The organism is Streptomyces sp. CHD11 (genome assembly GCF_018638295.1).
Lineage (GTDB): Bacteria > Actinomycetota > Actinomycetes > Streptomycetales > Streptomycetaceae > Streptomyces.
Map to the genome: position 1 here is coordinate 115,344 of NZ_JABTTS010000029.1, position 115,343 is coordinate 230,686.

Below are 115,343 nucleotides of genomic sequence, written 5' to 3' on the forward strand. Positions count from 1 at the left end.
GCGACGCCCAGTACAAGGTCGGCCCGTACGAGCTGGAGCGGAAGTCCTTCGACTCCGGGCCCACCTGGGCGGACTACCTGGCCCGCCACAGCGACCTCCCCGAGGCCGCCCGCGTCCGCATCTACCTGAGCGAGCGCGGCTCGGACGCCTCCCTGCGCCAGTCCGTCGAGAACGCCGCCCGCCGCGAGGCCGCGGTGCTGGGCCGCTTCAAGCACCCGGGCGTGGTCCAGCTCAAGCAGTACTTCCCCTCCGGGCACGCCGCCGGACCCGCGCTGATCTTCGACTACCACCCGGACACCCTGAAGCTGGACGAGTACCTGGTCCAGTACGGCGAGAAGCTGGACATCCTCGGCCGGATGGCGCTGGTCCGCCAGCTCGCCGAGACCATGCGCTCCGCGCACGCCAGCCGCATCCACCACCGGGCGCTCGCCGCCCGCTCCGTGCTCGTCGTCCCCCGGCCGCGCGGCGGGAAGGGCCGGGCCGTGGGGGAGGAGGCCGCCTGGCTCACCCCGCACCTCCAGATCTCCGACTGGCAGATCGCCACCCAGCGCAGCGGCGACTCCTCCCAGGGCCAGGGCATGACCCGCTTCGCGCCGACCGCCCTCTCCGCGACGCACCTGGGCGAGGACGCCGACGCCTACCTCGCCCCCGAACTCACCGCCCTCAGCCCCGACCCGGTCCACCTCGACGTGTACGGGCTCGGCGTCCTCACCTACCTCCTGGCCACCGGCAAGGCCCCGGCCGCCGGCCAGGCCGAGCTGCTGGCCCGCCTGGAGGCGGGGGAGGGCCTGCGCCCCAGCTCCCTGGTGGACGGCCTGTCGGAGGACGTGGACGACCTGGTCCAGGCCGCCACCGCCTACCGCCCCGGCCAGCGGCTGTCCAGCGTGGACGAGTTCCTGGAGCTGCTGGAGGCCGTCGAGGACTCCCTCACCGCCCCGGCCCAGGCCGCCACCGCCACGGAAGGGCCGGCCGGCGAGGACGACCCGGCCGCCGCCGACAAGGACCCGCTGGAGGCCGTCGCCGGTGACGTGTTCGCCGGCCGGTGGGAGATCCGCCGCCGCCTCGGCACCGGCTCCACCAGCCGCGCCTTCCTCGTCCGCGACCTCCAGGCCGAGGCCCGCAGGACCCGCCCGCTCGCCGTGCTGAAGGTCGCCCTCTCCGACAGCCGCAGCGAGATCCTCGCCCGCGAGGCCGAGGCCATGGGACGCCTGCGCCCCCACTCCGGCATCATCCGCCTCGTCGAACCCGAGCCGCTGCACATCGGCGGCCGTACCGTCCTGGCCCTGGAGTACGTCGGCGACGAGCGCGACGACAGCGGACCGGGCACCGAGGGCGGCGGACGCCCCCGCCGCCGCGAGGAGACCGTCGCCCGCCAGCTCCGCGAGCACGGCCGCCTCCCGGTCGACCAGCTCGAAGCGTACGGCGACTACCTCTTCGGCGCCGTCGACTTCCTGGAGGGCGAGGGCGTCTGGCACCGCGACATCAAGCCCGACAACATCGCCATCCGCATCCGCCCCAACCGCACCCGCGAACTCGTCCTCATCGACTTCTCCCTCGCCGGCTACCCGGCGAAGAGCACCAACGCGGGCACCGACGGCTACCTCGACCCCTTCATCGACGTCATCACCCGCGGCTCCTACGACTCCCACGCCGAGCGGTACGCCGTCGCCGTCACCCTGCACCAGATGGCCTCCGGAGAGCTGCCCAAGTGGGACGACGGCAGCGTCCTGCCCCGCATGACCGACGCGAAGGAGTGGCCGTACCCGACGATCGCGGCCGAGGCCTTCGACCCGGCCGTACGGGACGGTCTCGTCGCCTTCTTCCAGAAGGCCCTGCACCGCGACGCCGGCCGGCGGTTCCCTGAGCTGAAGCCGATGCGGGACGCCTGGCGCAAGGTCTTCCTCGACGCCTCGCAGACCGTCCCGTCCAGCCACCGCTCCCGCCAGCCGGCCGCCACGGCCACGGGGGAGGGAACACCCGCCGAGGGTGCCGTCGCGGCGGTCATCGCGGACGCCGAGCCGGAGACCGCCGAGCAGCAGCGCGACCGGCTCGCCGCCGAGGTCACGCGGGACACCCCGCTGACCGTCTCCGGGCTCACGCCCGCCGCCCAGTCCTTCCTGTACGGCCTCGGCATCACGACGGTCGGCGAACTGCTCGACTACAGCCGCCGCAAGCTCGTCAACGCCCCCGGCCTGGGCGCCAAGACCCGCAACGAGGTCCAGCAGCGTCAGCGTGAGTGGGGCGAGCGGCTGCGCGAGATCCCCGTCTCCCCGCTCACACCCAAGGGGCGCGCGGAGGCCAGGGAGGAGCTGGAGCAGCTCACCGCCGCCGAGTCGGCCCTCGTCGGCGAACTCGCCACCGGCGAGTCGGCGGGCGCGCTGTCCGCCCGCACGCTGCGCTCCGTCAGCCTCGACACCCTCGCCACCGTCCTCGTGCCCGCGGTCAACAACAACGGCTCCAACCGCAACAAGGCCGAGATGGTGCGGCTGCTGCTGCGCCTGCCGGACGAGCGCGGGGTCCTGCCGGACATCGGGGTCTGGCCGAAGCAGAAGGATGTCGCGGACGCTCTGGGGCTGAGCCACGGCCGCATCCCGCAGATGCTCAAGGAGGAGCGCAAGCGCTGGAAGGCGGAGCCCGCCGTCCAGGCACTGCGCGAAGAGATCATCGACCTCCTGGTGAGCATGGGCCGGGTCGCCTCGGCGGTGGAGATCGCGGACGCCCTGGCGGTCCGGCGCGGCACGCATCTCGCGGGGCGCGAGCAGCGGCGGGCGATGGCGCTGGCGGCGGTACGGGCCGTGGTCGAGGTCGAGCAACTGCTGCCGCAGGAAGCCGAGTTCCAGCACCAGCCGAACCGCAGGGCGACGGACGAGTCCCTGGGCGCCGGCCTGCTCGCCCTCGACGTACGGGAGAGTGACGGCCCGGACACCCCGACCGCGCCCGGCCTGCTGGAGTACGCGACCCGTCTCGGCAGGACGGCCGACCGGCTCGCCAAGCTGGACACCCTGCCGACGGCGGCGACCGTGCTGGCCGAGCTGGGCGCGCTGACGGTGCCGCCGGGCGCGGTGGACTGGGACGAGCGGCGGATGGTGGAACTGGCGGCCGCGGCCTCCGTGAACGCCGCCGCCACGCCACGCCTGGAGATCTACCCGCGCGACCTGCCGCTGGTCCGGGCGCTGCGTCTCACACAGGCCGGGCTCGTCCGCTGGACCCCGGGGATGCCGGAGGGGCAGCAGCCGGGGCTGACCGGCGAGGCCGTGCACGAGCGGGTCCGCGCCCGCTTCCCGGAGATGGTCGTCCCCGACGGGCGCGGCGGCACGACCCACGAACTGCCGACGGGCGGCCCGCTCACCAAGGCGCTGCGCGACGCCGGCTTCGAACTGTCGCTCAGCACGCACGAACACGAGGGCCTGCTGCGCTACCTGCCGACGAAGGTGGACGACGCGTCCAGCTACCTGACGACGGGTGCGTGGCGGCAGTCGACGCGCACGGGTGCGGTCACGCGGTACGCCGACGACCCCGAGCTCGCGGGCGCGGTACGCGCGGAGGAACGTCTGCTCGCGTCGGCCCGTAGGGACGGGTACCGGGTGCTGACGGTCGGACAGCGGTCGGTGCGGGAAGCGGTGGCCGGGCTGCGCAGCGAGCGGCTGGCGGCGGAAGCGGTCTCGGTGACCGAACTGTTCCTGGAGGCCCTGCACGCGCAGGTCACGCCCGGCACCAAGCCCACCTGGGAGACCCTGCTCAAGGCGGACGCCGCCGAGCCGGGCTCGAAGGGCGCGGTGCGGTTCGCGGAGTACACGCGGACGGCGTGGGGCGCGGTGGAGCCGCGGATAGCGGAGCTGCTGGGCAACGGTGGGGGTGGCGGCGCCGGTTCTGCCGGTCGTGTCGGTCCGGTGTTGCTGACGGAGGCCGGGGTGTTCGCGCGGTACGACGCGATGGGCGTCCTGGACCGGCTCGCGTCGGCGGCCCGGCAGGGCGGGCGGGGGCTGTGGCTCCTGGTCCCGCAGAGCGACCCCTCGCGCGAGCCCCGGCTCGGGCAGGTGGCCGTGCCGTACCAGGCCGGCCTGGGGGAGTGGATTCAGCTTCCGGACACGTGGGTGGGCAACGCCCATCGGGGGTCCGGTGAGGTTGTGGCAAGTGCTGGTGCCAGTGGTGTCGAGGGAGACGTCAAGTGATCGACCGCAAGGCTCTGTTGAACGACCTGAAGCAGCAGGTCAAGGCGGTCGAGACCGACCTCGGGCGCCAGGTGAAGGCGCTGGGCGATGTCGGCGCGAGGCTGAGGGCCGAGTACGACCAGGCGCGCAAGCTGGGGCGTACGGCGGCGACGTGGACCTCGTGGCTGGACGAGCGGGTCACCCAGGTCGCGGTGGCGTGGGTGCTGGGGACCGTGTTCGTGCGGTTCTGCGAGGACAACCGGCTGATCCCGGAGCCGTACCTGACGGGGCCGGACGGTGACCGGCGTGAGTTGGCGGAGTCCCGGTACGACGCGTACGTGGAGTCGGACGAGGATCCGACGTACCGGGGGTGGCTGGAGACGGCGTTCGAGGAACTGGGTCAGGGGCAGGCGGGACGGCTGCTTTTCGACAAGCGGCACAACCCGCTGTACCAGGTTCCGCTGTCGCATGACGGTGCGCGGGATCTGGTCGAGTTCTGGCGGGGGAGGGACGAGGCGGGCGTCCTCGTCCACGACTTCACCGACCCGCTGAACGAGGACGGTACGGAGGGGTGGGACACGCGGTTCCTGGGGGATCTGTACCAGGACCTGAGCGAGGCGGCGCGTAAGACGTACGCGCTGCTCCAGACGCCGGAGTTCGTGGAGGAGTTCATCCTCGACCGGACGATGAACCCGGCGGTGCGGGAGTTCGGGTATGAGGAACTGAAGATGATCGACCCTACGTGTGGGTCGGGGCACTTTGTGTTGGGGGCGTTTCGGCGGTTGGTGCGGCTGTGGGGGGAGGGGCAGCCAGGGCGGGATGTGCATGAGCGGGTGCGGGCGGCGCTGGACTCGGTGCACGGGGTGGATGTTAATCCGTTTGCGGTGGCTGTGGCGCGGTTCCGGTTGCTGGTTGCGGCTATGGCCGCGAGTGGGGTGCGGACGCTGGGGAAGGCGGTGAAGTACGAGTGGCCGATCCACCTAGCGGTGGGCGACTCGCTCATCAAAGCCCGGCAGTTGGAACTGACGCTTGGTGGGGATGAGGACGGCCTTGATGACCCGCTGGCCTCGTTCGCCTACGCCACGGAGGACGTGCACGAGCACCCGGAGATTCTGCAGCAGGGGCGCTATCACGTGGTGGTGGGGAATCCGCCCTATATCACCGTGAAGGATAAGAAGCTGGGTGCTCTGTATCGAGAGCTTTACAGCGCTTGTTTTCGAGAGTACGCACTTTCAGTTCCTTTTGCCCAGCGATTCTTTGAACTTGCAAGGCGAGGTGATGCTGAAGGTCATGGCTATGGAATGATTGGGCAGATTACTGCCAACTCCTTCATGAAGCGCGAGTTCGGCAAGAAGCTTATCGAGGGTTATTTCAGGAATGAGGTAGAACTCGCGGAGGTTATCGATACTTCTGGCGCATATATTCCAGGGCACGGAACACCAACCGTCATCATGATTGGTCGACGGCGTTCAGGGGCGGCGCGTTCGTCGGTGCTAAGAACAGTTCGCGGCATTCAAGGTGAGCCTGCAAGGCCGAAGGATCCGAGCAAGGGGCTTGTCTGGCGCGCGATCTGCGAGCAGATCGATAGAAGTGATTCAGAAAGCGAGTGGGTCAGCGTCGTAGACGCTGATCGCGATAGCATGTCAACTCACCCATGGAGTCTTACTGGCGGTGCAGCCGTCGATGTCATGCAACGCATCGGGCAACATGAGCGCAAGTTGAGTGATGCTGTTGATGAAATCGGATTGTCCGTCGTTACAGGTGAGGACTCCGCATACGTGGTCTCTCTTACGAAAGCCATAGAATACCGAGGGGTTTCCATCACGTCGACTGTCGACGGGCAAGACATTCGGGACTGGAGCCTCCAAGAGAGAAGTTGGCTGGTTAATCCATATCAGGATGATTACACGCTTGGTGTCGAATCGGCGCCTGGCCTCTTGAGGTTCATGTGGCCAGCCCGTCGCGTTCTACAGCTGAGGAAGAAGTTTAGTGTAACGCTCCTGGATCGTGGAATTCCGTGGATTGAGTGGCGTGAACTCTACCGATCTAAACTCTCCGCGCCTAGCTTGATCGCCTTTCCTCTCGTTGCCACGCATAATCACTTCTATGTTCAGCGCGAAGTGATCCCTTCAAAGCACTCGACGACGGTAATTAAGTTGCGCGACGAGGCTACGCCGGAGGAGCACGTGCGGTTGCTCGGGCTGCTCAATAGCTCCACAGTGGGTTTCTGGCTCAAGATGGTGAGCCACGGCAAGGGGAATGGCGGCGTTAACGAAGGGTACCGAGGGGCGGCGTGGGAGGAATTCTTCGAGTTCACAGGTACCAAGCTTCAGGAGCTTCCCCTTCCCGCCGCGTACCCGACTGCATTTGCTACCGCCCTTGACAGCCTGGCTCAGCATCTAACGGCCGCTAGTCCTGCGACCGTGGTCGCTGAGACCACGCCCACAGCCGGCGCCCTCCGTAAAGCCAAGACCCGCTGGGAGTCCACCCGCGCCCGCATGATTGCCTTGCAAGAGGAGCTGGACTGGCAGGTCTACTCCCTCTACAGCCTCCACTCTGGAGACCTCCGCGTCTCCGAGGACCCCGACGACCCCGATATTCCCGAACTTGCTATCGGTGAGCGTGCCTTCGAGATAGTGCTCGCTCGTCGCGTCGCCGCAGGCGAGGCCAGTGGCGAGTGGTTCGAGCGGCACAATTCCACGCCCGTCACGGAGATTCCCGCTCACTGGTCTGCCCTCTACCGGGAGATCATTCAAAAGCGCATCGATGCCATCGAGTCGAACCGTGCCGTCGGCATGGTCGAGCGGCCCGAGTACAAGCGGCGCTGGGCCACCGAGGGGTGGGACTCCCTGCAGGAGAAGGCCCTGCGGTCCTGGCTGCTCGACCGGATGGAGAACCGCGATCTCTGGTTTGCCGAGAACGGGCAGCCGACCATCCTCACCCTGGCCCGGCTCATCGACGCGCTCTCCCGTTATGAGGACTTCGTCTCCGTCGCTGAACTCTACGCGCCCCGGAAGGAACTGGCCAAGGTCGTCTCCGAGCTGATCAACGACGAGCATGTGCCGTTCCTTTCCGCGCTGCGGTACAAGCCCTCCGGGCTCAAGAAGCGTGCCGACTGGGAAGAGGTCTGGGACCTTCAGCGCAAAGAGGACGCCGCTCCCGACGAGCCCGCCAAGCGGAAGATCCGAGACTCGATCCCCGTACCGCCGAAGTACGCCTCGGTCGACTTCCTCCGTCCTTCCTACTGGCGGGCGCGCGGCAAGCTCGACGTGCCGAAGGAGCGGTTCATCTCCTACGGGCAGACCAGTGCCGCCACCCCCGAGCTGTACGGGTGGGCCGGCTGGGATCACCGGGAGCAGGCGCAGGCCCTCGCCACGTACTTCACCAACACCGCGCTGTCCACCGAGGAGATCACGCCGTTCCTCGCCGGCCTGCTGGAACTCCAGCCGTGGCTGTCCCAGTGGCACAACGAGTTCGACATGCTCTACAGCGGCTCCCCGGCGGACTTCTTCGCCGGTTACCGCCAGCAGAAGCAGGGCGAGCATGGACTCACTGACGACGAGCTCCGTGGCTGGCGCCCTCCGGCCGCGACCCGAGGTCGTCGCGCAGCAGCGAAGCAGTAGCCAGGAGTAGATCGACGTCTGTCGGTTCAGGGGCCACCCGGTGCGTGAGTGGGTGGCCCACTGTCTTCACGTATAGCTCCGCCCACACGGTCTTGCCTGGGGCGGTCCGGCGAGGGCTGACGCCCCAGTCGTCCGCGAGGGCGGCGACGAGCAGCAGGCCCCGGCCGGACTCGGAAAGCGAGTCGGTCGCCGGGGGACTGGCCGGAGGCCGTTTCTCAGCGAGGGTGTCGGTCACCTCGATACGGAAGATGCCCACGGCCAAGGTGAGTTGAATGTGGAAGTCCCGGCCGGGGACGTGGCCGTGGCGTACGGCGTTGGTGGTGAGTTCCGCCGTGATGAGGGTGAGCGTCTCGTTGACCGGGGTCGTGTAGGGGTGGCCCCAGTCGTTCAGACGGTGCGAGACGAGTCGGCGGGCGAGGCGGGCGCCGCGTGGCGTCGAGGTGAAGCGCATGGCGAACTCGCGTTCGGGTGCGGGATGCTGCGGCATATGCCCGTTCAGGGGAGTTTCTGACTTCATAGGGTCAACAGTCATGGACTCTGCGTAGCGTTGACCAGGAGCGATGCGCTGACGGGTACGGGCTGTACACGCGGGCGGTGCGCTTGTACCTGGTGTTGGGCGTGACCGGTCCCAGGGTCCCGAGTTGGCTGACTGGGCGGTTGTACGAGAGGAGCTGTGGCGTGGACGACGAGGTTCAGCAGCCGGAGTACGAGGTCGGGACGGGCATGCTGTGCGTGTTCGGGCGGCAGTTGAAGCTGCTCCGGGAGCGAGCGGGCCTGGACCGCGCGAGACTCGGATCACTGACCGGGTACTCGGCCTCGACGATCGCGTCGTTCGAGCAGGGGAGACGTATCTCGCCACCGAAGTTCATCGACCAGGCCGATGAAGTGCTGGGCGCGGGTGGAGTGTTGAGCGCGAGCAAGGAGGAGGTGGCTCGGGCCCAGTATCCGGCGTTCTTCCGGGATGCTGCCAAGTTGGAGGCCGAGGCCGTTGAACTTCATGTGTATGCGAACCAGGGGGTGCCTGGGCTCTTGCAGACCGAAGAGTATGCGCGGGCAGTGTTCACCAACTGGCGGCCCCTGCTGCACGAGGACGTGGTCGAGCAGAGGGTGACAGCGCGCCTGGCTCGGCATGAGATCTTCTGCCGGACGCAGTTGCCCACCATCAGCTTCGTCATCGAGGAGTCGGTCTTGCGTAGGCCGCTGGGTGGGTGGGGCGTCATGCGCGGGCAGTTGGAGCAGATCCTGCTCCATGGCCAGCGGCGTAACGTGGAGATCCAGGTGCTGCCGACAGAGCGGGACGAGCACGCCGGAATGGCTGGTCCGTTCACCTTGATCGAGACGAAGGAAGGGCGGAGGATCGCGTACGTGGAGGCGCAGCAGGACAGTCGCCTCTACACAGCGCGGAAGCCAGTCAGGGAGATCGAGGAGCAGTACGGACTCCTTCGGGCCCAAGCGCTCACTCCGCGCGAGTCACTGGCCTTCGTCGAAAAGTTGCTTGGAGAGAGATGAACGTCGAACAGTCTGTACCCGAGCCGACCTGGTTCAAGAGCAGTTACAGCAGCGGAGCTGGCGGCGAATGCGTCGAGGTCGCCACCCGCCCCGCCAGGGTTCACGTCCGCGACTCAAAGGACACGACCCGCGCCGCACTCGCCATACAACCCACGGCGTGGACCGCGTTCGTCGAGTTCGCGGCACTCTGACGGGACAGGGCCCTCGGCGGGCGAGTGCTTGCCGAGGGCCCTGTGCGCAGGTGAAAGCCTCCACCCGCTCTGAGCGGTGATGTCGGAAGTCAGGCCGCTGCCGCGGGCACACCGCCGAGGTGCCGGCCGGATCAGGCGAAGAGGAGCGTGGGCTCCGCGAGGATGTCACGCCCCGCTTCGCTCTTGTAGATCAGGTCGATGCTGCCGAAGCGGGCCTGGTCGTAGTCCAGGCCGAGTCCCGCCACCGCCTCCTTCACGGCAGCTTCGGAAGAGCCTTCGATCTCCAGGAAGGTGGGGAGGTCCGGCCAGGTGTCGAAGTCGTAGGTGACACCGTCCAGGTGCCATTCCTCGCGGTAGTTCTGCTGGTAGCGGACCTGCCGCAGGCCGAGCGCCGCGAGGAGTTCCGCGGTCCTGGCCAGGTCGTCGACCTCGATCTCGATCTCGGTGGTCCCGTGGATGTGCGTCGCGTCGGTGACCTGCTTCAGGGTGAGCGTCGTCCTGCCGCCCTCGTCGCGCAACCGCAGCCACTGCTCGCCCTGCACGGCGTCGTTCTCGAAGATCAGACGCGTGAACATGGTCATGGGGAAGACCTGTTCCGCCCCGGCGGTGCGCAGAGCGCCGAGGGTGGCCTCCACGTCGATTTCCAGGAACTTTGCTTCGTATTCGTTCTGCGCCACGGTTCTCCTTCTCATGTGACGGTCTGAGCGGGCAGGTCGTGGAATTCCCGCTCGCGCATCTTGTTGATTTCGCTGCACACGGCGCTGCCCAGGAACTCGTCGACGGGCAGACAGAGATCCATACGCTGAATGCAGACGCCTACGTGGAAGGTCCCCTTGGGGCCGCGGTAGAGACGGACCCCGTAGTAACCCTCCTGGCAGTCGGTTGTGTTGTTGAAGCGGCAGCTTGCGCAGGTCTCGGGCAGGCGCAGGGGCCGAATGTGCTTGACCTTGATCACGCGTCCGCCGGGCAGGGTGTAGGAGATGCGGAATCCGGAGCTTCCAGCGATGACGTGGACTTCCTGAGGCACCGCGCCGAGGCTGCCGAGAAGCTCGTCGATGGCGTCCAGCGACTTGTCCCCGTCGGCCAGGGACGACAGGATTCTCAACGACACCTGCGGAGAGTACCGGTCCAGGAGCCGGTGAACGCGCTCGATATGGCTGTGGTCCGGGATGACCACGTTCGCGCTCACGCCGATTCCCTCCTCGGTCGCCACCTGGATCGATCGCTCCAGGGCCTCGATCTTCCGCGCCGCCAGGGAAGCCGTCCGGAACCGGACGCTCTGCACCTGCGCCAGTTCCTCGGGTGTGGTGCCGAAGATCGAGAAGTTGACGCGGCCAAGGCCCGCCTTCGCGCACGCGGGGAGGACCCTGGTGCCGTTCTCACCGTTGGAGGTGACGCCCACGTCATATCCCTCCTCCCTGGCCATGGCGACGATCGCCGCGAGCTTGGGGTGCAGGGTCGGTTCCCCTCCCGTGAGGTGAACCTCCTCGAAGCCCAGGGCGTCACGCAGCCCCGCCAAGGCGGCGCGAAAGGCGTCGTCAGGGAACACGGGAGCTGTCACGAAGCGCGCTCCGTTGGTCGCGAGATAGATGGAGACCCGTCCCGACCGGCCGACAGCGCCGAATTCGCCGGCGGTCTGAGCGTGGTTGTCGGCGCTGACAGGTGTGCCTTCGTTGTGGCAGAAGGTGCAGGTCATCCCGCAGGCATCGATGACCTTGACCCGGAGTGTGCGGTCCATCGTGACCCGGACCGGGGCAAGATCGCGGATACTTCGCAATGCTCGGTGCTTGAACACGACGTACAGCTCCGTCCTCAGGGCGGCGTCGATGCCGTCCGCGATCAGTTGCGTGTCGATGCGCAGGTTGTCGACGGCCGGCGCCCTGCGTCTGTCGGCCACGATGGTCACAGCGCATCTCCGGCGGTACCGCAATGCGCGGTGGCTGCCTCGGTTGCTCGGGTGCGGAGACGAACGTAGAACGGCCGTCACTCAAGTCCCAAGAAGATTGCGCGAGTTTGCGGCACATCGATTGACTGCCCAGAACGCCCTGCGGACCATCGTCATGTCGCGCAAACCTGAGCAAGGCAGCAGACAGGGGAACGACCATGAAGCTACGGTTCCTTGGTAAGAACTCCACGGTCGGTGACTGCCCGACCCTGTACGCCACAGACCGGGACACCTACCTCGTCCAGGGCTGGAAGATCTTCGCGAACGACCTGTTGGTGCAGCTTGAGATCCCGGAGGGGGAGACGGCGGTGGAGGTGCCCACAGAGCTGTTCGACCACCTCGCGAAGGACGGCCTGCCGGCCGGGGAGGTCAGGCGCATCGAGGACCCGATCATGATCCTCACGCCGGGCGGTACGTTCGTGGTCCAGGGCCGGGAGGTGACCGACCCCGAGGCCCTGGCCCAGATGGAGATTCCGGATTACGAGACCGTGGTCGAGGTCACCAAGCCCGCGATCACCGCCCTACTGGAGGAACCGCGTGGAGCTGATCTCCAGCGCCGAGCGCAACCAGCTCTTTGAGAGCTTCGCGCAGGACGCATTCCATCTGGAGCTGAGGGACGACTACTCCGTCCCCGACGAGGACAGCCCCTTCACGAGCTGGCTCCGCGGCGAGAGCGTCGACTACTCCTACATGGACCCGTGGACGCAACTCATCAGGCGCGTCACCGGGGAAGGGAAAACAGTCCGACGCGTCCGCGTGGTCACCGAGCCTCACACCCCCTACATCCAGTGGGAGCACGCCACCACCGGCCGCAACGAGGAGGCCGGCGAGGAGATCCGCTGGCTGCCCCGACACCGCCTGCCCGAGGGCGTCACCTTCCCCGTGGGTGGAAACGACTGGTGGCTGTACGACAACCGCCTCCTCGCAGTGGGGCACTTCGACTCCGACGGCGCAGTGCTCGGGTCGGAGATCGTCGAGGATCCGGACACCGTGGCCGCGTGCGTGCGCCTGCGGGATCTGCTGTGGGCCGCCGCCATTCCCCACCCCGCGTACGAGCCCTGACCGACCAGTGAGCAAGCAGGTAGAAGAGGCGCTGCAGGCGCTCGGTGCCCGGCTGCGTGGCTTCCGCAAGGACGCCGGATTCACCAGCGGCCGGGCATTCGCTCGTGCCACCTCGTGGCAGGAGTCGAAGATCTCCCGCATCGAGAACGGCAAGCAGCGTCCCAGCGAGGACGACATCCGGGTCTGGTGCGAGATGACCGGCCAGAGCGAGCAGTCGGGTGACCTGGTCGCGATCGTCCGCCATGTCGACGAGCTGTGGCTCGAATGGCGACGGCAACTCCAGAGCGGCGTCGAGAAACGACAGCGCCAAGCGATCCCGGTGTACGCCAGGACCAAGGCCTTTCGCATCTGGCACCCCACGCTCATCTGGGGAACCCTTCAGACCGCGGAATACGCCGCCGAAGTCTTCCGCCAGGGCGTCAGCTACTACGAGATTCCCAATGACGCCGAAGCGGCCGTGGCGAAGCGACTCGAGCGCCAGCAGTACCTGTACCAGGGCGACCGCGTCTTCAACGTCCTCATCGGCGAACAGGCCCTGTACACCAACTTCGGCGGTTCCGAAGTGATGAAGGGGCAACTCGACCGTCTCCTGGCCGTGATGAGGCTTCCTCGTCTCAGCCTGGGCATCGTCCCCAGGTCCGCCCCCACCTTCATCTGGCCGGGCAACGCGTTTTCGATGTTCGACAGCCGACTCGTCCTCGTCGAGACCTACTCGGCCGAGCTCTCCGTCAGCCAGCCCCGAGAAATCGAGCTGTACACCAAGGCGTTCGCCCTCCTGAAACAGTCGGCGGTCTACGGCGTCGCCGTCCGCGAACTCATCTCCACAGCGGTTCAGCACTTCGACCAGATGCCGACGGACTAGGAGAGCGTCCATGCAGCCCGTAACCCCGAACTGGCGAACCAGCTCCTACACCGAGACACAGAACTGCGTCGAACTGGCCGACAACGATCCGAACAAGGTGATGGTCCGGGACACGAAAGCACGCGATCGGGGAACCATGGCCATCCAGCGAGACACCTGGACGATCTTCGTCCAGCATGCCAAGCGGACGTAGTGTGAGGCTTCGCCGGACAAACGATGTTCACCTACCGCTACGGCTACCGGCTGGCTCTCTGGGAGCGCCCGCTCACCCGAGCCGGGTTCGCCACGGCCGACGCGGGTCTCGTAGCGGCTCAGCCCGGTCACATCGGGACGCTGGTCGTACGCGCGGTCGCCCCGTGACGGACCCGTGCAGCCAGACGAAGCTGTTCCGGGAGCGGGCGGATCTGGATCGCGCGAGGCTCGGGTCGCTGACCGGGTACTGAGGAATCCGGTGTCGACGTCGTTCGTGGTCGTGAAGATCAGCGAGTAGCGGCGGCCGCAGACGCCTCGCGGATCGGGAAGCGGATCCAGAAACCCGGACAGGCGGACGGCGTCCGCCGGCCTGTGCTGCGTTCGCCCCTACCCGGACCGCCACGTCCACTCCACCACCGGACCAGCCCGATGTTCCGGACAGAGCGCAATCGTGCAAAGGACCCTGGCCCCGTCCCGCTGATCACCGTTACCCGTGACAACCCGTTGAAGCACCGACTCTCCGCGGCGGGGCCAAGGGGACGATCTCCCGGGCGAAGAAATCGTGGAACCCCTCACCACGCTCATACAGTGCGTCGAACCCGGCGTTCGTTTCCCGGATCAGTGAGCTGTCCGTATAGCGGTTGGCGCCCGCCGCGTTTCCGTCCTCGTCGTACACGACCTCGTACATGACCACATCGCCGAGGATCACGACTTCCGGGACCAGGCGATTCCGCTCGATGCTGGAGATATCGCGAGCGTCGATGACCTTGATGGCGTCACCCACATCCACGCGCACTCGCAGGACGAACAACTCCCATTGCACATACGGCGTGACAGGGAATTCCACCACCCGCAGGCGACGGTGGGTGACGCCCCGATCCGACGCCCGCCGGATTTCCCGGGCGTAGTCCTCGCGCCTCTCGTCGGCCAGCGACAGCGCCCTCTCCCAGTCGCCGTCGGCGAAGGCCTCCCAGCTCGGGAAGCCGCGCTCCCTGAAGTGCTGGCCGCGCTCGAGCTTGTTGAGGAAGCCGATCCCGCCGGTGTACACCCGGCTCAGGTCGGCATGGTACGTGGGGCGGTCCAGGCGTTCGGATGCGCCTCTGGGGAAGGAGTCAAACACTGGGGATGTCCGGCTTCGCCGCGATGAGCATGTTCCTGGGGATGACCACGAGGCGTTCGTCCGACCCGATCGACACCCCGTCGGGCAGGTTCCTGCCCAGCGACTGGGTGAGGTCCCGGCCGATGACGGCGATGTCGCCGTTGGCGAGTTCCCAGATGTCCGGACAGTCAGGAGTTCCGGTGGTGTTTCCGAGTTCCTGGGGGGTTTTCCCCAGACGCTGTTTGAAACTCGTGTACGGATCCGCTTCCCATGGCCGCCTGGTCATTTCCGTCGCCCCCTAGATCGGTCAGGATGCTTCACTGTAGCGTGCAACTGGCCTGCCTGGCCATGCGTCAGAGCCTGTCAACGGGGTAATGGCGAGGATTGATTCCTCCTTGTTCCCTGCCGCTCGGGGGTGGAATGATATTGATCGGAAAGAAAATCATGCCAACGCATGACAGGTGACACTTTCCATCTGTGCTATCGGATAATCGGGTGAACGGAGGGGTGGCTGTGGAAGCAGAAGTGGCCTTGCTCGCACAGAGCGCGGGGACCACCTTGGTCGCGTTGATGGCGACCGATGCCTGGCACCACGTGCGTGACGGGATCACCCAGCTCTGGCGCCGGACACAACCCGAACGCGCCGAGACCGTCGCCGCCGAGTTGGAGGCCGGCCGCGAGGACGCACTGACCGCCGCGGCCGCGGACGACCAGGAGACCCTGGACGAACTGCGCCTCCAGTGGCAGGGGATGGTGCGGCGGCTGCTCGTCGCCCGGCCCGCCGCCGTCGAGGAACTGCGCACCCTGCTGGACCGGCTCGACCCCGGTGGCTCGGCCGCCCGGCAGATCACCCAGCACGCCACCGCGTCCGGTCGGGCCCGGGTCTACCAAGCGGGACGTGACCAGCACATCGCAGAGCGATGACGGGTGGGACGGACGGCCACGCCGAGGACCAGGGACGCGTCTACCAGTCGTCGGGCGACCAGCACATCAGCGAGCACCACCACTACGGCGGTGACGGGCCGGAGCACGGCGGACCGGACTCGGTGCGCCGCCCGGCGGTCGGCCGGCCCCCCGTCGCGCTCCGCGACCGCGGCGAGGTGATGGAACGCCTGCGGGCGAGCGTCGAGGCGGGGCGCGGCGGCCAGGTCTACGTGCTGTACGGCATGGGCGGCTCGGGCAAGACGGCGGTCGCCTGCGCCCTCTTCCAGGAGGTCACCGGAGAACAGGGCCGGGTGGGCCTGTGGGTCAACGCCTCCGACCGCGCGAGCCTGCGCGCCGGCATGCTCGCCGTCGCCGCCGACCGAGGGGCGGACGACGGCGAACTGCTCGCCGCACGCAACGGCCTCAGACCCGCCGCCGATCTCGCCTGGACGTATCTCGACCGTTCCGCCGAACCCTGGTTACTGGTCCTGGACAACACAGACGAGCCGGAGATCCTGCGGGACGGCGACTGGCTGCGCACCAGCCCGCGCGGCACCGTCCTGGTGACCACCCGGCGGGCGGCGGCCCGGTGGTGGCCGGGCGCGGAGCTGCAGTACATCGGCGTACTGCCCCGGGAGGACGCCGCGCTCGTCCTGCGCGATCTCGCCCCGCACAGCGGCACCACGGAGCAGGCGGCGCGGGTCGCCGACCGGCTCGGGCGGCTGCCCCTCGCCCTCACCCTGGCGGGCGGCTTCCTCTCCCACCAGGTCATCGACCCCTGGACGATGGACGCCTACGGAGACCAGCTCGACGGGGACGAACGGGTCCAGCTGATCGACCGGGGAGCCGACGCGCTGTCCGAAGCGGATCCCCGGCGCCTGGTCGGCCTGACCTGGCAGCTGACCCTCGACGCGTTCGAGGCACGTGGGCTGCCCGAAGCGGCGGCCCTGCTCCGACTGCTGGCCCGGTTCGCCGCCGAGCCGCTGCCCCTGACCCTGCTCAACCACGCCGGCATCGGCGCCGTACTGCCCCGTGCCCGCACCGAGACGGCCCTCAGAGCCCTCCTCGACCAGTCACTGTCGGAACGGGTCGACGCCGCCGGCGCACGCTGCGTACAGAGCCACGGCATCCTGCTCGACAGCGTCGCGGCGGCCACCCCCGCGGACCTGGTGCCCGCCCTCGACACGACAGCCGTCCGCCTGCTCGACGCGGCCGTGCCCGGCGTACCCGACGCCGGTCCCCACGATCCCCGACTGCGCCTGCTGGTACCGCACGCGCTGGCCCTGCTGGGGCACGTCGGCGGGCCGTCCGCCGCCGACGCCCTGGCCGTCGCGACGCGGCTGTCCACCGCCCTGCACCGGACCGGTGACTACCTCTCCGCCTGGGAGACCGCCCGCAACGCGGCGGACCTCGGGCAGCGACTCCTCGGCGCGGACCACCGTACGGTCCTCGCCGCCCGCTCCAGGGCGGGGCGGGCACTGTTCCGGCTGGGCAGGTACGCCGAGGCCGAAGCGGTGCTCCGCCCGGTCCGGGACGCCCAGGAGCGCCTGTTCGGCGCCGACGACCCCGACACCACGGACAGTGGCTACGGCCTCCAGCTCGTCCTGGCGAACCTCGCCAGGCGCGAGGAGTCCGTCGCGCTGCTCCGCGGCACCGTCGCCGGTCGGCGCGCGGCGCTGGGCCCCGCGCATCCGCTGACCCTGCGGGCACGCGCCGGCCTGCTGGAGATGCTGCCCGCCGCCGACGTGGTCACCGAGGAGGGCGGCACGCTGCTCACGCTGCCGTCGGAGTGCGACCGGCTCCTCGGCCCCGAGCACACCGTGACCCTGGGCGCCCGGCACAACCACGCGTGGGCGCTGTACCTCCTGGGCCGCTTCGAGGAGGCCGACCGGGAGATCCGGCAGGTCGCCGAGACGTATGAGCGGCGCTTCGGACCCGAGTACCCGGTCGTGCTCGCCGCCCGGCAGCTCCTCTCCCGGACCCGGACCGCGCTCGGACACGTGGACGAGGGCATCGCGCTGATGACCGACGTCGTCGAGCGGCGGGAACGCGGCCTGGGCCCCGAGCACCCCTTCACGGTCGCCAGCCGGCACCTCCTGGACGCCTACCGGTCGGGGCGGTGGCGGCCGTAGCGCTCACCAGGACCGGGAGCGGCCCGCACGGACGGTGCGCGAGGGTATACGGCACGGGGGTGAAGGGAGTACCGATGTAGGGTGCTCTGCGCAGGCCGTACGGGTGACGTTCAGTACGAGGGGGACGAAGAGTGCAGACGCCGCGAACCCGCCTACCCTGACCCGGCCGACGCCGTGAGGGTGGTTCCCGTCCGGTCACCGCACGACCGGATCCGTCCCCGCCACCGGCCGGGACAGCCGGCCCGCCGCACCGGCCCTCCGCACCCCCTGAGTCCCGCCCACCCCTCGGACCGGCCCAGGGCCTCGGCGGCGGACCCCGCACGGCACCCCGTACGAGCAGCAGCACCGACCACCGTCAGGGAGAGCGAGACCCTCAATGGCCCAGCCGCCCCTCCTCCGCGATGTCATCGACATCAAGGAGAACATCTCCACCTCGGACTTCGTCCTGTCCCTCGCCGAGGCGACGACACCCGAAGGCGCACAGAACGCCCTCAAGGACTACGTCGTCACCGAGCGGCTGCTGGAGAACTTCGACGAGGCGCTGGCGCTCATCAAGTCCTCCCTCGACGGACACCGGTCCAAGGCCGCCTACCTGCACGGCTCGTTCGGTTCCGGTAAGTCGCACTTCATGGCCGTGCTGTACGCGCTGCTCAGCGGCGACCCGTCCGCCCGTGCCCGTACCGAGTTCGACCCGGTGCTGACCAAGCACGAGTGGCTGACCACGGACGGCAGGAAGTTCCTGCTCGTGCCGTACCACATGCTCGGCGCGAAGGCCCTCGAACAGCGGGTGCTCGGCGGGTACGTCACGCATGTCAAGAAGCTCCACCCGCAGGCGCCGACCCCGCAGGTGTACCGGACCGACTCCCTCTTCGCCGACATCCGCGCCAACCGTGCCAGCTACGGTGACGAGGCGGTCATCCGCGGCCTGGGCGGCGGCGACGCGTACGACGACGAGACGGACGAGTGGGGCGAGGGCTTCGCCTGGACCCCGCAGCTCCTCGACACCGCCCTCGCCGCCGAGGAGAACCACGAGGGCGGCACCCCGCTCGACCTCCGCAACCCCTCCACCCCGGCCGAGCTGCGCGCCAAACTGGTCAACGACGCGAGCACGAACCTCTTCCCCGGTTTCGCCAGGAACGCCGTCGAGAACGAGCACGGCTTCGTCTCCCTGGACGCCGGCCTGTCCGTCATCGCCGAGCACGCCAAGTCGCTCGGCTACGACGGACTGATCCTGTTCCTGGACGAGCTGATCCTCTGGCTCGCGACCCTCATCCACGAGCAGAAGTTCGTGGCCCGCGAGGCCAGCAAGATCACGAACTTCGTGGAGGGCGGCGACGCCCGCCGCGCCATCCCCGTCGTGTCGTTCATCGCCCGCCAGCGCGACCTGCGCGAACTCGTCGGCGAAGAGGTGTCCGGCGCGGCCGAAGCCTCCATCCAGGACACCCTGAACCTGGCCTCCGGCCGCTTCGACAAGATCACCCTGGAGGACCGCAACCTCCCGCAGATCGCCCACGCGCGCATCCTCAAGCCGAAGGACGCCGAGGCGGAACGGCTCGTCGACGCCGCCTTCGAGCAGACCAGGCGGGTCGGCACCCAGGTCTGGGACACCCTGCTCGGCTCCGAGAAGGGCACCACCGGCGCGGACGCGGAGTCCTTCCGGCTGACGTACCCCTTCTCACCGGCGTTCATGGACACCCTCGTCCACATCTCCTCCGCGCTGCAGCGCTCCCGTACCGGTCTGAAACTGATGGGGCAGCTCCTCGCCGACCACCGGGCCGAGCTCCGGCTCGGGCAGCTCGTCCCCGTCGGCGACCTCTACCCGGTGATCGCGGCCGGCGGCGACAAGCCGTTCACCGACAGCCTCAAAGTCGTCTTCGAGGCCGCCGACAAGCTCTACAAGACCAAGCTGCGGCCCTACCTCCTCAGCTCGTACGACATCACCGAGGACGACGTCGAGCAGTTCGTCAACCGGCCCGAGGCCGTCACCGACCAGCAGCGCGCCAACCGCTGCCGCATGTTCGTCGGCGACAACCGGCTCGTGTGCACCCTGCTGCTGTCCGCGCTCGCCCCCAGCGTGCCCTCCCTGGCCGAGCTGACCATCCGGCGGCTCGGCGCCCTCAACCACGGGTCCGTCCTCGCCCCCATCCCGGGCGCCGAGGTCGGCATCATCAAGAACAAGGTCGCCGAGTGGGCGGCCCGGTTCCCCGAGATCAAGGAGACCGGCACCGACGCCAACCCCGGCGTCCGTCTCGAACTCTCCGGCGTCGACGTGGACTCCGTCATCGCCAACGCCCAGGTCAACGACAACCCCGGCAACCGGGTCGCCCTCGCCCGCCGCCTGCTGTCCGAGGCACTGGGCGTCGAGCACGGCCAGTTGAGCGACCACCTCGGCTTCGTGTGGCGCGGCACCGCCCGCACCGCCGAGATCGTGTTCGGCAACGTCGCCGACGAGGACGAGCTGCCCGACCACGACCTGATGCCGCAGGAGGACGGCCGCTGGCGCATCGCCATGGACCTCCCCTTCGACGAGGGCGAATGGGGCCCGGTCGAGGACGTCAACCGCATCCGGCGGCTGCGCGAGCGCCAGCAGGGCGAACGGTCCCGTGTCGTCGCCTGGCTGCCCGCCCACCTGTCCGCGCAGCGCTTCGCCGACTTCCGGCGCCTCGTCGTCATCGACAAGGCCCTCGCCGACGAACACCGCTTCGACACCCAGTACGCCGGCCACCTCAACGCCGACAACCGCAGCCGCGCCAAGGGGCTCCTCGAAACCCAGCGCGAAGCCCTGCTCAAGCAGGTCAAGGGCGCCTTCAAACAGGCGTACGGGCTCGCCCGGAAGCAGGCCGCCGACGTCGTACCCGACTTCGACGACCACCTCGTCCCGCTGCCCGACGTGGACGGCCTCACCCTGTCCTTCGGGCAGAGCCTGCACGACGGCATCCGGCACGTCGCGGGCAAGCTGCTCGCCCACCAGTACCCGGCCCACCCCGACCTCGACCCCGACGCCACCGGCACCGCCGTCAAGTCCGCCGACACCCGCAAGGTGTTCACCCACGTCCGGGCCGCCGCCGAGGCGCGCGACGGACGGGTGGAGGTCCCGGCCGCCGACCGCAAGCTCATGCAGCGGATCGCCGGGCCCCTGCGCCTCGGGCAGCAGAAGGAGGCGTACTTCGAGCTGTCCCGCTACTGGGCAGACCACTTCCGCCAACTCGCCAGCGCCCAGGGCGTCACCGGGGACCTGACCCTGATCACCCTGACCGACTGGACGGACCGGCCCGACCCGCGCGGCCTGCCCGACTTCCTCGCCCGGCTCGTCGTCGCCGCCTTCGCCGAGATGGACGACCGGGTGTGGGTGCGCGGCGGCACCGTCCTCGACCCCGCGCCCGAACTCTCCGCGATCAAGGACCACGACGCGCTGCGCAGCCAGCCGCTGCCCGCCGAGTCCGACTGGGACACCGCACGGCAGCGCTTCGAGACCGTCTTCGGGCAGAAGGCCCCCGCCCTGCGGCGCGGCCGGATGGCCAACCAGTTCGCCCGCCAGATCATCGAGGCCGCCCGCGCCCACCGTGACCACACGGCCGACCTGGTCCACCAGCTGGAGGCCCACGCCTCCTTCCTCGGCCTCGACCAGACCGCCGACACCGGACGACTCGCCCTCGCCCGCCGATCCCTCCACCTGCTGGACGCCCTCACGGCGGAAGCCGGCAAGGGCGCGGCCGGGGCGAAGAAGACCGTGGAGGCCCTCGCCTCCTTCGACCTCGGCGAGACCAGCGCCGACCGGTACGGCACCTCCGTCAAGCAGGCACGCGGCGTCGCGGAGGCCCTCGCCTCCGCGCCCTGGAGCACCCTCGAACTCGCCGCCGGACTCGGCCCCGAGGGCGCGGCCCTGCTCGACTCGCTGCGCAACATCGCCCGCGACGACCAGCGCACCGCCGACCTGCGCGACGCGCTCGCCCGCACCCAGCGCCAGGTCGTCGCCCTGCTGAAGCGCGGCCAGGCCGCCACCCCGCCGCCCCCTCCCGTCGTGCCGCAGCCCACGGCCGACGACCTGTCCCTGAACACGTCGACCAGCGACCCGCGCATCCCCTACGTCTCCCGGGAGGCACCCGCACCGGCCTCCCCGGGCGGCGGCTCCGCGCGAACGGCCGGTGGCCGCCGTACGACCGTGGCGCGCGCCGCCGCCGACCTCCAGGCCGAACTGTCCGAACTGGCCGCCCGCCACCCCGACGCGACCATCGAGATCACCTGGAAGGTCGTCGAATGACGGACACCGTCGCCGCCGTCCCGGGCGCCGTCCGGCTGAACACCGCCACGGTGACCCAATACCTGTCCTCGCAGTCCTCCCTCGCCGCCTCCCTGACGGGGGACGGCGGGGGCAGGCGCGGGGTCGTGCTGCTGCGGTCCGCGCCCCAGTGGGACGGCCCCGCCGAACCCGCCTGGGGCGAGGACCGGACGGCCGGCGTCGCGGTGGCGCCCTCCCCGCTCGCCGTCCACGAACTGGTCCTCGACCACCTGGCGGGCCGCCGCCCCGGACCCGCCGTCCTGGTCGTCCTCACCGACCGCGAGCAGCACGAACTCGACCCGGCGATCACCGCCCGCGTCCACAAGCGGCGCATCGACATGGTCGACAGCTGGGACGTCGTGCGGGAGGCGTTCGGCGCCCGCCAGATCGACCCGCGCCTGAAGGACGTCAACTGGGCCGCCGAAGCCCTGCTCGACGCCACCCCGCCCGGCGGCTGGCCGCCCGTGTCCGGCGGCTGGCTGTCCCGGCAGTACGCCCTCACCGCGCTCGCCCAGCGCCGCCTGCGCCTGGGTCGCCACGACACCGAGGGCGGCAGGCGCCGCCCCGGTGACGACCGGCTCGACGCCCAGGCCCTGCTGCACTGGTCGACCCGGCCCGGCGCCCCCGAACGGCTCCTCGCCCTGCGCGGCCCCGAACACACCGGACTGGCCGCCTTCCTCGCCGAGGAGGACCAGGCCGGCCTCGTCGGCCGAGCCCTGCTCGCCCTCGTCGACGCCGAACGCGGCGCGGACGCCACCGCCTTCGGCCTCCTCTGCGCGGCGCTGTGGCAGCACGCCGAACCCGCCCCCGAGACCTACCGGGCCCGGGGCCGCGCCGAACGCTACTTCGGCGACCGGCCCCCGGCGGCCGGTGACCGGCTCGACGCCCTGGTGACCGTCTTCGGCCGGGCCGCCGAGGAGTACGTGACCACGCTCCTGGCGGCCGGACACCGCACCGGCGGCGGCGACGCCGACCAGGCCCGTGAGGCACGCCGCACCACCGGCATCGTGCTCGACCGGGCGTCCGCGCTGGCCCGCCAGTTCGGCGCGGAGCAGGCCGTGGCGGCCAGCCCCGTCCTGCGCGGCGGACTCGAGGCCCGGTTCACCGCCGTGGGCCAGGCCCTCGCCGCGGGCGACACGGCCGCGGTGGCGGACGCCGTCCGCCGCCTGGCGGACCACCGGCTCGCCGCCGAGCCGGAGGAGGCCGCCCGCGTCGAACGCGCCCGCATGGGCCGGCGCCTCGCCCGCTGGCTGGCCGCCGACCCGCCCGCCGAAGCGCCCACCGTCGCCGACGCCGTACAGCGGCACGTCGCCGAGACCGGCTGGGCGGACCTCGCCCTGGAGCACATCGAGGCCGGCGGCGACCCGGACCCCGTCCTCAAGGCCGCCTACGACACCCTCGGCATGCGCGTGCGGGACCGCCGCCGGCAGATCGACGCTTCCTTCGCCCGCTCCCTGGCCGCCTGGACGCAGGCAGGCACCCAGCCCGGCTCCATGCTGACCGTGGAGACCTTCCTCGAGCAGGTCGTGAGGCCCGTCGTCCGGCACGGCGAGGGACGGCGTGTGCTCTTCCTCGTCCTCGACGGCATGAGTGCCGCCATCGCGAGCGAACTCGGCGAGGAACTGCGCCGCACCTGGGCCGAGTTCGACCCGCTGCCCGAGGGGGCGCTGCGGCGTCGCGCCATGGCCGCCGCGCTGCCCACCCTCACCGCCGTCTCCCGCACCTCCCTCTTCGCGGGCCGGCTGATGAAGGGCACCCAGGCCGACGAGAAGCGGCTGTTTCCCGCGCACACATGGTGGGGCGGGGCCCCGGCCGCCGTCTTCCACAAGGACGACCTGCGCACCGAGCAGGCGGGTGACACCTTCGGTCCGGCCCTCACCGAGGCGCTCCACGACGGCAGGACGCACGTCGCCGTCGTCCTCAACACCATCGACGATCGCCTGGCCAAGGAACAGAAGCTCGGCGACGGAGCCTGGCACGTCGACCACGTCGCCGGACTGCGCGACCTGCTGCGGGTGGCTGCCCTCCAGGGCATGGCGGTCCTCCTCACCAGCGACCACGGGCACGTCGTCGACCGGCACGGGGTGAGGGTGGACGCGGCGGACCCGCCGTCCGCCCGCCACCGCCCCCCCGGCGACAGCCCGCTCGCCGAGCCCGAGATCACGCTGTCCGGCCCCCGGGTCGTCTGGCCCGAGCCCGGCGCGACCGTCGTCGCCCTCTGGGACGCCGACTCCCGCTACACCTCGCTCAAGGCCGGCTACCACGGCGGCGCGTCACTCGCCGAGTTCACCATCCCGGTGCTGGCGTTCCTGCCGTTCGGCGCCGAACCGCCGAAGGGCTGGCGGGAACTGGGCGACCAGCGTCCGCAGTGGTGGTCGGAGCGGACACAGGATGACGCTTCCGCCGTCACCGGACCGGCGGCTCCGGCCGACGCGCCGGCCGGAAGGGCGCCGGCGAGGCCGAAGAAGAGGCAGCCCGAGCTGCCGGAGAGCCACGAGACGCTCTTTCCGCTGACCGTCACGGGGGGCGGCGACGACACGCCCGTCACCCCGGCCCTGGTCTCCCCGGACGATGCCCTGATCCACGGGCTTCTCGCCTCGGAGACCTATCAGGCCCAGCTCGGCCTTCTGGCCCGCAAACCGCCGCAGGAACAGATCAGGAAGGCGCTCGCGACACTCGTCGACGCCGGCACCCTCCCGGTCTCCGCCCTCGCCCAGCGCGTCGGCCTGCCGCCGACACGGGGCGACGGCTTCGCGGCGGTTCTGCGGCAGCTTGTCAACTACGACGGGGTCCAGGTCCTGGAAACCCTCCCGGACGGCCGCACACTGCGACTCCATGTGGCCCTGCTGCGCGACCAGTTCGACTTGCGATAGTCGCCGTCGGGCCGGCCCTCTGCCGACGTGGGCGGCGAGGCGTCCGTCCGCCGGCACCGGCCGAAACCGTGTGCCGGCGATGAGCCGGATGACCCCACGGAATCGGCGCAGGTCACTGTTGCCTCCGGTGACTCCTGCTGGTGTCCGGGCCCGGATCGGCAGCCGATAACATCTCCATATGTCGGTAACTGTCGTGCCGTGCCTACCGCGCAACGTCCGGTGGCACGGGACGTGTCTCTGTGAAGGGGCGGCCTGTCGGCTTCCGGGGCTCACGGTTCGACACGTCCGAAGAACTCCCCGAAAGTGCTGGAGGACCGTTGTCCGATCTGCTGGCTATGGACCGGCGCACCGCCGGTGCCGCCGCTGGTGAGAGCATCTCCCTGTCCGACGAACAGGCGAAGGTGCTGCTGGACGAACTGGGATCCCAGGAAGACGTCCTGGCCATCTACCACAACGGCTGGGGCAATGCCGTGCTCGCGAAGGACGGCCTCGTCCTTCTGCGGAACCTCCTGAAGCCCATTGCGATCCGCGTCCCCGCGCCCCTGCAGATCCTCCGCCGCACCTACGGCATGTCCGACTCCGTCGATGTCCTCGTCCTTGGGCATCCGTGCAAGCTATGGGGCTCGAAGCTCGACCCGAAGGGCGAGCTCCTCATGGCCATGGGCGAAATGCTGCCCCCCGACTCCCCTTTGCGTCCCAGCCGTGGCATCCAGCTCTCCACCTGGATGGGCCGACACCCTGTTCTCATGGCCCTGGCCGTGTTCGGAGTCCTCTTCGCCGTCCTGGGCCCGGCTTCCAGCGGGAGCGTGAAGGAGGTCATGGCCCAGAAGCCCGAACCCGCTCTGGTCGTTCCCTCCTTCGAGGGGACCTCTCTCGCCATAGCGGCTGTGTCGGCCGACCGGCATGCGTGGAAGACGGTGTCGGCAGCCGACGCCTCCTCCGACCAACGGCCTGTGAACACCACCACGAGCGGCTGGCAGGTCTGCTTCCAGAGCCCGGCCCGTGACGAGACGGTCCGTCCAGCAGCCAGGACGCTGACCCTGTACGCGGTTCCAGAGCGGGAGGAGTGCCCGACCCGGCTGCATGGCCCCCGCCGGATCGTCATGCCGGACCTCGTCGGCGACCAGGCCGACGATGCCTCCCGCGCTCTCGGCGACCTCGGTCTCCAGCACGTGATCTACTTCCATGCCCACACCCGCAAGCGTCTGTACGACGGGCTGCAGGACCTGGCCGACTGGCAGGTGTGCAGGCAGCAGCCGGAACCCGGCACCGAGGTCTCGACCAGTACGCAGATCGATCTGTGGCTGATCGGTCCCGGCGACCCCTGCGCCAAGCCCAGCCCGAAACCGAAACCGAAACCGAAACCGAAACCGAAACCGAAACCGCAGCCGGACCCGGAGCCCAAGCCGCGACCCCAGCCCTCGTACGGCACCGGCTCGGGCGGCGGCAGCACAGGCGGCAGCAGCAGTGGCGGCTCGTCCGGCGGTGGTTCCACCGGCGGAGGTTCCACCGGCGGAGGTTCCTCCGGCAACTCGGGCGGTAGCACCGGCGGCACCGGGAGCCGACCCGGCGTCCAGTTCGGTCAGTACTGTTCTCCCGTCGGTGCCACCGCCACGACCACCGACGGGCGGCCCGCGAAATGCTTCATGGGCAAGGACGGCAACGCCCGATGGGGATACAACTCCGGGTGACCGCGGAACAGCTCCCGGCCTCGTACTGCGGTAGTCCAAGAGAGGGGAAAATGCTCCCGTGAGCACCACCGGATCCCAGCGCCCCGCTCAGGTCAGCGCGGCCCGCCGCCGTACCGTCGTCGACGCCCTGCGCCGCGGGGCCGTACCCGAGAGCGGGCTCGATCTGCTTGCCACCGGGCTGGACCGGTTCGAGGCGGCCCTCGAAGCGGAACTGGACGCCGTCGCGTCCGGCGGGTCCGTGTTCAAGGCCGTGCGCGGTGAGTACGGGTCCGGCAAGACCTTCTTCACCCGCTGGCTGGGGGAGCGGGCCAAGCGGCGGAACTTCGCCGTGGCCGAGATCCAGATCTCCGAGAACGAGACGCCACTGCACAAGCTGGAGACGGTCTACCGGCGGCTCACCGAGCGCCTCACCACCTCCAGCTTCCCGCCCAGCGCACTGCGTCCGGTGGCCGACGCCTGGTTCTACGCCCTGGAGGAGGACGCCCTCGCGGCCGGCGCGACCGAGGAGGAACTGCCCGACGAGGTGGAGAAGCTGCTCGTCGCGCGGCTCGCCGAGGTGTCCCGGCACGCTCCGTCCTTCGCCACCGCCCTGCGCGGCTACCGGGCGGCCCTCGCCGACGACGACGAGGCGACCGCCTCGGCCGTCCTGGCGTGGCTCGGCGGCCAGCCGCACGTCGCCGCAGCCGCCCGCAGGTCCGCCGGGGTGCGCGGCGACCTCGACCACTTCGGGGCGCTCGGATTCCTGCAAGGGCTGCTCACCGTGCTGCGCGACTCCGGGCACACCGGGCTCTTCGTCGTCCTCGACGAGGTGGAGACGCTCCAGCGGGTCCGCTCCGACGCCCGCGACAAGGCACTCAACGCACTGCGCCAGCTCATCGACGAAGTGCACTCCGGGCGTTTCCCCGGCCTGTACCTCGTCATCACCGGCACGCCCGCCTTCTACGACGGCCGGCAGGGCGTGCAGCGCCTGGCCCCGCTCGCCCAGCGGCTCGCCACCGACTTCACCACCGACCCCCGCTTCGACAACCCCCGCGCGGTGCAGATCCGGCTGCCCGGCTTCACCCAGGAGTCCCTGGTCGGCCTCGGCGTCACCATCCGGGACCTTTACGCGGACGCCGCCACGTCACCCGAGAGGGTGCGGACGGTCGTCGACGACGCCTATGTCGCCGACCTCGCGCGGGCCGTCGGCGGCGCTCTGGGGGGGAAGGTCGGAGTGGCGCCCCGGCTGTTCCTGAAGAAGCTCGTCGGAGACGTGCTCGACCGCGTGGACCAGTTCGACGACTTCGACCCCCGGCAGCACTACAAGCTGACGGTCGCGAGCAGTGAACTCACCGACGTGGAAAGCAACCTGGCCGCCACGGTCGTCAGCGGGACCGCGTCCGCCGACGACATCGACCTGGAGCTGTGATGGCGGACGCGGACGGCCCGGCCGGGGCGGAGCTGACCGGGGGAGAGGCTGACGTACTCGACCGGCTCGACCCCGTCGTGCTGCACCACATCGTCAACACCCTCGGCTGGCCCGGCCTGCGCCCCCTGCAGCGGGCGGCGATCGTCCCTCTCATGGACGGCGAGGACGCCGTCCTGCTGGCACCGACGGCCGGCGGCAAGACCGAGGCGGCCTGCTTCCCGCTGCTGTCGGCGATGGCCGGACAACGATGGACCGGTACCTCTGTGCTGTACCTGTGCCCCCTCAAGGCACTCCTCAACAACCTGGCCGGCCGCGTCGACACCTACGCCCAGTGGATGGGCCGGCGCGCCGCCCTCTGGCACGGCGACACCAAGGAGTCGCAGCGGCAGCGCATCCGCGCCGAGGCACCGGACATCCTGCTGACCACGCCCGAGTCGCTGGAGGCGATGCTGATCGGCGTCAAGACCGACCACGCGCGCCTGTTGGGGAGCGTACGGGCCGTCGTCGTCGACGAGGTGCACGCCTTCGCGGGCGACGACCGGGGCTGGCACCTGCTCGCCGTACTCGAACGGCTGGAGCGGGTCACCGGCCGCCCCATCCAGCGCGTCGGGCTCTCGGCGACCGTCGGCAACCCCGGGCACCTGCTGCGCTGGCTGCAGGGGGCCGGTGCCGGGAGCCGCACCGGGCGGGTCGTCGCGCCGGGCGTCCTTCCGCCCGTCACCGGAGCGGCCGGACACGGGGAGCCGGCGGCCGAAGCTCCCTCTCGCGGACCCGCCGGTGAGGTGGAACTCGACTACGTGGGCTCCCTCGACAACGCCGCCAAGCTCATCGCCGCCCTGCACAGGGGGGAGAAACGCCTCGTCTTCTGCGACTCGCGCCGCCAGGTCGAGGAACTGGGCGCCGCCCTCCGGGCCCGCGAGGTGACCGTCTTCCTGTCCCACGCCTCCCTCTCCGTCGACGAACGCACCCGCTCCGAACAGGCCTTCGCCGAGGCGCGCGACTGCGTCATCGTCTCCACCTCCACCCTCGAACTCGGCATCGACGTCGGCGACCTGGACCGCGTCATCCAGATCGACTCCCCGGCCTCCGTCGCCTCCTTCCTGCAGCGCATCGGCCGCACCGGCCGGCGCGCGGGCACGGTGCGCAACTGCCTGTTCCTCACCACGAGCAAGGACACCCTGCTGCAGGCGGCAGGGCTGCTTCTGCTGTGGTCACGCGGCTGGGTCGAACCGGTCCTCCCGCCGCCCGAACCGCGCCACCTCGTGGCCCAGCAGCTTCTCGCCGTCACCCTGCAACAGCACAAGCTCGGCGACCGGTTGTGGGAACAGCAGTGGAACGGCCTCGCACCCTTCGACCGGTCCGCCGCCCCGATCCTGCGCTTCCTCACCGAGGAGGGGTTCCTCGACAGCGACGGCGGCCTGCTGTTCGTCGGCCCCGAGGCGGAACGCCGTTTCGGCAAGCGGCACTTCATCGAACTCACCGCGTCCTTCACCGCGCCGCCGCAGTTCACCGTCCTGTCCGGACGCACCGAGATCGGCCGCACCGACCCGAGCGTGCTCACCGAGGAACGTCCGGGCCCGCGCCGCCTTCTCCTCGGCGGACGCAGCTGGCAGGTCACGTACATCGACTGGCTGCGCAAACGCGTCTTCGTCGAACCCGCCGACAGCGGAGGCATCGCCAAGTGGATGGGCGGCGGCATCGCCGGACTGTCCTACGCCCTCGCCCGCGCCATGCGCGAGGTGCTGCTGGGCGCGGATCCACCCGTCGCCCTGACCCGGCGCGCCGACGCGTCCCTGACGGAACAGCGTGAGACCGACGCACCCGACACCGTGCACCCGGACTGCACACTGATCACCCGCGCCGGCAGTGACGTGCGCTGGTGGACCTGGGCCGGCCACCGCGCCAACGCCACCCTCGCAGCCAACCTGCCGTCGGTCAGCGACCCCCTGCAACGCCCCACCGACAGCTGGCTACGCCTGCGCGAGGACCTCACCCCGGCCGACTGGCGTGCGGCCCGCGAGAACGTCCGGGAGAGCCTGGTCCTGCCCGACGTGGACCCCCGGGCCGTACGCGGCCTGAAGTTCTCCGCCGCCCTCCCGGAGGACATCGCCGTCGCCACGGTCGCGGCACGACTGGCCGACTTCGGGAGCGCCCGGTCCGTACTGTCGGAACCGGTGAGGTTCGTCGCCTCGAGCGGCTCCCCTTGAGTCACCCGCGCAGCGGGGATGCGTAGCCCGTTCGTGTCCGGTCAGGCGGGCCTTGGCCTGCTCAACTGCCCGGAGCCTCCACGCGTGCCGTGACGCCGAGATCGCGGCGTAGCGCCCACGGCGGACGCCGGCCGCCGCGGCACATCGCCACATCGGTGCCCTGCGCGCGGTCGTAGGTGTGGAACTCGTCCAACACGACGTACGCCGAGTCCGCGTCCTTCTACAAGATCCCGCGCCGAAGCCGTGCCGCACCAGGCGGCTCCGGTCTACGGGTCCTCATGCGAAACGTCTCGAATCGGTCTTGGTTCGCTGGTCAGCGGCATGTACATGGGTAGTGCGTATTCGCGACAGAGGTGAGGGCAGATGTCGGTGCACTTCGGGGTCCTGGGCGTCGTCGAGGTGTGGCGGGGCGAGGTGCCGGTGGATGTGGGCCATGCGCGACAGCGTCAGGTGCTGGCGGTGCTGCTGATGGACGCCGGCCGGGTGGTGCCGGCGGATGCGCTGGTGGACCGGGTGTGGGGGGAGCGGGGGTCGGGGCGGGGCCGGGAGACTCTGTATGGGTATGTGTCCCGCCTGCGAGGGGCGCTCTCACCCTCGGGAGTGGACATCGTTCGGGAGCAGGGGGGCTACCGGCTCGCGGTGAGGGCCGGAGCGGTGGATGTGCACCGGGTTCGTGAGCTGTCGGCTCAGGCCCGGACTCCGGCCTCGGACGGGGACGAGCGGCGGGTGGCGTTGTGGGAAGAGGCGCTGGGGCTCTGGCGGGGCGAGGCCTTCGCCGGTGCGGACACCCCGTGGTTCAACGCGCAGCGTTCCGTCCTCGACCAGGAACGACTGGCGGCGCAGGGCGAACTGGTGGAGGTGCGGCTGCGACTCGGTCAGCACGGCACCGTGCTGGCCCAGTTGTCCGCCTGGGCCGACCAGGACCCGCTGGATGAGCGTGTGTGCGGTCAGCTGATGCTCGCGCTGTACCGGAGCGGGCGGCAGGCCGAGGCACTGGAGCGCTACGAGTATGCCCGGCGGCGACTGTCGGAGGAGATGGGGCTGGATCCGGGTGCGCCGCTGCGGCGGTTGCATCAGCAGGTCCTCGTCGCCGACCCGGTACTGGAGCTGACCGGTTCGGCGTTCGGAGTCACCGGCCCGCAGCCGGCGCCGGAGCCGGTCGCCCGCAGGCGGACTCCGTCCACGACCGGGGTTCTGACCGACGGTGATGTTACGGGGGGTGCCTCCGTCCTGCGCGGTGCCGTGCCGGGGTCAGCCGAAAGAGCACCCAGAGCGCTCCGGCGCGGGAGCAACTACCTTCCCCGTGGCCTGTCGGACTTCACCGGGCGGGAGGACGAACTCGCCCAGTTGACGGCCGCCGCAGCGGGCGGAGTCACCGTCCACACGATCGACGGGATGGCCGGGGTCGGCAAGACGGCGTTCTCCGTCCATGCCGGGAACCTGCTGGCCGAACGGTTCCCGGATGGTGTGCTCTTTGTCGATCTGCAGGGTCACAGCGCGGGGAAAACTCCGCTGACCGCGAGCGAGGCTCTGGAAGTTCTGCTGGGCCAGCTGGGGATCGAGGCGTCGGGCGACGCCCAGGCCCATTGGCGGGCGAAGACCGCAGTCCTGCGCATTCTGCTGATCCTCGACAACGCTGTCGACGAGAAGCAGGTGACCCCGCTGCTGCCGGCCGGCGCCAGTCTCGTGATCGTGACCAGCAGGGCCAGGCTGTCGGCTCTCGCTGGGGCCCGGCCCATGTCCTTGGCGGTCCTGCCGGAGAAGAAGGCGACGGAGTTCTTCGCGCGCCTCGTGGGCAACGACAGGGTGGCCGCCGAGCCGGACGCCGTGGCCCACGTCGTGCGGCTGTGCGCGGGACTGCCGTTGGCACTGCGACTGTCCGGCGCCCGGTTGGCGCACCGCACCGCATGGCCGATTGCCCATCTGTCCGCGCAATTGTCCGTAAAGCGCGAGCAGTTGCCGAAGCTGTTCGCCGACCGGGAAGTGGCGCTGGCGTTCCGCATGTCCCACGAACAGCTGGCGCCGGCCGACCGGACCGTTTTCTGCGCTCTGGGGCGGCATCCCGGTGTGGACGCGGACGCCGGGGTCATAGCGGCGATGGCGGGCATGCCGACGGCCCGGGCCGACGACTGTCTCCAGCGACTGGTGGATGCCCACCTGGCCGAGGAAGCCGTTGCCGGCCGCTACCGGCAGCACGATCTCCTGCGACAGTACGCCCGCGGTCTGTCCGAGGACCCGCGGATGATCGAGCGGATGCTTGACCACTACCTGGCCGCTGTCGCCGCCGCGACAGCCCGCCTCGACGACGGGAGCGCGGACTCCGCGGCGGCGCACTCCTGGCTGACGGCGGAGAAGAGCAACCTTCTGGCCGCGACACGATGCGCCGCGTCGGAAGGCCACAGCGACTACGCGTGGCGCCTCGCCATTTCCTTCTGGCGCTTCCTCGGCCGGGACCTCGCCGGTGATCCGATCGAGCTGCTCGAGCAGGGTGTGTCCGCCGCGAGGGAAGCGGCGGACGGCGGCGAGGCGATGCTCAACACGCTGCTGGCCCTGGCCCACTGGTCGGCCGGCCGTGTCTCCCTCGCCCACGACCTGCTCACGGCCTCCGCGCGAACGGAGGAGAACACCGAGTTCCACGCGCACAGCCTCGCCCTGCTCGGTCTGATGCGACTCCGCGGCGGCGACCACACCGGGGCCGAGGAATATGCGGAACGGGCCTACGCGGAACTGGAGAAACTCCCTGCTCTCTCTCCCCTGGGACTCGACGCCAAGATCATCACCTTCTGGACCCGCGGTGTGAACCGGGTACTGAGAGCGGAGAACCAGGCGGCGTTGCCGTACCTGCGCTCGGCCTACGCCGGATGCGAGGAACTGGGACAGGCCAGCCCCAACGACCATGTCGTCGCTGCCCTGGCCCGATGCCTCATCGCACTGGGCGACCACGAAGAGGCCCTCGGTCACCTGCGCCAGGTACGAGAACTGCGGCATCGGATCAAGGACCAGGAAGGCGAAGCCGAGGCATTGACTCTCATGGGAACAGCACAGCGTGCTTCCGGGCACGCCGAGCAGGCGCTGGAACTCCAGCGCGTCGCTGTCGCCCTGCTGGACAACGACACCCGGCTGCAAGTTTCCGCACGCATCGAGCTCGGCCGGACCCTCGCCGCACTCGGACGCACGGCCGACGCGATCGGGCAGTACGACCTCGCCCGCACCCTCGCCGACGAGGGACACCATCTCCACGAACAGGCCCAGGCACACAGCGAACTGGCCCGGGCACTGGACTCGACCGACCCACGGACCGCCCGGCAGCACGACAGGACCGCGGCTGACATCTGCGTCCGGCTGGACCTTCACCAGCCGATGTCACTGCCACACCTGCGCCCCGCCGGCTGGTGACACCCGGCTTCGGCCAATTGCGCAAAAGCAGACCTCAGCCGGTTGGTTGGTCATTTGTCGCGTCAGTTTGTCGTCATCTGGGCGGTCGTTACTTCCCTGCCCCAGCACTCCGGCTGAGGCCCACCGCCCGCCCCCGACCCCGCAGGCACTGAGGGACCAGCAAGAACGCATGAGCTGAACCCGGTTCTTCCAGCGGATTCAAGCTTTTGCGAAGGTTCGCCGACGCCGTGCCCGGCACTGTCGGCAACACGTTCCCGAACGTGAGGAGACTGAACATGCACCGAAAACTGGAGGCGCTGGGCACGGCGCTGCTCGGAATCTTCGTTCCCCGGATCGAGGCGGCAGCGGGCTGTGGTTCATGGCCCGCATGCTGGCAGTGCGCCGCGGAGTGCGGCTGCAATGCTCCGTGTGAGGGATGCACCGAGGGCAGGGTGGACCAGCCCGGCGAGTGGTTGCTCTGCCGCTGCAGTGAGTGCTGACCTGAGCACTCTGGTGCCGCGTCCGTGGTGAAGGGCACACAGCCATGATGCACGGGGGAGGTGCCCGAGTCCCGGGATCCGGCCTTCATACCGCCGGCTTCCGGGGCTCGTGGCCCGCGGCGCCTCGGCCGGCAACGGCCACACGACCGTGGGAGGTCCCATGACGCAGTATCTCGACATCACCATTCGCTCACTGCTGGTCACGGTGTTCCTGACCTCGTTCCTCGGCAAGGTGGCGCGGCGGGGCGCCTACGACGCCTTCGTCGCCTCCCTGCATGACACCCGGCTGATGCCGGGGCTGACGAAGGTGGCCGCACCGGCCCTCATCGCCGCCGAACTGGCGGTCTGCGCGCTGCTCGTGGTGCCGGCGGCCCTTGCCGTCACTGTCGCGGGGCTCGTCACTGCCGCATCGATCCTGGCTGTCCTCGCGATGGGGGTCACCCTCGTCCTGCGGCGCGGTGTCACGGCGCCCTGCCACTGCTTCGGGGCGTCGGCCGCCGTGCTCGGCCCGCGTCATATCGCCAGGAACGTGGCACTGGCGGTCCTCGCCGCGGTGGGTGCGGTCTTCGCCGCCGCAGACACGCGCGTGCATCCGGGTGGAGCCGCCATGGCCACGGTCGCAGGCGTCGTGCTCGGAGTGTTGACCGTTCGTCTCGACGACCTCCTCGAACTGTTCCGTTCCACTCCTCACGCCCCGGCGAGCACGGTCCGGAGCGGGTGAGAACCGTGTTGGTAGACCTGAAGGAGCAGAAATGCCATTCCTCATCACGGCGGTCGTGTTCGTCGGACTGCTCTGCGCCGTCGACCTCGTGCTCACTCTCGGCGTCGTGGCACGGCTGCGGGAGCACAGCGGCTTGCTGTCCGGGGCGGAGCGTGCGTCGGGCCTCGGCATGGGCGAGACCGTGGGCGGGTTCCAGACCGCAGACCTGAACGGTGTGCCGCTGAGCCGAGAGACGCTGGGGCCCGCCACCTTCGTCGCCTTCATCTCACCGACGTGCGGGTCCTGCAAGGAAAAGCTGCCCGAGCTTGTGCGTTTTGCCCGCAGGCTGCGGGACGAGGGCGAGGAGATGCTGGCCGTTGTCGTCGGCGACGCCGAGGAGTCGCGGCCCTTCGCCGCCGATCTCCGTCCCGTCGCCCGGGTCACGGTCGAAGGCTCCGGCGGTCCGCTGGGAACCGCTTTCCGCGCGACCAGTTACCCGACCATGCTGTGGGTCGCACGGCACGCCGACGGCCGCCTGGTGAGGGTGGAGCGTTCGGTCGCTCTGACGTCGTGAGCCGGCGGCCGGCCGGCAAGCCGTCCATGAGTGACACGGGCGCCTTGTCCGGCCCGGACCCGGTCGGGCACCTTCCCGGCCGGACGAAGCCGCTGCGCTCTGTCGGGCGGTCGGTCCGCGCGGCCGCTGCGCTCGGCATCACGGCGGCCCCCGGCCTGACAGCGCTGTACACCGCGCTGACGCTGGCGACCGGTGCGCTGCCGGTCGCGACCGCCTGGCTGACGAAGGTGTTGCTCGACTCGCTGGTGGATCCGGCCGACTCCCCCTCGTTGATCGTCGTCGGTGTGGGACTGACTGCCGTCGGCACAGCGGCCGCGGTCACCCCGCACGTCGCGCGGTATCTGCGGCAGGAGGCCGCCCGGAGGGTGGGACTACGAGCGCAGGACCGCCTCTTCGCGGCGCTGAACGGCCACACCGGGCTCGGCCGGTTCGAAAGCCCTCGCTTCCTCGACCGACTGCGGTTGGCACTCCAAGCCGGTGGTACCAAGCCCAACGAACTGCTCGACAGCCTTCTGGGCGCGACTCGCGCACTGATCACGGTCACCGGCTTCCTGGGCGTACTGATGCTGATCGGCCCGCTCATGCCGGCGCTGGTTCTGATCGCCGGAATCCCCGTGCTCATCGCGGAGATGGCACTGTCACGCCGCCGGGCGCGCGTGTACTGGTCGGTCGGTCCCATCGAGCGCCGTGAGTTCTTCTACATGCAACTTATGTCGACCGTCGCGGCGGCAAAGGAAGTGCGGTTGTTCGGGATCGGTGATCTGCTGCGCGGACGGATGCTTGACAACCGGCGCGAGGTCAACGCCGAGAAGCGCGAGCTGGACACGCGCGAGGCTCGGGTGCAGAGCGGACTCGGGCTGATGGCAGCCGTCGTCCCCGGTCTGGGACTGCTGTGGGTCATCACCGCGGCCCGGGCGGGTCGCCTGTCGGTCGGCGACGTCACGGTGTTCGTCGCCGCCGTGGCCGGCGTGCAGACCGCGGTCGCCATGCTGGCCGGGGAGATCGCCCGTGCCTACCAGTCGCTGCTGTTGTTCGAGCACTACGTGGCGGTCACGACCGCCGGTCCCGACCTGCCGGTGGCGGTGCCGCCCACCGCGCTGCCCCCGTTACGGCACGGCATCGAACTGCGCGGCGTATGGTTCCGCTACTCCGACGAGCACTGCTGGATTCTGCGCGACGTCGAGCTGACCATTCCAGCGGGAGGCTCACTGGCACTGGTCGGGCTCAACGGCGCCGGCAAGTCCACACTGATCAAATTGCTGTGCCGGTTCTACGACCCGACCCGCGGCGCCATTCTCTGGGACGGAGTGGACATTCGCGACGTGGAGGTGTCACAGCTCCGCGAACGGATCAGCGCCACCTTTCAGGACTTCGTGCAGTACGAGATGACCGCGGCGGAGAACATCTCACTCGGGGACGCCAAGGCGCAGGGGGACACCGCGCGCGTGCGCGCCGCCGCGCACCGCGCCGGAATACACCCGGTGCTGGAACAACTGCCGGACGGCTACGAGACGTTGCTGTCCCGCATGTTCTTCCACGAACCTGATGACGACAATCCCGCCCCCGGGGTGATGCTCTCCGGAGGGCAGTGGCAGCGACTTGCCGTGGCACGCGCGTTCATCCGGGAGAAGCGCGATCTGGTGATCCTCGACGAACCCTCCGCGGGACTCGACGCCGAAGCGGAGTACGAGGTCCACACGTCTTTGCGCCGGTACCGCGAAGGCCAGACCTGCGTGCTCATCTCGCATCGGCTCAACACCGTCCGCGACGCCGACCGCATTGTCGTGCTGTCCGACGGGCGGATTGTGGAGCAGGGCGATCACGAAAAACTCATGGCCGCCGGCGGTCGGTACGCCCAGCTGTTCACGCTCCAGGCCGCCGGATATCGGCAACAGGCGTCGAAGGTTCTCAAACCGATCGGAGAGCGATGAACCTCGATGCGAAGTCGCGCCGGGCACGCGAGGGCGTGGTGCGTGTACGCCATCGGCGCGGACCAGTGCACCGACCGGCTCCCGGCCGGGCAGCGGCATGGCCGCAGGGCCCGGACCGCCCCCGTTCGCGCTCCGCTGTCGTCACCGGCTCACTGGCTCTTGTGACGGCGGCGACCGTCGTGGCCGGCTGCCTCACCCTCATGGGCCGCCTGGACCGCGGACTGGTGTGCGCGATCCCGCCGGTGCTGCTCAGTGTCGTGCTGGCCGCTCGCCGGTGTCTCGCCCGGCGCCTCGCCTCGGTCACCGTGCGCGGGCGGAGCATGGAGCCCTCCTACCACGACGGTGACCGAGTGCTGGTGCGGCGTATCCGCACGCCGGTGGTGGGACAGGTCGTCGTGGTGGAGCAGCCGGGCGTCGATGGCGAGTGGCTCGGCCCTCCGCTGTGCGCCGACGCGGACAACACGCAACTGTCGGGGCGCCGATGGCTGATCAAACGCGTTGCCGCGGTGGCCGGTGACGCAGTGCCTCGTGCGGGGTTCCCCTCCTTGGCGCATGTCCCGGAGGACGCCGTCCCGCCGGACAACGTGGTGCTGGTCGGCGACAACCGACGGCTGAGTCTCGACTCGCGACGGCTCGGTTATTTCCCCGTGCAGCGCGTGATGGGAGTCGTCGAGCGCGGAGCACGTCCGGTGCCGGGCCGCCGGGCCGCACCGGAACGGAAGACGCGCAGGGCCGCCCGGCGTCTGGTGCGCGACGTGACGCGGACGGCACCGGCTTCTTCTTCATCGGGTACTGCGAAACGGGAGGACACTCCATGACCGCCCGTCTCTCGCGGCACACCCGCGGCGCCTTCGGCCGCATGCGCCGCCGCGCCGGGCTTCACCGCCCCCGGTGTGGCACCGCCCGCCCCGGCCCGGGCGGCGGGATACGAAACCGTGTCCGCGAATGGCATCGCCTCTCGCCCGCACGTAACCATCCTGGCTCCGTCCAGGGTGCGCTCGCCACCGGCGGCACATTCCCGTCCGGCGTCCGGTAAGGCCGGGAGCCGCCTGGTTCCGCGTACGGGTATGCCTCGGCGGATCCCACCCGGGCGAGAGTAACGCGCACTGCGCTTCCAGCAAGACCTTCACGGGTCATCACCGATGACCCACTCTCAGCAAGGGAAGAAATCATGCGAATGGTCTCCCGTTCAGCGGTGGCTGCCGTCGGCGCTGCCGCAACCGTCCTGTGGTTCTCGACATCGGCCCAGGCCGATGCGGTGGTGTCCAACGGCTACGCCTGGGGCGGATTCGTCAGCTACGGCGACAAAGTCTGGGTCGAGCACTTCGAGGGCCGCACCAGTTCCGTCGAGTGGTTCACGGACTACGGCCGCTCGGGCTCCTGCAGTGTGACCACACCGGAGGCAGGGAAAACCTGCGACTACAACATGCGCGAGGACGGGACCATCACTCTCTGGGTCTGCACCACGGGGCCTGGCCTGGGCAACGACGAATGCAGCGAGCCGCTGACCGATTCGATCGGCAACTGAGCCGTGGGGGGGGGGGGGGGGGGGGGGGGGGGGGGGGGCGGNGTGCGGTCGTGAGGCGAGACGGCCTCACGACCGCACCTCCCGCAGTCGGGACGGGACTCGACGCGGTACAGCGAGGAGGAGGCGGTCGTCTGCTTCGACGGTAGGCCCAGGCCCGCCGGGCCGACGCGCAGGCCGCATGCCTCCGTGCCCGAACCGGCCGACCGGTTCCTGCTGGTGACCGGGGCGTCCGGCAGCGGCTCGTGTGGCGGAGTGCGTGCGGGTGATACGGGTCAGTGGTCCGGCCAGGTGATCGACGGTCAGCGCGCCAGTCCTCGAGGAGTACGGCCGGCCGCAGAGGGCGACGAGAGGGCCGCTCCGCTCCGGCTCCGCACCCGCACCGTCTCCGACGGCCCTCCCCGCGTTGCCTCCCTTCCCACGTTTCCCCTGCTCACCCCGTGTTTCCCATCCACCGCCCCCGCGGGCAACAGGAAACCCGTCGACCGCCGCCGGCGGCCGGGCGAGTCTGGGTCCGGCAGCATACGGCGGCAAAGGGGGCGGAGTTGATGAGACGGGTACTCGTGTCCCTGTGCGCGGTCGTGGCGGCCGTCACGACCGGATGCGCCGGCGGCGGGGGTGTCGACGACCGGGCGCCACAGGATCCGCGTCCCCGGGCCCTGACCTGGCAGCAGGAAGTGCGCGTCGCCGACGCGCGACAGCGTCTGATCAGGCAGTGCATGGACCGTCAGGGTTTCAGCTACTGGGAGGATCGTGGCCTGACGCTCGAGGAGAGCCGCCCGGTGCGCTTCGTGCAGGACGACGTGGCGTGGGCCCGCAGGCACGGCTACGGGGGACGGATCGAGGCGAAGGGCCTGCGGATCCGCGAGCACAACCCCAACGGCGTCTACCGGGAGGGACTTTCCGCCACCCGGCGCGTGGCCTTCGACACCGCGCTGGACGGCGGCGAGGACGCCAAGACGCTCCGGGCGCCGCTGCCCGCCGGCGGGGAGATCCGCAAACGCCTCGGCGGCTGCACGGAGGAGGCCGAGGGCACGCTCTACGGCGACCCCGCCGACTGGTTCCGCACGGGCAAGACCGTCGCGGGACTGGGCGCCCTGTACGGCGAGGAGCTGACGAAGGACCGCCGGCTGACCTCCGCGATCAGGGCATGGGCGCGGTGCATGAAGCGGGCGGGACAGCCCTACGAGGATCCCGGGGCGGCCCGCGAGGCCGTCCGGGTCCGCACCGGCCGGCTGGGCGGGGCCCGCGCGGACGAGGCGTTCGCCGCCGAGCGGAGGACCGCCGTCGCGGACGCGACCTGTGCCCGCGAGACCTCCCTGCGTGCTGTGGCCACGGCACGGGAGACGCACTATCTGGACCGCCTGCGCGACCGGTTCGGCGAGGACATCGACACTCACCGACGCCTCGGCCGGCAGGCCCACGACCGGGCGGTGCGCATCGTCCCGGAGCGCGACTGACCCTGTCGTGCCCGGGGCGGACACCGCCCCACGGCGCCGGTGCGCGCCGGGCCGCCGGCCCGGCACACCGGCTCCGAAGCACCACCGAAGTACCGACAGTGACACCAACGAGGGGAAACAGCATGCGCAAGTTCACCGTCACCGCGGCGGTCCTCGGGCTCGCAGCCCTGGGCCTCGCCGTGCCCGCCACCGCCGCGCAGGCGTCCGAGAGCACCGTCGCCGGTCCCGTCTGCGACAGCAAGTGGGGCCCGCGCAACGGCTACATGTACGCCTGGGAGAACCTGGACTGCTCGGGCGCCCTGCTGATCAGCACCGCGGGCAACAGCAGCTGGTGGGGCGGCGCGCAGGACAGGGCGACGTCCGTCATGAACCGCGGCTACACCGGGGGTCTCGACCACGTCGCGTTCTACGAGCACGCCAGTTTCGGCGGCGGGCACGGCTGCCTGGCGCCGGGCGAGCTCTACGCCGACAACCTGACCGACAACCGGCTCACGAGCGGTGTCAGTGCGAACGACACCATCTCCTCGCACAAGTGGGTGGCCAGCAGCGCCTGCGGGGCCCTGCTGACCTGACCCCGGCTGTCCGTGTGACGGGGCGCGAACGCCCGGAACCGCCCCGCGGTTCCGGGCGTTCGCGTTTTCGCCACATCGGGTGAAAGGTCCGGCCGGTCCGGCCACCCCCGCAGTAGCCTGGGAGCCCACCGTCTCACGGCCGCACCGCATGGGGGACTCCGTGGGAGATCCGCAGTACGGGCAGGAACACGGGCAGGAAGCAGACTACGGAAACGGGCGGGACCGGAGCGCGCCGACCACGCACTCCTTCCCCGCACAACTGAGACGACTGAGACAGGCGCGCGGCCTGTCGCTGACCGACCTGGCACGGCAGACGCACTACAGCAAGGGCTACCTCAGCAAGATCGAGACCGGCACCAAGCGGGCGACCGCCGACATCGCCCGCATCTGTGACCGGGTCCTGGGCGCCGAGGGCGAGTTGCTGAGGCTGGTGCAGGAGGGACCGTCCGCCGACAGGGGGAGCGGCACCGGGGCGGCCACGGCCGGGCGGCAGTCCGGCGGGGCGTGTCCGTACCGCGGCCTGTCCGCGTTCACCCCGCAGGACGCGGACTGGTTCTTCGGCCGCGAGCGCGCGACGGCCGCACTGGTGGAGCGCGTCTTCGCACGGGTGGGAAGCGGCCCGCTGATGCTCGCCGCCCCCTCCGGCGCGGGCAAGTCGTCCCTGCTCAACGCGGGACTGGTGCCCGCGCTGCGGCGCGGCGCACTCCCCATGCCGGGCGCCGACCGGTGGCCGGTGGTGACCTTCACCCCCACCTCGCGGCCCCTGGAGGAACTCCTGGAGCGCACCGCGAAGGTGGTGGGCGGGGACCTCGCCGTCACCGTCGAGGAGGTGCGCGCCCGACCCGACGCGGTGCTGGACGCCGTACGCGCGATGCTGGACGACCCGCCGCTGCCCGGGGAGCGCAGGCCCCCGCCCTGTCGGCTGGTGCTCATCGTCGACCAGTTCGAAGAGCTCTTCACCCTCTGCGCGGACGACGACGAGCGGCGGTCCTTCGTCCGCGTGCTCCGCGCGCTGGCGGCCCCCCGGCCGGAGGAGAGCGGACACGGACCCGCGGTCGTGGTGCTGGGCGTCCGGGCCGACTTCACCGGCGACTGCCTCGGCCTTCCCGAACTGGCCCCGGTGCTCACCGACGGACTGTTCGTGCTGCCGCCCATGTCCGTCGGGGAGTTACGGGAGTCCATCACCCGGCCTGCGGAGCGCGCGGGACTGACACTCCAACCGGGCCTGCTGCCCCTGCTCCTGCGCGACGCGGGGCTGCGCGACGAGCAGGCCGCCGCACCGCCGGACGGATCACCGGACAGCGGGAACGCCGCCGGTTCCGCCGGTTCCGGAGCCGACGTGGCACCCTCCGGCGTGCTCCCCCTCGTCTCCCACGCCCTGCTGGCCACCTGGCAACGGCGTGAGGGGGCCTCACTGACCGTCGCCGGGTACGAGCGGGCCGGCGGCATCAGGGGCGCGATCGCGCGGACCGCCGAGAGCGTCTTCGCCCGGCTGTACCCGGCCGAGCAGAGGACGATCCGCCGCCTCCTGTCCCGGCTGGTGTACGTCGCGGACGGCGGCGGGGCGACCCGCCGCCGGATGAACACGGCTGCCCTGAAGGAGCAGTTCGCCGTCGCGGACGGCGCCTCCGCCGCGCTCGACGCCTTCGTACGGGCCCGGCTGGTCACCCTGGACAGCGACACGGTCGAGATCACCCACGAGGCCCTGCTGCACGCCTGGCCACGGCTGCGGGACTGGATCCACGCCGACCGCGCCGGGCTGCTCCTGCACCAGCAACTCGCGCACGCCGCCGCGGAATGGGAGCGCGAGGGCCGTGACCCGTCCGCGCTGTACCGCGGTACCCGGCTGAGCACCGTGCGTTCCTGGGCCGACGAACTGGACGGCCGGCGCCGGCTCGGCCCCGTCGAGGAGGTGTTCCTCCGGGCGAGCCTGGCCGAGCAGGAAGGCCTCGAGCGGCAGGCCAGACGCCAGGTCCGGCTCCGGCAGTCGATGCTCGCCACGCTCGCCGTCCTGCTCGGGCTCGCCCTGACCGCGGGCGGCCTCGCCTACCAGCAGCGCGAGAACGCCCTCGGACAGGAGCGCGTCGCGCGGTCCCAGGCACTCGCCGTGTGGTCCGCGTCGCTCGCCGGCGGCCGGCCGGAGGCGTCGATGCTGCTGGCCGGTGAGGCCTACCGGGCCCATGTCACCGTGGAGGCGCGGGGCGCGCTGCTGAGTACGCAGTCCCAGCCGTTCTCCGGCCGGCTGGGCGGTCACCGCGGGCCGGTCAACGCGGTGGCCTTCGCACCGGACGACCGGTCCCTGGCGACGGCCGGCTCCGACGGGACGGTGACCGTGCGGCGGGTGTCCGACCGCCGCACGACCGCCACGTTCACCATGTCCGGGCCCGTCCGATCGATCGCCTTCAGCTCCGACGGCCGTACCCTCGCGGCGACGTCGACACGCGGGCCCGTGACCCTCTGGGACGTCGCCGGGCGCCGCAGCACGGCTGTGCTCGCCGACAGTACGGAAGGCGCCCGTGCGCTGTCCTTCGACCCCCGTGGAGACCGGCTCGCCGTCGCGACCGCCGAGGGGACGGTCCAGGTGTGGGACACGGAGCGTACGCCCCGCCTCGCCGAGTCCCTGCCCGGGCACGAGGGAGCGGTCAACGCCCTGGACCACGCCCCCGACGGCCGGACCCTGGTCTCCGCCGGAGCCGACCGGACCGTGCGCCTGTGGACCACCGACCGCGCCCGGCCCCTCGCCGTGCTCGAGGGGCACACCGACGAGGTGCTGGGCGTGGCGTTCTCACCGGACGGCCGGGAGGTGGCCTCCGGGGGCGTCGACCGGACCGTACGACTGTGGGACGTGCGCGACGGCCGGCGCGACGACCGGCCCGACGCGACGCTCGCCGGGAGCAACGACGACATCAACGCCGTCGCGTACACACACGACGGTGCCACGGTCGTCGGCGCGGTCGGCGACGGGACGACCCGACTGTGGGACGCCCGGGGCGGCCGGCAGACCGCCGTGCTCGCCGGCCACACCGACTACGTGATGGGGGCGGCCGCGACCTCCGACGGCACCCTGCTCGCCACGGCCGGTTTCGACCGCACCGTGGTCCTGTGGAACCTCCGCGGCCCGGTGCTGACGGCCCGTCCGTTCACACAGGTCTGGCAGGCCCGGTACAGCCCCGACGGGCGCCTGCTGGCCACCGCGGACGCCGACCACACGGTACGTCTGTGGGAGGTGGGCGGGCGCCGGCTCCTGGCGACGCTCCGGGGACACACCGAGGCGGTCTTCTCGGTGTCCTTCGCCCCCGACGGGCGGACCCTGGCGTCGGCGGGCTCCGACGGCACCGTCCGGCTGTGGGACGTCGCCACCCACGCACTGCTGACGACCCTGACCGGCCACACCGGGCAGGTCTACTCCCTCGCCTTCGCGCCCGACGGCCGGAGCCTCGCCTCGGCCGGCGCCGACCGCACGGTGCGCCTGTGGGACGTGGTGGAACGCGCGCCGCTGGCGAGGCTGACCGGCCACCGGGACTACGCCAACGGCGTCGCCTTCAGCCCCGACGGCCGGATCCTGGCCAGCGCCGCCGACGACCTGACGGTACGGCTCTGGGACGTCCGCTCGCGCCGCCCGCTAGGCACCCTGAAGGGCCACACCGGCGCGGTGCGCAACGTGACCTTCACCCCGGACGGGCGCACCCTGGCCAGCAGCGGCAACGACGGCACCGTACGGCTGTGGAACGTCCGCGAACGCCGCTCGGAGGCGGTCCTGACCGGTCACACCGGATCCGTCCGGGGCATCGCCTTCGCACCCGACGGCCGCAGGCTCGCCAGCAGCGGCAACGACCGCACGGTGCGGCTGTGGGACGTCGCCGGACGGAGTCCGTGGGCGACCCTGACGGGTCACACCGACGCGGTGTGGAGCGTGGCCTTCGCTCCCGGCGGCGGAACGGTGGCCAGCGCCGGCACGGACGGCACCGTACGGCTGTGGGACCTCGACCCCGGGGCCCGGCTGGCGCGGATCTGCCGACTCGGCGCGAACGTCGGCGCGGAGGCGCGCGCGAGGCTTCTGCCCGGCGTCCGGCTCACCGACGGGGAGGCGGCCTGCGACAGGCGCGGTTGACGGCGACTCACCTGCTCGCAGGGGGTTTCCCGGGTGTTTCCCGTTGCCCGTCGAAGGGAGGCGACACCCGGTTCCTCGACAGGCGCGCGGCCCGGTCGGCAAGCTCCTGTCCGAGCACTTCTCCCACCAGCCACAGGAAACGGGGGTCCTGGCATGCTCCGCCGGACCAGTCTCATCCGCACACTGACCGCGTTACTCGCACTCCTCCTCTGGGCGCCGGTGACCGCCGCCGCCGCGGACACCCGGGCACCCGCGCAGCGCACCGCCGCGGACGCGTGCGGCGTCCTCGCGCCCGGAGCCTCCGCGGCGGCCGAACGCGCGATCGCCGCCGCCTGCGCCGAGGTAGCGGCCGGTACCTGGTACACATGGGGCGGCGGGCACGGTCCCCAGCCGGGCGCCACGTACGGCCAGGTGGACCCGACCGACCCGGACAGCGCACACGACCCCGAACGCCTCGGCTTCGACTGTTCGGGCCTGGTCCGCCACGCGTACGCCGAGGCGGCGGGCTCCGACATCCTCAACGGCGTCGCCGGCCAGCAGTACTACACGCACCGCGCCGCCGCCCGCTTCACCGCCGCACAGGGCCTGGCCCAGCTGCTTCCGGGCGACCTGCTGGCCTGGGGCACCTCGAAGGACCTGCACCACATCGCCCTCTACCTGGGCGCGGGCAAGATGGTCGAGGCCAAGGAGTCCGGCACCAGGCTCATGGTCAGCGACGTCCGTCTCGACGGCTACTTCGGCGCCGTCCGCGTCAACACCGGACAGGTCACCGGCCACATCCACCAGACGTGGGGCACCGGCGTGTGGACCAAGGCCGAGCCGTCCCTCGCCGCCGCCCGCGTCTACGCGTTCCCGTACTCGACCACCATCCGCGTCCAGTGCCAGAAGCACGCGGAGGAGGTCACCTCCGACGGCTACACCAACGACGTGTGGTCGTACCTGCCGGACTACAGGGCGTGGGTGACCAACATCTACATCAGGGGAGCGGCATGGCTCGACGGCGTGCCCGACTGCGCGACAGCCCCGCCGAGGCGGTGAACCTCCGGCGCCGGGGCCCGTCCTGACACGGACGGCGCCCGGAGCAGGGACGACACGAGTGCGGCCGCTGCCTCGCGGGAGGCGGCGGCCGCACTCGTACGGGGGCGGGGACGGCCGCCCGGCCGGCCCCGCCCGTCCGTTGGCCCGCTCGGGTCAACCGGACCACCCGGTCGCGACACCGGCCGTGCGCTCCCGGGCCGCCCGCCGCACGATGGCCGTGCTGCCGACCGGCGAACCGATCGGTACCGGTCGGATGCGAAGGAGGCCCGCGGTGGGCGAGCTGTACATCGACGGTGAGTGGACGAGCGCGGCGGGCGGCGGGCGGCGGGACGTGGTGAACCCGTACGACGCCTCCGTCGTCACGACCGTCGACGAGGCGGACGCCACCGACGTGGACCGTGCGGTGCGCGCCGCCCGGCGTGCCTTCGACGAGGAGGACTGGGCGAACGCCCCCACCCGCCGCCGCGCCGACGTCCTGCTGCGCGTCCGTGACCTGCTGCTGCGCGACATCGACGAGATTGCCCGCACCGAGACCCTCGACACCGGCAAGACACTGGCCGAGGGCCGCTTCGACGTCGAGGACGTGGCGAACTGCTTCCGGTACTACGGCGAACTCGTTGGCAAGGACGGCGGCCGGGTCGTCGACGTCGGCCCGGACGTCCTCAGCCGCGTCGTGTACCAGCCGGTCGGTGTGTGCGCGCTCATCGCCCCCTGGAACTACCCGCTGCTCCAGGCGTCGTGGAAGGTCGCGCCGGCGCTGGCCGCGGGCAACACCTTCGTCCTCAAGCCCAGTGAGACCACCCCCCTCACCACCATCACGATGATCAGGCTGATCGAGGAGGCCGGCGCTCCGCCCGGCGTCGCCAACCTGGTCCTCGGGTCGGGGGCGACCGTCGGCGCGGCCATGACCGCCCACCCCGAGGTCGACCTGGTGTCCTTCACCGGAGGTCTGGCCACCGGACGCGCCATCATGGCCGCCGCCGCCGAGGGGCCCAAGAACATCGCCCTGGAACTGGGCGGCAAGAACCCCAACATCGTCTTCGAGGACGCCGACTTCACCGCCGCCGTGGACTACGCGCTCGACGCCGCCTTCCTGCACGCCGGACAGGTCTGCTCGGCCGGCTCGCGGCTGCTGGTCCAGGACTCCCTGCACGACCGCTTCGTCGACGCCCTCGCCGAACGCGCCCGCGCGATCCGCCTGGGCAACGGCATGGAGGAGGGCACCGAGAGCGGGCCGCTCAGCTCCGCCGAGCACCGGGACAAGGTCGAACGCCACATCGCCTCCGCCCAGGAGGAGGGCGCACGGCTCGTCACCGGTGGGACCCGCCCCGACGACCCGGCGCTGAGCCGCGGCTTCTTCCTGCTGCCGACCGTCTTCGCCGACTGCGACCGGTCGATGGGCATCGTGCAGAACGAGGTCTTCGGGCCGGTCGTCACCGTCGAGCGGTTCCGCACCGAGGACGAGGCCGTGGAACTCGCCAACGACACCCGCTACGGCCTGGCCGGCGGCGTGTGGACCTCCGACGCGAGCCGCGCCCAGCGCGTCGCCCAGCGGCTGCGGCACGGCACCGTGTGGATCAACGACTTCCACCCCTACGTACCGCAGGCCGAGTGGGGCGGCTTCGGCCGCTCCGGCGTCGGGCGGGAACTGGGCCCCACCGGCCTGCACGAATACCAGGAGGCCAAGCACATCTACCAGAACCTCGCTCCGGGGCCCTCCGGCTGGTTCAAGGGCTGACCGGACACAGCGCGGCACGGCATCCCGTCCGCCACCGCACGACGGCACTGCACGACGGCACCGCACGACGCCACCGCACGACGGCACCGCACGACGGCACCGCGAAGAAAGGCACTCCATGGCCGCCACCACCCCGCACGGCGCCGAGTCCTCCTACGACTACGTCATCGTCGGCGGCGGCACCGCCGGCTGTGTCCTCGCCGCCCGCCTGAGCGAGGACCCCGACTGCCGTGTCTGCGTGATCGAAGGAGGGCCCAGCGATGTGGGTGACGAGCGCATCCTGCGCCTGCGCAACTGGATCAACCTGCTCGGCACGGAGTTCGACTACGGCTACACCACCGTCGAACAGCCGCGCGGCAACTCCCACATCCTGCACTCGCGCGCCCGCGTCCTCGGCGGCTGCTCCTCCCACAACACGCTGATCAGCTTCCTGCCGCTGCCGCAGGACCTCGACGACTGGGTGGCCGCCGGCTGCGCCGGCTGGGACCCGGCGACGATCCTTCCCTACCGCGACCGGCTGCAGACCAGGATCGTCCCGGTGGCCGAGGCCGACCGGAATCCCATCGCCAGGGACTTCGTCACCGCCGCCGCCCGTGCCACCGGCGTCCCCGTCGTCGACGACTTCAACGCCGAGCCCTTCGCCGACGGCACCGGCTTCTTCTCCCTCGCCTACGAACCGGAGGGGAACCTGCGCTCGTCGGCCTCCGTCGCCTACCTCCACCCCGTGCTGGACCGCCCCAACCTCACCGTCCTCCTGGAGACCTGGGCCCACCGGCTGCTCACCGACGAGTCGGGCAGACTCACCCGCGTCGCGGTCCGCGGCGCCGACGGCGAACCGGCGGCCCTGCGCGCGACCCGCGAACTCGTGCTCTGTGCCGGGGCCATCGACACCCCCCGGCTGCTGATGCTGTCCGGCATCGGCCCGGCCGACGACCTGCGCCGTCTCGGCATCGACGTCCACGCCGACCTGCCCGGCGTAGGGGAGAACCTGCTGGACCACCCCGAGTCGGTGATGGTGTGGGAGACCGACGGCCCGCTGCCGCCCAACTCCGCGATGGACTCCGACGCCGGTCTCTTCCTGCGCCTGGAGAAGGACCAGCCGCGGCCCGACCTGATGTTCCACTTCTACCAGGTGCCGTTCACCGCCAACACCGAGCGTCTGGGCTACCCCGTACCGGAGCACGGGGTGTGCATGACGCCGAACGTGCCCCGGGCCCGCTCCACCGGCCGCATGTGGCTGCGCAGTTCCAACCCGGCCGAGCATCCCGCCCTGGACTTCCGGTACTTCACCGACCCCGAGGGGCACGACGAGCGCACCGTCGTCGAAGGGCTCAAGGTCGCCCGGGAGATCGCCGCGACCGATCCGCTGAAGGACTGGCTCGTGCGCGAGGTCGCGCCCGGACCGGACGTCACCGACGACGCCGGTCTGTCGGAGTACGGGCGCCGTGTCGCCCACACCGTGTACCACCCGGCGGGCACCTGCCGGATGGGCGCGGCGGACGATCCGATGGCCGTCTGCGACCCGGAGCTGAGACTGCGCGGCGTGGAGGGCGTGCGTGTCGTCGACGCGTCGGTGTTCCCGACGATGCCCACCATCAACCCGATGGTGACCGTCCTGCTCGCCGCCGAACGCGCCGCAGACCTGCTCACCGGCCGGGCAGGCGCGCGATGATGCCCTGCCCCTCGGCGAAGGAGGAGGAACACCACTGTGTCGACCACCGGCGATAAGGGCCCCGGAAAGGTGCCCGAGGACGTCCTGGCGTCGGACGAGCCGACGGGCCCGGTACGGCTCAAACCCGTGGTCTTCTTCGGGGCGGCCCTCCTCGTCCTCGCGGTCTCGCTCTGGGCGATCATCACCCCCTCCGGTGCGGAGGACGCCATCGGCGTGGCGGTCGGCAAGATCTCCCACTGGTTCGGCTGGTACTACTTCGTCGCCGCGACCCTGTACCTGCTGTTCGTCATCTTCATCGCCGCGTCCAAGTACGGCACGGTCAAGCTGGGCCCCAAGCACTCCAAGCCCGACTACGGGGTCTTCACCTGGGGGGCGATGCTGTTCGCGGCGGGCATCGGCATCGACCTGATGTTCTTCTCGGTCTCCGGCCCCGTCAGCCACTACCTCGCGCCGCCGCAGGGCGACCCGGAGACGCTGGAGGCCGCCCGGCAGGCCGTGGTGTGGACCCTGTTCCACTACGGCATCACCGGCTGGGGCATGTACGCGCTGATGGGGATGGCGCTGGGCTACTTCTCCTTCCGCTACCGGCTGCCGCTCGCCATCCGCTCCGCGCTCTACCCCCTCATCGGCCGCCGGATCCACGGGCGGATCGGTGACGCCGTCGACCTCGCGGCCATCATCGGCACCCTGTTCGGCATCGGCGTGACACTCGGCATCGGCGTGGTGCAGCTGAACTACGGACTGAAGGTCCTCTTCGACGTGCCCGAAGGGCTCGCCGCGCAGATCGCCCTGATCGCCGTCGCGGTGGTGATGGCCACCGTGTCGGCGGCCTCCGGCGTGGACAAGGGCATCCGCCGGCTGTCGCAGCTCAACATCCTCCTCGCCACCCTGCTGATGTTCTACATCCTGGTCGTCGGCGAACCGTTCCGGGTGCTCAACGCCGTGGTCCAGAACGTCGGCGACTACGTCAGCGGCTTCCCGTCGATGACCCTCAACACGTTCGCCTACGACCAGCCCACCGAGTGGCTGGACGCGTGGACCCTCTTCTTCTGGGCCTGGTGGATCGCCTGGGCGCCGTTCGTCGGGCTCTTCCTGGCCCGCATCTCCCGCGGCCGCACCCTGCGCGAGTTCATCGCGGCGACCCTGATCATCCCGTTCCTCTTCACCGGAATGTTCCTGGCCATCCTCGGCAACAGCGCCCTGTTCGTGGTGCGCGACGGGAACACGGGGTTCGGCGAGACCGCCATGAACGTCCCCGAACAGGGCTTCTACACCCTCCTGGAGCAGTACCCCGGCTTCATGTTCAGCGCCGGACTCGCCACGTTCGTCGGGCTGTTGCTGTACGTCACCTCCGCGGACTCAGGGGCCCTGGTGATGGGCAATCTCAGCGCCGAACTGCCCACCCCGGTGACCGACGCGCCCGCCTGGCTGCGCATCTTCTGGGCGGTGGCGACCGGGCTGCTCACCCTCGCCATGCTCATCGTGGGCGGAGTGCAGGCGCTCACCAACGCCACCATCATCATGGGGCTTCCGTTCTCCTTCGTGATGTTCCTGATCATGGCCGGGCTCTTCCTGGCGCTGCGCACCGAGCGGATGAAGGTGGAGGCGAGGATCACCACCCTGCCCGGGTCGCTCTCCGGACGCATGACCCAGCAGGGGCTGCCGGGCGCACCGAACTGGCGGCACCGGCTGGCGCGGGCGATGGCGTTCCCCGGCAGGCGGGCGGCCGCGCGCTTCGTCGACACCGTGTGCCGCCCCGCCTTCGAGGAGGTCGCCGGAGAGCTGCGGGAGCAGGGAGCGCAGGCGGAGGTACTGGAAGGCACCGTCGAGGAGACCGGACTCGCCCACGTCGGACTGCGGGTGCCGATCGGTGCGGACGACGAGTTCCGCTACGAGGTGTGGCCCGTCGAACTGCCGACTCCCGGCTTCGCCACCCGGTCGGTCAGCAAGCACGACACCTACATCCGCTTCGAGGTCCGGCTCGCCGAGGGCAACCAGGACTACGACGTGATGGGCTACACCAGGGAACAGCTCATCGCCGACAGCCTCGACCAGTACGAGCGCCACCTGGAGTTCCTGCGCGTCCGCGACGAGGCGGCCACTCGATCCGGTCTCCCCGACCACCGCCCGGACGCGCCGGACGCACACCTGCCGGAAGGGTAGGACCCGGGGACGGACAGCCGCTGTCCCGCGGACGCGTCGGCCGGCCGGCCGGGTGCGCTCGGCAAGGGCGGCCGGTGAGCTCCCGGGCCGCGGGCACCTGGGCCGGGCCGCACCGGCGGCGGGGCGGGCAGCCGTCACACCTCGGCGCGCGGGACCGGCCCGGTGAGGTCCGGATCGCCGAACGCGGCACGCAGGGCCTGGAAGGCGGTCACCTTGTCCTCGCCGAAGCGGCGGACGTGGGTGGCGTACTCGCCGGGCGTGAGGAACACCGAGGGCCGGGATTTCGTATGGAACTTGTCCGCGTACATCACCAGGCGCTCCTCCTCCGTCTCCGCCAGGTAGTCGGCGGGAGGGAGGGGGAGATCGTGGACGGCGATGTCGTGCCGGGTCAGACCCACTCCGGTGTGGTGGGAACAGAAGCGGCGCAGGGGCTCGGGGAAGCCCTCCCGCTCGAGGATCTCGTGGCCGAGCAGGCCGTGCCGGACGTAGTCGCGGTGGTCCAGGCGTCCGTCGTCGCCGTAGAGGCGGTAGACGCCGATGTCGTGGAGGAGGCAGCCCGCGCGGACCAGGCCGGCGTCGAGATGGGCGAGACCGGGACCGGAGAGGAGCTGTTCGGCGACGCTCCAGACGATCTCGCAGTGCGTGTGGACGGAAGCGAGCGCCTCGGGAGTGGGCGCGTACTTCTCGTGCAGCGCACGGATCTCTTCGGGGTCCGGAATCCTCATCGGGGGAGCGTAGCAACCGCCCTCCGGAGACCGGAGAGTTCCCGCCGACGGCCTTTTCACGCGATCAGGTGGTGCTGCCCGGAGGAGGCACGCGCCGGCCCCGCGGGCCGTTCGAGCTGGTGACGGGGGATTCCGTCCCCGTCTCACCTCTCATCACGGCAAGGGGAGCACACCATGAACCCGCACTTCCACCGCAATCCCGACGGCACGACGACCGGGCGCAACGACGCGTCCGGCTACACGGTGACGCACGCCGACGAGGAAGAGGTGAAGCGGCAGCTGTACGAGGACGCCGGGTGGGAGTACACGCCTCCACCGCCTCCCGTCCCGCCCGGACTCCACCGGTTCCCGTTGGTGCACGAGGAGTTCGCACCGGGCGCCTTCGAGGACGAGCGGTACGCGGGGCTGCGGGACCGTCCGCCGCAGGGGTGTGTGCCGGTCGGCCAGGGGTGCTTCGCCCTGGAGTGCGAGCGGCCGGGCAAGTCGTTGCTGGACGCGGTCGCCGGCACCGTGGCGGAGATCCGCCGTGAGCACGGGCTGGTGATGAGCGGCCTCGGAGTGGAGAAGCCGCACGAGTGGGCCGGTCGCGACCGGGAGGGCTACGCGGCACAGATCGTCGCGCACCTGGTACTGACGGCGGCCCACCGGGCGCGACTTCTCGGGTACGGGCGCAAGGAGGTGGTCCGGCTGCTCGACGCGACAGGGATCGAGTAGCCCGCGGGCGCCGCGGGGCGGACGGGCCGGTGCGGGCCCGCGCGGCAGGCGCCCGGGTGTCAGCTCGCGACCAGTTCCCGCCGGACCTCACGCGCGGCCGGCGCCTCCGTGATCCGCGACGTCCGCCACAGCCACAGCACATCGCGGCCGAAGGACCACACCAGCAGACCCAGTGCCAGGGCCACCACGGCGACATTGACCGCGTGCGGCAGCAGTGCCGCGCCCGCCACCAGCAGCAGTACGCCCTGGAGCGCGGCCACCGTCTTGCGGGACGTGCTCGGCGGCAGCGGGGCCGTCAGCCAGGGCCGGACACGGGCCGCCGCGACGAAGACATAGCGCATACCGCCGATGAGGAGCACCCAGGGACCCAACGCCATCGACACGTACACGCTCAGCACCAGGATCAGGAACGCGTCCACCTCCATGTCGAAGCGGGCGCCCAGCGGAGTCGACGTACCGGTTCTGCGGGCCACCTTGCCGTCCACGCCGTCGAGGATCAGGGCCACGGCGGTCAGACCGACGAACAGGGAGACGGGAGGTGAGTCCTGGAACGAGTCGGCGACCAGCGCGGTGACCCCGCCGACCAGGGCGGCCCGTCCGAGAGTGACCCGGTTCGCCGCGCCGAAGCAACGCGACCGGGACCGGTACAGGGCCCGGGAGAGCACCGCCCAGGTGGCGATCGCGAACGCGAGGCCGGTCAGCCAGCCCACCGGGCCCATGCCGATCGCCGTGCCGATCAGGGCCAGCAACAGGATCTGTACGCCCGCCCCCACGGCGGTCTCCTGCTGCACGAACCTCGCGTCGTAAGTGTTGTTCAGGGCCACCGAGCATCCTCCGGCCGTATGACAGAGTCGATCACCGCCGCTACCTTGTGCGCGGCCTGTGCACCCCTCGGTACGCGTGCAGCTTCCCGATCGTTCAGGAGGATTCCGATGAACCGCACCGCACACGCGTTCTGGCTCGACTCACCTGGCCGAGGGGCGATCCGTGAGGTCACCCTGCCGGCGCCCGGCCCGGACGAGGTGCTGGTGCGCTCCCTCTGCTCGGGCGTGAGCCGCGGCACCGAGACGCTCGTCTTCCGCGGCGGTGTGCCCGAGAACCAGCACACCGCCATGCGGGCGCCGTTCCAGGAGGGCGACTTCCCCGGCCCGGTGAAGTACGGCTACCTCAACGTGGGGGTGGTGGAGGAGGGGCCCGAGACGCTGACGGGCCGCACGGTGTTCTGCCTCTACCCGCACCAGACGCGGTACGTCGTTCCCGCCCACGCCGTCACCCCCGTACCCGACGGCGTCCCCGCCGGACGGGCCGTCCTCGCCGGCACGGTGGAGACCGCCGTCAATGCCCTGTGGGACGCCGCGCCGCTGGTCGGCGACCGCATCGCCGTGGTCGGCGGCGGGATGGTGGGCTGTTCGGTGGTGGCGCTGCTGGCCCGCTTCCCCGGCGTGCGCGTCCAGCTCGTCGACGCCGACCCCGCCCGCGACAAGACCGCCGCCGCCCTCGGTGTCGGCTTCGCGCTGCCCGGTGACGCCCTCGGCGAGTGCGATCTCGTCGTCCACGCCAGCGCCACCGAGCAGGGGCTGAACCGCGCACTCGAACTGCTCCGCCCCGAGGGCACCGTCATCGAACTGAGCTGGTACGGCGACCGGAAGGTGAGCCTTCCGCTGGGCGAGGCCTTCCACTCCCGGCGGCTCGCCCTCCGCGCCAGCCAGGTCGGCACGGTCTCCCCGGCCCGCGCGAACCGCAGCTACGCCGACCGGATCGCCCTCGCTCTCGACCTGCTCGCCGACCCCGCCCTCGACGCCCTGATCACCGGCGAATCCGCCTTCGAGGACCTGCCCGACGTCATGCCCCGGCTCGCCTCCGGCGAGATCCCCGCGCTGTGCCACCGCGTGCGCTACACCGACCCGGACCGGCACACACCCGCCTGACCTCCAGAAAAGAGGTAGCCGACGCTGAACAGGGGAAGGCACCCAGCCGTACTACACGACATCCCCGCCGGAGATCGGACGGGGAACAGACGCGCCGCACCTGGAGGGTCGTCCGTTGTTCAGCATCACCGTCCGCGATCACATCATGATCGCCCACAGCTTCCACGGCGAGGTCTTCGGACCGGCCCAGCGTCTCCACGGGGCCACGTTCCTCGTGGACGCCACGTTCCGGCGTGAACAGCTGGACGAGGACAACATCGTGGTCGACATCGGCCTCGCCACACAGGAACTCGGAGCCGTCGTCGGCGAGCTGAACTACCGCAACCTCGACAACGAACCGGACTTCGCGGGGATCAACACCTCCACGGAGTACCTGGCCAAGGTCATCGCCGACCGGCTCGCCGAGCGCATCCACAAGGGCGCTCTCGGCGAGGGGGCCAAGGGCATCGCGAAGGTCGCCGTCGCGCTGCACGAGTCGCACATCGCCTGGGCGAGTTACGAGCGTGACCTGTGACCGACACGACCATGGACGTCAGGGACACGGCCACCGACCGGACTCGCGGCACGGCCACCGGCACGGCCCGGCTGGACTACGTGCCGCAGCAGACGTCCCTTCCGAGGAACGACGGGATCATCCCCATGTCCCTGCGCACGGTGCACTTCGTGATGCCGGGCGGCGTCGACGACCCGGCCGCCCCCAGCGGCGGCAACGCCTACGACCGCCGCGCCTGCCTCGACCTGCCCGGGTTCGGCTGGCAGGTGCAGCGGCACGCGGTGGCCGGTGACTGGCCCCGGCCGGGCGCCACCGCCCGCGCCGAACTCGCCCGCACCCTGCGCGAACTGCCGGACGGCAGCGTCGTCCTGCTCGACGGTCTGGTCGCCTGCGGGGTGCCCGAGATCGTCGTCCCGGAGGCGGAGGAGGGGCGGCTGCGCATGGCCGTACTCGTCCATCTCCCGCTCGGCGACGAGACCGGACTCGACGCGGCCGTCGCCGCCGAACTCGACACCCGCGAACGCGCGGTACTGCGGGCGGTCCCGGCCGTCGTCGCCACCAGCGACTGGGCCGTGCGCCGCCTCGTCTCCCACCACGGACTCGCCCCCGACCGCGTCCACGTGGCCGCGCCCGGAGCCGACATCGCACCCCTGGCTCCCGGCACCGACGGCGTCTCACGGCTGCTGTGCGTGGCCGCCGTGACACCCCGCAAGGGACAGCACCGGCTCGTGGACGCCCTGGCGGCCGTGGCCGACCTGCCGTGGAGCTGCTCGCTCGTCGGCGGACTCGGCCACGATCCCGACTACGTCGCTCATCTGCGGAACCTGATCCGCGGGCACGGTCTGCAGGACCGGCTGGAACTCGCCGGCCCGCGCACCGGAGCCGCACTCGACGCGAGCTACGCCACCGCCGACCTGATGGTGCTCACCTCGTACGCGGAGACGTACGGCATGGCGGTCACCGAGGCCCTGGCGCGCGGCATCCCGGTCCTGGCCACCGACGTCGGCGGAGTGCCCGAGGCCGTCGGCCGCGCCCCCGACGGGGGAGTGCCCGGCATCCTCGTCCCGCCGGAGAACCCCGCCGCCATCGCCGCCGAACTGCGCGGCTGGTTCGGCGAGGCGGACGTACGACGCCGGCTCAAGGCGGCCGCCCGCAGCCGGCGGGCCGCGCTCGGCGGCTGGGCGAGCACCGCACAGAGCCTGGCGGCGGTACTGCGCCGGCTCCCGAACGAACCCCGGAGGGCGGCATGACCGAAGCGGCGACCACCACCCAGCAGGCAGGGACGATCCCGGCCCAGCCCGGTCCCCGGGACGCCGCCGAGGTCACGCGTGCGGCAGCCGGCCGGACACCGGGTACGGGAGGTACAGGCATCGTGGGATCCGAGACCGGAGGCACCCCCGGAGCGTCCGTCATTCCCGGCGCCGGTCCGGCCGCCTCCCGGCCCGGGGAGCGGGCCACCCTGCGGCTGCGGGACACCGGCGACGAGGATCCGGCCCGCTACGCGCCCGAATGGCTCCAGCTGCGCGAACCGGCCGACGCCGCCGCCCGCTCCTACGACCTGCTCGACCCGCTGCGTATCCGGCTCGCCAACCTGCCGCACCGGGCGGACGGTTTCGTCATCCACGACATCGGCTGCGGCACCGGTTCGATGGGCCGCTGGCTCGCACCCCACCTCGACGGAGCCCAGCACTGGGTCCTGCACGACCGGGACCCCTACCTGCTGCACTTCGCCGCCGTCGCCTCCCCCCGCTCCGCCGCCGACGGCAGCCATGTCACCGTGGAGACCCGGCGCGGTGACGTCGCCCGGCTCACGGCGGACGTGCTGGCCGGGGCGTCCCTGGTGACCGCGTCCGCGCTGCTCGACGTGCTCACCCGCGAGGAGATCGCGGCTCTCGCCGCCGCCTGCGCGGGGGCCGGCTGTCCCGCTCTGCTGACCTTGTCGGTGGCGGGACGCGTGGAGCTGACCGCGCCGCACCCGATGGATGAGGAGATCACCGAGGCGTTCAACGACCATCAGCGGCGGGGCGGTCTGCTCGGACCGGACGCCGTCACGGTCGCGGCCGAGGCGTTCGCCGAACAAGGGGCGACCGTACGGCTGAACCCGAGCCCCTGGCGTCTCGGCCCGGAGCAGGCGGCGCTGACCGAGCAGTGGCTGCGGGGGTGGGTCGGCGCGGCGGTGGAGGAGCGGCCGGAGCTGGCGTCGCGGGCGGAGGCCTACCTCGCGCATCGGCTGGAGGCCTGCGCGGCGGGCGAGCTGCGGGTGGTCGTGCAGCACAGCGATCTGCTCGCGTTGTGCCGGCCGGTGGACGGGACCGCGTGAGCGGTCGGGGCCGTGGCCGCGTGAGTGACCTCGCGGCGTGGCTCAACACCCGCACCGTGCGCACGCGGCTCTGCACCCTCGCCGGTGTGCTGATCCTCGGGCTGTTGTTCTGGCGGCTCGGGACGGGAGCCCTGGTGGACGGGGTGCGGCGCATCGACGGCGCCACGCTGGCCGCGGCGCTGGGCATCGGGCTGGTGACCACCGCGTTCAGCGCGTGGCGCTGGGCTCTCGTGGCGCGCGGGATCGGCATCCGGCTGCCGCTGGGCGTGGCCCTCGCGGACTACTACCGTGCGCTGTTCCTCAACGCGGCCCTGCCCGGGGGCGTCCTCGGTGACGTCCACCGGGCCGTGCGGCACGGGAAGGAGTCCGGGGACCTGGGGCGGGGGGTGCGGGCGGTGGTCCTGGAACGGACGGCCGGGCAGCTCGCGTTGTTCGTCGCCGGGGGTGTGGTGCTGGTGAGCATGGAGTCGCCGGTGCTGGGTCCGGTGCGGCAGATGGCGCCGGTGGTGGGGCTCGCAGTGGTGGGGGCCTGTGCGGTGGGTCTCGCACTGCGGATGAACCGGGGCACCGGGGGCCGGCCGGCGCGGCAGCCGCGGTGGGGGGCGCGGATCCTGGGCGAGGCCCGGGAAGGGCTGTGCTCCCGGCGGAGCGCGCCCGGTGTTCTGGTGTCCTCGGTGGTGGTGCTGGGCGGGTATGTCGCGATGTTCGTGCTGGCCGCGCGGGTGGCCGGGGCGGAGGCCGGGGTGGGGGAGCTGTTGCCGCTCGCCGTCCTGGCGTTGCTGGCGATGGCCCTGCCGCTGAACGTGGGGGGGTGGGGGCCCCGGGAGGGGGTCACCGCCTGGGCGTTCGGAGCGGCGGGACTGGGGGCGGGTGTCGGGTTCACGGTCGCCGTGGTGTACGGCGTGCTCAGCCTGGTGGCCAGTCTGCCGGGGGTGGTGGTGCTGGTGGTGCGGTGGTACGGCGGGGTGCGGTCGGGGGGGGGGGGGGGGGGGGGGGGCGGTGTTTCTCCCCCCCCCCCCGCCTCTTCCCTCCCCCACTCCCGGCTCCGCTCGGGCGGGGGGACCCCCGTCGGCCCCGGGTGCGCCGCCCCCGGGCCCCCGGCCGGCCGTCGGCCTCGTCCTCGGACGCCGGACAGCCTGGGAGTCGGCGCTCGATCTCTTCCTCAGGCGTCGGGTGGGCCGGGAGGTGGTGCCCGGCCTTGCCCTCAGGGGCCGGACGGGCCGGATGTCTCCGCGGACGTTGCTTCGGTCAGCAGGGAGAAATACGTGCCGAAGGAATCCGTGAGAGCTGCCAGAAGTTCCCTGCCCTTTTCCGCCGAGGCCAGGGAAGGGCGGCCGATGACGCCGGAATCCGTGTAGGCGGGCATCCCCAGGGTCAGGAGATGGCGGCGGTCGTCCGCCACATGGTCGGAGGTCTCGAAACCGGGGCGGAGCAATTCGGGATGAGTGTGCAGAAGGATGGATGCCTCGATTTCACCCGCGTGCATGTCGGTGAGAAGAGAGGTCACGACGCCGGCGCGTTCGCGTGCCGTCTCCCAGTCCTCGGGGGCCGGGTACAGGGCCATTTTCTCGCCCCGGGCAGAGGATTCCTGAACTGCGTTGCCCAGGACGTAGTTTCCGCCGTGTCCGTTCACCAGCACCAGCGTGTCCACGCCCGACCGGCGGAGCGAGTCGGCGATGTCCCGGATCACCGCGTGCAGGGTCACGGAGGAGATCGAGACGGTCCCCGGCCAGGCCGCGTGCTCGTGGGAGCAGGAGACCGTCACCGGAGGGAGGAGGTGCACCGGGTAGGCGTCCGCGATCTCCCGTGCGACCGCGCAGGCGACCAGGGTGTCGGTCGCCAGCGGCAGGTACGGGCCGTGCTGCTCGAAACTCCCGACCGGAAGAACCGCGATCTGCTGTGAGACGCCGGCTCCCCGCGTCCGTACATCCTCTGTAGTATCCGCCGGCAACAGACCGTGCACCGGGCCGTATGCCGCCGACCTCATGTGTGAACCACCCATATCGTCACGGCCTTTCGTCTCTGCTTAGGAACTCGAGAATCATGACAGAAAAAGTAGGCGTACTCGGCAAGAAGCCTCTGCGGCAGACCGGTGTGGAACGCGTCGTCAATGCGCCACTCCCCACCGTGTACGGGCAGTTCCAGGCGGTCGGCTATATGGACCACGACCGCGGCGACGAACAAGTCGCCCTGGTGTACGGGGATCTCGGCAGGGACCGGGTCCTCACCCGGCTGCACTCGGAGTGCCTGACCGGCGACGCCTTCGGTTCCCAGCACTGCGAGTGCGGCGACCAGCTGGCGGCGGCGCTGCGTGCGGTCGTCGCCGAAGGGGCGGGCGTGGTCGTCTACTTGAGGGGCCATGAGGGCCGCGGAATCGGGCTCCTCGCCAAGCTGCGGGCGATGGCGCTGCAGGCGGAGGGGCTGGACACCGTCGAGGCGAACCTCGCGCTCGGCCTGCCGGTGGACTCCCGGGACTACGCCGTCGCCGCCGGGATGCTCCAGGACCTGGGTGTGCGGTCGGTGCGGCTGATGTCCAACAACCCGCGCAAGCGCGAGGCGCTGGTGCGGCACGGTGTCCAGGTCGCCGAGCAGGTACCGCTGCTGATACCGCCGTGCGAGAGCAACATCACCTATCTGCGCACCAAGCGGGAGCGCCTCGACCACCACCTGCCCCATCTGGACGCGGTGGCCCACCTGTCCTGACAGTGGGCCGTCGTCCGGTCACGCCGTCAGCCCGCCACCGCCTCGTGCACCAGCCGCTTGAGGTCCCGGAAGACGGTGTGGGAGGACCTGGGCCGCACCTGTGTGCAGAACTGCACGGTCAGGTCGCGGCCCGGGTCGACCCAGAAGGTGGTGGTGGCCACCCCGCTCCACCCGTAACTGCCCGGACCCGACGGGGACTGGGTACGCGACGGGTCGATGACCACCGAGACGCCGAGACCGAAGCCGACGCCCTCGTTGCCGGGTTCGTCGTGTGCGGGGCGGCTGCCGAAGGCGCGCAGGTCGGCGCCGCCGGGAAGGTGGTTGCGGGTCATCAGGTCCACGGTGTCCGGCGTGAGCAGACGGGTGCCGTCCAGTTCGCCGCGCCGGCGCAGGAACTCCGTGAAACGGTGCAGGTCGTGGGCGGAGGCCACCATGCCGCCGCTGCCGGACAGGAAGCGGGGTCGGCCCCGCAGCGGCAGGCCCGGGATCGGCTCGATGCCGCCCGCGTCCGACTCGCCGTACAGCTCCGCGAGACGCTCCGCCTGGGCGTCGGTGACCTGGAAACCGGCGTCCGCCATGCCGAGCGGCCGGAGGACGCGCTCGGCCAGGTACACGTCGAGGGGACGGCCGGACACGACCTCGATGATCCGGCCCAGGACGTTGGAGGCGACCGAGTAGTTCCACTGCGTCCCCGGATCGAACTGCAGCGGAAGACCGGCGTACACGTCCGTCGTCCCGGCGAGGTCCTTCCCCGGCGCCACCGACGACTCCAACCCGGCCTCGCGGTACAGCGCGTCGACGGGGTGGGCGTGGTAGAAGGCGAAGGTGAGGCCGGCCGTGTGCGTCATCAGATGCCGCACGAGGAGAGGACCGGCTGCCGGGCGGGTCCGTACCCGGTCGCCGGAGCCGCTCTCGTACACGCGGGGTTCCGCGAAGGCGGGAAGGTGGCGGCCGACCGGGTCGTCCAGGGACAGCAGCCCCTCCTCCATCAGCATCAGCGCGCCCACCGAGGTCACCGGTTTGGTCATGGAGTAGATCCGCCACAGCGTGTCGCTCCGCACGGGCAGCCCGGCCGCCATGTCCCGCGCCCCGTACGCCGTCAGATGCGCGACCCGCCCGCCCCGGGCGACAGCGACGAGGAACCCGGGCAGCTTCCCCTCGTCGACCCGGCGGGCGAAGTGCCGGTCCAGACGCTCCAGCGCCCGTGCGTCCAGCCCGGCCTCCTCGGGGGTGGCCTCCTGCCGCAGTACTCCCATCGCTCTCCTCGGGGAACGCCGGCCCGGTGCGGACCGTTGATCGAGTCATGACTCAGGACGCCGAACAGAACGCGCTGCTCGCCCTGCTCTCCGAGGGGAACGGCGGCGTGCTCGTCACACTGAAACGCGACGGGCGGCCCCAACTGTCGAACGTCACACACGCTTACTACCCGGATGAGAGGGTCATTCGCGTGTCGCTCACGGACGACCGTGCCAAAACCCGCAACCTGCGGCGGGACTCCCGTGCGTCCTACCACGTCACCACCCCGGACCGGTGGGCCTACACGGTGGCCGAGGGCACGGGTGACCTGTCACCCGTCGCCGCGGACCCCTACGACGAGACCGTGGAGGAACTGATCCGGCTGTACCGCGACGCGGGCGGCGAGCACCCCGACTGGGAGGAGTACCGCGCGGCGATGGTCCGCGACCGCAGGCTGGTACTGCGGCTGAGAGTGGAGCGGGCGTACGGCATCCCGCGCCGGGCCGGGGCCTAGCATCCCGGCCCGGTACGGGCGCCTGCGCGGGGATCAGCCGCCGACGTACTGGGCGAGATGCTCGCCGGTGAGGGTGGAGCGGGCGGCGACCAGGTCGGCGGGGGTGCCCTCGAAGACGATCCGGCCGCCGTCGTGGCCGGCGCCGGGACCCAGGTCGATGATCCAGTCGGCGTGCGCCATGACCGCCTGGTGGTGCTCGATCACGATGACCGACTTCCCGGAGTCGACCAGCCGGTCCAGCAGGCCGAGAAGCTGCTCGACATCGGCCAGGTGCAGACCGGTGGTCGGTTCGTCGAGGACGTAGACACCGCCCTTGTCGCCCATGTGTGTGGCCAGCTTGAGCCGCTGCCGCTCACCGCCGGACAGGGTGGTCAGCGGCTGGCCCAGGGTGAGATAGCCGAGACCGACGTCGGCAAGCCGCTCGACGATCCTGTGTGCGGCGGGCGTACGGGCGTCGCCGGACCGGAAGAACTCCTCGGCCTGCGCCACCGACATCGCCAGCACCTCGCTGATGTCCCGCCCGCCGAAGCGGTACTCCAGCACGGACGCCTGGAACCGCTTGCCCCCGCAGTCCTCGCAGGTGGTGGAGACGCCGGCCATCATGCCGAGGTCGGTGTAGATCACGCCGGCGCCGTTGCAGGTGGGGCAGGCGCCCTCGGAGTTGGCGCTGAACAGCGCCGGCTTCACACCGTTGGCCTTGGCGAACGCCTTGCGGATCGGGTCGAGCAGACCGGTGTACGTGGCCGGGTTGCTGCGCCGGGAGCCGCGGATCGGTGTCTGGTCGACCGCGATCACCCCCTCGTCGGAGGGGAGCGAGCCGTGCACCAGCGAGCTCTTGCCGGAGCCCGCCACGCCGGTGACGACGGTGAGCACACCGAGGGGGATGTCGACGTCGACGTCGTGCAGGTTGTTCGCCGTCGCGCCGCGGATGGCCAGCGTGCCGGTGGGCTCGCGGACCGTGTCCTTGACCGAGGCCCGGTCGTCGAGGTGGCGGCCGGTGACCGTGTCGCTGGCCCGCAGTCCCTCGACGGTGCCCTCGAAGCAGACCGTGCCGCCCGCCGTACCGGCGCCGGGGCCCAGGTCGACGACGTGGTCGGCGATGGCGATCGCCTCCGGCTTGTGCTCCACCACCAGCACCGTGTTCCCCTTGTCCCGCAGCCGCAGCAGCAGGGTGTTCATCCGCTGGATGTCGTGCGGGTGCAGGCCGATCGTGGGCTCGTCGAAGACGTAGGTGACATCGGTGAGCGAGGAACCGAGATGGCGGATCATCTTCACGCGCTGCGCCTCACCGCCCGACAGGGTGCCGGACGCGCGGTCGAGCGAGAGATAGCCGAGACCGATCTCGACGAACGAGTCGAGGGTGTGCTGGAGCGCGGTGAGCAGCGGCTTCACCGACGGCTCGTCGAGACCGCGGACCCACTCGGCGAGGTCCCTGATCTCCATCGCGCAGGCGTCGGCGATGCTGATCCCGGCGATCTTCGAAGAGCGGGCGCCCGCCGTGAGCCGGGTGCCGTCGCACTCGGGGCAGGTGGCGAAGGTGACCGCCCGGTCGACGAACGCCCGGATGTGCGGCTGCATCGCCTCCCGGTCCTTGTTGAGCATCGACTTCTGGAGCTTGGGGATCAGCCCCTCGTAGGTGAGGTTGATGCCGTTGATCTTCACCTTGGTCGGTTCGCGGTACAGGAAGTCGTGCCGCTCCTTCTTGGTGTACTGACGGATCGGCTTGTCCGGGTCGAAGAAGCCCGACTCGGTGATGACCCGCACCACCCAGCCGCCCCCGGTGTAGGTGGGGATGGTGAAGGGGTCCTCGGAGAGCGACTTGGAGTCGTCGAAGAGCTGGGCGAGATCGATGTCGGAGACCGTGCCCCGGCCCTCGCAGTGGGTGCACATGCCGCCGGTGCGGTTGAAGGACACCTTCTCCGTCCTGGTCTTGTCCGCACCGCGGTCGACCGTGAAGCCTCCGCTCGCCTGGATCGAGGCGACGTTGAAGGAGAACGCGCCGGGCGGGCCGAAGTACGGCTTGCCCAGGCGGCTGAAGAGGATGCGCAGCATCGCGTTGGCGTCGGTGGCGGTGCCGACCGTGGAGCGCGGGTCGGAACCCATCCGCTGCTGGTCGACGGTGATCGCGGTGGTCAGCCCGTCGAGCACGTCGACCTCGGGGCGCGCCAGGGTGGGCATGAAGCCCTGGAGGAAGGCGCTGTACGTCTCGTTGATCATCCGCTGCGACTCGGCGGCGATCGTGTCGAACACGAGTGAGCTCTTGCCCGAGCCGGACACGCCGGTGAACACGGTCAGACGGCGCTTGGGCAGTTCGACGCTGACGTCCTTGAGGTTGTTCTCGCGCGCGCCGTGCACACGGATGAGGTCGTGGCTGTCGGCGGCGTGTGGCTCTGCCGGCTGCTGGTCCGTCCTCGTGGCCATGCTCATCCTTCTCCATCCGTCGGGCGGGCCGCTCGCGCGGACTCCGCCGGCGTTCCCCGAATCATGCAGACCGGCTTCGGCAGGTGCCTCCGGTCGTCCTGCGCCGGCACGGATCACGGCTGGGTCCTGCCGTCCGCCCGACGGACCGTCCCGGCCGGTCACCGCGCCAAGGCTAGGCTAGGCGGGCGGCGGCCACCCGTGCTTCTCCATTCCTGACCTGCACCCGTCCGCGCCGCACCGCGTCCGCGCCGCACCCCGTCCGCGCCGCACCCCGTCCGCACCCAGGCCGCCGGGCGGACCTGTACGCGGACAGCGGGCCTCGCAGGGAACTGCGGCCCTTCGCAGGAGCCGCGCTCCCTGGAGAGACCCACGTCCGTCGGCGACGCGCCCGCCGGGCCGCTGACCGCAACCGCGCCACCCGCGTCGCATGCCCCGCCGCGCGGCCCCGGTCACGCTCGCCGGTCGTCGCGCGCCCGGGGGCGGCCGGTGGTACTCACGGCCGGGTGTTCCACTCCGCGACGACCGGGCTGCCGCGGTCCAGGGACAGGCGGCTCAAGGTGCCCGTCTCCAGGCGGAACAGGCGGCCGGCGGCCGGGGGGAGCCCCAGGCGGCGGGCCGTCAGGACGCGGAGGAGGTGGCCATGGGCCACCAGCATCACGTCCCCCTCCTCCAGTGCTCCGGCCACCCGGGACAGCACCCGGTCCGCGCGCTCGCCGACCTGCTCCGGTGACTCCCCGGGGAAATCCCGGCCGGGCGGCACCCCGTCGGTCCACAGGTCCCAGCCGGGCCGGGTGCGGTGGATGTCCGCCGTGGTGATGCCCTCGTAGCCGCCGTAGTCCCACTCCCGCAGGCCCGGCTCCGGCTCCGCGCCGGTCAGGCCCGCCAGTTCGGCGGTATGCCGGGCGCGGACCAGCGGGCTGGTGAGGACCAGCGCGAAGCTCCGGCCCGTCAGCAGCGGGGCGAGGGACCTCGCCTGGTCCTCACCGCGCGGAGTCAGCGGCAGATCGGTGCGGCCGGTGTGCCGGCCGTCCCTGCTCCACTCCGTCTCCCCGTGCCGTGCCAGCAGCAGGTCGCCCACGCCGTCAGGCCTCCTTCGCCGACTCGACCGCGTGCCCGCCGAACTGGTTCCGCAGCGCCGCGACCATCTTCATCTGGGGGGAGTCCTCCTGACGGGAGGCGAACCGGGCGAACAGCGAAGCGGTGATCGCGGGCAGCGGCACGGCGTTGTCGATGGCGGCCTCCACCGTCCAGCGGCCCTCGCCCGAGTCGCCGGCGTAACCCCGCAGCCGCTGAAGGTGCTCGTCCTCGTCGAGGGCGTCGACCGCCAGATCCAGCAGCCAGGAACGGATGACGGTGCCCCCCTGCCAGGAGCGGAACACCTCCCTGACGTTGTCCACCGAGCCGGCCTTCTCGAGCAGCTCCCAGCCCTCGGCGTAGGCCTGCATCATGGCGTACTCGATACCGTTGTGGACCATCTTCGCGAAGTGCCCCGCGCCGACCCCGCCCGCGTGGACATAGCCGTACGGTCCGTCCGGCTTGAGCGCGTCGAAGATCGGCCTCAGCCGCTCCACGTGCTCCTCCTCGCCGCCGACCATCAGGGCGTACCCGTTCTCCAGACCCCACACGCCGCCCGAGACCCCCGCGTCGACGAAGCCGATGCCCCGGGCGCCCAGCTCCCTGGCGTGCTTCTCGTCGTCCGTCCAGCGGGAGTTGCCGCCGTCGACGACGACGTCGCCGGGCTTGAGCAGGCTGCCCAGCTGGTCGATGACCTGCTGGGTGACGTTGCCGGCCGGTACCATCACCCACACCACGCACGGCCCGTCCAGCCGGTCGACGAGGTCGGACAGGTGGTCGACGTCGGAGCGTGCGGGATCGGTGTCGAACCCGATGACGGTGTGGCCGGCATCGCGGATGCGCTCGCGCATGTTGCCGCCCATTTTGCCGAGACCCACAAGACCGATCTGCATGTCAGTTCACTTCCTGAGTTCGCGAGGGGCGGCCGCCGGCACGGCCGTGGGCGGGGCGGGGGGGGGGGGGGGGGGGGCCGCCGGACCGGTCCGGCGGCGTCAGACATGAGCGGCCGACTCCTCGGCGGCCTCACCGCGCAGGGCGACGGCGTACATCTCGTCCGCGTCGAGGCGCCGGAGCTCCTCGGCGATGAGTTCGGAGGTCGGACGGACCTTCAGCGCCAGCCGGCGCGCGGGCTGGCCCGGCAGGGTCAGCGTGGCCAGTGGGCCCTCGGGGCGGTCGATGACGACCTCGCCGTCCTCCGTGCCCAGCCGGACCGCCGTGACGACCGGTCCCGCGGTCACCACCCGGTCCACCGGGACCCGCAGCCGGGCCTCCAGCCAGCGCGCCAGCAGCTCCGCGGCCGGGTTGTCCGCCTCGGCCTCCACTGCCGCCGAGGTCACCGTCGCCCGCGCCTGGTCCAGGGCCGCGGCGAGCATGGACCGCCACAGCGTCAGCCGGGTCCAGGCGAGATCGGTGTCGCCGGGCGCGTAGGCGCGCTGCCGCGCCCGGAGCACCGCCATGGGGTTCTCGACCGCGTACAGGTCGGTGATCCTGCGCTGGCCCAGCGCGCCCAGCGGGTCCCGGGCCGGGTCGTCGGGCGCGGCCGCCGGCCACCACACCACCACCGGCGCGTCCGGCAGCAGCAGCGGCAGCACCACCGAGTCGGCGTGCTCGGACACCTCGCCGTAGGTCCGCAGCACCACCGTCTCCCCGGTGCCGGCCTCGGAGCCGACCCGGACCTCGGCGTCGAGCCGGGAGTGGGTGCGCTCGCGCGGATTACGGGTGTGCCGCTTGATGACGACCAGGGTGCGCGCGGGGTGCTCGTGCGAGGCTTCCTCGGCGGCCTTGATCGAGTCGTAGGCGTTCTCCTCGTCCGTGACGATCACCATCGTCAGCACCATGCCCACAGCCGGTGTGCCGATGGCGCGGCGGCCCCGCACCAGCGCCTTGTTGACCTTGCTTGCCGTGGTGTCGGTCAGATCGATCTTCATGGCCTGCGCCAGCTCCGTCCGTCTCGTGCGAGCATCTCGTCGGCTTCCGCGGGCCCCCAGCTGCCCGATGTGTACTGCGCCGGCCTGCCGTGCGACGCCCAGTACTCCTCGACCGGGTCGAGGATCCTCCAGGACTCCTCCACCTCCTGGTGACGGGGGAACAGGTTGGCGTCACCCAGCAGGACATCCAGGATGAGCCGCTCGTACGCCTCGGGGCTGGACTCGGTGAAGGACTCGCCGTAGGCGAAGTCCATGGTCACGTCCCGCAGCTCCATCGAGGTCCCGGGCACCTTGGAGCCGAACCGGACCGTCATGCCCTCGTCGGGCTGGACGCGGATGACGATGGCGTTCTGGCCCAGTTCCTCGGTGGCGGTGGAGTCGAAGGGGGAGTGCGGTGCCCGCTGGAGGACCACCGCGATCTCGGTGACCCGGCGGCCCAGCCGCTTGCCGGTGCGCAGGTAGAAGGGGACACCCGCCCAGCGGCGGTTGTCCACTCCCAGTTTGATCGCGGCGTAGGTGTCGGTGGCGGAGGTCTGGTCGATGCCGTCCTCCTCCAGATAGCCGCGCACCTTCGCGCCGCCCTGCCAGGCACCCGCGTACTGTCCGCGCACCGTGTGCCGGCCGAGGTCGTCCGGGAGCCGGACGGCCCGGAAGACCTTCAGTTTCTCGGTCAGCAGCGAGGGCGCGTCGAAGGAGGCCGGCTCCTCCATCGCGGTGAGGGCCATGAGCTGCAGGAGGTGGTTCTGGATGACGTCGCGGGCCGCGCCGATGCCGTCGTAGTAGCCGGCCCGTCCGCCGATGCCGATGTCCTCGGCCATGGTGATCTGCACGTGGTCGACGAAGGACCGGTTCCAGATCGGTTCGAACATGGTGTTGGCGAAGCGCAGCGCCAGGATGTTCTGGACGGTCTCCTTGCCCAGGTAGTGGTCGATCCGGAACACCTGGTCGGGGTCGAACACCTCGTGCACGATCGTGTTGAGCTCTTTGGCGGACCTCAGGTCGTGGCCGAACGGCTTCTCGATCACCGCGCGCCGCCAGGAGCCCTCGGGGGCGTCGGCCAGCCCGTGCTTCTTCAGCTGCTGCACGACCTTCGGGAAGAACCTCGGCGGTACGGAGAGGTAGAAGGCGTAGTTGCCGCTCGTGCCCCGGGAGGCGTCCAGCTCGTCCACGGACTTGCGCAGCTGTTCGAACGCCTGGTCGTCGTCGAAGTCGCCGGGAACGAACCGCATGCCCTCGGAGAGCTGCTGCCAGACCTCCTCGCGGAACGGGGTGCGCGCGTGTTCCCTGACCGCGTCGTGGACCACCTCGGCGAAGTCCTGGTCCTCCCAGTCCCGGCGGGCGAAGCCGACCAGCGAGAAGCCCGGTGGCAGCAGACCCCGGTTGGCGAGGTCGTACACGGCCGGCATCAGTTTGCGGCGGGACAGGTCGCCGGTCACCCCGAAGATGACCAGACCGGAGGGGCCGGCCACCCGGGGCAGCCGCCGGTCCCGCGGGTCGCGCAGCGGGTTGGCCCAGCCGGCCGGGGGCGCGGGCAACGCGGTGAGGCTCCCGGCAGGGGGCTCGGGGGTGTCCGGGGTGCCCGGGGTGTCCGTACCGGTCACCGGGGTGTCCGTACCGGTGCCCGGGGTGTCCGTTCCCGGTTCGTCCGTCCTGTCGGTCGCTTCGCTCACTGTGATCATCTTCTCTCTCGCGATGGCGTCAACCGCGTACGCCGGCAAGTGATTCCCCGGCCCGGCGTCGTCACGGGGAATCGGTACCCGCGTGAACCGTTACCACGTCAGCCGTTCTCGGACTCGCGTGCAACGCGAGCCCCCACGGACGGCGGCAGCAGCGGGGGCGGGCCGGTACGTCCCGACGGGTGAACGCTGGTCCTTCCGGGTCCTTCCGGGCTTCCGGGTCCTTGGTCCGTCCGGGTCCGTCCGGGTCCTTGGTCCGTCCGGTCCTTCGCGGTCCGGCCGGGCCGGACCGCGTCGCCTTCTGAAGAAGCGTGCACACAGTAAAAGTACGACCTTTTCTCGTCCGTCGGGTCCGCTCCTGTGTCACGGACCCTCGCGTGGCGGCGAGTACCGCGGAACCGCCCCCGCCATGCGGGCCGGTCAGCCGGACGCGGGAGTACGGGCACGCGGAAGAGGGCTCCACACGGGTGTGGAGCCCTCTTCCCGGGTCCGGCCGGGAAGGCCGGTGTGGGGGGTGGTATCAGCGGCCGAAGGTGAACCAGTTGACGTTCACGAAGTCCGAGGGCTGACCGCTGCTGAAGGTCAGATAGACGTCGTGCGTACCCGTCACGTTGCCGATGTTCGCCGGGATCGTCCGCCAGGACTGCCAGCCGCCCGTGTTGCCCACCGCGAAGCTGCCGATGGGTGCGTTGCTCCGGCTGTCCAGGCGCACCTCCACGAGCCCGCTGACGCCCGCGCCCGCACCGCTCGCCACCCGGGCGGAGAACTGCCGGGCCGGGTTCGAACCGAACCGGACGCCCTTGAACTGCAGCCAGTCACCGCCCGCCAGCGCGCCCACGTTCTGGCCGCCGCCCGCGTCGGAGGTCGACTCCTTCATGGCGCCGGACTGGCCGTCGTACGACTCGGCCTGGATGGTGCCGTAGGCGTCACGGCTGCCGGGCTCGCCGGGATCGCCCGGGTCGCCCGGGTCGCCGCCGCCTCCGGAGGTCAGCACCTGCACATAGTCGACGAGCATCGAGTGCCCCGGCTGGGTGCCCGCGTCGGGACCGCCGCCGAAGGCGTCGGGGAAACCGCCGCCCATCGCCACGTTGAGGATGATGAAATAGCCGTGGTTCGTGGCGTTGGCCCAGGTCGTCGCGTCGACCTGATTCTCCCGCACGGTGTGGAAGTTGTTGCCGTCGAGGTAGAAGCGGATCTCCTCCACGCTCGTGGAGCGGTCCCACTCGAGGCGGTAGGTGTGGAAGCCGGCCTGACAGGTCGTGCCCTGGCAGGTCGTCGAACCGCCGATACCGCTGTGCTCGTTGCAGGGGCCGCCCGGTGCGGTGCCGCAGTGCATCGTGGCGAACACGGTGTTGTTGCCCTGTGTGTTCTCCATGATGTCCAGCTCGCCGACGCCGGGCCAGTTCCAGTAGTTGCCCCGGTAGGGTCCGCCCAGCATCCAGAAGGCCGGCCAGTAGCCCTTGGCGGCGGCACCGGTGACGTTCGGCGACTGGATACGGCCCTCGACGCGCAGCTTGCCGCCGGCCGGGGGCTGGAAGTCGGTGCGGTTGGTCTCGATGCGGCCCGACGTCCAGTTGCCGGAGGCGTCGCGCCGCGGGGTGATGCGCAGGTTGCCGTTGCCGTCGAGGGAGACGTTGTCCGGGCGGGACGTCATCGTCTCGATCTCGCCGGTGCCCCAGTTGGCGGGGCCGCCCGGGTAACCCGTACCGGTGGAGTAGCGCCAGTTGGAGGTGTTGACACCGCTGCCCGCGGGTCCGTCGAAGTCGTCGGCGAAGACCTGGGTCCAGCCCGACGGCGGAGGCGGTACGGAGGCGCTCGCGGACGGGCTCGAGACGGTCGCCGTGCCCGCCGCGAGAGCGAGCGTGCCGACGACGGCGAGCAGCGCGCGCCGCATCGGGCGGGGTCTGCGGAGACCGCGGAGTGGGCTGGGTATGCCGGAGGTGACACTCATGTGGGGATGCCCTCTCGGTACGGATCGGCTGTGCGGGGGAGAAGTGTCCGAGAGCCCGGAACGTCGGGTGAGAGCGCTCTCAGAATGACGCCAATGTGCTCTGCGGCCCCTCGGCCGTCAAGAGGTGTAGCCGAGAAAGTCCTTGTGAGCGTGGGGAGTTCACGTTCCGAATGGCGCGAATGGGGTGCAAGCGCGTCAGATCCGTCGCGAGGGGGCGGCACCCGGGACCGTCCCGGGTGCCGCCCCTCGCTCCGTTCGACCACGTACGGGTGCCGTCCGCGCCGCCTCGGTCGCTCACGCGCGGTCGGTGGCTCCTGGCGCCTGTGGTGGGTGGCTCACGCCTGGCCGGCCGTTCCGCCTCCGGCCGGTGGCTCACGCCTGGCCGGCTGCTCCGCGTCCGGTGGTGGCTCGTGCACCGGCCGGCCGCTCACGCCCTCGTCGGCACCCGCGGGCGGGTGTCCTCCGCCTCCGCCTCCTCCCGGAGGCCGTAGCGGTCGTGCGCCCGGCGCAGCGGTGCCGGGGCCCACCAGGCGCGGCGGCCGAGTACGGCCATGGTGGCCGGTACGAGGAGCATTCGCACGATCGTCGCGTCGATGAGGACGGCGAGCGTGAGGCCGAGGCCGATCTGCAGAATGGGTGAGAACCCGCCCGTCATGAAGGCGCCGAAGACCACCGCCAGCAGCAGCGCCGCACAGGTGACGACCCGCCCGGAGCGGCGCAAGCCGGTCACCACGGCTTCCCGGTCGTCGCCGGAGTGCTGTCGCGCCTCGCGCATCCGGGCCAGGATGAACAGTTCGTAGTCCATGGCGAGTCCGAACGCGATCGCGATGATCAGCGGTGGCGCGGTGATGCTGAGTGCGCCCAGGCCCTCGGCGCCCAGCAGTCCGGCCAGATGGCCGTCCTGGAAGACCCACACCACCACACCCAGCGCGGCACCCAGACTGAGCAGAGTGGTGGCGATGGTGCGCAGCGGCAGCAGCACGGAACCGGTGAACGCGAACAGCAGCACGAAGATGCCGGCCAGGACGGTCAGTACCGCCCACGGCCCGCGTTCCGCGAGCATCTCGCGGAAGTCGACCAGCTGGGCCGCCGTGCCGGTGACCTCGACCGGTTCGTCGCCGCGCGTCTCCCGTACGCGCTCGACCAGTTCGGTCGCCTCCTCGCCGTCGGACGTGCCGGGCGGAAGGATCTCGATCACCGCGGTGCCGTCCGGGAGTTCACGTGTCCCGGCGTCCGGGGACAGCGCCCGGATACGGTCGGTGACCGCCGCGTCCGTGCCGGGCCGGACGACGACGGTGACCGGCGAGACACCGGTTCCCGGCGGGAAGTGCCCGGCGACGGTGTCGTGCAACTGCCGCGCCTCGGTGTCGGCCGGGAGCTGACGTGCGTCCCCGACGGCGATGCTCATCCCGGTCACGGGCACCGCCAGCACCAGCAGCGCCGGGACGACCACGGCCAGCACGGCGACCCTGCGCCGGGCCGCGAAACGGGCGACGCGGGCGAAGAACCGGCCCTCCTCACCGCCCTTGGGTGTCTTCGACGGCGGGATGCGCCCGCCGAACCGCGTCAGCAGCGCCGGCAGCAGGGTCAGCGCGGCCAGCATGTCGACGACCACCACGGCGGCGACCGCGAGTCCCATGCTGCGCAGGAACACGCTCGGGAACACCAGCAGCCCGGTCAGGCTGACGGCGACCGTGAGACCGGAGAACAGCACCGTCCGCCCGGCCGCCGTGACCGTGCGGTGCACCGCCTCGACGACGTCCTCGGTGTGCCGGCGCTCCTCCCGGAACCGCACCAGCATCAACAGGGCGTAGTCCACGGCGAGTCCGAGCCCCAGCATCGTCGTCACCTGGATCGCGTACACGGAGATGTCGGTGACCTGGCTGAACGCGAACAGCGCCAGGAAGGCCCCCGCGATCCCGCTGACCGCGATGATCAGCGGCATCAGCGCCGAGCGCAGCCCGCCGAACACCACGAGCAGCAGCGCCAGTACCACCGGCAGGGAGATCAGCTCCGCGTTCTTCACGTCCTCCTGGGCCCGCTCGCCGATCTGCATGCCCAGCAGCGGGCCCCCGCTCACATGGACGTCGGGCGCGTCGATCTCACGGATGCGGTCGGCCGCCTCGTCCAGCGTGCGTTGCTCGGCGTCCTCGTCCAGTCCGCCTTCGAGCGCGACGGGGATGATCAGGGCCTGTCCGTCGCCGGCGGTCAGGCCGGGGGTGGTGTACGGATCGGGAACGGCGGCGACACCGGCGATCCTCCGGACGTCGGCCACGGCCCGCTCGACCTCGGCACGCACCTCCGGGCCGGAGACGGTGGTGCCGGCCACCACGGCGGTGACCGACTCGCCGGTCGGGTCCGCCCGGTCCAGGTACTGGGCGGCCGACTCCGATTCGGTCCCGGGCACTTCGGGCACGTTGTCGGAGAGCCGCGCGAAGACGCCGGTCCCGAGCCCGAAGCCCAGCAGCAGAAAGAGCCCCCACAGGAGCATCACGGTCAATGGGCGGCGGGTGGCCGCCCGGACGAGTGCGGAAAGCACGGTCCCTCCCGGCGAGTGATGGATCGTCAACGACCCTCAGACTCCTGCCGGGAGGCGGGGTACCGGATCGCCGGTGAGAGCGGTATGCGGCACTCGCCCGTGCGGGGGAGACCTCCCCCGCACTCACTCCTCAGGGGGAGGCGGGAGTGACCAGCCCCGTCTCGTACGCGCAGATCACCGCCTGTACCCGGTCCCTGAGAGCGAGCTTGCTCAGCACGTTGCTCACATGGGTCTTGACGGTGTGCTCACTGACGAACAGGGTCGTGGCGATCTCCGCGTTGGACAGTCCCCGGGCCAGCAGCCGCAGGGTCTCCACCTCGCGTGCGGTGAGCACGTCCAGGCGCCGTGGGGTCACCGGGTCGGCGGCGGCCCCCTCTCTGCGGCGCCGCACGATGTCCGAGACCAGCCGCCGTGTCACGGCCGGGGCGAGCAGCGAGTCACCGGCCGCCACCACCCGCACCGCGTGCACGAGGTCGTCCCGGCGGACATCCTTGAGCAGGAAGCCGCTGGCGCCCGCGTACAGCGCCTCGTACACGTACTCGTCCAGGTCGAACGTGGTCAGCATGACCACCTTGCAGCCCGACTCCCCGCACACCCGGCGGGCCGCCTCCAGGCCGTCCATCACCGGCATGCGGATGTCGAGCAGCAGCACGTCCGGGGCATGCCGGCGCACCGCCGCGACGGCCTCCTCGCCGTCACCGGCCTCGGCGACCACCTCGATGTCGTCCTGCGCGTCGAGGATCATCCCGAAGCCGGCCCGGACCAGCTCCTGGTCGTCGGCCACGACCACCCGGATGCTCATCCGAGGGCCGTCGCCCGGTCGGCCGCCACGGGCAGGCGTACGACCACCCGGAAGCCGCCGTCCGGGCCGCCGCCGGTCTCGGCGCTGCCCCCGCAGGCCGAGGCCCGCTCCCGGATGCCGATCAGTCCGTGACCGCCGCCCGGCGCCGCCGGTCCCCGGCCGTCGTCCGTCACGGTGAGGGTGACCCGGTCCTCCGCCCAGTCCAGTGCGACCACCGCGCTGGAGGCACGGGCGTGCTTCACGGTGTTGGTGAGCGCTTCCTGGGCCACCCGGTAGACCGCGATCTCGGTGTCCGGGGCGAGCGGGGAGGGCTCTCCCGTGGTGCGCAGCTCGACACACAGCCCCGTGGACTCCTGGACCCGGCGGACCAGTCCGGGCAGGGCCGTCACGCTGGGCTGCGGCAGCCGCGCCAGCGCCGCACCGTCCACTCGTTCCTGCTCTTCCTTCAACACGCCGAGGATCTTACGCAGTTGCGTCATGGCGTCCCGCCCGGTCGCCGCGATGGTGTCGAAGGTCGCCTCGGCGCGCTCCGGGTCATTGCGCACCACGACCGGACCGGCCTCCGCCTGCACCACCATCAGGCTCACGGCGTGCGCCAGGATGTCGTGCATGTCCCGGGCGATCCGCGAGCGCTCCTCGGCCCTCGCCCGCGCGGTGTCCGCGGCCCGTTCCCGCTCCAGCCGGCGGGCCCGGTCCTCCAGTTCGGTGGTGTAGGCGCGTTGTACCCGGCTGAGCATGCCGAGGGCGTAGGCGCCGAAGAGGCCCATCAGATGGAAGGCGTACTCGAAGGGTTCCTTCTCCGTCTGGTGCTGCATGGTCGTCACGACCCCGATCACCCAGCCCGCGAGCATCATCCGGCGCTGCCAGGGTTTGCCGACGGCGGCCAGGGTGTACAGGACGACCATCCCGCCGTACATCACGTCCGGCGGGGGTGCGCAGTAGAGCGCCTGCGCCGGGGTGGCGACCGACACGGCGCACGCGGCCAGGCAGGGCGCCCGCCGCCGCCAGATCAGCGGCAGGGCCGTGGCGGCGCCGAGCAGCCAGCCCCGCAAGGTCAGTGGGTCGTCGCCCTCGTCGGGGAACATCCACTGCAGCGAGACGGCGAACAGCACGAGCGCGGCGAGCACCGTGTCGAGGGCGTACGGATTCGCCGTACGCCAGCGGGTGACGATCGGCGTGAGGGCGGACCGGAGGGACATGAGCGGCTCCTCGGGGCGGGGGCCGTCCCAGTATCACGGGACCTCGAACGCCCGTCCTCACCGGTGAGAGGGATTTCCGGGTGCCGGGTTGCAGGCGGGGGGAGGGACGGGGGTGACGGGGTTTCCTCCGCGCCCGGCGCGCCGGGCCGGACGGACATCACGGCGCGGACATCACGGCGCGGACATCACGGCGCGGGGGGGGGGGGGGGGGGGGGGGGGGGGGGGGGGGGGGGGGGGGGGGGGGGGGGGGGGGGGGGGGGGGGGGGGGGGGGGGGGGGGGGGGGGGGGGGGGGGGGGGGGGGGGGGGGGGGGGGGGGGGGGGGGGGGGGGGGGGGGGGGGGGGGGGGGGGGGNCGCCCCCCCCCCCCCCCCCCCCCCCCCCCCCCGCCGCGAGTAGGGTCGTGCACGTTCGTCGTGCGGGTGCGTCGTGGTGGGAAGGGTGCGGAAGTGAAGCTGACGATTCTGGGCGGCGGAGGCTTCCGCGTACCGCTGGTGTACGGGGCGCTGCTCGGGGACCACGCAGAGGGGCGGGTGACCCGGGTCGCGCTGCACGACGTGGACGCGGGCCGGCTGGCCGCGATCACCCGGGTGCTGGCCGAGCAGGCCGACAGGGTGCCCGACGCCCCCGAGGTGACCTGGACCACCGACCTCGACGAGGCGCTGCGCGGCGCCGACTTCGTCTTCTCGGCGATCCGCGTCGGCGGTCTGGAGGGCAGGGCGCACGACGAGCGGGTCGCCCTCGGCGAGGGCGTGCTCGGCCAGGAGACGGTCGGCGCCGGCGGCATCGCCTACGGGCTGCGCACCGTGCCCGTCGCCCTGGACATCGCCCGCCGGGTGGCCCGCCTCGCCCCCGACGCCTGGGTCATCAACTTCACCAACCCGGCCGGGCTGGTCACCGAGGCGATGTCCCGCCACCTCGGGGACCGCGTCATCGGCATCTGCGACTCACCGGTCGGCCTCGGCCGCCGTATCGCCCGGGTGCTCGGCGCGCGGCCGGAGGAGGCGTACATCGACTACGCCGGTCTCAACCACCTCGGCTGGGTGCGCGGCCTGCGGATCGCCGGCCGCGACGAACTCCCCCGCCTGCTCGCCGACCCCGCGCTGCTCGGCTCCTTCGAGGAGGGCAGACTCTTCGGCGCCGACTGGCTGCGGTCCCTGGGCGCGATCCCCAACGAGTACCTGCACTACTACTACTTCAACCGGGAGACCGTGGACGCATACCGGCGGGCCGAGCGGACGCGGGGCTCCTTCCTGCACGACCAGCAGACCCGCTTCTACGCCGGGACGCGCGACCGGGATGTCTCCGCACTGGCCCTGTGGGACCGCACCCGCGCCGAACGCGAGGCCACCTACATGGCCGAGAACCGGGAGACCGCGGGGGCGGGTGAACGGGAGGCGGACGACCTGTCCGGCGGCTACGAGAAGGTGGCCCTCGCCCTGATGCGCGCCATCGCCCGCGACGAGCGCACCACCCTGATCCTCAACGTCAGGGGAGGCGGCGTCCTGGCACCACTGGACGCGGAGGCCGTGGTCGAGGTGCCCTGCCTGGTGGACGCCAACGGCGCGCACCCCGTCTCCGTCGACCCGCTGCCCGGTCACGCCACCGGGCTGGTCTGCGCCGTCAAGGCCGTGGAACGCGAGGTGCTGGCCGCGGCCCGGTCGGGCTCCCGCGCGAGGGCGGTCAAGGCATTCGCCCTGCACCCGCTCGTCGACTCGGTGACCGTGGCCCGCCGTCTCGTCGACGGCTACACCGCCGTCCACCCCGGCCTCGCCTACCTCGCATAGCCCCGGTTCACGGCTTCGGGCCGGCCGGTCGCCCCCCGTGAAAGCGGCCGACCGACCCGAGCCCCCCGGTTCCCCCGTGATCCCCCTCAGCGGCGGCTTCCCCTGGTCGCCGACACCATCAAGAGCGCGCAGTACGGCCCCTGATACACCCCTGGCGGGAATTTCCCGGAAAAAATGCCTACGAGCGCCCCGCGGTCGCCGTCCACGGCTCGACGGACACCACGGACGCCGCGGTCGCCGCAGTCGTCACGGTGGCCCCGGTCGTGGCCGTGACCGCAGCCGATGGACTTGCCGGGCCCACCGGAGCCGGCCCGGCGCCCACGCCCGCCACGGACACGTCCGCACGCTGCTGCGGCAGCGACACCGGAAGCAGCGGCCGGGGACCGGACACCACCGAGTAGTCCTGGCCCAGGAACGGCGGCGCCATCTCGCCCGGGTCGTCGCCGAGCGCCAGCCGGACGGCGGCCCACGGAGCGTTCACACCGCACAGGGACAGCTGGTGCAGGCCGCCCGCCGGCCGGGTGTTGACGTCCATCAGCACGGGCCGGTCGCCGAGCATCCGGAACTGGATGTTCGACAGATGATGCAGACCGAAACCCTCGGCGATCCGCCGGGCCGGCTCCAGCCACCGCTCGTCCAGTGTGAAGCCACGGCGCCGGCCGTTCTTGGTGCGCCCCACGGCCAGCCGGACCCGGTTGTCGGGCCCGGTCAGACAGTCCACCGACACCTCGGGCTGCTCCAGACGCGGCATCACCAGCCAGTCCACCGGCTCCTCGGACTCCCGTACGGCGTCCAGCACCAGGCGGAGCGGCACACACGGGCCCGGGAAGCCGTTCAGCTGCGCGAGCGAGAACGGATCGCGCGTGATCATGCGGAAGCCGACCCCGCCCGCACCCGACGCGGGCTTGAAGCACGCCCGATGGCCACCGTCCTCCAGCTCACCGACCGCCGTGACGAGTTCCTCCGCGCTCCGCACCCGCCACCACGGCGGTACGGGCACCCCGATCGCCTGGACCGCCTCGTAGGCGATGACCTTGTCGTGGAACACGGCCACCGCCTCGGGCGGCGGCGCCATCAGTGCCGTACCGACCGCCTCGAACTCGGCGCGGTGCGCCACGATCGCCGCCTGGTGCAGCCGCGGGACGAACACATCGATACCGCGCCGCTCGCACTGGGTGAGCGCGTACTCGACGTACGCCGCCGGGGACAGGCCCTCCGGCTCCAGTTCGGCGGTGTCGGCGGCGGCCAGCACGGGAGAGTCGGGGTCCCCGTGGGTGGCATGGATCTCGACGGCCCGGTCACTGGGATTTCGCCTCAGCTGATCCATGAAGAACACGTTCTCCGCGTACGTGCGGTTGAGCCAGACGCGTACGCGAGAGACCATGCAGGCCGCCCTTTCGGGTTTGGCGGGCAGGGCTCAGCGGCCCGTTGCCCGGGCAGACGTAAGGAGGGTCACCAAACCGCCCGGTGCGAAGGGCGCTTCACGGCGGTGGTGTCGGGGCGATCATACGGCTTCGGCGACGGGTCCCGATACCACGTACGTCTCCCGCATGTCGCTTGTTCCGACGGCGCCGATGTGATCTCGTGGACGCGTTCGGGGACGGGTGGAGGGACAACGCGTGATGTCGGGGACGCACCGCAGCGGACAGATGTGGGCCATCAGTGACCTGCATATCGGGTACGCCGAGAACCGGGCCCTGATCGAAGGCATGCGGCCCGAGTCGGACGAGGACTGGCTGCTGGTGGCCGGTGACGTCGCGGAGACCGTGGAGGACATCAGCTGGGCGCTCAAGACCCTCGCGGGCCGGTTCGCCAAGGTCGTCTGGGTTCCCGGCAACCACGAGTTGTGGACCCACCCGGTCGACGCGGTCACGCTGCGCGGCGTCGCCCGTTACGAGCACCTGGTCGAGCAGTGCCGCGACCTCGGTGTGATCACCCCGGAGGATCCCTACCCCGTCTGGGAGGGGCCCGGCGGTCCGGTAGCCGTCGCCCCCCTCTTCCTGCTGTACGACTACACGTTCCTGCCGTCCGGGTGCGCCACCAAGGACGAAGGGCTGGCGTACGCGCACGGCACCGGAGTCGTCTGCACCGACGAGAGCCTGCTGCACCCCGACCCGTATCCGACCCGTGACGACTGGTGCCGGGCCAGGGTCGCCGAGACCGAGCGCCGGCTCGCCGAGGTGCCGGACGGCCTGCCGCTCGTCCTCGTCAACCACCACCCGCTGCACCGGCACCCGACGGAGGTGCTCTGGTACCCGGAGTTCGCCATGTGGTGCGGGACCGTGCTGACCGACGACTGGCACCGCCGCTTCCCCGTGCGCACCGTGGTCTACGGCCATCTGCACATCCCCCGGACCACCTGGCGGGACGGGGTCCGCTTCGAGGAGGTGTCGGTGGGCTACCCGCGTGAGTGGCGTACACGGGACCGGCCGCCGGGGAGGTTGCGCCGGATCGTACCGGCGGAGCCGGGAGAGTCCGGGCGTTCAGGGGAGAGGGGCGGACGATGATCGAGGAACTGCTGCCGTCGACGGTGCTCACCGTGGAGGCCTACGGTGACGAGGGCGTCGACGCTCCGCTGTATCCCGAGGAGGAGGCGGTGGTCCGGCGGGCCGTGCTCAAGCGGCGGCGGGAGTTCACCGCCGTACGCGTCTGCGCCCGCCGCGCGATGGAGAAGCTCGGCGTGGCGCCGGGGCCCGTGCTGCCCGACGAGCGCGGTGCTCCCCTCTGGCCGGAGGGTCTGGCAGGCAGCATGACGCACTGCCAGGGGTACTGTGCCGCAGCGCTGGTCCGCGTCGGAGAGCTGGCGTCCGTCGGTATCGACGCCGAGCCGCACGCGGCGCTGCCCGAGGGGGTGCTGACCGCCGTGGCGCTGCCCGGGGAGGTGGCGAGGATCGCCCGGCTGAGCGGGGAGGTTCCCGGCGTGCACTTCGACCGGCTGCTGTTCAGCGCGAAGGAGTCCGTCTACAAGGCGTGGTACCCGCTCACCGGGAAGTGGCTGGACTTCATGGAGGCGGACCTGGAGTTCCAGGTGGAGGACGGGGAGGGCACGCGGGGTGCCTTCCGGGCGACGCTGCTTGTCGACGGGCCGGTGGTGGGTGGGCGCGGGGTGAACGTGTTCACCGGGCGGTGGACTGCGCGGCAGGGGCTGATCGCTACGGCGGTCACGGTGGCGCTCGCGGGGTGAGGAGCCCTTGGTGCGGGTGCGGGTGCGGGTGGGTGGGGGGCGCTCGCGCAGTTCCCCGCGCCCCTGAGGGGGGCTGAAACGGGCGTCGGCTTGTCGGATGGTGGGCGGCGTGCCGAGCGGTGGGCGTGATGCGGGTGCGGGTGGGTGGGGGCTGGTCGCGCAGTTCCCCGCCCCTGAAGTCGTGGAGGCCGGTCGTGCGGTTCCCCGCGCCGCTGAGGGCGGGGGGAACCGGGGTGGGGCTGGCTAGGGTACGGGGTGCCAGGTGCGGATCAGGTGGAAGAACTTCTCCTCGTTGCCGGTCAGGCCCGCGCGGGACAGGGCGGCCTCCGCCTCGGCGAGTACGGAGGGCGGGACGAGCGGGGGCACGGGAGTGCCCGGCGGTCCCGGCCGGGTGTCGTCGAAGGCGGCGCGCACGGTGTGCAGCAGCCGTAGATAGGCCTGGACGGCGGTGCGCTCGCGGTCGGTCAGTACGGCGGTGGGCATCGCTCGGCTCTCCCCGTGTCGTGGTCGTCGGTGCCACGCCCCCGCGCGGCGCGGGAGCTTGCTTCCAGCTTGCCGTCCACCACTGACAATCGGGCCGCGCCGGGCGCCGGTTCGCCCGGCCGGCGGGGCTCGCGCGCCGGAGCGCGTCCGGTCAGTCCCGCGGACCCAGGTAGCCGAGCGACGCCCCGATCCGACCCGCCAGGTGATCCCGCTGCACGGGTCCGCGCAGAGCCGAACCGGTCAGCCGGGTCCGGCACTTGCTGGCCAGCAGCAGGCCGAACGCCTCGGCCTCCTTCTCCTCCGCGAGATCGAAGCGGGTGCGCGCGGCGACCCGCAGGACGGTCGCCCGCAAGGCCTCCTCGTCGACCGCCGCGTCCACGAGCCGGGTCGCGGCCGCGTGCCCCGCGACACGACTGCCGCAGTGGCCCGCCTTCATGTGCCACAGCTCGTGGCCCAGGATCACCAACTGGTGGTCGGGAGCCGTGCGTTCCTCGATCACCACGAGGTCCGAGTCCGGCATGTCGAGCCACAGTCCGCTCGCCGTCCCCGGCGGGAAGACGGCCGTACGGAACAGCACGGGCCGGCCGCGGCGCCGGCTCATTCCCTCGCACAGGGCCGCGTACAGATCGGCCGGCCGCGCCGGGAGGGGAAGCGTCAGCTCCGCGACCAGCTCGCCGCACAGACGGCGCATTTCCCTACCGATGCCCACAGCTCTCCCCGGGTCAGGACTTGGGCCGCTGGACGCTCTCCAGGAGCATGTCCAGCCACTCCGCGACCTTGTCGCGGTGCTGGTCGGTGGGCAGTTGCGCGGCCCGCCAGGCGATGCCGCGCACCCCGTGGTCCTGGAGCAGCCGCTCCAGCGGGTCGTCGGCCACCGCCGCCGCCTTGCGCTCCCGGTCCGCGAGCTTCTGCAGCAGTTCCTGCTCGATGTGCTGGAGCGCGCTCGTCAGGGCCTCGGGATCCTCCGCCGTGAGGAAACCGGCGTGCACCCGGAAGAACCGCTGGATGGCGTCGCAGTGCTCCATGGTGGGCCGCCGGTCACCGTTGATCAGCGCGCCCGCCTGCTGCCGGGACATGCCCGCCCCGTCGGCGATCTCCTGCTGGGTGCAGCGGCGGCCGTTCGGCTTCAGACGGGTGCGGCGCAGCAGGTCCAGCCGCTGCACGAACCGGGCCTGCACATCGGGCTCGCCCGCCGGCCGTCCGCTCAGCAGCGCCCTGACGACGGGCTCCGGGACCCCGGAGGCGACGGACAGCCGGCCGACGTCGAACACCTCGGAATGCGCCACACCGAGCCGGTCGGCGAGTGCGGTGACGCGGGCGACGACGGCCGGCAACGCGGCCGTCGGCGCGGTGTCCGGACCCTCGAAGCCACCCGTCACCGAAAGATCTCCTACGTCTCTCACAGGCTTCTCACAAGCGATTGCCGTGAACCTCACGGAGACTATCCGGTGCTTCGAACTCACATCCAGGTCTCGCCACAACTGTGGCCAATTTCAGCCGTCAACCGTGGTGGAATGCCACGATAGTTGACATGCCGCACGTCCGGGCACCAGGATCGGGGCCCGCGTCAGGGCCGCACAGGCAAGAGGGGTGACCTCCCGATGGCATTTCAGGCAGAGGGGCAGCGGCCGGACCCACGGCCCGGCCCCGGGACTCCCGAGGCGGAGGCCTATCTGCGGGATTACGCCACGCTGCTGGAGGCGGCCCCCTTCCCCTCCCTGGTGGTGGACCACCGCTGGGACGTGCTGCTCACCAACACTGCTTTCCGGACACTTTTCCAGGACGTCGAGCCACACCCGACGGCCCTGCCCGTCGACAACTTCCTCCGGTTCGTCCTCTTCCACCCGGACGCCGCCACCGTCCTCGGTGACCACGAGTCCAGCTGGTGCCTGCCGATGCTGGCCCACTTCGCCAAGACCGTCGAGCGCCACGGCCACGACCACGGACTGCAGGCCATCCGCCATGACATCGCCCAGGACCCGATCATGGAGGCCGCCTACCGGCACGGGCTGCCGCACTGGCTCCGGTCCGTCGGGGAGCGGGCCGCCGAACAGGACGGCGCCGTACGGCCGCTGCTGCACCCCGACCCGCGCTGGGGCGCCACGGACTGCCGCATCGTCGTCGAGACGACCGACACCCTCCGGGACATGGGCTGCGCCCGGCTGACCCTCGTCCTGCGCGAGATCCGGCGTCCCCCGGCCCGCCGCCGCCGCAGGGCCCACCGTGCCGTCTCCCACCTCCGGGTCGTCCACGCCGCCGACTGAGGACGGCCCCGTCCGGCCTTGTCCGCACTGTTCCCCGCAGATGTGCTGTGTGACATAGTACTGCTGTGAGCGAGCCGCTGACCTGCGATGTCGTGGTGGTGGGTGCCGGGATGGCGGGCGCCGCCTGCGCCCTGTACGCGGCCCGGGCGGGCCTGGACGTCGCCGTCGTGGACCGGGGCCGCGTGGCCGGCGGAACCACCGGCGCGGGTGAGGGAAACATCCTCGTCTCCGACAAGGCACCCGGCCCTGAACTCGAACTGGCTCTACTTTCACGCCGGTTGTGGGCAGAAGTGGCTCAGGAACTGGGCCCGGCGGTGGAGTACGAGGCCAAGGGCGGACTCGTCGTCGCCGGGACATCCGAAGCCCTGGACGGGCTGCGGACGTTCGCGGACGCACAGCGGGCCGCCGGGGTGGCGGCCGATCCGGTCCCCGCGGACCGGCTCCACGACCTCGAACCGCGTCTGGCGCCCGGTCTCGCGGGCGGAGTCCACTACCCGCAGGACGCGCAGGTGATGCCCGCCCTGGCCGCCGCCCACCTGCTGCGCGCCTCCGGGGCCCGGCTGCTCACCGGCCGCGAGGTGACGGAGGTCCTGCGCACCCCCGCCGGCACGGTACGGGGGGTGCGCACCGACCGCGGCGATCTCCACGCCCCCGCCGTGGTCAACGCGGCAGGCCCCTGGGGCGGCGAACTCGCCGAACGCGCCGGGGTGTTCCTGCCCGTCCTGCCCCGACGGGGTTTCGTGCTGGTCACCGAGCCACTGCCACCCCGTATCCGGCACAAGGTGTACGCCGCCGACTACGTGGCCGACGTCGCCGGTGACTCCACCGCGCTGACGACCTCCCCGGTGGTGGAGGGAACGGCCGCGGGTCCGGTGCTGATCGGCGCCAGCCGGGAAAGGGTCGGCTTCGACCGGTCCCTGTCCCTGCCGGCCGTACGGGCTCTGGCGGCGGGCGCGACCCGCCTGTTCCCGTTTCTCTCCGGCATCCGGGCCCTGCGCGCCTACGCGGGCTTCAGGCCCTACCTTCCCGACCACCTCCCCGCGATCGGGCCCGACCCCCGGGCACCGGGCCTGTTCCACGCCTGCGGTCACGAGGGCGCGGGTATCGGGCTGGCCACCGGCACCGGCCTGTTGATCGCCCAGGCGCTGACCGGACACACACCGGACCTGGACCTCGCACCGCTGCGTCCGGACCGCTTTCCCGACCGCTTCGAGGCAGAGGAGACCGAGTGAATCCGCTGGAGTGTGCCGGTGTCCGGCCAGGACCCGCCTTCGAGGTCACCTTCGACGGACGGCGGATCGAGGCACTGCCCGGCCGCACCGTCGCCGCCGTGCTGTGGGCGGCCGGCGTCACGTCCTGGCGTACCACCCGGAACGGCGGACGCCCTCGCGGGGTGTTCTGCGGCATCGGGGTGTGCTTCGACTGCCTGGTGACCGTCAACGACCGTCCGGGACAGCGCGCCTGCCTGGTGCCGGCGCGTCCGGGCGATGTGATCCGCACCCAGGAGGGGACGGGGCATGCGGACTGACCTGGCGGTGATCGGTGCCGGACCGGCAGGCATCGCAGCCGCCCTCGCTGCGGCCGCGCGCGGCGTGCGGGTCGCCCTCGTCGACGCGGCACCGGAGCCGGGCGGACAGTTCCACCGGCAGCCCGCCGCCCCGCTCCGTGCAGAACGCTCCGGGGAACCCCACCGGCGAAGGCGCACCTGGACCCGGTTGCGGGACGGGCTCGCCGCGAGCTCCGTGCGCGTGCTGGCGGAGCACCATGTGTGGTGCCTGGAGCGGGAGCCGGACGGACTCACCGTGCACGCGCTGTTCGGGCCGGAACAGGAGGAGCCGGCCGAGGTGCGTGCCACCGCCGTGCTCCTGGCCACCGGCGGATACGAGACCGTCCTGCCCTTCCCCGGCTGGACCCTCCCCGGTGTGCTCACCGCGGGGGGCGCCCAGGCCATGCTCAAGGGCGGCCTCGTCGTCCCCGGCCGGACCGCCGTGGTCGCCGGTACCGGGCCGCTGCTGCTGCCGGTGGCGACCGCGCTCGCCTCGGCGGGCGTGACGGTCGCCGCCCTGGTGGAGTCCGCGGACCCCCGGCGCCTGGCGCGGCATGCCGGAGCACTGACCGGCAAGCTGCCCGAGGCCGCCGGGTACGCGGCCCGGCTGCTGCGGCACCGAGTGCCGTTCCTCGCCCGCCACACCGTCGTCCGCGCGCACGGTGGCGGTACCTCCCGCCCGGACCGAGCCGGGAGCGGGGGAGACCGGCTGACCGGCGTCACGGTCGCCGCGCTCGACGGCCACGGCCGCGTCCGGCCCGGCACCGAACGCCGGCTGCCCTGCGACACCCTCGCGGTCGGGCACGGCATGCTCCCGCACACCGATCTCGCGCTGAGCCTCGGCTGCCGGCTCGACGGGTCGGCCGTGGCCGTCGACGGCGAACAGCGCACCGGTGTACCCGGCGTCTGGGCGGCGGGCGAGGCCACCGGCGTCGGCGGCGTGGAACTCGCCCGGGCCGAGGGGCACATCGCCGGCCGTTCGATCGCCGCCCGGCTGCGCGGCACCACGCCGGACCCGGGGGAGTGGGCGCCTGCCGCCAGGGTCCGCACCCGGCTGCGCCGAGGTGCGACAGCCCTCGACGCCCTGTACGCCCCGCCCGCCCACTGGGCCGGCCAGGTCACCGACGACACGGTGATCTGCCGCTGCGAGGAGGTCACGGCGGGCGCCGTCCGCGAGGCGCTTGCGCTGGGGGCCGGGGACACCCGGACGGTCAAGCTGCTCACCCGGGCCGGTATGGGCTGGTGCCAGGGCCGGGTGTGCGCACCGGCCGTCGCGGGCCTCGCCGGATGTGAACCCACCCCGGACCGGCGTCCGTTCGCCCGGCCCGTGCCCCTGGGCGTACTCGCGGCACAGCACGAGCCCGGAGCGGGCGGCCCCGACGGGACCGGGAGTACGGGCGGCACCGACCGCACCGACGGCAGGAACAGCGCGACCGGCACCGGCAGTACGGACCCCACGCACCGCACACCGAGAAGAGAACCCTCATGACCGACCACCGCCCCTGGCGCGGCGTCCTCGTCGCCACCGCGCTGCCGCTGAACGACGACCTCTCCGTGAACCACGACCGCTATGCCGAGCACTGCGCCTGGCTGGTGGAGAACGGCTGCGACGGTGTCGTGCCGAACGGCTCCCTCGGCGAGTACCAGGTGCTCACCCCCGAGGAGCGCGCGCGGGTCGTCGAGACGGCCGTCGCCGCCGTCGGCGGGGAGCGCGTCATGCCGGGCGTCGCCGCCTACGGCTCCGCCGAGGCCCGCCGCTGGACCGAGCAGGCGGCCGAGGCCGGCTGCCGGGCCGTGATGCTGCTGCCGCCCAACGCCTACCGCGCCGACGAGCGTTCCGTGCTCGCCCACTACGCGGAGGTCGCCCGGACCGGGCTGCCGGTCGTCGCCTACAACAACCCCATCGACACCAAGGTCGACCTCGTACCGGAACTGCTCGCCCGGCTGCACGGCGAGGGACACGTCCAGGCGGTCAAGGAGTTCTCCGGAGACGTCCGCCGCGCCTACCGGATCGCCGAGCTGGCCCCCGGTCTCGACCTGCTGATCGGCGCCGACGACGTCCTGCTGGAACTGGCCGTCGCCGGGGCCAGGGGCTGGGTGGCCGGTTACCCGAACGCCCTGCCCAGGTCCTGTGTGGAGCTCTACCGCGCCGCCGTCGGCGGTGACCTCGAGACGGCACGGCCGCTCTACCGGCAACTGCATTCCCTGCTGCGCTGGGACTCGCGCGTGGAGTTCGTCCAGGCCATCAAGTTGTCCATGGACCTCGTGGGCCGTCACGGCGGGCCCTGCCGTCCGCCCCGCGTCCCGCTGGAACCGGGGCAGGAGGCCGCCGTCCGCGCGGCCACCGAGCAGGCCCTCGCGGCCGGACTGGCGTAGGGGAGGAGCCCGCCGATGCGCAGCAAGCTCGTCCTGCACGCCGTCGACTCGCACACCGAGGGCATGCCGACCCGGGTGATCACCGGCGGGATCGGCACGCTCCCCGGCGCGACCATGAACGAGCGTCGCCTGTACTTCCGTGAACACCGCGACCACATCAAGCAGTTGCTGATGAACGAGCCCCGTGGGCACTCAGCGATGAGCGGCGCGGTCCTCCAGCCGCCGTCCCGGCCCGACTGCGACTGGGGGGTCGTCTTCATCGAGGTATCGGGCTACCTCCCGATGTGCGGGCACGGCACCATCGGCGTGGCGACGGTACTCGTCGAGACGGGCATGGTCGAGGTGGCCGAACCGGTCACCACCATCCGTCTGGACACCCCCGCCGGGGTCGTCGTCGCCGACGTGGCGGTGAGGGACGGCGTCGCCACCGGCGTGACCCTGCGCAACGTCCCCTCCTTCGCCGTCGGCCTCGACCGCGAGGCGACACTGCCGGACGGGCGGACGGTGACGTACGACCTCGCCTTCGGCGGCAACTTCTACGCCGTCCTGCCGCTGGACCGGCTCGGGCTGCCCTTCGACCGGTCCCGCAAGGACGACATCCTCGCCGCGGCCCTGTCCCTGATGGACGCGGTCAACGCCGCCGACGAGCCCGTCCACCCGGAGGACCCGACCATCAGAGGCTGCCACCACGTCTATCTGGCCGCACCCGGCTCGACCGCCCGCCACTCACGGCACGCCATGGCGATCCACCCGGGCTGGTTCGACCGCTCGCCGTGCGGCACGGGCACCAGCGCCCGTATGGCGCAGCTCCACGCCCGCGGCGAACTTCCCCTGCACACCGAGTTCGTGAACGAGTCCTTCATCGGCACCCGGTTCACCGGCCGGCTGCTCGGCACCACCGAGGTGGCCGGCCGCCCGGCCGTCCTGCCCACCATCACCGGGCGTGCCTGGATCACCGGCACCGCACAGTACCTGCTGGACCCGCGAGACCCCTTTCCGGCGGGGTTCGTGCTATGAGTGCCGGAGCCGAAGCCGACACCGGGTACGTCCGGACCGCCGGGCACACCGGGTACGTCCGGACCGCCGGGCACACCGGGCACGTCCGGACCGCCGGGCACACCGGGTATGTCCTGAACACCGAGCGCGCATGAACACCCCGAAGGCCGAGACTTCCATGAACACCGGGACCGCCTCCATGAAGTCCGTGCACGCCGGGAACAGCCCCGGCCTCTCCCCGCTGGGCGGCCGTACGCCCAGCTTCCGCGAGCGGGTCGCGGAGGCGTTGCGGGCCGCGCTGATCGCCGGTGAACTGCGCCCCGGCGAGGTGTACTCGGCCCCCGGGCTCGCCGCCCGCTTCGGGGTCTCGGCCACCCCGGTGCGCGAGGCGATGCTCGACCTCGCCAAGGAGGGGCTGGTCGACACCGTGCCCAACAAGGGGTTCCGGGTCACCGCCGTCTCCGACCGGCAGCTCGACGAGTACACCCACGTCCGGTCCCTGATCGAGACCCCGACGACGGCGGAGCTGGCCGCCACCGCCGACCCGGTGGCGCTCCGGGCGCTGCGTCCGGTCGCCGAGGAGATCGTCACCGCCGCCGCGGCCGGCGACCTCATCGCCTATGTCGAGGCCGACCAGCGCTTCCACCTCGGGCTGCTGGCCCTCGCGGGAAACGCCCACCTCGTCGAGGTGGTCCGGGACCTGCGCCGGCGGGCCCGGCTGTACGGGCTCACGGCGCTGGCGGAGCAGGGGCGGCTGGAGGCGTCGGCCGAGGAGCACCTGGAGATACTCGACGCGCTGCTGGCCCGGGACACGGAGGCCGTGAGGGCGGTGATGACCCGCCACCTCGGACATGTCCGGGGGCTGTGGGCAGCACCCTGAGCGGCGCATTGCGGCACATTGCGGCACAGCGCAAGCCGCTCGCGCATCGTGCGTTGCTCGTGCGTTCATGACACGACGACGTGCTGGGGTGGCGAAGAAGGCCCCCGGCTGCCCGACTTCACCGAGGGCCGGGCCCCGCACCCGTACGTGGACCGCGACGGACTCCACGACATCCACCGGGCCCGGCGGGCCGTCGCCGACGAGTACGGGGCTGTCCCCGTGCGGACCTGCCCGCGACCCTCCCCGCCCACACCGCACCGCTTCTCGCCGGCGGCCCCCTGCGCCCCGATGGACGGCTGCCGAAGGACACCGCGGTCCGGCCGCGCGCCCGACCCGAGAGGGTCGGCCGCGTGGCCACGCGGTGTCCGCACGGCCCGCCCGGGACCCGCGCGGGCCGGGAGGAGCGGCGTCGGGGGCCCGTCGTACGCGGTGGCGGCCGATTCCATGGATCACCGCGTCGAGGCGTCCACCCGTCACGACGGGGGTTGCCGGCCGGAGACGGCGTCCGCCGCGCCGGTGCCCACGCCACCGCCCGGTCACGCGGTTCGGCCGGGCGGCGGCGGATCCGTCTTCGCCGTGGAGCCGGCGCGCTTCGCCGTCCGGATCTGCTCGTACACCCGGGTCCGCAGCTCGGCGAAGCGCGGCGCCACGCGGGTGTGCAACTGGTCCCGGTCGGCCGGGAGATCGATGGTCAGCTCCTCCTGGACGACGGTGGGCGAGGCCGACAGCACGAGCACCCGCTCGCCCAGGTACACCGCCTCGTCGATGTCATGGGTGACGAACACGACGGTGATCCGGCGCTGCCGCCACAGCCGCCGCACCAGATCCTCCAGATCGGCCCGGGTCTGCGCGTCCACCGCCGCGAACGGCTCGTCCATCAGCAGCACGTCCGGTTCGTAGGCCAGGGCCCGCGCGATGGCGACCCGCTGCTGCATCCCACCGGACAGCTGCCACGGGTACGCACCCGCGGCGTCCGCCAGTCCGACCGAGGCGAGGGCGTCCGCCACCAGCGCCCGCCGCCTCACCCTGCCCAGGTCCTTCTGTCTCAGGGGCAGTTCGACGTTCTGTCCGACCCGCATCCACGGGAACAGACTGCGCCCGTACTCCTGGAAGACGAACGCCGTCCCGGGCGGCGGACCGACCACCTTCCGCCCGGCCAGGTACACCTCCCCGGCCGTCGGCCGGAGCAGCCCGCCCACGCACTTCAGCAGGGTCGTCTTGCCGCAGCCGGACGGGCCGACCAGACAGACCAGTTCCCCGGCCGCCACGGTGAAGGTCAGATCGCCCACCGCCTCGGTCCGCCGCCCCGACCCCTCGTACACCTTCCGCAGGCCGCGTACCTCGAGCATGGACCGCCCTTTCACCCGTGTCACCGAAGCCGCCGGGCGGCGGCGCGCGAACCGTGGTACCAGCCGAGCATCCGCCGCTCGACCAGCCGGAAGAGAACGGAGAGCACGAAACCGAGGAGACCGAGCAGCAGGATCCCGCTCCACATGTCGGCAATCGCGAAGGACCGCTGGAACTGCACGATGGTGAACCCGAGCCCGTTGCTCGCGGCGAACATCTCGCTGATCACCATGAGGATGATGCCGATCGACAGCGCCTGCCGCAGCCCCGCGAAGATCCGCGGCCCCGCCGAGGGCAGCACCACGGCCTTCAGCCGGGCGACGCCGCCGACGCCGTAGGAGCGGGCCGTCTCCGACATCACCGGGTCCAGGGCCCGGACGCCCTCGACCGTGTTGAGCAGCACCGGCCACACACAGCCGCTCGCGATGACGACGATCTTCATCGTGTCGCCGATCCCGGCGAACAGCATGATCACCGGTACCAGGACCGGCGGCGGCACGGCCCGCAGGAATTCCAGTACCGGCTCGCACGCCGCCCGCAGCCGCCGGCAGGAGCCGATCAGGGTGCCGAGCGCGACACCGGCGACCGCGGCCAGTGCGTACCCCGCGGCGAGCCGCAGCACACTGGGCAGTACGTCGCCGCGCCACCGCTCAACGGTCCACACCCGCGGGAAGGCCTCCAGGATGGTCTCGAGCGGCGGCCAGTACACGTCCTCGCTGCCGGCCGAGGACACCCACCAGGCGGCCACCAGCGCCACGGGCAGCGCGCACACGGACAGCAGCCGGAGCAGCAGACGCCTCACACCGCCACCTCCCCGCGCACCGACTGGTGCCAGGCCAGCGCCCGCCGCTCCACCGACCGGGCCCCGACGTTGATCAGCAGTCCGAGCAGACCCGCGACGACGATCAGCGCGTACATCTCCGGGACGGCCTGCGAGGTCTGCGCCACTGCGATCCGCGCCCCCAGCCCGGGGGCCCCGATGACGAGTTCGGCGGTGACGGTGAGAATCAGCGCCACCGCCGCCGCCAGCCGGACCCCGGTCATCACATAGGGCAGCGCGGTCGGCCACAGCACATGCCGGATCCGCGCCCAGGCGCCGAGTCCGTACGACCGCGCCGTCTCCTCGGCGACCGGGTCCACGTCCTGGACCCCGTACAGCACCTGGATCAGCACCTGCCAGAACGCGGCGTACACCACCAGCACCAGCACGGAGCCCAGTCCGGTGCCGTACAGCAGCACCGCCAGCGGGATCAGCGCGACCGACGGGATCGGGCGCAGGAACTCGATCGTGGACGCCGTCGCCTCCCGCAGATACGGCACCACCGACACGAGTACCCCCACGACGACGCCCGCGCCGACCGCGATCGCCAGCCCCAGTGCCCATCCGGTGAGGGTGTCGCCGAGCGCGGTCCAGAAGGCGCCGTCCCGCAGTTCCGCGCCCAGCGCCCCGGCGACGCGGCCGGCCGGCGGGAAGTACTCCTCCTTGACCAGGCCCAGCCGTGGCACCGCCTCGGCCAGGGCGAGGAACGCCGCCAGTCCGGCCGCCCCCAGCGCGGCGTTCCCGCCTCTCACGGCAGCAGCTTGTCCAGGTCCGGCTCCTTCTTGAACAGGCCGTCCCGCGTGCCGAGTTCCGCCAGTTCCGCGATGGCGGCGCGGTCGGGCTCGGCCGGCCACTTCGGCAGGGTCACCTTCGCCAGCACATCCGCCGGGATCTTCGTGTACGTCGTGACGATCGCCCGCACCTCGTCGGGGTGGGAGTCGGCGTACGCCAGGGACTCGGCGGTGGCCTCCTGGAACTTCCTCACCGTCTCCTGGTTCCTCTGCGCGTACCGCGTGGAGGTGAAGTACATGGCGACGGTGAGGTCCGGGGCGATGTCGACCATGGGAGAGGCGATCTCCCGGCCGCCCTGGTTCTTGACGGTGGCCAGCGCCGGCTCCACCACCATGGCCGCGTCGATGCGCCCGCCGTCCAGCGCGGCGGGCATCTGGTCGAAGGCCATCTCGACGAAGTCCACCTCGTCGGGGTCGCCGCCCGCCTCGCGTACCGAGGCGCGCACCGCCGTCTCGTTGATGTTCTTCAGGGTGTTGATCGCGACCTTCCTGCCCTCCAGGTCCTTCGCCGATCTGACGGTGCTGTCGCCCTTCACGGTCAGCGCCGCGAAGTCCCTGCCCACCTCACCGGTCGAGGCGATGCCGTTCGCCACCGCCTGCACCGGCACGTCGCTGGACTGGGCGATCATCAAGGACGTGGTGTTCGAGAAACCGAAGTCGAGCTGCCCGCTGGCCACTCCGGGCACGATGGCGGCTCCGCCCTGCGCGCTCGAGAACTCCAGTTCCAGCCCGCGCTCGCTGAAGAACCCCTTCTCCTGGCCCAGATACAGCGGAGCCACATCGACGATGGGGATGATCCCCACCGTCACCGTGGTGGTGCCCCCGGGGGAGCCGGACTCGTCCGGCTCATCGGAACCGGAGGAGCCGCAGGCCGTCACGGCGGTGAGAACGGCGAGGGAGGTGAGGCCGATCAGCAGACGACGACGCATGTGGGTGACTCCCGCGGTGGGACCGGACCGGATACTCCGAACAGGCTGTGCGCGAAGAGAGCGAGGTGCTGATCGGGAACGTAGGGCCCGAGCCGAAGCCAGGTCAATGCCCGCGTCCGGAACGGTTGTTGACCGTTCACCCACGCACGGCGGCCGGCGGACGTGCCGGCTCGGCGTGCGCGGGCGGCACGGCCCGGTCACAGGTCCAGCACGAGCCTCGGTCCCCGGCAGCGGGAGACACAGATGAGCATCGTCTCCCCGGCCGCCCGTTCGTCCTCGGTGAGGACCGAGTCACGGTGATCGGGCTCGCCCTCGAGCACATCGGTCTCACAGGTGCCGCAGGTGCCCTCGGTGCAGGAGTACAGCACCTGGACGCCGGCCGCCCGCACGGTGTCGAGCACCGAGACGTCCGGCGGTACCCGCAGCGTCCGCCCGCTGCGGGCCAGGACCACCTCGAAATCGCCGTCGGTGCCGGTGTCGTGCTCCGCCGGGCTGAACCGCTCCACCCGCAGCACCCCGGCCGGGCACCGCCGGGCCACCGCGTCCAGCAGCCGCCCCGGGCCGCAGCAGTAGACAAGCCCGCCCGGTGGAAGGCCGTCCAGCGCCGCGGGGAGATCCAGCGGCCCCGCCTCGTTTTCGGGGACGAGGGTGACCCGCCCGCCGTACCGGCTCAGTTCCCCGGCGAACGCCATGGAAGCGCGGGTGCGTCCGCCGTAGAGCAGCGTCCAGTCGGCGCCCGCCGCCTCGGCCGCGGCCAGCATGGGCAGGATCGGGGTGATGCCGATACCGCCCGCGACGAAGCGGTAGCGGGGGGCCGGTTCCAGGGGGAAGCGGTTGCGCGGTCCGCGCGCCCGCACCGTCGCGCCCGGCCCCAGCCGCCGGTGCACATGCGCGGAGCCGCCGCGCCCGTCCGGCTCGCGCAGCACCGCGATCCGCCAGCCGGCGCGGTCGGCCGGATCCCCGCACAGCGAGTACTGCCGCTCCAGTCCCGGGGCGAGCAGCAGGTCGACATGGGCGCCCGGTTCCCAGGGCGGGAGCGGGGCGCCGAGCCGATGCCGCAGGGTGAGGACCACCACGTCCTCGGCCGCCGGCTCCCGCCGTTCGACGACCAGTTCGATGCTGTCGTGCTCGGTCATGCACCGGCCTTCCGCGGCCTGTGCCCCTGCGGATGGGCGAGCATCCAGTCCCACATCTCCACCGGGTCCCGCGTGGTGTGCTCGCGTCCGCAGTGACAGGTGCCGTGCAGCAGATCGGTACCCGGCTGCCAGTCGACCCGGTAGACCTCGCCGGTGATCTCGCTCATCGCACGTTCTCCACAGGCTTGTTGCCCTCCTCCACCAGCCGGGCGAGGATGCGTCGGGCGGCAAGCCCGCCGGTGTCGATGTTGATGCTCAGCTCCTGGTAGCCGGTGCGCTCGGTGCCGAGGCTGCGCTGCAGCAGATTGAGCGCGTCGACGTCCTGCATGACCACCGTGCGGTTGCTGCTCCGCAGGAACTCGCTCACCCCGGTGTCGTCGGTCGCCCAGTCCCGGGAGACCGCCCAGAAGTCGTACACCCTGCCGTCGGCGGCCGGGGTGATGGCGTAGGTGATCTCGGTGTGGAAGCCGTGCGGATCGCTGCCGTCGGACTCCGGCAGTACACCGGCCGGGGCGATCCTGCTGTGCAGCAGATACAGGCACGGCGCGTGGTACTCGATGTCCTGCCAGCGCGTGATCCGGCCCTCGATGCCGGTCGACCGGGCGTAGAACGGCGGGCACTCGGCGTCCTCCATGCGCCGGCTCACCCGGACGATCCCGGCGCCCTCGTCGACCTCGGTGGTGATCGGGGTCTCGGCGACCTCGGGGGTGCCGATGTACCCGCCGTGCAGATAGGTCTCGTGGGACAGGTCGAGGAGGTTGTCGACGAGCAGTCCGTAGTCGCAGTCGACGGGCTCCATGCCCCGTACGGTCGTCCAGCCCGGGGAATCCAGATGCCGGGCGCGCGGGACGCTCCCCCGGTCGGCGAGCGCCGGGTCGCCGATCCACACCCACACCAGTGAGTCCCGCTCGACGACGGGGTAGGAGGCGACGCGCGCGGTGCGTGGCACCCGCTTCTGGCCCGGCACGGACACACATGTGCCGGTGGTGTCGTAGGTGAACCCGTGGTACCCGCACACGATCCGGTCCCCGTCGAGCCGTGTCGGTGCCTCCGACAGCGGGTAGCGGCGGTGCACACACCGGTCGTGGAGCACCACGGGAGTGCCGTCCGCCTCGCTCCGGTAGAGCACCAGCGGCTCCCCGAGCACGGTGCGGCCGAGTAACTCCCTCCCCACTTCACGGCTGTAGGCGGCGACGTACCACTGGTTCCTGGCGAAGGCCGTCATGTGCGGCATCGGTGCGGCTCCCTTCTGCCGTCGGTGGTGGCATCGTCCGGCAGGTGTCACGGGGTGGCAATGGGTCGTCCCTCCCCAGGGGTGCGACGGGCACTGTCGGTGGGTCCCCCTACTCTTTCGGTCAACGTCACCGCGGGGCGGGCCGGTTGGGCTCGCAGGATGCGCTGTGCCGGTTTCCGGATGGTGGGAGAGGCGAAGTACCCATGGGTTGGCTGTCAGCGGGCGACACCTACGAAGTCGCTCTGGTGGACGGGCGGGTGGTGGCCCGGAGCGCGTCGGCGGGGGCCCCGGCCGGGCAGGAGCCGAAGCAGGGGAAAACCCTGCCCGCGGGGCTGCGGGACCGCCCCGAGGTGATCGGACTCCAGAGGTTCGCCGAGTGGCTGGACCGGCACGCCGCAGAGTGTGCGGCCCAGGTCACCACCTGGATGGTGTCCTCCCTGCCGGTGCCGGCCGGTCTGCTGGCCCGGGTCTGGCCCGACGAGGCGTGGCAGGCGGCGCTGCGCGACGTCGTTGTTGTCGGTGACGGACCCGACGACGTCGGCTTCCTGCGCGATGCCGACGGCTCGGGCGCGCTGCGGGTGGTGAACCTGGACGGCGAGACCGTCCGCCTGACGCCCCGCACCGTGACCCTGCCGCACCCGGTCCTCCTCCCCGACCTCGAGGAACTGCGCACGTTCGCAGCGGAGTCGGGCATAGTCCAGGGCGTCGAGCAGATCGACCGCGCCACCTGGCACAGACCCGGGGACCTCGACGGGGCCGCCGCGACGGTCCGCGAGTTCGCCGGCGCCGAGTACCGCTCGTGGTTCCACCTCTCCGCCCGCGCCACGTCCCTCGGCTACACGGTCTCCGGCAGCAGCGTCATCGACCGGATCCGGGATGCCGGGCGTATCTTCACCGCTTCCGTCGGGATGAGCGACCCCTACGCAGAGGAGCAGGCCTGGACCGGTGACCTCGCCTGGAGCGACGAGGACGGGCACCGCAACCTCCCGCTGACCGAGGTCGGCCCGGTGGCCTGGTCCGAAGGCATGCGCATGGCCGCGGCTCTGCACGCCGGCCGCACCGTCCCCGCGGACGGCAACCGGTGAACGGCACGGCGGTACGCGACTCCACGAAAGGCACGCGATCATGAACGACGGGACGAAGCGGGACATGGCGACGGCGGACGTGGAGGAACTGCTGCGCGCCGGCGCTGTACTGCCGCCGGGCACCGCCGGGGGCGGTGAGCGGGCCGTGCCCATGTTCGCCCAGGCCTACCGCCATCCGGGCCTGGACGGGCGGATCGTCGTCCGGCTGACCGCCGAGGACCACACCGGCGACCAGAACTCCGGCTTCCTCGGACTGCGGCCCGAGGGCGACCCGGTGGAGATCGGGGTCGGGCAGCACCGGGCCCTCGGCTTCCCCGACTGGGTGCTGGCCCGGCACCCCTCGGACGGACACCTGGCGATGTCCCTGGTCGAGGAGATGGACAAGGTCGCCCGCACGGTGAGGTCGAGGGCGAAGAAGGCTCGCGCCACCTACGAGGCCATCGGCGAACGGCTCGCCGGCTCCGTACCCCACTTCCTGCCGACCTTCTATGAACAGGCCGGCCGGGTGTTTCTGGCCGCCGGCCAAGGTGCCTACGCCTCGCAGATGTTCGTCAACGCCCGCAAGGCCGAGACGGCGCACGCGCTGCCGTTCGACGAAGCGCGCATGGACGCCGTCTTCCTGGAGTTCGCCCTCGGCGACGCCGTACCGACGAAGGTCCTCTCCAGCTACGCCAAGGGACTCTCCTCCCGTGTCCCGGCCGCCACCGCGTTCCGGCATCTGCGCGGCCTCTTCGTCCGGCTGGCCGCGCACGGGCTGCCCCCGTCCAGCCCGGGAGCGACCGACCTGCGCAGACTGGCGAAAGCGGCCTCGGGCCGGAACGCGCAGGCGGAGGAGATGTCCTACCTCCGCGAGATGCTGGCCCTGCCCGGCACGGTCAAGGCACCGCCCGGCTGGTGGAAGGCCCACCGTCAGGCACTGGTCCAGCTGACCCGGCAGGAGCCCGCCGCCCGGGGCACGCTGCTGGGACTGCTCCCCGCCGGGTGGGAGCGGGAGGAACTGTCCCAGTGGCTCGACCTGCTCGAGCAGTCCGGCGCCACCGCCGGACTGTGCGACAGCACGCTGCCCGCCGAGGAGCGTTCCCCCGACGGCACGGCCGGCTGGCTGCGCAGATTCGTCGCCCTGTGCGGAGCCGACGGCCATCACCCCGCACCACAGGGGCTGTACCCGCTCGTCGACCGCATGGCCGGGGTGCTGCGTGCCGGACTCGAGGCGGCCGCGGACACGCTGGCACCCCCGGTCGGTGATGTGGACCTGCTCGACCAGCTCCTGTCGCTGGGCATACCGGTGGCGGCGCCGGAGAAGCGCCGTTCAGGGCTGGCCCTGGGCGCCTGGGCGGCCCGCGACGGGCGGCGTGACCTCCTGGCGCTGGCCGCCGACAGCCGCTTCCACGAGCAGTTCCGGCGCGGCTGTCCCGACAACCTGTTCGGGGACAGCAAGCGCACCGTCCTCACCCTGGCCGCGTCGCCCGGCGGACGGCCGATGCTCGCCGCCTGGGTGGCCGAGGTCTGCCGGAGGTACCTCACCAGCGAACTGCCCGGCCACTCCGGCGCCCTCAGAACGCCGGCCTGGCTGCCGGGAGAGGTGCTGGCCATCGCCGAGGACGAGGTACGCCGGGCGCTGGCGACCGGTGTCGCGCCCGCCCTCGCCCGTACTCTGCGCACCGGCATCCTCGACGAGCTGGGCTGGCCCGCCTGGGACGAGGCTCTGGAGGCCCTCGCGCCGGAGGGGCCCGCCAGGAGCGTGCTCGTCGCCGACGCCTGGCCCCATCTCGTCGTCCTGGCCCGCGGACAGGCCCGGGTGATCGGCGCGGAGGGCACGGTCCTCACCCACGAGCTGCGCCTTCCGGACGAGGTGCGGAAGAGCCTCTGGCAGGTCGACTGCCACTACGTGGACGGCGAGTTGCTCGTCGCCTGGGACACCTACCAGACCGGGTCCCAAGGCTACTGGCACCACACCGCGGACGCACCGCCGCTCGCCCTCGCTCTCCACGGTTCCTCCCTCACCACGGTGGACGGGGACAGGCGGCACGACGACGACATGGCACCCGTCACCCTTCCGCTGCCCGGCGGCGGCCGCACCACCGGCGGCGGTGTGCTGCGCCGAGGGGACACCGCCGTTCCGGGGCGGGGGAAGATCCTGAGCGACGGTACGTCGTACTGGGTGCATGTCTGGGACAGGGACACCCGAACCCTGGCGTGGTGCCCCTACGACCCGGGCAGTGACACGACCGGCGCACCCGGAGCACCGGAATGGATCGCCACAGCGCTGTCGGACGCGCCGGAGGGCAGTGAGCTGAGCGCCGCCTGGCTGCGTCCCGGTCCGTCCGCGGCGGACGGACCGGTGTGCGCCCCCGTCGACGGGGTGCTCGGCTGGCGCGTGGTGAAACTGCCCGACGGCTCACGACGGGGCGAGGATCTGTCCGGACGCCCGGTCCTCGTGCCGGCCACGAGGGACGGGACACCGCGCCACGCGCTGCGGTTCCCCGGCGCCGATCGGCTCCTCGCGGTAGTCCGGTTCTGGGACGGCGTCGAACTGCTCGACCCGGACGGCACGACGGTCGCCCGGGTCCCGAAGGACCACAGCTCCGGCCCCTTCACCGCGGGCACCGTGCTGCTGCCGCCGTTGCGCTACTGGCACCAGCTCCAGCCACGAGACCCGCAGGGCTCCGCGGCGCTCCGCCAGGTCGGCGAGGACACGGCGGCGGCACTTCTCGCCGCGGCCCTGGAGGAGGGGCCGCGGGACACCGAGGGCCAGGACGAACCGGGGACGGACCTGGCCGGGCCCGGCGCCGGCCTGGTGCCTCCGTTGGTCCGCACCCTGCTCCCACAGGTCGGCCACGAGGCACTGCGCGCGGGTATCACCGGGGTGGTGCGGCTGGCCGCCGAGCAGCAGCGCATCCTGGACGCGGCGCGCGCCCGGCTCGACGCCGCGCTCGCCGGGATCGTCGAGCAGAAGCCACGGCGCGGGACGGGCGACGCACTGCTCGAGGCGGCCCTGAACGGGGTCGGCGTCACCGGCCGCGCTTGGCGTGCCTCGTACTACGACTCCCGGCAGTTCGTCCACGCACTGCCGGGCCTGCTCGGCCGGTCGATGCGAGGCCTGGCCGAACCGGTTCCCGCCGGCCGGACCCACGTGGAGCTGGACCGGCAGGAGCCGCTCGACCACCTGGACGCCGTGGCCCTGCCCGTACTGCCCGCGATACTGGCGCTGCGGGCCGGCTGCGAGGTCACCGCGCCCGAACCCCGGGCGGTGCTGGACGAGTTCCTCGAGGAGTTCGACGCGCAGGGCCTCACCGACCTGGACCCGGGCCACTGGCGGTGTGTGCGGCTGCGGCTGGACCCGGGCCTGTTCGAAGGACCCGACGCCATCCGGGGGTACACGGACGCCACCGTGCTGAACCTCGACGGCGGGGCCTTCCTGCTCTTCCCGGACCGGCCGCACTTCTTCCTCGACGACTGCAACGTGGACGAGCCCACGGGCAGGCACTACGGGGCGCTCTTCCACGATCCGTCCGGCCGGTTCGAGGTACCCGCGCCCTACGCCCTGCTGGCCACGCGGCCGTTCGTGCCCGAGCCGACCCGGCCGGCCGGCTGGGCCGCGGCGTTCCGGGCCGAGCTCGCCGAACACGGCCCGGCGCCCTGGTTCCCGGCGGCCGCCGAGGAGTTCGCACGGCTCACCGGCATCACTGCGACCATGGCCCGGCTGGTCGTCGCGGGGCTGCCCAGGGTCGACGACAAGCGCGAGCCGGTACCCGCCGCGACCCTGAAGGCGATCGGGGTCAAGACGGCCGACGCGCGGGTGGCCAAGGACGAACTGAAGTCCCTCGACGCGAGCGCCCGGCAGGCCGTCGTGGCGGCGCTGCTCCCCGACGACCCGTCCCGGCTGTGGTCGGACGGCCCCGACGCCGCCCGCGCGGCAGAGGTCTGGAACGAGCGCCTGGGGCGGCGCACATCCGTCCCCGAGGACGTGCTCCACGAGGCGGTCCGCACGGTGGTCTCGCCGGGATGGGCACCGGCCGCGGCGTTGTGGGGAATCGCCGGCCTGGCCGACGAGCCCCGGCTGACCCGGGACCGCGCCTGGACGTTCGGCTCCTACACGGTCGAACCCGCCGACCCGCGGCCCGGTTTCGACAACAGCGTCCTCAAGGGCGCGGTGACCCTGGCCGCATGGCTCGCCCATCGTCTCCCGTCCGGCGACCCGGTACGCGCCGCACTGCCCGGCGTCCTGACCGCGCTGCGCGACCGGCTGGCCCACCCGGGTCTGCTGCTCCCTCTCGACAGACGCAGCGACTGGGAGGTGTACCGGCAGGCAGCCGGAGACCCCACGGAGACCGGCGACGATTTCGTGCGCCACGGCGCGGTCGTCCTGGGCACCGGGCGGTCCGAAACGATCCCCGCCGTCCGGACGGCACTGCTGGACGCGTCCGGACAGGACCCGCACCTGACGGCACTGCTCACCGGCGAACGGCCGAACGCCCAGGAGACCGCGCTCCGTCTGGTGCACGACCGGCCGTACGCCGAACTCCTCGCCGACCCGGGCAACCCGGTGGCGGGCGAGCGCGACGCGGACGGCCTGTGGTGGCCGCAGGACCCCGCCCGGTCCGTACCCGACCTGGTCACGGAGGTGGCCGAACAGCACGGGATCGGTGAGGACGCCGCCGTCCTCTACCTGATGCTGCTCGCCATGCCCGACCCCACCGACCGCAACACCGCCCGCTGGACCGGCTGGGGCACACAGCGGGGCGGAACGGCCAGACTCCGGGCCGCCCGCGCCGAACTCGCCGCCACCGACCTCGTCATCGAGGGCAACCGCTCCAAGGCCGGACGCTCCCTGTTCCTGCCCGGCGGCTGGACCCAGCTCACCAAACCGCACCTCCCGCTGGAGCGGTGGAAGCTGCCGATGTACGAGCTGATCGAGGGGGAGGAGCCCGTGCTGGGCGTCGTCGTGCCGCTCCGGCCCGTCGCCGGTCTCTACCGCCGGGCCTGGCAGCGGATCCAGGACGGGGACGGACCGCAGCTGGAGGAACTGGAGGTGCCGCGGCCGAGCAAGCGCCGCCGCTGAGCCCCGCCGGTCAGGCCGGGCCCGTCCGGAACGGTCACGACCGGAAAGAACACAGAGAGGGGGACGGCCGTCGCGCACGGCCGTCCCCGCCGAACCGCCCGCTGGGACCCATGAGCACCTCCGACAAGACGGCCGCACCCGCGGACCGCACCCGCCCGTATCTCATCGGCGTACGGCACCACAGTCCCGCCCTGGCCGTCGCCGTGCCCCGGCTGCTGGACGCCGCGGACGCCGAGGTCGTCTGCGTCGAACTGCCGGCCGACTTCCAGCCGTGGCTGCCGTACCTCGCCGATCCGCGCACCACCGCACCGGTGGCACTGACCGGCGCCCACGAGGACGGACGGCTGCACTTCTACCCCCTCGCCGACTTCTCGCCGGAACTCGCCGCGATCCGCTGGGCACGGGAGCGTGGCGCGGAGGCGATCTGCTGCGATCTGCCCCTCGCGGACCCGGTACGGACGGCCGGCCCGGCAGCGGGTGCGGCAACCGGCGGGAACGGGAACGGAGTGGACACGGACGCGCTGTGGGAGCGCACCGTGGAGGCGTCGGCCCCCGGCAGCACCCCGGAGGCCGTACGCCGGGCCGCGCTCGGCTTCGGCCGGCTGCTGCGCGCGGACGTACGGGCCCGCGGCGGGCTCACGGCCGTCGACCTCGCCCGCGAGGCGTACATGCGCCGGGTCGTCGCCTCCTTCGCGCAGCGCCGGGTGGCCGCCGTGACCGGCGCCTTCCACACGCCCGCCCTGGCCGACGGGGAGGAGCGGGACGACACCGGCGAGCCCGCCGCACCCGTCGGCGGGGCGGGCCCGGCGGTCGTCACCTCGCTCGTGCCGTACGCCGCCGCCCTGCTGGACCCACGCTCCGGCTACCCGGCCGGTGTCCGCGACCCCCGGTGGCAGCAGGCGGTGCTCGAGGCCGGAGGCGACCCCGCCCGGATACGCGACACCGCCGCCCGGCTCGTCACCGAGATCTGCCGGGAGATCCGCGCGTCCGGCCACACCGCGGGCACCGGCGAGGCGATCGAGACCCTGCGGCTCGCCTGCGACCTGGGCAGTCTGCGCGGCCTTCCCGCCCCCGGCCGCGGCGAACTGCGGGAAGCGGCGGCATCCGTACTGGGCCGGGGCGGGCCCCTCGACCGTGCCCTCGAACCGGTGCTGGTCGGCGCCGGACGCGGCCGGCTGGCTCCCGGCACACCCCGGTCCGGACTCGGACCGTGGGTGGAGGCGGAACTCGCCTCACTGCGGCTGCCCGGACCGCACAGCCCCGCCCGCCGGGAGCTCCGGCTCTCGCCGCTGCGCTCCCCCCTCGACGCCCGGCGCGAAATCCTGCTCCAGCGGCTGAATGCGTGCGGGGTGGGCTACGCGGAACCGGCCCCGGTGTCCGCCACCGGGGAGGGCAGCGCGATCACCACCCGCTGGGGGGCCGCCTGGACCCCGTCGGTCGCCGCCCGGCTCGACCTGGTGGGCGTCAGAGGCGTCACCGCCGCCCAGGCGGCCGACGGCACCCTGCGCGAGAACCACCGCCGGGCATGCGACTCCGGCGGAGCCACCCCCGCCCGGGTCATCGGCCTCCTGGAGGCCGCGGCCCGGTGCGCACTGCCCGCTCTGACCGGCAAAGCCCTCACGGAGGCCGCGAGGATACTGCCCGGCGCGGCCACCCTTCCTGAACTCCTGCGGGCCCTCGACCTGTTGGAGTCGATACGCCGGGAACATCTGCCCGGCACCACCCCGCGGACCCGCACCCGGGCGGCCGTGCTCTGCGACACCCTGCTGGAAGCCGCCGTCCGTGCCCTGCCAGGGCTGGCCGGCAGTGACGAGAAGGAGGACGCGGCCGCCGTCGTGACCCTGGCCGTCCGAAGCGGTGAGGACCGTCTCGGCCTGCGCCTGGACAGTGAGTTGTACGCGCTCTCCCGCGACGGTTCGTCACTCGTGCAGGGAGCGGCCCTCGCCGCCCGGGTGCTGCTCGATCTCGACGGCTCGGACCTGCTGGGCGGCAGGGCGGCCGGCTGGGTCGACTCGGCGACGACACCGGACGGCCGGCACCGGCTGGAACGCCGGCTGACGGGTCTGCTCATCGCCGCCGGACCCTTGATCGAGTCCGCACCCACGGCCCTGGACCCGCTGCTGGAGCGGGTCGAGACGATGAGTGACCGGCACTTCCTCGACCGGCTCACCGCCCTGCGCGGAGGCTTCCGGGCGCTGACCCCGGACGGCCGGGGCCGGCTGTTGACGGCCGTGACCGGCCGGCTCGGTGACCGGCCCGACCTCCGGCTCGCCGCACCCGCCGAACTGACCGGCCGGTGGGCCGAGGCCGACCACGCGGGGTTCGCGCTGCTATGCGAGGTGGGACTGGCGGGGCTGCTCGCGGGGGAGGCGAGCGTCGTGAGCGCAGGAGCGGTGAGTCCCGTGCTCACCGGAGCGGCGGACCCCGGCACGCCCGTCGCGGACGGGCGCCCCGAGGCGAGGAGGCCGGTGCCCGGCGGTGGCGACGCCGAGTGCGGGACACCGCGGCTCGGCCCCACGGACCGCTGGCGGCTGCTGCTCGGCCTTGAACCGGCGCGACTGCCGCCGCGGTTGCTGCCCTACAGCCAGGCCCTCGACGAGCTGTTCGGTCCGGACGGGCAGGCGGACGAGGGCGCGGGGGAGGCGGGGGAGGCGGGGAACACGGACGACGGCGCGGCAGAGGCGGCCGGGGCCGGCGGAGGCGGCACGGACGAGCTCACCGGCGGCCAGGACGACCCCGGTTACCCGAGCGTCCGGCACTGGGCCGAGCACCTCCAGGTCCTCTTCGGCGCGGAGATCCGCGAGGAAGTCCTGGGACGCGCCGCGGCGAACGGCCGAACGGACGTGATCGCACACCTCGATCCCGCGTCGGTCCGCCCGTCCGTGGAACTGCTCTCCGCCGTGCTCACGCTCGCCCAGGGCATGCCCGAGCAGCGGATCGCGCATCTGCGTCCGCTGGTAGGACGGCTCATCGAGGAACTCACCCGCGAGCTCGCCACCCGGCTGCGCCCCACCCTGACCGGTCTCAGCACACCCCGGCCCACCCGGCGTCCCGGCGGCCGGCTCGATCTGGCCCGGACCCTGCGGGAGAACCTCGTCCACAGCCGCCGGCGGGAGGACGGCGGGGTCGACATCATGCCCGTACGACCGGTGTTCAGGACACTCACCGCCCGGCAGAACGACTGGCGGCTGATCCTGGTCGTCGACGTGTCGGGGTCGATGCAGGCCGCGGTGATCTGGTCGGCGCTGACCGCCGCCGTACTGGGCGGCGCGCCCATGCTCTCCACGCACTTCCTCACCTTCAGCACACGGGTCGTCGACCTCACCGACCGGGTGGACGACCCGCTCTCGCTGCTGCTGGAGGTGAGGGTCGGCGGCGGGACCCACATCGCGGCGGGCCTCGCGCACGCCCGCACACTGGTGAAGGTGCCGAACCGCACGCTGATGGTGGTCGTCAGCGACTTCGAGGAGGGATTCGGGGTCGACGGCCTGCTGACCGAGGTCGAGTCCCTGGTCGGTTCCGGTGTCCAGCTGCTGGGCTGCGCCGCTCTGGACGACGAGGGGGTTCCCCGCTACTCGGTACCGGTCGCCCGGCAACTCGTCGCCGCCGGAATGCCGGTGGCCGCCCTCAGTCCTCTCTCGCTCGCCCGCTGGGTGGGCGAACGCGTCCGCGGAGCAGCCTGATGAAGCATCCCCTCCCGCCTGCCCTGCCGGAGGTGGTCGCCCTGGCGGTGGAGAGTCTGACCACGCGTCTGCGGGGCCGGCTCGACGCGGCCGTCGGGGCGCTGGCCGGCACCGAGGTCACCGCCGAGGCCGGAACCCTGCGGGTGCGGTGCGGCGAGGACACCTGGGTCACTCTCACTCCCGACCCGTCCGGCGCGCTCAGCGAAGCCGGACACGTCGACTGCACCTGCCTGTTGGCCCCGCGCTGCCTGCACCGCGCGGCGGTTCTGACGTCCTGCCCGGTCGCCGACACGAAGCGGCACCCCCCGGCACCGGCCCCGCCCGCCGGTCACGCGTCCGCCGCAGCCCCCGCCGCAGCCCTCGCCGCAGTCCCGGCCACCGCTTCCGCCGGCCCCTCCGCCGAGCAGGTCCGGGCCGCCTCCGGGCTCTGGGCGGCGGCCGCGAGCGTGCTGTCCGCCGGAACCGGCGGCGCGGGAGCGGTCCTCCGGGCCGAGCTGCTCCGCGCCGCCCACACGGCTCGTCTCGCGGGGCTCCACCGGGCGGAGGCCGCGGCGCTGGACGTGGTGTGCCAGGTGCGGGACGAGCACGACCCGCACCGGCCGCGCGCCCTCGCCGCGTCGGTGGCCGCGCTCCGTGAACTCCTCCTCGTCACACACCGGTTGCGGACATCCGACCCCGATCCGGCGCTGATCGGCACCGTCCGCCGGCTGCACCGCCCCGACGGGCCGCTGCGGCTCTACGGCGTCTGCCGTGAACCGGTCATCGGTCCCGACGGCCTCGGCGGGGTGGTCACCCACCTCGTCGACGACGACGGCCACTGGTACACGCTCCCCGACGTCAAGCCCGGCGGACCGGCCCGCGCCCGCCGCGCGGGCGACGCCCACGTCGCCCTCCGGACCTTCCTGAGCGACCACTTCCGGCTCTCCCGCGGCGGCCTCGTCCTCACCGGCGCGGCCGTCGCCCCGGACGGCCGGCTGCTGCCGGAACCCGGCGTCCGTGCCACCTTCGCCGCCGGACGGCCCTGGGCGGTCACCGCGCGGGTGGCGCCGGCCGGCGGCGAACGGTTCCCGGCGCCCCCCGCGCCCGGCTCCGACGGAGCCGGACCGGCCGGGCCGGCCGGACCCCTGACCGTCCGCGACCTGGAGGTCGCCGGCGCGGACGGCCAGGACCTGCTGGCCCGGGTCCTGCCCGAGCCTGACGACCGGGTCCTGCCCGAGCCTGACGGCGGGCTCGTCCGGCTGACCCCCGCCCACCGTCATCCCGGCCTCGAGCACACCGCCAACCTCCGGCGGCTCGGCGCCCGCCCCGGGCTGCGGATCCGGGTCGCCGGCCGGGTCGAGCCCGACCGCGTGTCGGTCCTCCGCCCGCTCGCCGTCGCCCCGGTGCCCGGTACCGGGGCGACCCTGCGCCTCCCGCACGCCTGGCAGGGCCGGGCCGATCTCGGCTACGACACGCTCCACGACGACCACTTCCCGCCGGACCTGCCCGCCCTCCCGTGCGGTCCCGCCCCGTCCGGCGCCGACGCACCCACGGGCGACTCACCGCTCTGGCGCATGCGCGCCCTGGTCGAACTGGCCGTCGCGGGCGGACGCCGGGCCGCCGCCGAGCCCGCACGCGACGGCGTTCACCCCGAACACGCCGCCGCGCTGCACCGCGCCGGTTTCGTCAACGGCGCGCGCCTGGCCGCCGCCCTCGGTGCGGTGGCCGCGCACCGCACCCGCGACGCCTTCGGCCGTCTCGACGACGGCGGACCCGACCGGTACGCGGCCCAGTGGCTCGCCACCGCCGTCTACCTCGACGGCACCGAGGCGGCGCTGCGCAGGGCGAGTTGGCACGAGTACCCGGCTCCGGAGGCCAACGGCTAGGCTGCCCAGGAGCTCGTACACCCGTTCAGCCGGCCGGGGGAGGGACACGCCGGACGCCGTTCGCTCTGCTCGCGTTCGCGGCCCTGCTCGCCGCTCCCGTGCGGATCATCGCCGTGATCGTCGAACTGCTGTCCGTCGTCACGCCGGGGCGGCGCCCGGACTGGGGCGTGCGACTGCTGCGCCGGGGCGCCGGCACGGCGACGGCCGCGGCGGTCATGCTCTCGGTGCCGGCGCTCGGCGCCGTCCCGGCGCAGACCTTCGGCATCCTGCGGGTCCGGCACCCATGGGGAGGGCGCAACGCCGACCCGGACCACCTGGCCCGCTTCGTGGCGGCCGTCGTACCGCCGGCACCGGGCCCCGGACGAGACTCGGGCCGCCGCTCCCCGCGCGGGACGGCGGCCCGGCCGCGCCGCACCGTGGGGACGGGGGCGGCGCGCAGCCCGGCCGGGTGGGGCACCCCCTCGAGCGGAGGGGTGCTCCACCCGGCCGCGGGACACCGGGCGTCAGACGTCCTGCCCGTTGCCGCCGCCGGCCGTCGACACCTCGATACCCTCGGTGATCTCGTCCAGGACGGCCTGCGTCTGGTCGGTGTCGACCCCGGCGCGTACCACGACGATCTGCTTGGGCTGCGCGGGCGACGGGAAGGCGAGGGACTGCACGAGCCCGTCGGAGCCCTTGCTGGTGACCGCCTTCCAGCGCACCAGATAACCCTTCTGGCCGGCCACGGTCACGGCCTTGGACGCGAGCACGTCGTGCGAGGTGATCCGCCCGTACGCGTCCCCGCCGTAGCTCTCCTCGGCGTTGGCGGCGATGTCCGCCCTGGCGACCTCCTCGGCGGTGGAGCCGCGGCTGCCGAGCACCAGGGCGGGCGCCGAGTAGGCACCGCCCTTGGTGCAGCTCTTGTCGGTGTTGCCGGGGCAGTCGTAGGAGTCCTCCGACGTCACCGCGGCGCCCACCTGGAGCTCCTGGCCGTACCAGCCGTCCAGCACGGGCAGGCTGATGCCGCTCAACGCGTCGGTCACCGACCCGCTCTCGACCCGCGGCGGCTCGGACCCGTCCGGTTCGGACCCGTCCGGCCCCGGCTCCTCGTCCCCGGGGCCGCTGTCCCGGCCCTCCGGTGCCTGTGAGGTCGTCGACTCCCGGTCCGGGCCGTCGTCCGCCAGCGCGTACACACCCACACCGATGCTCGCCAGTACGGCCACGGCCACGGCGACGGCTATCGCGTTCCGCACCTTGTGTCCCCGGCCGGGCGCCGGCGGTGCCGGATACACCGGGTAGGCCGGGTAGGCCGGCCCGGCCGCGGCGTCCGGCGCGGGCGGACCCCACGCGGCGGCCGACCCGGCCGGCCGGACCCGGTCCGTCCAGGCCGCGCCGTCCCACCAGCGCTCGGTGGCGGGTCCGTCATTCGTCTGCCCGGGGTCGGCGTACCAGCCGGGAGGAGTCACCTGCGTCATGCCCCCACCGTATGAGGCGACGGTGAAAGCCGTATGAGAGAGCCCCGCCTCCGACCCCTTCCGACCCCTTCCGACCCACTTCGGCACCGTCCCCGCCGAGGCGCCCGTCGTCTCACGGCGCGTGCGTCACTCCCGCGGTGGTGTCCCACCCGTCCGGTGCTTCTCACCCCCGGCCCCTTGACACCCGTCGACCATCAGGACACCTGGTGAGGGGCGGGTCCCGTCCACTCCTCGTCTGCCGTGTCACCCTTCGCGGCAACACGTGTGCCGAGCGGGCACCGCTCGGCCGGGAGGGGGACTACGCTCAGGACCGTTACGTCGTTCGGGCGACTCGGGGAGGCAGCGGGATGACGGAGGTACGGCCGCCGGCCGGTCCCTCGGCTCCCTTGTGGGAGCGCGACGAGGAGGTCGCCGCCATAGCGGAGGCCGTCGACATCCTGTGCGCCGACCGCTCCTCACCGGGCAGCCTGCTGGTGCTCCGCGGCGAGGCGGGGCTGGGCAAGACCGCGCTGCTGGCCGAGACCCGGCGCATCGCCGAACACCGCGGCTGCACCGTCTGGTCCGCCCGCGGCGGCGAGACCCTGCGCTCCGTCCCCTTCAACGTCGTACGCCAACTCCTGCAGCCCGCCCTGGTGTCGATGCTTCCCGAGGAGGCCCGCGAATACCTCGGCGACTGGTACGACATCGCCGGCCCCGCCCTCGGCATAACCGACCCCGGCGACCGGCACGCGGACCCGCAGGGAGTGTGCGAGGGCCTGGTGGCCGCCGTACGCCGGCTGGCCCGCCGGGACTGGCCGCTGGTGCTGCTGATCGACGACGCCCACTGGGCCGACCAGGAGACCCTCTACTGGCTCGAGGCGTTCGCCGAACGCCTCGCCGATCTGTCGGTCCTCCTCGTGATCGCCCGCCGTCCCGGTGAGATCTCCGGGACCGGCGCCCGGCTGCTGGACGGCGTCGCCGCCGCGGCCGACCGCCCCGTCACCACCCTCAGCGCCCTCACCCCCGACGCCGCGGCCGGACTCACCCGCGCCACCCTCGGCGAGCACGCGGACGCGGCGTTCTGCCGCGAGGTGTGGGCCGTCACGGCAGGCAACCCCTACGAGACGGTCGAACTCCTCGCCAAGGTCCAGGACAGCGAACTCGAGCCCGTCGAGGCCCACGCCGCCGAACTGCGCGCCCTCAACCGCTCCGCCCGCGGCGGCGGCCTCGTCGCCCGGCTGGAGGAGCTCGGCATAGACGCCACCCGGTTCGCCTGGGCCGCCGCCATCCTCGGCACCGACATCACCGTCGGCCTGGCGGCCCAGCTCGCCACCCTCAGCCCCGACGACGCCGCCCGCTGCGCCGAACGTCTGCGCCACGCCCGTATTCTCACCGCCCCCGACCCGTCCGGCACGGGCCGTACCGGCTCCACCGACCTCGAGTTCGTCCATCCCCTGATCGCCACGGCCGTCTACAACTCCATCCCCGACGCGCTGCGCCGGGCCATGCACGGCATAGCGGCCCGGATCGTCACCGACTCCGGGCGCGGCTCCGCGGCCGCCTCCCGCCACCTTCTCGAGGTGCACCCGGACGACGACGAGGAACTCGTCTGGCAACTGCGCGAGGCCGCCCGCGAACACCTCGCCGTCGGCGCCCCGGACGCCGCCCGCCGCTGCCTGGAACGCGCGCTGGAGGAGCCGCCCCGCCCCGAGGTCCACGCGCACGTCCTTCACGAGCTGGGCAGTGCCACCCTCCTCACCGCGCCCGCCCGCACCATCGGCCATCTGCGGACCGCGCTCGGCATGCCGGGCCTCGACGGCAACCGGCGGGTGGACGCCGTGATCCGGCTCTCCCAGGCCCTGCTCCACAACGACCAGATGGAGGAGGCCGTCCGCACCGTCGAGGCGGAGGCCGCACGGCTGGAACCCGGCCCCGCCCGGATGCGGCTGCACGCCGTGCAGTTCATGTGGGAGGGCGTCCACGCCGGCGAAACCATCACACCCGACCGCTCCGAGCGGCTCGCCCGGCTCGCCGCCACCTGCACCGGACGTGACAACTCCGAACGGGCGATGCTCATCCTGCGCGGCTTCGACGCCATGATGCGCGGCGAGAACGCCGAGGAGATCGCCGAGATCTGCGACCGCGCCCTCGTCAACGGCCGCCTGGCACCCGGCCTCGGCTGGACCGACTCCGAGTGGAGCGTCGAACTCCTGCTGATGCTCGCGAGTTCCTACGTCTACACCGACCGGCTCGACCGTGCCGAAAGCCTCTACAGCGAAGCCCTGAACGCCTACGACACGGCGGGCTGGGGCGGCGGCCACCTGGTCCTGGCGCACGCCTACGTCGGGCTGGCACGCCGCAGGAGGGGCCGGCTGGAGGCGGCGGAGGCATCACTGCGCGAGTCGCTGCGCCTCGCCGAGCGCGTCGGCCGCGGACTGCCCCTGTACTGGACGGCCATCTGCAATCTCGTCGACACGCTGCTCGCCCGCGGTCACGTCGACGAGGCCTGGGCCATGGCGGAACGGCACGGTTTCGCACCGCCCTACCCGTCCACCGTCGTGCTGCCCGATCCGCGCTCCGTCCGGGGCCGGCTGCTGCTCGCCGTCGGCCGCGTCAAGGACGGCGTCAACGAGCTCGAGGCGGCGGAGAAGGCGGCGGCCGTCCGCGGCCACCACAACCCCGTACACGTCTTCGGCGCCGCCGATCTGGCCCGCGCCCTCGCCACGGAGGACCCCGCCCGCGCGGCCCGGCTGGCCGTCGACGTCCGCCGGCACGCCGAGCGCCTCGGCACGGACACCGCGATAGGGGAGGCGCTGCGCGTCGCGGCCGCCCTGGAGACGGGCCAGCGCGCGGTCCGCCTCGCCGCCCAGGCCGTCACCTACCTCGAGTCCTCCCCGTGCCAGTACGAACACGCCGCGGCCCGCGTCGAGTACGGCATCCTCGCCCGTTCCGCTCCCGACCTCGAACGCGGTCTGGCACTGGCCCGCTCCTGCGGTGCGGACGGCCTGGTGAAGCGCGCCCGAGCGGAACTGGAAACGGGCGTGGGGCTCCGTTAGCCCCCTTACCGCGGGCGGGGCAGCGTCAGGTCCGCCGTGAACCCCGCGTCCGCCGCGCGCGGACCCGCACGCCCCGCCGGGACGGGCACCGGGGCCCCTCGCCGGTGCCCGCCCGTCGGCGGACGGCGGAAGGTGACGTGACGCGGCCGCACCGGGGCCGCGCCGGAAGGTCCGGTCACCCGTCCTCCTCCGCCAGCACCCGCTGCGCCGTCGCGAACGCCGAGTTGGCGGCCGGGACCCCGCAGTACACGGCCGTCTGCAGCAGCACCGCGCCGATCTCCTCGGGGGTGAGTCCGTTCCGCCGGGCCGCCCGGACATGCATCGCGAGCTCGTCGTGGTGGCCGTGCGCCACCAGCGCGGTGAGCGTGATCATGCTGCGTTCACGGCGGCTCAGCGTCGGATCGGTCCAGACCTCGCCCCAGGCGTAGCGGGAGACGAACTCCTGGAAGCGGGCGGTGAACGGTGTCTGGCCCGCCTGTGCCCGGTCCACATGCGGATCACCCAGCACCTCGCGCCGCACCGCCGTCCCGCGCCCGGCGGGCCCGTCGAAGTGCGTCCGCAGGGCGGCCAGCACCGCCTCCGGGCACTGGGCCGGCGCCAGATGGGAGGCGCCCGGGATCTCCACGAGCGCGGCACCCGGTACCGCGTCCGCGATCTGCCGCAGATGCTCGGGCGGCGTCGCAGGGTCCTCCCGGCCGGCCACCGCCAGGGTCGGCACCGAGATCCCGGCCAGCCGCTCGCGCAGATCGAACGCGGCCAGAGCGTCACAGCACGCGGCATACGCCTCCGGGTCGGCCTCCCGGTGGTCCCGGACCAGCCGGGCAACGGTGAACCCGGGCGTGAACCAGCGCGCGCCGGCGCCCTCCGCGAGCCCGGCCGGCCCCTCGCGCCGCACCCGTGCCGCCCGCTCCTCCCACGGCTTCGCCCCGTTGAAGTGTGCCGAGGAGCAGATCACGGCCAGCGACGACACCCGCTCCGCGTGGTGCACGGCCAGATGCAGGCCCACCGCACCGCCCAGTGAGACGCCCGCGTACGCGAACCGCTCGATGCCGAGCGCGTCGGCCAGCGCGAGCACCAGACCGGCGAGATCGCCGACGGTGGCCCCGGCCCCGATCAGTTCCGCCGCCGATCCGCCGTGTCCCGGCAGGTCCCATCGGACCACCCGGTGCGCGGCCGACAGTTCGGGGGCCACCGTGTCCCACACGGCGAGGCTGGTGCCGAGGGAGGGGCCGAGCAGCAGCGGGGGAGCGGAAGCCGAGCCTTCGGCACGGTGGTTGAGGAGGGTGGCGGTCACGGTCGCTCCAGGGCACGGTCGGTGAGCACTCCGGCGGAGCCGGTGTAGCGGGCGGGGTCGAGGAGCGGGGGTAGGTCGACGCCCCGCAACTCGGGTCGCTCGGCGAGCAGTCCGCCGAGGTCCCGTCCCTCCTCGTGGGCGCGCCGGGCGAGTTCCGTCAGCAGTTCCTTCGCCCGGGCACGGCCGAGCAGGGGCGCCAGTTCGGCGGAGAGCCGCTCGGAGACGATCAACCCGTGGGTGATGCCGAGGTGTTCACGCATGGCGTCCGGACGCACCCGCAGTCCCCCGGTGAGTTCCGCGGCGTCCCGGGCCGCGCCGCCGACCAGCCGGAGCAGGTCCCGGAGCGGTTCCCACTCGGCGTGCCAGGCCCCGGCCGGGCGTTCGTCCCCGGCCACCAGGGAGCCGTAGAGGGTGGCCGCGAGCTGTGGTGCGCGCCGGGCCGCCGCCGCGATCAGTGTCGAGCGGACCGGGTTGGCCTTCTGCGGCATGGTGGAGGAACCTCCTCCGCCGCCTTCGGAGACCTCCGCGATCTCGGTACGGGAGAGGGTGAGGACGTCCGCCGCGAGTCTGCCGAGCGCCCCGGCCGTCAGCGCCAGGCACCCCGCGAGGTCCGCGACGGGTGTCCGCAGCGTGTGCCACGGCAACAATGGCGCGCGCAGGCCCAGTTCACGGGCGTAAGCGGCCGTCAGCGCGGTCGGGTCCTCGGCACCGTACGCGGCGAAGGCGGCCAGCGTGCCGGCGGCGCCGCCGAGCTGGGCGGGCAGCCGGCCCCGTACCGCGGTGACCCGGTCCCGGGCGTCCAGTACCAGCGACCGCCACCCGGCCGCCTTCAGGCCGAACGTCGTCGGCACGGCGTGCTGGGTCAGGGTCCGGCCCGGCAGCACGGTGTCGCGGTGCGCGGCGGCCAGCCGGGCCAGGGCCCGCTGGACCCGGTCGAGGTCGGCGAGGACCGGTCCCAGGGTGCGGTGGGCGACCAGCATCGCCGCCGAGTCCATGATGTCCTGGCTGGTGGCCCCCCGGTGCACGGCCGGTCCGTGCTCCGCACCGACCGCCCGGGTCAGGTCCGCGACCAGCGGAATCACCGGATTGCCGCCGTCGCGGGCCCGCGCGGCCAGGGACGCGGGGTCGAAACGGTCCGGCTCGGCCGCCTCCGTCACCGCCGCCGCCGACTCGGCCGGGGCGAGCCCCAGCGCCGCCTGCGCCCGGACCAGCGCGGCCTCCGCGTCCAGCATGGCCCGCAGGAACGCCCTGTCGCCGGTCTCGGCGGCGGCCGGGGAGCCGGCCCAGCCGGGGCCGAGCAGCCCGGTGTCGGAATCGGCTGATGTCACTGGAACTCCAGGAAGACCGTCTCGCCCTCGCCCTGAAGGCGGACGTCGAAACGGTACGTGCCCGCGCCCTCCTCGTCCGCGACCAGCGTGTCGCGGCGCTGAGGGTCCAGCCGCGACAGCAGCGGATCGGCCGTCAGCGCGGCCGAGTCGCCGGGCAGGTAGATCCGGGTGAACACATGCACCAGCAGACCCCGCGCGAAGACGCACACAGCGAGGTACGGAGCGTTCCGGCCACGCGCTCCCGGGCGCAGCGTACGGACGTACCAGTGGCCGTTCGCGTCGGTCTGGACGCGGCCGAAACCGGTGAACTCCACGCCGTTGCGGCCGAGGAAGCCCCCGCTCGCCGGGTCGCGCCGCATCGAGCCGTCGACCGCCGGGAGGACACCTCCGGGGTCCGGCCCCCACAGCTCCAGCAGCGCGTCGGGCAGGGGTCGGCCCGCCCCGTCGTACACATGGCCGTGCACGGTGACCGTGTCCGGGTGCCCGGCGGGGGCGATCTCCTCGCCGCCCCGGAAGGGCAGCGCATGGCCGTAGAACGGGCCGACGGTGTGTGAGGGGGTGGGCAGCACGTTCTCCGGGCTGCCGCTGCCGCTGCCGCTGCCGGTGCCGGTCTTCGTCATGGTGGTCAGCGCCCTTCTTCCGTCCAGGTGGCCCGTGGCCCGTCCAGCACGATGTCCCAGTGGTAACCGAGGGAGAACTCCGGCACCGACAGTCCGTGGTCGTAGGCCGCGACCAGCCGCTGCCGCGCCGCGTCGTCGGTCACGGACTGCAGGATCGGGTCGTACGGGAAGAGCGGGTCGCCCGGGAAGTACATCTGCGTCACCAGCCGCTGGGTGAACGCGGTGCCGAAGACGGAGAAGTGGATGTGCGCCGGGCGCCAGGCGTTCACGTGGTTGCGCCACGGGTACGGGCCCGGCCGGACGGTGGTGAAGCGGTAGCACCCGTCGGCGTCGGAGAGGGTGCGGCCCACGCCGGTGAAGTTCGGGTCCAGCGGGGCGTCGTGCTGTTCCCGCTGATGGGCGTAGCGTCCGGCCGAG

The 115,343-nt window shown here is 72.2% G+C and carries 84 protein-coding genes and 2 pseudogenes (2 of these 86 cut by a window edge); 52 read left to right on the forward strand and 34 right to left on the reverse strand.

All coding sequences use genetic code 11. The features are described 5' to 3' along the window. Both pglW and pglX read left to right on the forward strand, forming a co-directional pair. Positions 1-4,172 carry the 3' portion of a BREX system serine/threonine kinase PglW gene (pglW, locus tag HTV45_RS25790; RefSeq protein ID WP_215208271.1) on the forward strand. The gene continues 553 nt to the left of window position 1, outside the view, so only the last 4,172 of its 4,725 coding nucleotides appear in the window; its start codon lies off the left edge, out of view; the stop codon is at positions 4,170-4,172. After that, on the forward strand, positions 4,169-7,774 hold the full coding sequence (gene pglX, locus HTV45_RS25795; RefSeq protein WP_215208272.1) for a BREX-2 system adenine-specific DNA-methyltransferase PglX: 3,606 nt from the start codon (positions 4,169-4,171) through the stop codon (positions 7,772-7,774). The genes pglW and pglX overlap by 4 nt, the downstream gene beginning before the upstream one ends. On the opposite strand, the gene HTV45_RS25800 is transcribed toward pglX, so the two are convergent. Further along, positions 7,701-8,291 (reverse strand): ATP-binding protein, encoded by a 591-nt coding sequence (locus tag HTV45_RS25800; RefSeq protein WP_251692744.1) that lies wholly within the window; start codon positions 8,289-8,291, stop codon positions 7,701-7,703. The genes pglX and HTV45_RS25800 overlap by 74 nt on opposite strands. Positions 8,292-8,452: 161 nt before the next feature. Between HTV45_RS25800 and HTV45_RS25805 the strand changes: the two genes are divergently transcribed. After that, a complete protein-coding gene (locus HTV45_RS25805; protein WP_215208273.1) occupies positions 8,453-9,283 on the forward strand; it encodes a helix-turn-helix transcriptional regulator in 831 nt (276 codons plus the stop codon). Beyond that, entirely contained in the window at positions 9,280-9,474 is a 195-nt protein-coding gene (locus HTV45_RS25810; protein WP_215208274.1) for a DUF397 domain-containing protein, read from the forward strand. The genes HTV45_RS25805 and HTV45_RS25810 overlap by 4 nt, the downstream gene beginning before the upstream one ends. Positions 9,475-9,605: 131 nt before the next feature. On the opposite strand, the gene HTV45_RS25815 is transcribed toward HTV45_RS25810, so the two are convergent. After that, entirely contained in the window at positions 9,606-10,151 is a 546-nt protein-coding gene (locus HTV45_RS25815) for a class IV adenylate cyclase (RefSeq protein ID WP_308309754.1), read from the reverse strand. 11 nt (positions 10,152-10,162) lie between these two features. After that, on the reverse strand, positions 10,163-11,380 hold the full coding sequence (locus tag HTV45_RS25820; RefSeq protein WP_308309755.1) for a radical SAM protein: 1,218 nt from the start codon (positions 11,378-11,380) through the stop codon (positions 10,163-10,165). 197 nt (positions 11,381-11,577) lie between these two features. Here HTV45_RS25820 and HTV45_RS25825 point away from each other — a divergent pair, with 197 nt between their 5' ends. The 5 genes and pseudogenes from HTV45_RS25825 to HTV45_RS25845 all read left to right on the forward strand — a co-directional run. Then, positions 11,578-11,997: a hypothetical protein gene (locus tag HTV45_RS25825; protein WP_215208276.1), complete on the forward strand. Its 420-nt coding sequence runs from the start codon at positions 11,578-11,580 to the stop codon at positions 11,995-11,997. Continuing rightward, positions 11,957-12,481, forward strand: coding sequence for a DUF6879 family protein (locus HTV45_RS25830; protein WP_215208277.1), 525 nt, complete (start codon positions 11,957-11,959; stop codon positions 12,479-12,481). The genes HTV45_RS25825 and HTV45_RS25830 overlap by 41 nt, the downstream gene beginning before the upstream one ends. 7 nt (positions 12,482-12,488) lie before the next feature. Then, positions 12,489-13,343: a helix-turn-helix transcriptional regulator gene (locus HTV45_RS25835; RefSeq protein WP_215208278.1), complete on the forward strand. Its 855-nt coding sequence runs from the start codon at positions 12,489-12,491 to the stop codon at positions 13,341-13,343. Between the two features lie 10 nt (positions 13,344-13,353). Next, on the forward strand, positions 13,354-13,536 hold the full coding sequence (locus tag HTV45_RS25840; RefSeq protein ID WP_215208279.1) for a DUF397 domain-containing protein: 183 nt from the start codon (positions 13,354-13,356) through the stop codon (positions 13,534-13,536). A gap of 5 nt (positions 13,537-13,541) precedes the next feature. Beyond that, positions 13,542-13,703, forward strand: a pseudogene (locus tag HTV45_RS25845) (SAM-dependent methyltransferase); the annotation flags it as partial. A 319-nt stretch (positions 13,704-14,022) separates the two neighbouring features. On the opposite strand, the gene HTV45_RS25850 reads toward HTV45_RS25845, so the two are convergent. Continuing rightward, positions 14,023-14,655, reverse strand: a complete 633-nt coding sequence (locus HTV45_RS25850; protein WP_215208280.1) for a DUF6879 family protein — start codon at positions 14,653-14,655, stop codon at positions 14,023-14,025. After that, on the reverse strand, positions 14,648-14,920 hold the full coding sequence (locus tag HTV45_RS25855; protein ID WP_215208281.1) for a hypothetical protein: 273 nt from the start codon (positions 14,918-14,920) through the stop codon (positions 14,648-14,650). The genes HTV45_RS25850 and HTV45_RS25855 overlap by 8 nt, the downstream gene beginning before the upstream one ends. A gap of 227 nt (positions 14,921-15,147) precedes the next feature. Between HTV45_RS25855 and HTV45_RS25860 the strand changes: the two genes are divergently transcribed. The 20 genes from HTV45_RS25860 (at position 15,148) to betT (ending at position 51,507) form a co-directional block, all read left to right on the forward strand. Then, positions 15,148-15,558, forward strand: coding sequence for a hypothetical protein (locus HTV45_RS25860; RefSeq protein WP_215208282.1), 411 nt, complete (start codon positions 15,148-15,150; stop codon positions 15,556-15,558). After that, entirely contained in the window at positions 15,555-17,690 is a 2,136-nt protein-coding gene (locus HTV45_RS25865; RefSeq protein ID WP_215208283.1) for a tetratricopeptide repeat protein, read from the forward strand. Before HTV45_RS25860 ends, HTV45_RS25865 begins: the two co-directional genes overlap by 4 nt. Before the next feature lie 376 nt (positions 17,691-18,066). Next, positions 18,067-21,951 carry a phage resistance protein gene (locus tag HTV45_RS25870; RefSeq protein ID WP_215208284.1) on the forward strand — a complete coding sequence of 1,295 codons (3,885 nt, stop codon included), beginning with the start codon at positions 18,067-18,069 and terminating at the stop codon, positions 21,949-21,951. Further along, positions 21,948-24,842 carry a BREX-2 system phosphatase PglZ gene (pglZ, locus tag HTV45_RS25875; protein ID WP_215208285.1) on the forward strand — a complete coding sequence of 965 codons (2,895 nt, stop codon included), beginning with the start codon at positions 21,948-21,950 and terminating at the stop codon, positions 24,840-24,842. Before HTV45_RS25870 ends, pglZ begins: the two co-directional genes overlap by 4 nt. Positions 24,843-25,159: 317 nt before the next feature. Then, positions 25,160-26,533, forward strand: a complete 1,374-nt coding sequence (locus tag HTV45_RS25880) for a PASTA domain-containing protein (protein WP_215208286.1) — start codon at positions 25,160-25,162, stop codon at positions 26,531-26,533. A gap of 58 nt (positions 26,534-26,591) precedes the next feature. Continuing rightward, entirely contained in the window at positions 26,592-27,941 is a 1,350-nt protein-coding gene (gene brxD / locus HTV45_RS25885; RefSeq protein WP_215208287.1) for a BREX system ATP-binding protein BrxD, read from the forward strand. Further along, positions 27,941-30,148, forward strand: a complete 2,208-nt coding sequence (locus HTV45_RS25890; protein ID WP_215208288.1) for a DEAD/DEAH box helicase — start codon at positions 27,941-27,943, stop codon at positions 30,146-30,148. The genes brxD and HTV45_RS25890 overlap by 1 nt, the downstream gene beginning before the upstream one ends. 363 nt (positions 30,149-30,511) lie before the next feature. Further along, entirely contained in the window at positions 30,512-33,544 is a 3,033-nt protein-coding gene (locus HTV45_RS25895; protein ID WP_215208289.1) for an AfsR/SARP family transcriptional regulator, read from the forward strand. A 639-nt stretch (positions 33,545-34,183) separates the two neighbouring features. Beyond that, entirely contained in the window at positions 34,184-34,744 is a 561-nt protein-coding gene (locus HTV45_RS25900; RefSeq protein WP_215208290.1) for a MauE/DoxX family redox-associated membrane protein, read from the forward strand. A gap of 31 nt (positions 34,745-34,775) precedes the next feature. After that, positions 34,776-35,297 (forward strand): TlpA disulfide reductase family protein, encoded by a 522-nt coding sequence (locus HTV45_RS25905; protein ID WP_215208291.1) that lies wholly within the window; start codon positions 34,776-34,778, stop codon positions 35,295-35,297. 26 nt (positions 35,298-35,323) lie between these two features. Continuing rightward, positions 35,324-37,228 carry an ABC transporter ATP-binding protein gene (locus tag HTV45_RS25910; protein WP_215208292.1) on the forward strand — a complete coding sequence of 635 codons (1,905 nt, stop codon included), beginning with the start codon at positions 35,324-35,326 and terminating at the stop codon, positions 37,226-37,228. A gap of 161 nt (positions 37,229-37,389) precedes the next feature. Next, complete coding sequence (locus HTV45_RS25915; protein WP_308309756.1) at positions 37,390-38,046, forward strand: S26 family signal peptidase; 657 nt, start codon at positions 37,390-37,392, stop codon at positions 38,044-38,046. A gap of 353 nt (positions 38,047-38,399) precedes the next feature. Beyond that, positions 38,400-38,756, forward strand: a complete 357-nt coding sequence (locus HTV45_RS25920) for a hypothetical protein (protein ID WP_215208293.1) — start codon at positions 38,400-38,402, stop codon at positions 38,754-38,756. Positions 38,757-39,301: 545 nt separating this feature from the next. After that, positions 39,302-40,213, forward strand: a complete 912-nt coding sequence (locus HTV45_RS25925) for a hypothetical protein (RefSeq protein WP_251692745.1) — start codon at positions 39,302-39,304, stop codon at positions 40,211-40,213. Between the two features lie 122 nt (positions 40,214-40,335). After that, on the forward strand, positions 40,336-40,785 hold the full coding sequence (locus HTV45_RS25930; protein WP_215208294.1) for a peptidase inhibitor family I36 protein: 450 nt from the start codon (positions 40,336-40,338) through the stop codon (positions 40,783-40,785). 160 nt (positions 40,786-40,945) lie between these two features. Then, positions 40,946-44,896, forward strand: a complete 3,951-nt coding sequence (locus tag HTV45_RS25935) for a helix-turn-helix domain-containing protein (protein WP_308309757.1) — start codon at positions 40,946-40,948, stop codon at positions 44,894-44,896. 153 nt (positions 44,897-45,049) lie between these two features. Beyond that, positions 45,050-45,934: an NlpC/P60 family protein gene (locus HTV45_RS25940; protein WP_215208296.1), complete on the forward strand. Its 885-nt coding sequence runs from the start codon at positions 45,050-45,052 to the stop codon at positions 45,932-45,934. 271 nt (positions 45,935-46,205) lie between these two features. Further along, the gene (locus tag HTV45_RS25945; protein WP_215208297.1) at positions 46,206-47,672 is read left to right on the forward strand and encodes an aldehyde dehydrogenase family protein; all 1,467 of its coding nucleotides are present in this window, start codon (positions 46,206-46,208) and stop codon (positions 47,670-47,672) included. Between the two features lie 118 nt (positions 47,673-47,790). Continuing rightward, positions 47,791-49,344 (forward strand): GMC family oxidoreductase, encoded by a 1,554-nt coding sequence (locus HTV45_RS25950; RefSeq protein ID WP_215208298.1) that lies wholly within the window; start codon positions 47,791-47,793, stop codon positions 49,342-49,344. 69 nt (positions 49,345-49,413) lie between these two features. Then, the gene (gene betT, locus HTV45_RS25955) at positions 49,414-51,507 is read left to right on the forward strand and encodes a choline BCCT transporter BetT (protein ID WP_368860944.1); all 2,094 of its coding nucleotides are present in this window, start codon (positions 49,414-49,416) and stop codon (positions 51,505-51,507) included. Positions 51,508-51,641: 134 nt separating this feature from the next. On the opposite strand, the gene HTV45_RS25960 is transcribed toward betT, so the two are convergent. Next, on the reverse strand, positions 51,642-52,232 hold the full coding sequence (locus tag HTV45_RS25960; RefSeq protein WP_215208300.1) for an HD domain-containing protein: 591 nt from the start codon (positions 52,230-52,232) through the stop codon (positions 51,642-51,644). A gap of 174 nt (positions 52,233-52,406) precedes the next feature. On the opposite strand from HTV45_RS25960, the gene HTV45_RS25965 reads away from it, so the two are divergent. After that, positions 52,407-52,946: a hypothetical protein gene (locus tag HTV45_RS25965; RefSeq protein WP_215208301.1), complete on the forward strand. Its 540-nt coding sequence runs from the start codon at positions 52,407-52,409 to the stop codon at positions 52,944-52,946. A 59-nt stretch (positions 52,947-53,005) separates the two neighbouring features. Here HTV45_RS25965 and HTV45_RS25970 read toward each other — a convergent pair whose 3' ends face one another. Beyond that, the gene (locus HTV45_RS25970; protein ID WP_215208302.1) at positions 53,006-53,770 is read right to left on the reverse strand and encodes a CDP-alcohol phosphatidyltransferase family protein; all 765 of its coding nucleotides are present in this window, start codon (positions 53,768-53,770) and stop codon (positions 53,006-53,008) included. Positions 53,771-53,878: 108 nt separating this feature from the next. On the opposite strand from HTV45_RS25970, the gene HTV45_RS25975 reads away from it, so the two are divergent. The 5 genes and pseudogenes from HTV45_RS25975 to HTV45_RS35065 all read left to right on the forward strand — a co-directional run. Further along, on the forward strand, positions 53,879-54,874 hold the full coding sequence (locus tag HTV45_RS25975) for a zinc-binding alcohol dehydrogenase (RefSeq protein WP_215208303.1): 996 nt from the start codon (positions 53,879-53,881) through the stop codon (positions 54,872-54,874). Between the two features lie 115 nt (positions 54,875-54,989). After that, positions 54,990-55,388 carry a 6-carboxytetrahydropterin synthase gene (locus HTV45_RS25980; RefSeq protein ID WP_103541617.1) on the forward strand — a complete coding sequence of 133 codons (399 nt, stop codon included), beginning with the start codon at positions 54,990-54,992 and terminating at the stop codon, positions 55,386-55,388. An 11-nt stretch (positions 55,389-55,399) separates the two neighbouring features. Further along, positions 55,400-56,617 (forward strand): glycosyltransferase family 4 protein, encoded by a 1,218-nt coding sequence (locus HTV45_RS25985; protein WP_215208384.1) that lies wholly within the window; start codon positions 55,400-55,402, stop codon positions 56,615-56,617. Beyond that, entirely contained in the window at positions 56,614-57,687 is a 1,074-nt protein-coding gene (locus HTV45_RS25990) for a class I SAM-dependent methyltransferase (RefSeq protein WP_215208304.1), read from the forward strand. The genes HTV45_RS25985 and HTV45_RS25990 overlap by 4 nt, the downstream gene beginning before the upstream one ends. A gap of 86 nt (positions 57,688-57,773) precedes the next feature. Next, positions 57,774-58,607: pseudogene (locus HTV45_RS35065) on the forward strand (YbhN family protein); the annotation flags it as partial. A gap of 284 nt (positions 58,608-58,891) precedes the next feature. On the opposite strand, the gene HTV45_RS26000 reads toward HTV45_RS35065, so the two are convergent. After that, on the reverse strand, positions 58,892-59,689 hold the full coding sequence (locus HTV45_RS26000; RefSeq protein ID WP_215208305.1) for a creatininase family protein: 798 nt from the start codon (positions 59,687-59,689) through the stop codon (positions 58,892-58,894). A gap of 41 nt (positions 59,690-59,730) precedes the next feature. Here HTV45_RS26000 and ribA point away from each other — a divergent pair, with 41 nt between their 5' ends. Beyond that, positions 59,731-60,390 carry a GTP cyclohydrolase II gene (ribA, locus tag HTV45_RS26005; RefSeq protein WP_215208306.1) on the forward strand — a complete coding sequence of 220 codons (660 nt, stop codon included), beginning with the start codon at positions 59,731-59,733 and terminating at the stop codon, positions 60,388-60,390. Between the two features lie 26 nt (positions 60,391-60,416). Here ribA and HTV45_RS26010 read toward each other — a convergent pair whose 3' ends face one another. Continuing rightward, complete coding sequence (locus HTV45_RS26010; protein ID WP_215208307.1) at positions 60,417-61,646, reverse strand: serine hydrolase; 1,230 nt, start codon at positions 61,644-61,646, stop codon at positions 60,417-60,419. A gap of 47 nt (positions 61,647-61,693) precedes the next feature. On the opposite strand from HTV45_RS26010, the gene HTV45_RS26015 reads away from it, so the two are divergent. Further along, positions 61,694-62,140, forward strand: a complete 447-nt coding sequence (locus HTV45_RS26015) for a PPOX class F420-dependent oxidoreductase (protein ID WP_215208308.1) — start codon at positions 61,694-61,696, stop codon at positions 62,138-62,140. Positions 62,141-62,173: 33 nt separating this feature from the next. Here HTV45_RS26015 and HTV45_RS26020 read toward each other — a convergent pair whose 3' ends face one another. The 9 genes from HTV45_RS26020 to HTV45_RS26060 all read right to left on the reverse strand — a co-directional run bounded on the left by HTV45_RS26020 (position 62,174) and on the right by HTV45_RS26060 (position 75,730). Then, positions 62,174-64,567, reverse strand: a complete 2,394-nt coding sequence (locus HTV45_RS26020) for an excinuclease ABC subunit UvrA (protein WP_215208309.1) — start codon at positions 64,565-64,567, stop codon at positions 62,174-62,176. 487 nt (positions 64,568-65,054) lie between these two features. Next, the gene (locus tag HTV45_RS26025) at positions 65,055-65,639 is read right to left on the reverse strand and encodes a histidine phosphatase family protein (protein ID WP_215208310.1); all 585 of its coding nucleotides are present in this window, start codon (positions 65,637-65,639) and stop codon (positions 65,055-65,057) included. 4 nt (positions 65,640-65,643) lie between these two features. Continuing rightward, complete coding sequence (gene gnd, locus HTV45_RS26030; RefSeq protein WP_215208311.1) at positions 65,644-66,528, reverse strand: phosphogluconate dehydrogenase (NAD(+)-dependent, decarboxylating); 885 nt, start codon at positions 66,526-66,528, stop codon at positions 65,644-65,646. Positions 66,529-66,627: 99 nt separating this feature from the next. Next, complete coding sequence (gene opcA / locus HTV45_RS26035; protein ID WP_215208312.1) at positions 66,628-67,563, reverse strand: glucose-6-phosphate dehydrogenase assembly protein OpcA; 936 nt, start codon at positions 67,561-67,563, stop codon at positions 66,628-66,630. Next, complete coding sequence (zwf, locus tag HTV45_RS26040) at positions 67,560-69,098, reverse strand: glucose-6-phosphate dehydrogenase (protein ID WP_251692778.1); 1,539 nt, start codon at positions 69,096-69,098, stop codon at positions 67,560-67,562. The genes opcA and zwf overlap by 4 nt, the downstream gene beginning before the upstream one ends. A 661-nt stretch (positions 69,099-69,759) precedes the next feature. Then, positions 69,760-71,190 (reverse strand): glycoside hydrolase family 16 protein, encoded by a 1,431-nt coding sequence (locus tag HTV45_RS26045; RefSeq protein WP_215208314.1) that lies wholly within the window; start codon positions 71,188-71,190, stop codon positions 69,760-69,762. A gap of 427 nt (positions 71,191-71,617) precedes the next feature. Continuing rightward, the gene (locus HTV45_RS26050; RefSeq protein ID WP_215208315.1) at positions 71,618-73,729 is read right to left on the reverse strand and encodes an MMPL family transporter; all 2,112 of its coding nucleotides are present in this window, start codon (positions 73,727-73,729) and stop codon (positions 71,618-71,620) included. Positions 73,730-73,859: 130 nt separating this feature from the next. Beyond that, on the reverse strand, positions 73,860-74,531 hold the full coding sequence (locus HTV45_RS26055) for a response regulator transcription factor (protein ID WP_215208316.1): 672 nt from the start codon (positions 74,529-74,531) through the stop codon (positions 73,860-73,862). Beyond that, positions 74,528-75,730 carry a sensor histidine kinase gene (locus HTV45_RS26060; RefSeq protein ID WP_215208317.1) on the reverse strand — a complete coding sequence of 401 codons (1,203 nt, stop codon included), beginning with the start codon at positions 75,728-75,730 and terminating at the stop codon, positions 74,528-74,530. The genes HTV45_RS26055 and HTV45_RS26060 overlap by 4 nt, the downstream gene beginning before the upstream one ends. A 446-nt stretch (positions 75,731-76,176) precedes the next feature. On the opposite strand from HTV45_RS26060, the gene HTV45_RS26065 reads away from it, so the two are divergent. Continuing rightward, complete coding sequence (locus HTV45_RS26065; protein WP_215208318.1) at positions 76,177-77,514, forward strand: 6-phospho-beta-glucosidase; 1,338 nt, start codon at positions 76,177-76,179, stop codon at positions 77,512-77,514. Positions 77,515-77,692: 178 nt separating this feature from the next. Here the strand turns inward: HTV45_RS26065 and HTV45_RS26070 are convergent, their stop codons facing one another. Next, a complete protein-coding gene (locus tag HTV45_RS26070) occupies positions 77,693-78,898 on the reverse strand; it encodes an ATP-grasp domain-containing protein (protein WP_215208319.1) in 1,206 nt (401 codons plus the stop codon). Between the two features lie 238 nt (positions 78,899-79,136). Between HTV45_RS26070 and HTV45_RS26075 the strand changes: the two genes are divergently transcribed. Together HTV45_RS26075 and HTV45_RS26080 are read left to right on the forward strand one after the other, a co-directional pair. Then, complete coding sequence (locus HTV45_RS26075; protein ID WP_215208320.1) at positions 79,137-80,021, forward strand: metallophosphoesterase; 885 nt, start codon at positions 79,137-79,139, stop codon at positions 80,019-80,021. Continuing rightward, complete coding sequence (locus tag HTV45_RS26080) at positions 80,018-80,698, forward strand: 4'-phosphopantetheinyl transferase (protein ID WP_215208321.1); 681 nt, start codon at positions 80,018-80,020, stop codon at positions 80,696-80,698. Before HTV45_RS26075 ends, HTV45_RS26080 begins: the two co-directional genes overlap by 4 nt. Before the next feature lie 243 nt (positions 80,699-80,941). On the opposite strand, the gene HTV45_RS26085 is transcribed toward HTV45_RS26080, so the two are convergent. From HTV45_RS26085 to HTV45_RS26095, 3 genes are all read right to left on the reverse strand, one after another. Further along, the gene (locus HTV45_RS26085; protein WP_215208322.1) at positions 80,942-81,181 is read right to left on the reverse strand and encodes a hypothetical protein; all 240 of its coding nucleotides are present in this window, start codon (positions 81,179-81,181) and stop codon (positions 80,942-80,944) included. A 151-nt stretch (positions 81,182-81,332) separates the two neighbouring features. Next, a complete protein-coding gene (locus tag HTV45_RS26090) occupies positions 81,333-81,872 on the reverse strand; it encodes a toxin-antitoxin system, toxin component (protein ID WP_215208385.1) in 540 nt (179 codons plus the stop codon). Between the two features lie 31 nt (positions 81,873-81,903). Next, positions 81,904-82,560: a helix-turn-helix transcriptional regulator gene (locus HTV45_RS26095; RefSeq protein ID WP_215208323.1), complete on the reverse strand. Its 657-nt coding sequence runs from the start codon at positions 82,558-82,560 to the stop codon at positions 81,904-81,906. Positions 82,561-82,782: 222 nt separating this feature from the next. Here HTV45_RS26095 and HTV45_RS26100 point away from each other — a divergent pair, with 222 nt between their 5' ends. From HTV45_RS26100 to HTV45_RS26130, 7 genes are all read left to right on the forward strand, one after another. After that, the gene (locus HTV45_RS26100) at positions 82,783-83,445 is read left to right on the forward strand and encodes a hypothetical protein (RefSeq protein WP_215208324.1); all 663 of its coding nucleotides are present in this window, start codon (positions 82,783-82,785) and stop codon (positions 83,443-83,445) included. 65 nt (positions 83,446-83,510) lie between these two features. Beyond that, positions 83,511-84,677 carry an FAD-binding oxidoreductase gene (locus HTV45_RS26105; RefSeq protein WP_215208325.1) on the forward strand — a complete coding sequence of 389 codons (1,167 nt, stop codon included), beginning with the start codon at positions 83,511-83,513 and terminating at the stop codon, positions 84,675-84,677. Further along, a complete protein-coding gene (locus tag HTV45_RS26110; protein WP_215208326.1) occupies positions 84,674-84,973 on the forward strand; it encodes a (2Fe-2S)-binding protein in 300 nt (99 codons plus the stop codon). Before HTV45_RS26105 ends, HTV45_RS26110 begins: the two co-directional genes overlap by 4 nt. Further along, on the forward strand, positions 84,963-86,480 hold the full coding sequence (locus HTV45_RS26115) for an NAD(P)/FAD-dependent oxidoreductase (RefSeq protein ID WP_215208327.1): 1,518 nt from the start codon (positions 84,963-84,965) through the stop codon (positions 86,478-86,480). The genes HTV45_RS26110 and HTV45_RS26115 overlap by 11 nt, the downstream gene beginning before the upstream one ends. Continuing rightward, on the forward strand, positions 86,477-87,367 hold the full coding sequence (locus tag HTV45_RS26120; protein ID WP_215208328.1) for a dihydrodipicolinate synthase family protein: 891 nt from the start codon (positions 86,477-86,479) through the stop codon (positions 87,365-87,367). The genes HTV45_RS26115 and HTV45_RS26120 overlap by 4 nt, the downstream gene beginning before the upstream one ends. A gap of 15 nt (positions 87,368-87,382) precedes the next feature. Next, positions 87,383-88,384: a proline racemase family protein gene (locus HTV45_RS26125; RefSeq protein ID WP_215208329.1), complete on the forward strand. Its 1,002-nt coding sequence runs from the start codon at positions 87,383-87,385 to the stop codon at positions 88,382-88,384. 178 nt (positions 88,385-88,562) lie between these two features. Continuing rightward, on the forward strand, positions 88,563-89,243 hold the full coding sequence (locus HTV45_RS26130; protein WP_215208386.1) for a GntR family transcriptional regulator: 681 nt from the start codon (positions 88,563-88,565) through the stop codon (positions 89,241-89,243). A gap of 536 nt (positions 89,244-89,779) precedes the next feature. Here HTV45_RS26130 and HTV45_RS26135 read toward each other — a convergent pair. The 7 genes from HTV45_RS26135 to HTV45_RS26165 all read right to left on the reverse strand — a co-directional run bounded on the left by HTV45_RS26135 (position 89,780) and on the right by HTV45_RS26165 (position 95,500). Beyond that, a complete protein-coding gene (locus HTV45_RS26135; RefSeq protein WP_215208330.1) occupies positions 89,780-90,592 on the reverse strand; it encodes an ABC transporter ATP-binding protein in 813 nt (270 codons plus the stop codon). 20 nt (positions 90,593-90,612) lie between these two features. Beyond that, positions 90,613-91,392 carry an ABC transporter permease gene (locus HTV45_RS26140; RefSeq protein ID WP_215208331.1) on the reverse strand — a complete coding sequence of 260 codons (780 nt, stop codon included), beginning with the start codon at positions 91,390-91,392 and terminating at the stop codon, positions 90,613-90,615. After that, positions 91,389-92,162, reverse strand: a complete 774-nt coding sequence (locus tag HTV45_RS26145; RefSeq protein WP_215208332.1) for an ABC transporter permease — start codon at positions 92,160-92,162, stop codon at positions 91,389-91,391. Before HTV45_RS26145 ends, HTV45_RS26140 begins: the two co-directional genes overlap by 4 nt. After that, entirely contained in the window at positions 92,159-93,130 is a 972-nt protein-coding gene (locus HTV45_RS26150; RefSeq protein WP_215208333.1) for an ABC transporter substrate-binding protein, read from the reverse strand. The genes HTV45_RS26145 and HTV45_RS26150 overlap by 4 nt, the downstream gene beginning before the upstream one ends. Before the next feature lie 197 nt (positions 93,131-93,327). Then, complete coding sequence (locus tag HTV45_RS26155) at positions 93,328-94,266, reverse strand: PDR/VanB family oxidoreductase (RefSeq protein ID WP_215208334.1); 939 nt, start codon at positions 94,264-94,266, stop codon at positions 93,328-93,330. Then, complete coding sequence (locus tag HTV45_RS26160; RefSeq protein ID WP_215208335.1) at positions 94,263-94,433, reverse strand: hypothetical protein; 171 nt, start codon at positions 94,431-94,433, stop codon at positions 94,263-94,265. Before HTV45_RS26160 ends, HTV45_RS26155 begins: the two co-directional genes overlap by 4 nt. Further along, positions 94,430-95,500 carry an aromatic ring-hydroxylating dioxygenase subunit alpha gene (locus HTV45_RS26165; RefSeq protein ID WP_215208336.1) on the reverse strand — a complete coding sequence of 357 codons (1,071 nt, stop codon included), beginning with the start codon at positions 95,498-95,500 and terminating at the stop codon, positions 94,430-94,432. The genes HTV45_RS26160 and HTV45_RS26165 overlap by 4 nt, the downstream gene beginning before the upstream one ends. 203 nt (positions 95,501-95,703) lie before the next feature. Between HTV45_RS26165 and HTV45_RS26170 the strand changes: the two genes are divergently transcribed. The 4 genes from HTV45_RS26170 (at position 95,704) to HTV45_RS26185 (ending at position 107,195) form a co-directional block, all read left to right on the forward strand. Further along, positions 95,704-96,585 carry a DUF4132 domain-containing protein gene (locus tag HTV45_RS26170; RefSeq protein ID WP_215208337.1) on the forward strand — a complete coding sequence of 294 codons (882 nt, stop codon included), beginning with the start codon at positions 95,704-95,706 and terminating at the stop codon, positions 96,583-96,585. 40 nt (positions 96,586-96,625) lie between these two features. Continuing rightward, positions 96,626-101,647, forward strand: coding sequence for a DNA-binding protein (locus HTV45_RS26175; protein WP_215208338.1), 5,022 nt, complete (start codon positions 96,626-96,628; stop codon positions 101,645-101,647). A 110-nt stretch (positions 101,648-101,757) separates the two neighbouring features. Beyond that, positions 101,758-105,330: a DUF5682 family protein gene (locus HTV45_RS26180; protein ID WP_215208339.1), complete on the forward strand. Its 3,573-nt coding sequence runs from the start codon at positions 101,758-101,760 to the stop codon at positions 105,328-105,330. Next, a complete protein-coding gene (locus HTV45_RS26185) occupies positions 105,330-107,195 on the forward strand; it encodes a hypothetical protein (RefSeq protein WP_215208340.1) in 1,866 nt (621 codons plus the stop codon). Before HTV45_RS26180 ends, HTV45_RS26185 begins: the two co-directional genes overlap by 1 nt. Before the next feature lie 503 nt (positions 107,196-107,698). Here HTV45_RS26185 and HTV45_RS26190 read toward each other — a convergent pair. Further along, on the reverse strand, positions 107,699-108,649 hold the full coding sequence (locus HTV45_RS26190; RefSeq protein WP_215208341.1) for a DUF2510 domain-containing protein: 951 nt from the start codon (positions 108,647-108,649) through the stop codon (positions 107,699-107,701). A gap of 347 nt (positions 108,650-108,996) precedes the next feature. Here HTV45_RS26190 and HTV45_RS26195 point away from each other — a divergent pair, with 347 nt between their 5' ends. Beyond that, positions 108,997-111,684, forward strand: coding sequence for an AAA family ATPase (locus tag HTV45_RS26195; protein WP_215208342.1), 2,688 nt, complete (start codon positions 108,997-108,999; stop codon positions 111,682-111,684). A 175-nt stretch (positions 111,685-111,859) separates the two neighbouring features. Here the strand turns inward: HTV45_RS26195 and pcaD are convergent, their stop codons facing one another. The 4 genes in view from pcaD to pcaH are tightly spaced (at most 5 nt apart) and all read right to left on the reverse strand, a layout consistent with a single transcriptional unit that may run on beyond the window. Next, entirely contained in the window at positions 111,860-112,978 is a 1,119-nt protein-coding gene (gene pcaD, locus HTV45_RS26200) for a 3-oxoadipate enol-lactonase (RefSeq protein ID WP_215208343.1), read from the reverse strand. Then, positions 112,975-114,306, reverse strand: a complete 1,332-nt coding sequence (gene pcaB, locus HTV45_RS26205; RefSeq protein ID WP_215208344.1) for a 3-carboxy-cis,cis-muconate cycloisomerase — start codon at positions 114,304-114,306, stop codon at positions 112,975-112,977. Before pcaB ends, pcaD begins: the two co-directional genes overlap by 4 nt. Then, positions 114,303-114,926, reverse strand: coding sequence for a protocatechuate 3,4-dioxygenase subunit alpha (pcaG, locus tag HTV45_RS26210; protein ID WP_215208345.1), 624 nt, complete (start codon positions 114,924-114,926; stop codon positions 114,303-114,305). The genes pcaB and pcaG overlap by 4 nt, the downstream gene beginning before the upstream one ends. A gap of 5 nt (positions 114,927-114,931) precedes the next feature. After that, positions 114,932-115,343, reverse strand: the 3' portion of a protein-coding gene (pcaH, locus tag HTV45_RS26215) for a protocatechuate 3,4-dioxygenase subunit beta (protein ID WP_215208346.1). It continues 368 nt past the right edge of the window; 412 of the gene's 780 nt are visible here — the last part of the coding sequence; its start codon lies off the right edge, out of view; its stop codon occupies positions 114,932-114,934.

Bases quoted from the DNA above. Each gene is read 5' to 3' on its own strand.
- HTV45_RS25800 (WP_251692744.1), bottom strand. From the start codon at position 8,291: ATGAAGTCAGAAACTCCCCTGAACGGGCATATGCCGCAGCATCCCGCA.
- HTV45_RS25810 (WP_215208274.1), top strand. From the start codon at position 9,280: ATGAACGTCGAACAGTCTGTACCCGAGCCGACCTGGTTCAAGAGCAGT.
- HTV45_RS25825 (WP_215208276.1), top strand. From the start codon at position 11,578: ATGAAGCTACGGTTCCTTGGTAAGAACTCCACGGTCGGTGACTGCCCG.
- HTV45_RS25840 (WP_215208279.1), top strand. From the start codon at position 13,354: ATGCAGCCCGTAACCCCGAACTGGCGAACCAGCTCCTACACCGAGACA.
- HTV45_RS25855 (WP_215208281.1), bottom strand. From the start codon at position 14,920: ATGACCAGGCGGCCATGGGAAGCGGATCCGTACACGAGTTTCAAACAG.
- HTV45_RS25865 (WP_215208283.1), top strand. From the start codon at position 15,555: ATGACGGGTGGGACGGACGGCCACGCCGAGGACCAGGGACGCGTCTAC.
- HTV45_RS25870 (WP_215208284.1), top strand. From the start codon at position 18,067: ATGGCCCAGCCGCCCCTCCTCCGCGATGTCATCGACATCAAGGAGAAC.
- pglZ (WP_215208285.1), top strand. From the start codon at position 21,948: ATGACGGACACCGTCGCCGCCGTCCCGGGCGCCGTCCGGCTGAACACC.
- HTV45_RS25890 (WP_215208288.1), top strand. From the start codon at position 27,941: ATGGCGGACGCGGACGGCCCGGCCGGGGCGGAGCTGACCGGGGGAGAG.
- HTV45_RS25895 (WP_215208289.1), top strand. From the start codon at position 30,512: ATGTCGGTGCACTTCGGGGTCCTGGGCGTCGTCGAGGTGTGGCGGGGC.
- HTV45_RS25900 (WP_215208290.1), top strand. From the start codon at position 34,184: ATGACGCAGTATCTCGACATCACCATTCGCTCACTGCTGGTCACGGTG.
- HTV45_RS25905 (WP_215208291.1), top strand. From the start codon at position 34,776: ATGCCATTCCTCATCACGGCGGTCGTGTTCGTCGGACTGCTCTGCGCC.
- HTV45_RS25910 (WP_215208292.1), top strand. From the start codon at position 35,324: ATGAGTGACACGGGCGCCTTGTCCGGCCCGGACCCGGTCGGGCACCTT.
- HTV45_RS25920 (WP_215208293.1), top strand. From the start codon at position 38,400: ATGCGAATGGTCTCCCGTTCAGCGGTGGCTGCCGTCGGCGCTGCCGCA.
- HTV45_RS25925 (WP_251692745.1), top strand. From the start codon at position 39,302: ATGAGACGGGTACTCGTGTCCCTGTGCGCGGTCGTGGCGGCCGTCACG.
- HTV45_RS25930 (WP_215208294.1), top strand. From the start codon at position 40,336: ATGCGCAAGTTCACCGTCACCGCGGCGGTCCTCGGGCTCGCAGCCCTG.
- HTV45_RS25940 (WP_215208296.1), top strand. From the start codon at position 45,050: ATGCTCCGCCGGACCAGTCTCATCCGCACACTGACCGCGTTACTCGCA.
- HTV45_RS25950 (WP_215208298.1), top strand. From the start codon at position 47,791: ATGGCCGCCACCACCCCGCACGGCGCCGAGTCCTCCTACGACTACGTC.
- HTV45_RS25960 (WP_215208300.1), bottom strand. From the start codon at position 52,232: ATGAGGATTCCGGACCCCGAAGAGATCCGTGCGCTGCACGAGAAGTAC.
- HTV45_RS25965 (WP_215208301.1), top strand. From the start codon at position 52,407: ATGAACCCGCACTTCCACCGCAATCCCGACGGCACGACGACCGGGCGC.
- HTV45_RS25975 (WP_215208303.1), top strand. From the start codon at position 53,879: ATGAACCGCACCGCACACGCGTTCTGGCTCGACTCACCTGGCCGAGGG.
- HTV45_RS25985 (WP_215208384.1), top strand. From the start codon at position 55,400: ATGGACGTCAGGGACACGGCCACCGACCGGACTCGCGGCACGGCCACC.
- HTV45_RS25990 (WP_215208304.1), top strand. From the start codon at position 56,614: ATGACCGAAGCGGCGACCACCACCCAGCAGGCAGGGACGATCCCGGCC.
- HTV45_RS26000 (WP_215208305.1), bottom strand. From the start codon at position 59,689: ATGGGTGGTTCACACATGAGGTCGGCGGCATACGGCCCGGTGCACGGT.
- ribA (WP_215208306.1), top strand. From the start codon at position 59,731: ATGACAGAAAAAGTAGGCGTACTCGGCAAGAAGCCTCTGCGGCAGACC.
- HTV45_RS26010 (WP_215208307.1), bottom strand. From the start codon at position 61,646: ATGGGAGTACTGCGGCAGGAGGCCACCCCCGAGGAGGCCGGGCTGGAC.
- HTV45_RS26015 (WP_215208308.1), top strand. From the start codon at position 61,694: ATGACTCAGGACGCCGAACAGAACGCGCTGCTCGCCCTGCTCTCCGAG.
- HTV45_RS26020 (WP_215208309.1), bottom strand. From the start codon at position 64,567: ATGAGCATGGCCACGAGGACGGACCAGCAGCCGGCAGAGCCACACGCC.
- gnd (WP_215208311.1), bottom strand. From the start codon at position 66,528: ATGCAGATCGGTCTTGTGGGTCTCGGCAAAATGGGCGGCAACATGCGC.
- opcA (WP_215208312.1), bottom strand. From the start codon at position 67,563: ATGAAGATCGATCTGACCGACACCACGGCAAGCAAGGTCAACAAGGCG.
- HTV45_RS26045 (WP_215208314.1), bottom strand. From the start codon at position 71,190: ATGAGTGTCACCTCCGGCATACCCAGCCCACTCCGCGGTCTCCGCAGA.
- HTV45_RS26055 (WP_215208316.1), bottom strand. From the start codon at position 74,531: ATGAGCATCCGGGTGGTCGTGGCCGACGACCAGGAGCTGGTCCGGGCC.
- HTV45_RS26060 (WP_215208317.1), bottom strand. From the start codon at position 75,730: ATGTCCCTCCGGTCCGCCCTCACGCCGATCGTCACCCGCTGGCGTACG.
- HTV45_RS26070 (WP_215208319.1), bottom strand. From the start codon at position 78,898: ATGGTCTCTCGCGTACGCGTCTGGCTCAACCGCACGTACGCGGAGAAC.
- HTV45_RS26075 (WP_215208320.1), top strand. From the start codon at position 79,137: ATGTCGGGGACGCACCGCAGCGGACAGATGTGGGCCATCAGTGACCTG.
- HTV45_RS26080 (WP_215208321.1), top strand. From the start codon at position 80,018: ATGATCGAGGAACTGCTGCCGTCGACGGTGCTCACCGTGGAGGCCTAC.
- HTV45_RS26085 (WP_215208322.1), bottom strand. From the start codon at position 81,181: ATGCCCACCGCCGTACTGACCGACCGCGAGCGCACCGCCGTCCAGGCC.
- HTV45_RS26090 (WP_215208385.1), bottom strand. From the start codon at position 81,872: ATGCGCCGTCTGTGCGGCGAGCTGGTCGCGGAGCTGACGCTTCCCCTC.
- HTV45_RS26100 (WP_215208324.1), top strand. From the start codon at position 82,783: ATGGCATTTCAGGCAGAGGGGCAGCGGCCGGACCCACGGCCCGGCCCC.
- HTV45_RS26115 (WP_215208327.1), top strand. From the start codon at position 84,963: ATGCGGACTGACCTGGCGGTGATCGGTGCCGGACCGGCAGGCATCGCA.
- HTV45_RS26120 (WP_215208328.1), top strand. From the start codon at position 86,477: ATGACCGACCACCGCCCCTGGCGCGGCGTCCTCGTCGCCACCGCGCTG.
- HTV45_RS26125 (WP_215208329.1), top strand. From the start codon at position 87,383: ATGCGCAGCAAGCTCGTCCTGCACGCCGTCGACTCGCACACCGAGGGC.
- HTV45_RS26130 (WP_215208386.1), top strand. From the start codon at position 88,563: ATGAAGTCCGTGCACGCCGGGAACAGCCCCGGCCTCTCCCCGCTGGGC.
- HTV45_RS26135 (WP_215208330.1), bottom strand. From the start codon at position 90,592: ATGCTCGAGGTACGCGGCCTGCGGAAGGTGTACGAGGGGTCGGGGCGG.
- HTV45_RS26150 (WP_215208333.1), bottom strand. From the start codon at position 93,130: ATGCGTCGTCGTCTGCTGATCGGCCTCACCTCCCTCGCCGTTCTCACC.
- HTV45_RS26155 (WP_215208334.1), bottom strand. From the start codon at position 94,266: ATGACCGAGCACGACAGCATCGAACTGGTCGTCGAACGGCGGGAGCCG.
- HTV45_RS26160 (WP_215208335.1), bottom strand. From the start codon at position 94,433: ATGAGCGAGATCACCGGCGAGGTCTACCGGGTCGACTGGCAGCCGGGT.
- HTV45_RS26165 (WP_215208336.1), bottom strand. From the start codon at position 95,500: ATGCCGCACATGACGGCCTTCGCCAGGAACCAGTGGTACGTCGCCGCC.
- HTV45_RS26170 (WP_215208337.1), top strand. From the start codon at position 95,704: ATGGGTTGGCTGTCAGCGGGCGACACCTACGAAGTCGCTCTGGTGGAC.
- HTV45_RS26175 (WP_215208338.1), top strand. From the start codon at position 96,626: ATGAACGACGGGACGAAGCGGGACATGGCGACGGCGGACGTGGAGGAA.
- HTV45_RS26180 (WP_215208339.1), top strand. From the start codon at position 101,758: ATGAGCACCTCCGACAAGACGGCCGCACCCGCGGACCGCACCCGCCCG.
- HTV45_RS26185 (WP_215208340.1), top strand. From the start codon at position 105,330: ATGAAGCATCCCCTCCCGCCTGCCCTGCCGGAGGTGGTCGCCCTGGCG.
- HTV45_RS26190 (WP_215208341.1), bottom strand. From the start codon at position 108,649: ATGACGCAGGTGACTCCTCCCGGCTGGTACGCCGACCCCGGGCAGACG.
- HTV45_RS26195 (WP_215208342.1), top strand. From the start codon at position 108,997: ATGACGGAGGTACGGCCGCCGGCCGGTCCCTCGGCTCCCTTGTGGGAG.
- pcaG (WP_215208345.1), bottom strand. From the start codon at position 114,926: ATGACGAAGACCGGCACCGGCAGCGGCAGCGGCAGCGGCAGCCCGGAG.